Annotated in this window: 93 protein-coding genes and 1 pseudogene (1 of these 94 running past the window's edge); 27 read left to right on the forward strand and 67 right to left on the reverse strand. The window is 66.7% G+C overall.

The features are described 5' to 3' along the window. Together AC1DEL_RS14670 and AC1DEL_RS14675 are read right to left on the reverse strand one after the other, a co-directional pair. Nucleotides 1–1,260: phospholipase D-like domain-containing protein (locus AC1DEL_RS14670; protein ID WP_441645153.1), on the reverse strand; the 1,260-nt coding region annotated here is incomplete at its 3' end. A gap of 140 nt (nucleotides 1,261–1,400) precedes the next feature. Then, complete coding sequence (locus AC1DEL_RS14675; RefSeq protein ID WP_477126380.1) at nucleotides 1,401–1,835, reverse strand: PaaI family thioesterase; 435 nt, start codon at nucleotides 1,833–1,835, stop codon at nucleotides 1,401–1,403. Nucleotides 1,836–2,023: 188 nt separating this feature from the next. On the opposite strand from AC1DEL_RS14675, the gene AC1DEL_RS14680 reads away from it, so the two are divergent. Continuing rightward, entirely contained in the window at nucleotides 2,024–2,248 is a 225-nt protein-coding gene (locus AC1DEL_RS14680) for a DUF1289 domain-containing protein (protein ID WP_092297733.1), read from the forward strand. On the opposite strand, the gene AC1DEL_RS14685 is transcribed toward AC1DEL_RS14680, so the two are convergent. The 4 genes from AC1DEL_RS14685 to AC1DEL_RS14700 form a co-directional block, all read right to left on the reverse strand. Next, complete coding sequence (locus AC1DEL_RS14685) at nucleotides 2,235–2,969, reverse strand: MOSC domain-containing protein (RefSeq protein ID WP_441645152.1); 735 nt, start codon at nucleotides 2,967–2,969, stop codon at nucleotides 2,235–2,237. The genes AC1DEL_RS14680 and AC1DEL_RS14685 overlap by 14 nt on opposite strands. Next, complete coding sequence (locus AC1DEL_RS14690) at nucleotides 2,966–3,679, reverse strand: glutamine amidotransferase (protein ID WP_144195131.1); 714 nt, start codon at nucleotides 3,677–3,679, stop codon at nucleotides 2,966–2,968. The genes AC1DEL_RS14685 and AC1DEL_RS14690 overlap by 4 nt, the downstream gene beginning before the upstream one ends. A gap of 18 nt (nucleotides 3,680–3,697) precedes the next feature. Further along, complete coding sequence (locus AC1DEL_RS14695) at nucleotides 3,698–6,160, reverse strand: penicillin acylase family protein (protein WP_477105721.1); 2,463 nt, start codon at nucleotides 6,158–6,160, stop codon at nucleotides 3,698–3,700. Between the two features lie 143 nt (nucleotides 6,161–6,303). After that, the gene (locus AC1DEL_RS14700) at nucleotides 6,304–7,734 is read right to left on the reverse strand and encodes an aldehyde dehydrogenase family protein (RefSeq protein WP_441645151.1); all 1,431 of its coding nucleotides are present in this window, start codon (nucleotides 7,732–7,734) and stop codon (nucleotides 6,304–6,306) included. A 147-nt stretch (nucleotides 7,735–7,881) separates the two neighbouring features. Between AC1DEL_RS14700 and AC1DEL_RS14705 the strand changes: the two genes are divergently transcribed. Further along, entirely contained in the window at nucleotides 7,882–8,499 is a 618-nt protein-coding gene (locus AC1DEL_RS14705; protein WP_092297719.1) for a hypothetical protein, read from the forward strand. 39 nt (nucleotides 8,500–8,538) lie between these two features. Here AC1DEL_RS14705 and AC1DEL_RS14710 read toward each other — a convergent pair whose 3' ends face one another. The 6 genes from AC1DEL_RS14710 to AC1DEL_RS14735 form a co-directional block, all read right to left on the reverse strand. Beyond that, complete coding sequence (locus AC1DEL_RS14710) at nucleotides 8,539–10,161, reverse strand: ABC-F family ATPase (protein ID WP_092297716.1); 1,623 nt, start codon at nucleotides 10,159–10,161, stop codon at nucleotides 8,539–8,541. A 240-nt stretch (nucleotides 10,162–10,401) separates the two neighbouring features. Continuing rightward, nucleotides 10,402–11,325 carry a muramoyltetrapeptide carboxypeptidase gene (ldcA, locus tag AC1DEL_RS14715; RefSeq protein ID WP_477126379.1) on the reverse strand — a complete coding sequence of 308 codons (924 nt, stop codon included), beginning with the start codon at nucleotides 11,323–11,325 and terminating at the stop codon, nucleotides 10,402–10,404. Next, a complete protein-coding gene (gene tadA / locus AC1DEL_RS14720) occupies nucleotides 11,322–11,873 on the reverse strand; it encodes a tRNA adenosine(34) deaminase TadA (protein WP_477159099.1) in 552 nt (183 codons plus the stop codon). The genes ldcA and tadA overlap by 4 nt, the downstream gene beginning before the upstream one ends. Before the next feature lie 9 nt (nucleotides 11,874–11,882). After that, entirely contained in the window at nucleotides 11,883–12,359 is a 477-nt protein-coding gene (locus tag AC1DEL_RS14725) for a 6-pyruvoyl trahydropterin synthase family protein (RefSeq protein ID WP_092297707.1), read from the reverse strand. A 3-nt stretch (nucleotides 12,360–12,362) separates the two neighbouring features. Further along, entirely contained in the window at nucleotides 12,363–13,007 is a 645-nt protein-coding gene (gene queE / locus AC1DEL_RS14730) for a 7-carboxy-7-deazaguanine synthase (protein ID WP_092297704.1), read from the reverse strand. Between the two features lie 75 nt (nucleotides 13,008–13,082). Next, on the reverse strand, nucleotides 13,083–13,970 hold the full coding sequence (locus tag AC1DEL_RS14735) for a LysR substrate-binding domain-containing protein (protein ID WP_092297701.1): 888 nt from the start codon (nucleotides 13,968–13,970) through the stop codon (nucleotides 13,083–13,085). A 105-nt stretch (nucleotides 13,971–14,075) separates the two neighbouring features. Here AC1DEL_RS14735 and AC1DEL_RS14740 point away from each other — a divergent pair, with 105 nt between their 5' ends. Continuing rightward, nucleotides 14,076–15,284, forward strand: a complete 1,209-nt coding sequence (locus AC1DEL_RS14740; protein WP_092297947.1) for an MFS transporter — start codon at nucleotides 14,076–14,078, stop codon at nucleotides 15,282–15,284. A gap of 34 nt (nucleotides 15,285–15,318) precedes the next feature. Further along, on the forward strand, nucleotides 15,319–16,119 hold the full coding sequence (gene dkgB / locus AC1DEL_RS14745) for a 2,5-didehydrogluconate reductase DkgB (RefSeq protein WP_454757115.1): 801 nt from the start codon (nucleotides 15,319–15,321) through the stop codon (nucleotides 16,117–16,119). A gap of 7 nt (nucleotides 16,120–16,126) precedes the next feature. On the opposite strand, the gene AC1DEL_RS14750 is transcribed toward dkgB, so the two are convergent. From AC1DEL_RS14750 to guaB, 6 genes are all read right to left on the reverse strand, one after another. Further along, the gene (locus AC1DEL_RS14750) at nucleotides 16,127–16,633 is read right to left on the reverse strand and encodes a DUF1993 domain-containing protein (RefSeq protein WP_092297696.1); all 507 of its coding nucleotides are present in this window, start codon (nucleotides 16,631–16,633) and stop codon (nucleotides 16,127–16,129) included. Between the two features lie 146 nt (nucleotides 16,634–16,779). Continuing rightward, the gene (locus AC1DEL_RS14755) at nucleotides 16,780–17,823 is read right to left on the reverse strand and encodes an endonuclease/exonuclease/phosphatase family protein (protein ID WP_092297693.1); all 1,044 of its coding nucleotides are present in this window, start codon (nucleotides 17,821–17,823) and stop codon (nucleotides 16,780–16,782) included. Nucleotides 17,824–17,967: 144 nt separating this feature from the next. Continuing rightward, entirely contained in the window at nucleotides 17,968–20,136 is a 2,169-nt protein-coding gene (locus tag AC1DEL_RS14760) for a TonB-dependent siderophore receptor (RefSeq protein ID WP_477126378.1), read from the reverse strand. Between the two features lie 234 nt (nucleotides 20,137–20,370). Further along, nucleotides 20,371–21,990 carry a glutamine-hydrolyzing GMP synthase gene (gene guaA / locus AC1DEL_RS14765; RefSeq protein WP_441590820.1) on the reverse strand — a complete coding sequence of 540 codons (1,620 nt, stop codon included), beginning with the start codon at nucleotides 21,988–21,990 and terminating at the stop codon, nucleotides 20,371–20,373. Then, on the reverse strand, nucleotides 21,965–22,642 hold the full coding sequence (locus AC1DEL_RS14770) for a hypothetical protein (protein WP_092297684.1): 678 nt from the start codon (nucleotides 22,640–22,642) through the stop codon (nucleotides 21,965–21,967). The genes guaA and AC1DEL_RS14770 overlap by 26 nt, the downstream gene beginning before the upstream one ends. Before the next feature lie 107 nt (nucleotides 22,643–22,749). After that, nucleotides 22,750–24,213, reverse strand: coding sequence for an IMP dehydrogenase (gene guaB / locus AC1DEL_RS14775; RefSeq protein ID WP_477159100.1), 1,464 nt, complete (start codon nucleotides 24,211–24,213; stop codon nucleotides 22,750–22,752). A 115-nt stretch (nucleotides 24,214–24,328) separates the two neighbouring features. Between guaB and AC1DEL_RS14780 the strand changes: the two genes are divergently transcribed. Continuing rightward, complete coding sequence (locus tag AC1DEL_RS14780) at nucleotides 24,329–25,288, forward strand: DMT family transporter (protein ID WP_477126377.1); 960 nt, start codon at nucleotides 24,329–24,331, stop codon at nucleotides 25,286–25,288. A 105-nt stretch (nucleotides 25,289–25,393) separates the two neighbouring features. Beyond that, nucleotides 25,394–25,954: a DUF4124 domain-containing protein gene (locus AC1DEL_RS14785; protein ID WP_477126376.1), complete on the forward strand. Its 561-nt coding sequence runs from the start codon at nucleotides 25,394–25,396 to the stop codon at nucleotides 25,952–25,954. Nucleotides 25,955–25,990: 36 nt separating this feature from the next. On the opposite strand, the gene AC1DEL_RS14790 is transcribed toward AC1DEL_RS14785, so the two are convergent. Together AC1DEL_RS14790 and AC1DEL_RS14795 are read right to left on the reverse strand one after the other, a co-directional pair. Continuing rightward, entirely contained in the window at nucleotides 25,991–26,350 is a 360-nt protein-coding gene (locus tag AC1DEL_RS14790) for an RnfH family protein (protein ID WP_454757119.1), read from the reverse strand. Continuing rightward, nucleotides 26,334–26,774 (reverse strand): type II toxin-antitoxin system RatA family toxin, encoded by a 441-nt coding sequence (locus AC1DEL_RS14795; RefSeq protein WP_092297669.1) that lies wholly within the window; start codon nucleotides 26,772–26,774, stop codon nucleotides 26,334–26,336. Before AC1DEL_RS14795 ends, AC1DEL_RS14790 begins: the two co-directional genes overlap by 17 nt. 186 nt (nucleotides 26,775–26,960) lie before the next feature. On the opposite strand from AC1DEL_RS14795, the gene smpB reads away from it, so the two are divergent. Beyond that, nucleotides 26,961–27,413, forward strand: a complete 453-nt coding sequence (gene smpB / locus AC1DEL_RS14800) for an SsrA-binding protein SmpB (protein ID WP_477159101.1) — start codon at nucleotides 26,961–26,963, stop codon at nucleotides 27,411–27,413. Nucleotides 27,414–27,473: 60 nt separating this feature from the next. Here smpB and AC1DEL_RS14805 read toward each other — a convergent pair whose 3' ends face one another. The 3 genes from AC1DEL_RS14805 to ppsA form a co-directional block, all read right to left on the reverse strand. Then, nucleotides 27,474–28,403, reverse strand: coding sequence for an SPFH domain-containing protein (locus AC1DEL_RS14805; RefSeq protein ID WP_092297664.1), 930 nt, complete (start codon nucleotides 28,401–28,403; stop codon nucleotides 27,474–27,476). A gap of 57 nt (nucleotides 28,404–28,460) precedes the next feature. Continuing rightward, nucleotides 28,461–28,886 (reverse strand): NfeD family protein, encoded by a 426-nt coding sequence (locus AC1DEL_RS14810; protein ID WP_441590811.1) that lies wholly within the window; start codon nucleotides 28,884–28,886, stop codon nucleotides 28,461–28,463. Nucleotides 28,887–29,038: 152 nt separating this feature from the next. Next, nucleotides 29,039–31,423 (reverse strand): phosphoenolpyruvate synthase, encoded by a 2,385-nt coding sequence (ppsA, locus tag AC1DEL_RS14815; protein WP_092297658.1) that lies wholly within the window; start codon nucleotides 31,421–31,423, stop codon nucleotides 29,039–29,041. A 246-nt stretch (nucleotides 31,424–31,669) separates the two neighbouring features. Here ppsA and ppsR point away from each other — a divergent pair, with 246 nt between their 5' ends. Further along, nucleotides 31,670–32,605: a posphoenolpyruvate synthetase regulatory kinase/phosphorylase PpsR gene (gene ppsR, locus AC1DEL_RS14820; RefSeq protein ID WP_255370907.1), complete on the forward strand. Its 936-nt coding sequence runs from the start codon at nucleotides 31,670–31,672 to the stop codon at nucleotides 32,603–32,605. Nucleotides 32,606–32,683: 78 nt separating this feature from the next. Continuing rightward, on the forward strand, nucleotides 32,684–33,166 hold the full coding sequence (locus tag AC1DEL_RS14825; RefSeq protein WP_477126375.1) for a hypothetical protein: 483 nt from the start codon (nucleotides 32,684–32,686) through the stop codon (nucleotides 33,164–33,166). 2 nt (nucleotides 33,167–33,168) lie between these two features. Here the strand turns inward: AC1DEL_RS14825 and AC1DEL_RS14830 are convergent, their stop codons facing one another. From AC1DEL_RS14830 to rpsB, 16 genes are all read right to left on the reverse strand, one after another. Beyond that, nucleotides 33,169–33,957, reverse strand: coding sequence for a TrmH family RNA methyltransferase (locus tag AC1DEL_RS14830; RefSeq protein ID WP_477159102.1), 789 nt, complete (start codon nucleotides 33,955–33,957; stop codon nucleotides 33,169–33,171). A gap of 9 nt (nucleotides 33,958–33,966) precedes the next feature. Further along, complete coding sequence (gene rnhB, locus AC1DEL_RS14835) at nucleotides 33,967–34,629, reverse strand: ribonuclease HII (protein ID WP_441590808.1); 663 nt, start codon at nucleotides 34,627–34,629, stop codon at nucleotides 33,967–33,969. Further along, on the reverse strand, nucleotides 34,629–35,762 hold the full coding sequence (gene lpxB / locus AC1DEL_RS14840; protein WP_477108109.1) for a lipid-A-disaccharide synthase: 1,134 nt from the start codon (nucleotides 35,760–35,762) through the stop codon (nucleotides 34,629–34,631). Before lpxB ends, rnhB begins: the two co-directional genes overlap by 1 nt. A gap of 87 nt (nucleotides 35,763–35,849) precedes the next feature. Then, on the reverse strand, nucleotides 35,850–36,653 hold the full coding sequence (lpxA, locus tag AC1DEL_RS14845; protein WP_092297646.1) for an acyl-ACP--UDP-N-acetylglucosamine O-acyltransferase: 804 nt from the start codon (nucleotides 36,651–36,653) through the stop codon (nucleotides 35,850–35,852). 85 nt (nucleotides 36,654–36,738) lie between these two features. Beyond that, nucleotides 36,739–37,191 (reverse strand): 3-hydroxyacyl-ACP dehydratase FabZ, encoded by a 453-nt coding sequence (fabZ, locus tag AC1DEL_RS14850; protein ID WP_477159103.1) that lies wholly within the window; start codon nucleotides 37,189–37,191, stop codon nucleotides 36,739–36,741. After that, on the reverse strand, nucleotides 37,188–38,294 hold the full coding sequence (lpxD, locus tag AC1DEL_RS14855; protein ID WP_092297640.1) for a UDP-3-O-(3-hydroxymyristoyl)glucosamine N-acyltransferase: 1,107 nt from the start codon (nucleotides 38,292–38,294) through the stop codon (nucleotides 37,188–37,190). Before lpxD ends, fabZ begins: the two co-directional genes overlap by 4 nt. A gap of 49 nt (nucleotides 38,295–38,343) precedes the next feature. Further along, nucleotides 38,344–38,871 (reverse strand): OmpH/Skp family outer membrane protein, encoded by a 528-nt coding sequence (locus tag AC1DEL_RS14860; RefSeq protein ID WP_092297637.1) that lies wholly within the window; start codon nucleotides 38,869–38,871, stop codon nucleotides 38,344–38,346. A gap of 21 nt (nucleotides 38,872–38,892) precedes the next feature. Next, nucleotides 38,893–41,232, reverse strand: coding sequence for an outer membrane protein assembly factor BamA (gene bamA / locus AC1DEL_RS14865; protein WP_477159104.1), 2,340 nt, complete (start codon nucleotides 41,230–41,232; stop codon nucleotides 38,893–38,895). Between the two features lie 144 nt (nucleotides 41,233–41,376). Next, nucleotides 41,377–42,780 (reverse strand): RIP metalloprotease RseP, encoded by a 1,404-nt coding sequence (gene rseP, locus AC1DEL_RS14870; RefSeq protein ID WP_092297631.1) that lies wholly within the window; start codon nucleotides 42,778–42,780, stop codon nucleotides 41,377–41,379. Nucleotides 42,781–42,834: 54 nt separating this feature from the next. Next, entirely contained in the window at nucleotides 42,835–44,013 is a 1,179-nt protein-coding gene (gene ispC / locus AC1DEL_RS14875; protein WP_092297628.1) for a 1-deoxy-D-xylulose-5-phosphate reductoisomerase, read from the reverse strand. A 30-nt stretch (nucleotides 44,014–44,043) separates the two neighbouring features. After that, nucleotides 44,044–44,865 (reverse strand): phosphatidate cytidylyltransferase, encoded by an 822-nt coding sequence (locus tag AC1DEL_RS14880; protein WP_092297625.1) that lies wholly within the window; start codon nucleotides 44,863–44,865, stop codon nucleotides 44,044–44,046. A gap of 55 nt (nucleotides 44,866–44,920) precedes the next feature. After that, the gene (locus AC1DEL_RS14885; protein ID WP_092297622.1) at nucleotides 44,921–45,691 is read right to left on the reverse strand and encodes an isoprenyl transferase; all 771 of its coding nucleotides are present in this window, start codon (nucleotides 45,689–45,691) and stop codon (nucleotides 44,921–44,923) included. Nucleotides 45,692–45,739: 48 nt separating this feature from the next. Then, nucleotides 45,740–46,300: a ribosome recycling factor gene (gene frr / locus AC1DEL_RS14890; RefSeq protein ID WP_092297619.1), complete on the reverse strand. Its 561-nt coding sequence runs from the start codon at nucleotides 46,298–46,300 to the stop codon at nucleotides 45,740–45,742. Nucleotides 46,301–46,408: 108 nt separating this feature from the next. Then, the gene (gene pyrH, locus AC1DEL_RS14895) at nucleotides 46,409–47,119 is read right to left on the reverse strand and encodes a UMP kinase (RefSeq protein WP_092297616.1); all 711 of its coding nucleotides are present in this window, start codon (nucleotides 47,117–47,119) and stop codon (nucleotides 46,409–46,411) included. A 336-nt stretch (nucleotides 47,120–47,455) separates the two neighbouring features. Further along, the gene (gene tsf / locus AC1DEL_RS14900) at nucleotides 47,456–48,334 is read right to left on the reverse strand and encodes a translation elongation factor Ts (RefSeq protein ID WP_092297613.1); all 879 of its coding nucleotides are present in this window, start codon (nucleotides 48,332–48,334) and stop codon (nucleotides 47,456–47,458) included. A 253-nt stretch (nucleotides 48,335–48,587) separates the two neighbouring features. Continuing rightward, entirely contained in the window at nucleotides 48,588–49,331 is a 744-nt protein-coding gene (rpsB, locus tag AC1DEL_RS14905; RefSeq protein ID WP_092297610.1) for a 30S ribosomal protein S2, read from the reverse strand. A gap of 334 nt (nucleotides 49,332–49,665) precedes the next feature. Between rpsB and map the strand changes: the two genes are divergently transcribed. The 3 genes from map to AC1DEL_RS14920 all read left to right on the forward strand — a co-directional run bounded on the left by map (nucleotide 49,666) and on the right by AC1DEL_RS14920 (nucleotide 55,093). Further along, nucleotides 49,666–50,484 (forward strand): type I methionyl aminopeptidase, encoded by an 819-nt coding sequence (gene map / locus AC1DEL_RS14910; RefSeq protein WP_092297607.1) that lies wholly within the window; start codon nucleotides 49,666–49,668, stop codon nucleotides 50,482–50,484. Nucleotides 50,485–50,563: 79 nt separating this feature from the next. Then, nucleotides 50,564–53,137, forward strand: a complete 2,574-nt coding sequence (locus AC1DEL_RS14915; RefSeq protein ID WP_092297604.1) for a [protein-PII] uridylyltransferase — start codon at nucleotides 50,564–50,566, stop codon at nucleotides 53,135–53,137. Nucleotides 53,138–53,167: 30 nt separating this feature from the next. Beyond that, the gene (locus tag AC1DEL_RS14920) at nucleotides 53,168–55,093 is read left to right on the forward strand and encodes a pseudouridine synthase (protein WP_477126374.1); all 1,926 of its coding nucleotides are present in this window, start codon (nucleotides 53,168–53,170) and stop codon (nucleotides 55,091–55,093) included. Nucleotides 55,094–55,143: 50 nt separating this feature from the next. On the opposite strand, the gene def is transcribed toward AC1DEL_RS14920, so the two are convergent. Genes def through smc form a run of 4 tightly spaced genes read right to left on the reverse strand, consistent with a single transcriptional unit; the run spans nucleotide 55,144 to nucleotide 62,717 of the window. Beyond that, nucleotides 55,144–55,677 (reverse strand): peptide deformylase, encoded by a 534-nt coding sequence (gene def / locus AC1DEL_RS14925; RefSeq protein ID WP_092297601.1) that lies wholly within the window; start codon nucleotides 55,675–55,677, stop codon nucleotides 55,144–55,146. After that, on the reverse strand, nucleotides 55,674–57,827 hold the full coding sequence (gene ligA, locus AC1DEL_RS14930; RefSeq protein WP_477126373.1) for an NAD-dependent DNA ligase LigA: 2,154 nt from the start codon (nucleotides 57,825–57,827) through the stop codon (nucleotides 55,674–55,676). Before ligA ends, def begins: the two co-directional genes overlap by 4 nt. An 11-nt stretch (nucleotides 57,828–57,838) precedes the next feature. Further along, nucleotides 57,839–59,200, reverse strand: a complete 1,362-nt coding sequence (locus AC1DEL_RS14935) for a cell division protein ZipA C-terminal FtsZ-binding domain-containing protein (protein WP_477126372.1) — start codon at nucleotides 59,198–59,200, stop codon at nucleotides 57,839–57,841. A 1-nt stretch (nucleotide 59,201) separates the two neighbouring features. Then, nucleotides 59,202–62,717, reverse strand: coding sequence for a chromosome segregation protein SMC (smc, locus tag AC1DEL_RS14940; RefSeq protein WP_477159105.1), 3,516 nt, complete (start codon nucleotides 62,715–62,717; stop codon nucleotides 59,202–59,204). A gap of 451 nt (nucleotides 62,718–63,168) precedes the next feature. On the opposite strand from smc, the gene AC1DEL_RS14945 reads away from it, so the two are divergent. The 8 genes from AC1DEL_RS14945 to AC1DEL_RS14980 all read left to right on the forward strand — a co-directional run bounded on the left by AC1DEL_RS14945 (nucleotide 63,169) and on the right by AC1DEL_RS14980 (nucleotide 70,849). Then, complete coding sequence (locus AC1DEL_RS14945) at nucleotides 63,169–64,008, forward strand: ferritin-like domain-containing protein (protein ID WP_092297588.1); 840 nt, start codon at nucleotides 63,169–63,171, stop codon at nucleotides 64,006–64,008. A gap of 75 nt (nucleotides 64,009–64,083) precedes the next feature. After that, the gene (dapC, locus tag AC1DEL_RS14950; protein WP_477105726.1) at nucleotides 64,084–65,289 is read left to right on the forward strand and encodes a succinyldiaminopimelate transaminase; all 1,206 of its coding nucleotides are present in this window, start codon (nucleotides 64,084–64,086) and stop codon (nucleotides 65,287–65,289) included. 68 nt (nucleotides 65,290–65,357) lie between these two features. After that, nucleotides 65,358–66,185 (forward strand): 2,3,4,5-tetrahydropyridine-2,6-dicarboxylate N-succinyltransferase, encoded by an 828-nt coding sequence (gene dapD, locus AC1DEL_RS14955; RefSeq protein ID WP_092297582.1) that lies wholly within the window; start codon nucleotides 65,358–65,360, stop codon nucleotides 66,183–66,185. 93 nt (nucleotides 66,186–66,278) lie between these two features. Next, complete coding sequence (locus AC1DEL_RS14960) at nucleotides 66,279–66,638, forward strand: hypothetical protein (RefSeq protein ID WP_255370906.1); 360 nt, start codon at nucleotides 66,279–66,281, stop codon at nucleotides 66,636–66,638. A gap of 5 nt (nucleotides 66,639–66,643) precedes the next feature. After that, entirely contained in the window at nucleotides 66,644–66,991 is a 348-nt protein-coding gene (locus AC1DEL_RS14965) for an arsenate reductase (protein ID WP_092297576.1), read from the forward strand. A gap of 22 nt (nucleotides 66,992–67,013) precedes the next feature. Further along, a complete protein-coding gene (gene dapE / locus AC1DEL_RS14970) occupies nucleotides 67,014–68,165 on the forward strand; it encodes a succinyl-diaminopimelate desuccinylase (protein ID WP_441590794.1) in 1,152 nt (383 codons plus the stop codon). Nucleotides 68,166–68,225: 60 nt separating this feature from the next. Further along, entirely contained in the window at nucleotides 68,226–69,116 is an 891-nt protein-coding gene (prmB, locus tag AC1DEL_RS14975) for a 50S ribosomal protein L3 N(5)-glutamine methyltransferase (protein WP_477126371.1), read from the forward strand. 281 nt (nucleotides 69,117–69,397) lie between these two features. After that, complete coding sequence (locus AC1DEL_RS14980) at nucleotides 69,398–70,849, forward strand: Fic family protein (protein WP_477126370.1); 1,452 nt, start codon at nucleotides 69,398–69,400, stop codon at nucleotides 70,847–70,849. 70 nt (nucleotides 70,850–70,919) lie between these two features. Here the strand turns inward: AC1DEL_RS14980 and AC1DEL_RS14985 are convergent, their stop codons facing one another. The 6 genes from AC1DEL_RS14985 to AC1DEL_RS15010 form a co-directional block, all read right to left on the reverse strand. Next, complete coding sequence (locus AC1DEL_RS14985; RefSeq protein ID WP_255370904.1) at nucleotides 70,920–71,423, reverse strand: RcnB family protein; 504 nt, start codon at nucleotides 71,421–71,423, stop codon at nucleotides 70,920–70,922. 240 nt (nucleotides 71,424–71,663) lie between these two features. Then, nucleotides 71,664–72,419, reverse strand: a complete 756-nt coding sequence (locus AC1DEL_RS14990) for a sulfite exporter TauE/SafE family protein (protein WP_477126369.1) — start codon at nucleotides 72,417–72,419, stop codon at nucleotides 71,664–71,666. A gap of 90 nt (nucleotides 72,420–72,509) precedes the next feature. After that, entirely contained in the window at nucleotides 72,510–83,180 is a 10,671-nt protein-coding gene (locus AC1DEL_RS14995) for an LWXIA domain-containing protein (protein WP_477159106.1), read from the reverse strand. 141 nt (nucleotides 83,181–83,321) lie between these two features. Further along, nucleotides 83,322–84,125 (reverse strand): putative hydro-lyase, encoded by an 804-nt coding sequence (locus tag AC1DEL_RS15000; RefSeq protein WP_092297559.1) that lies wholly within the window; start codon nucleotides 84,123–84,125, stop codon nucleotides 83,322–83,324. Nucleotides 84,126–84,230: 105 nt separating this feature from the next. Continuing rightward, on the reverse strand, nucleotides 84,231–85,196 hold the full coding sequence (locus tag AC1DEL_RS15005) for a LysR family transcriptional regulator (RefSeq protein WP_477126323.1): 966 nt from the start codon (nucleotides 85,194–85,196) through the stop codon (nucleotides 84,231–84,233). Further along, complete coding sequence (locus AC1DEL_RS15010) at nucleotides 85,193–85,759, reverse strand: SRPBCC family protein (protein ID WP_092297553.1); 567 nt, start codon at nucleotides 85,757–85,759, stop codon at nucleotides 85,193–85,195. The genes AC1DEL_RS15005 and AC1DEL_RS15010 overlap by 4 nt, the downstream gene beginning before the upstream one ends. Before the next feature lie 382 nt (nucleotides 85,760–86,141). On the opposite strand from AC1DEL_RS15010, the gene AC1DEL_RS15015 reads away from it, so the two are divergent. Beyond that, nucleotides 86,142–87,455 (forward strand): MFS transporter, encoded by a 1,314-nt coding sequence (locus AC1DEL_RS15015; protein ID WP_255370903.1) that lies wholly within the window; start codon nucleotides 86,142–86,144, stop codon nucleotides 87,453–87,455. 338 nt (nucleotides 87,456–87,793) lie between these two features. Next, nucleotides 87,794–88,801: a helix-turn-helix transcriptional regulator gene (locus tag AC1DEL_RS15020; protein ID WP_092297550.1), complete on the forward strand. Its 1,008-nt coding sequence runs from the start codon at nucleotides 87,794–87,796 to the stop codon at nucleotides 88,799–88,801. 14 nt (nucleotides 88,802–88,815) lie between these two features. Here the strand turns inward: AC1DEL_RS15020 and AC1DEL_RS15025 are convergent, their stop codons facing one another. The 13 genes from AC1DEL_RS15025 to sctV all read right to left on the reverse strand — a co-directional run bounded on the left by AC1DEL_RS15025 (nucleotide 88,816) and on the right by sctV (nucleotide 100,809). Beyond that, nucleotides 88,816–89,856 carry an EscU/YscU/HrcU family type III secretion system export apparatus switch protein gene (locus AC1DEL_RS15025; RefSeq protein WP_092297547.1) on the reverse strand — a complete coding sequence of 347 codons (1,041 nt, stop codon included), beginning with the start codon at nucleotides 89,854–89,856 and terminating at the stop codon, nucleotides 88,816–88,818. Beyond that, entirely contained in the window at nucleotides 89,853–90,677 is an 825-nt protein-coding gene (gene sctT / locus AC1DEL_RS15030) for a type III secretion system export apparatus subunit SctT (protein WP_441645658.1), read from the reverse strand. Before sctT ends, AC1DEL_RS15025 begins: the two co-directional genes overlap by 4 nt. A 3-nt stretch (nucleotides 90,678–90,680) precedes the next feature. Continuing rightward, complete coding sequence (locus AC1DEL_RS15035) at nucleotides 90,681–91,193, reverse strand: flagellar FliJ family protein (protein ID WP_092297541.1); 513 nt, start codon at nucleotides 91,191–91,193, stop codon at nucleotides 90,681–90,683. Next, on the reverse strand, nucleotides 91,190–92,551 hold the full coding sequence (locus tag AC1DEL_RS15040; protein ID WP_441590785.1) for a FliI/YscN family ATPase: 1,362 nt from the start codon (nucleotides 92,549–92,551) through the stop codon (nucleotides 91,190–91,192). The genes AC1DEL_RS15035 and AC1DEL_RS15040 overlap by 4 nt, the downstream gene beginning before the upstream one ends. An 11-nt stretch (nucleotides 92,552–92,562) precedes the next feature. Beyond that, nucleotides 92,563–93,171 carry a type III secretion protein gene (locus AC1DEL_RS15045; RefSeq protein ID WP_092297535.1) on the reverse strand — a complete coding sequence of 203 codons (609 nt, stop codon included), beginning with the start codon at nucleotides 93,169–93,171 and terminating at the stop codon, nucleotides 92,563–92,565. Further along, entirely contained in the window at nucleotides 93,153–93,944 is a 792-nt protein-coding gene (locus AC1DEL_RS15050) for a type III secretion system protein SctK (protein ID WP_477126324.1), read from the reverse strand. Before AC1DEL_RS15050 ends, AC1DEL_RS15045 begins: the two co-directional genes overlap by 19 nt. Continuing rightward, nucleotides 93,941–94,732 (reverse strand): type III secretion system inner membrane ring lipoprotein SctJ, encoded by a 792-nt coding sequence (gene sctJ, locus AC1DEL_RS15055; protein ID WP_477126325.1) that lies wholly within the window; start codon nucleotides 94,730–94,732, stop codon nucleotides 93,941–93,943. The genes AC1DEL_RS15050 and sctJ overlap by 4 nt, the downstream gene beginning before the upstream one ends. Then, nucleotides 94,729–95,220: a hypothetical protein gene (locus AC1DEL_RS15060; protein WP_092297527.1), complete on the reverse strand. Its 492-nt coding sequence runs from the start codon at nucleotides 95,218–95,220 to the stop codon at nucleotides 94,729–94,731. The genes sctJ and AC1DEL_RS15060 overlap by 4 nt, the downstream gene beginning before the upstream one ends. An 82-nt stretch (nucleotides 95,221–95,302) precedes the next feature. Beyond that, entirely contained in the window at nucleotides 95,303–95,506 is a 204-nt protein-coding gene (locus AC1DEL_RS15065; RefSeq protein ID WP_092297932.1) for a hypothetical protein, read from the reverse strand. A 76-nt stretch (nucleotides 95,507–95,582) separates the two neighbouring features. After that, the gene (locus AC1DEL_RS15070; protein ID WP_092297524.1) at nucleotides 95,583–96,728 is read right to left on the reverse strand and encodes a BON domain-containing protein; all 1,146 of its coding nucleotides are present in this window, start codon (nucleotides 96,726–96,728) and stop codon (nucleotides 95,583–95,585) included. Next, nucleotides 96,729–98,444 carry a type III secretion system outer membrane ring subunit SctC gene (gene sctC / locus AC1DEL_RS15075; RefSeq protein WP_092297522.1) on the reverse strand — a complete coding sequence of 572 codons (1,716 nt, stop codon included), beginning with the start codon at nucleotides 98,442–98,444 and terminating at the stop codon, nucleotides 96,729–96,731. It abuts the gene before it with no gap. Nucleotides 98,445–98,489: 45 nt separating this feature from the next. Continuing rightward, nucleotides 98,490–98,756: a flagellar biosynthetic protein FliQ gene (locus AC1DEL_RS15080; RefSeq protein ID WP_092297519.1), complete on the reverse strand. Its 267-nt coding sequence runs from the start codon at nucleotides 98,754–98,756 to the stop codon at nucleotides 98,490–98,492. 7 nt (nucleotides 98,757–98,763) lie between these two features. Then, on the reverse strand, nucleotides 98,764–100,809 hold the full coding sequence (sctV, locus tag AC1DEL_RS15085; protein WP_477159107.1) for a type III secretion system export apparatus subunit SctV: 2,046 nt from the start codon (nucleotides 100,807–100,809) through the stop codon (nucleotides 98,764–98,766). Nucleotides 100,810–101,165: 356 nt separating this feature from the next. Here sctV and sctQ point away from each other — a divergent pair, with 356 nt between their 5' ends. From sctQ to AC1DEL_RS15110, 5 genes are all read left to right on the forward strand, one after another. Continuing rightward, on the forward strand, nucleotides 101,166–102,251 hold the full coding sequence (gene sctQ / locus AC1DEL_RS15090) for a type III secretion system cytoplasmic ring protein SctQ (RefSeq protein ID WP_477126327.1): 1,086 nt from the start codon (nucleotides 101,166–101,168) through the stop codon (nucleotides 102,249–102,251). Continuing rightward, nucleotides 102,248–102,907: a type III secretion system export apparatus subunit SctR gene (gene sctR, locus AC1DEL_RS15095; protein WP_092297510.1), complete on the forward strand. Its 660-nt coding sequence runs from the start codon at nucleotides 102,248–102,250 to the stop codon at nucleotides 102,905–102,907. The genes sctQ and sctR overlap by 4 nt, the downstream gene beginning before the upstream one ends. 128 nt (nucleotides 102,908–103,035) lie before the next feature. Beyond that, nucleotides 103,036–104,340 carry an MFS transporter gene (locus AC1DEL_RS15100; RefSeq protein ID WP_092297507.1) on the forward strand — a complete coding sequence of 435 codons (1,305 nt, stop codon included), beginning with the start codon at nucleotides 103,036–103,038 and terminating at the stop codon, nucleotides 104,338–104,340. Between the two features lie 25 nt (nucleotides 104,341–104,365). Further along, nucleotides 104,366–105,598 (forward strand): metal-dependent hydrolase family protein, encoded by a 1,233-nt coding sequence (locus tag AC1DEL_RS15105; protein ID WP_477126328.1) that lies wholly within the window; start codon nucleotides 104,366–104,368, stop codon nucleotides 105,596–105,598. A gap of 90 nt (nucleotides 105,599–105,688) precedes the next feature. After that, nucleotides 105,689–106,591 carry a LysR substrate-binding domain-containing protein gene (locus AC1DEL_RS15110; RefSeq protein WP_477108015.1) on the forward strand — a complete coding sequence of 301 codons (903 nt, stop codon included), beginning with the start codon at nucleotides 105,689–105,691 and terminating at the stop codon, nucleotides 106,589–106,591. A gap of 15 nt (nucleotides 106,592–106,606) precedes the next feature. Here the strand turns inward: AC1DEL_RS15110 and AC1DEL_RS15115 are convergent, their stop codons facing one another. The 5 genes and pseudogenes from AC1DEL_RS15115 to AC1DEL_RS15135 form a co-directional block, all read right to left on the reverse strand. After that, nucleotides 106,607–107,701 (reverse strand): M14 family metallopeptidase, encoded by a 1,095-nt coding sequence (locus AC1DEL_RS15115; protein ID WP_092297498.1) that lies wholly within the window; start codon nucleotides 107,699–107,701, stop codon nucleotides 106,607–106,609. Between the two features lie 109 nt (nucleotides 107,702–107,810). After that, nucleotides 107,811–107,984: pseudogene (locus AC1DEL_RS15120) on the reverse strand (DUF2846 domain-containing protein); the annotation flags it as partial. A 689-nt stretch (nucleotides 107,985–108,673) separates the two neighbouring features. Continuing rightward, nucleotides 108,674–109,207: a hypothetical protein gene (locus AC1DEL_RS15125; RefSeq protein WP_477126329.1), complete on the reverse strand. Its 534-nt coding sequence runs from the start codon at nucleotides 109,205–109,207 to the stop codon at nucleotides 108,674–108,676. After that, nucleotides 109,198–109,512, reverse strand: coding sequence for a hypothetical protein (locus AC1DEL_RS15130; RefSeq protein ID WP_143093919.1), 315 nt, complete (start codon nucleotides 109,510–109,512; stop codon nucleotides 109,198–109,200). The genes AC1DEL_RS15125 and AC1DEL_RS15130 overlap by 10 nt, the downstream gene beginning before the upstream one ends. Nucleotides 109,513–109,522: 10 nt before the next feature. Next, nucleotides 109,523–115,343, reverse strand: the 3' portion of a protein-coding gene (locus AC1DEL_RS15135; RefSeq protein WP_477126330.1) for a beta strand repeat-containing protein. The gene runs 1,571 nt beyond the window's last position; the window shows 5,821 of its 7,392 coding nt (coding positions 1,572–7,392); its start codon lies beyond the right edge, outside the window; its stop codon occupies nucleotides 109,523–109,525.

Below are 115,343 nucleotides of genomic sequence, written 5' to 3' on the forward strand. Positions count from 1 at the left end.
GATGCCCTCGTCGCTCGCATTGGTGACGACAAACAGGTGGATGGGGCCATGCTCGCCCGGGTCGCGGCCCCAGGCTATCTGCTTTGCGGCGGCCGCCTTGATTTGCTCGGCCAATGGCGGAAAGCGGAAATACTGATTCTCGATATAGATAAAGCTGCAGGCGTTGTTGACCACCTGCAAATACATTTTCTCGATATCGAACTTGCCGTGTTCCGGCTGAGTGCGCAGCACCTGGGCCATGACCCGCACGCCGGTTTTTGGCAGCATTTTGAGCGCCGTCGCGGCAGGTTTTCGGGTGGTTTGCAGCGCTTCGCCGGTGGCGCGGTCCCATGCCTCGCAGAAGTTCTGGTTCAGATATCGGAGAATCGAGCCGGTGACCCGGCTTGAAATGTCCTGCCGTGGTGTCGCGCCATTCCGACCCTGATCGCCCGTCAGGCGGACCGCGCTGTGGTCGTCCTTGTCCCAGTACGGGTCGAGCATGTTGTGGCCCATGACATAGCCAACTGCCCGGTCAGGCAATTCATAATCGACCAGCACCATTTTCTGGTGGTGCGTCGGCACGATCGCGCCCATGATCGCGCCGGCTTGGGCCTTGTTGCCGGCAGAGCGCGTATCGTCGGTCCCCCACAAGGCGGTGCGAAATGCGATTTCCAGCCGGTTGGACAGGCCAAAATCCCGCACGACAAATTCGACATTGACCAGCTTCGGCAGCCCCAGCAATGCCGGCAACTTTTCCATGATCTGCGATGGAACCGGTCCCTTTAATATCTTGGCGGTGGGTGAGGTGCGTGCGGCCCGCCAATGCCAGTACCGGTTGAAGTCCGTGGGATTGACGCGGGGATTGGGCGGGCGGGAGAACCATGGATGCTGATGCATGCGGTCAGGCAGGTTCGGCTCGTCGCCCATTTCCGTCATGCCGGGAATGCCGAATACTTCGCCGCCCCAACTCAGCAGGCGGACCTTTACCCCGCGCTTTCCCGCTGCTTCGAGCAGGTCGCCAATACAGGGCGTGCCGCGTTCCCGGGCGCCGCGCTTGAAGAACATCGATGGCTGGAAGCCCCAGCAGATAATGTCGACACTCTTCTGCGCGGCGGCAATGGTGTCATGGAGATCGCCGAATGCCTCTTCACCATTCACGAGGGGATGAAAGGTGCAGGGCTGGGGCGCATATTCGACGCGCTGGACGAACCACGGCAGCGTAATGACTGCCGAACTTCTACGCGAAAGCGCGATGGGCGTGGTGATGGTTTGTCGGGTCATGCCTGAGCAGCTCCAGTGCCGGTGCAGCCCTGAAAAAGCTGCGAACTCGGCATACTAGGAGCGGCAATCAGCGCCCAACAATCGTACTAGTTCGAAAATGCGTGGTAATCGTTCACCGCCCGAGGATCTCTCAGACGCTGTCAGAACAGCGCCGTGGTCATCAGCGCCTTGGCCACCAGCGACCCCTCGTTAGCACCGTCGGCGTAGACCGACACTTCGAGCGACACCTGCCGCTTGCCCCGACGGATCACCTCCGCTACCGCGCGTAACGCCACGCCATCGGCGGGCGCCAGGTACTGGATCGACAGCGCCCCGGTGGCGCCGCCGCGTACCACCTCCAGATCCACGTTCGAGAACGCCGCCGCCGCGCCGGCCACATCGATCAGCGTGGCGATCACCCCGCCATGCACGACCTTCCGCACCGTCACGTTGTTCGGGCTGAACGGCAGCACCAGCTCCACGCGGTCCACCGCCAGCGCATCCAGGCGGATGCCCAGCGTGCGCGCCACCGGCGATTCCATCAGGACGGACGCCACCATCGCGGCCAGGCGCGGGTCCACAGTCGATTCAGGCATAGGAAGGCTCCAGAACATACGGCATGGGACGAATTCGATTCCACCCAGCCTAGCTGGCACCGCCCATTCGCTCAATGACCTGCGGGGTAGTTGAACCTCCTGAGCTTCCTGCGGCACACCAAACCGCCGGGGCGCCGGCCGGTATAATGGCCCCCCAATCGTTCCAGCCGTCCCCGCCCCACCCCTGCATGCCTGCCGAACCGTCCGACATTACCGAAGCCCAGGGTCTCAGTGACCGGCCCGACAGCCCCTGCATCGGCATCTGCTCCACCTTGTTCGATGAGATCTGCCAGGGTTGCGGCCGCACCGCCGTCGAGGTCAGTAACTGGGTGTTCTACTCCGATGCCGAAAAGCAGGTGATCTGGGACCGCATCACGCGCGAGGGCACTGCGCGCCGCTTCAGCCAGGGCTGAGGGATCCGGGGATGACCCCGGTCAGCCGCTTCTCCATATCCTCGACTTCGCGCCGCGCTACGCGCTCGCGGGCGAGTTTTCGCCAGCTTTCCGCCAGCGGCGCCAGTTCCGCCATCTCGGCCAGCGCTGCATGGTTGAGGCGGTCGACATAGAGCACGTGCAGCAGCCGCTGCAGGCTCCATTGCGGGTAAGGCCGTGCGGCCAGCACCAGCCGGTCCCCGGCGCGCACCTCGCCTTCCTCGATCACCCGGTAATACCAGCCCGTGCGCTGGCTCTGCTGCACCGCGCGCGACATGCCCGCGTAGCCAAAGCGGTGATTGAGCTTCCAGCATGGCTGGCGCGCCTGCGAGACCTCCACCAGCGCCGAACCGAGCCGGAACTGGTCGCCGATGCACACGTCCGCTTCCGTCAAACCCCGGGTGCTCAGGTTCTCGCCGAAGGCACCGGGGCGCGACAGGACATCGGTCACGCCATCTTCCCGCGCCAGTTCCGCCGCCCAGGCCGGGTAGTGATCGCGCGGATAGTGATGGACGGCCTTTTCCGGGCCGCCGTGATGGCGCGGATCGCCCTGCTCGTCCCCAGCCAGCCCCAGCGTGGTCACACGCAGCGATCCGTCCTGCAACTGCTTGTCGATGCCGCTCGGCACCCCCTTCGGGCCGAACGGGCGCACCTTGCCCGCGAGCAAGGCGTCGATGGCGATATCGATGTCCGGCACGGTCACAGCCCGGCCTCGTCGAGCCAGCGCATGAACATGCGCTCCCCGGCGGCGGCCACGGTGGCGCCGATCTCGGCGGTGCGGCGGCGGATGGTGCGCGGGTCGATGCCGGCCTTGGCCAGTTCCACGGTATGGCCGATCAGCCAGGTCTCGATGTCGCCGGGCAGCACCTCGGGGTGGAATTGCAGCGCCAGCACGTGCTGGCCGATCGCGTACGCCTGATGCGGCGTGCCGGCCGTGGAGGCCAGCAGTTCGGCGCCAGCCGGCAGGTCGAAGGTGTCGCCGTGCCAGTGCAGCACCTGCCAGTCGGCGTCCGCCAGCGCCGCGAGTGGCGAGCGCAGGCCGGCCTCGGTCGGCGTAACTGGCCCCCAGCCAATCTCGCGCGTGCCCGGATAGACGCGCGCGCCAGATGCCGCCGCGATCAGCTGCGCGCCCAGGCAGGCGCCGATCATCGGCCGCCGCGTGCCGAGCCGCTCGCGGATCACCGCGATCTCCGCCTCCAGCCACGGATAGGCCTCGGTTTCATAGACCCCGATCGGCCCGCCCAGCACCACCAGCAAATCTGCCGGATCGGCCGCGACCAGCGTCAGGTCGTCCACGCCGGCCTGGAACACGCGGATCTCGTGCCCGCGGTCGCGCACGGCATTCGCAATCACACCGGCATGCTCGAACGGCACATGCTGGATCACGTCGGTGCGGCGTCGGGTCTCGGTCATCGTCAATTCTCCTGATGCTTAGGGTGCGCCGGCTGGCCGGAGCACCAATGTGTCGAACGCGTCGCCGCCGGGATTGCGGCGTGGCGCGCCAATCGTAATGAACTGTACCGCCGCCCACCGCTCGGTCCAGTCGCGGTAGTGCGGAGACAAGGCATTGCCCGATTGTCCCGTCGAGGTCATGAAGCGGGAATGGGACAAATCTGAAAGGTCATAGATCGCGCGCAGGCTGGCCGCGTGCACGCTCTCGAACGGCGCGGCCTCGTCGCGGAGGGCGTGACGGCCGACATCCACCGTATACGTATCACCGCCGGTCGGCACGCGCACGTTGAAGAACCCTGACAAGTACGAAACCTTGCCGAATGGCTTGTGCTCGGCGCGCGCCGTATGGGCCCGGCCCCAGCGCCATTTTTCCGGATTGCTGCCATAGCGGGTGTCCAGGTCGGCGATGGCCCGCTGCCAGGCCAGGCCGATGGTCTCCGCGCAGGTCTCGCGCGTCGGCGTACGAGTGTTGTCGCACCAGAACGCGCCGGCGCCGTTCGGGGCGCGCAGCGCGTTGAGCATCGGCAACTGCACGTTGCGCTGGTCCCAGAGCCGGTTGAACTGGGTTTCGTCGAGCTTGTCCTCGAACAGCAGCCGCGACAGCTCGCGCAGCCACGCGGTGGCGACCAGCGGCTCGGCGCGGTCCGCCGCCATGGTGGCATCCCACTTGCGCAGGGCATCGAACAAGGCGCGCTCGCGGTCCGGGCGCTTGGCGTCGCTGGCCACCGGGGCGGCCAGCAGCAGCGGCAAGGCGTCGCGCACGGCCAGCGAGAGCACGTCCTTCTGGATGGCCGCGAAGGTGTCCGGCGTATGGCGCGGGGTGGCCTCCAGCAGCGCCCGGATGCGGTCGTGGCGGTACGGCACCGTCCACTCGCTGGTGATGAAGTACGGGTAGTCGTCGGCCACGATCTTCTGGTTGGCCGTCACGATCATGCCGTCCGGCGGGTTGAAGCGGCGCGGCAGCGCGTCGAACGGCACGAAGCCGGTCCAGTCATAGCGCGCATCCCAGCCCGGCGCCGGCGCAAGGCCCTTCAGGTCGTTGTCCGCCCGGCGCAGCGGCACCCGGCCCGGCGCGATATAGCCGATATTCCCGTCCACATCGGCATAGACGATGTTCTGCTGCGGCGCGTGGAGGTCCCGCATCGCCGCCAGGAAGGTGTTCCAGTCGCGCGCGCCGGCCAGCTTCAGGCCGCCTTCGAAGGTCTTGTCGTCCGGGCGTAGCGCGGTCCACTGAAACGCCACCACGTACTGCGCGCCCAGCGGCTTGGCGGCGATGGTCAGCGGCTCGGCCACATCGGATAGCACCGGGCCGTGGCGCGTGGCCCGGACGGTCAGGTTCACGTCCGGGGCGCCCTTCACGCGGATGGTCTCGGTGCGGGTCTCGAACTCCGCCCAGCCGTCCGGCGTCTGGTAGCGGGTGGGGTGCGCGGGATCGATCCGTTCTATATAGAGGTCCTGCACGTCCGGCGCGGTATTGGTGAAGCCCCAGGCAATGCGCGCGTTATGGCCGAGCACGACCAGCGGAATGCCGGGCAGCGTGGCGCCCGTTACGTCGAGCCCCGGCGCCTGCATCTGGGCGAAGTACCAGAGCGACGGCGCCTGCAAGCCCAGGTGCGGGTCATTGGCCAGCAAGGGCTTGCCGCTGACCGTGTGGGCGCCCGAGACCACCCAGTTGTTCGATCCCATGCCCTCCACATAACCCGCCGGCGCCCGCTCCACCACGCTCGCCATGGCTGTGGCCACGGGCGCGAGTTGGCGATAGAAGGCCGCGTAGTCCATCGTGCGCAGCGGCACATCGCCCGGATACGGCGCGAGGATCTCGGCGATGCGCGCCGTCGGCAGTTGCTGGGCCAGTCCCATGCGCAGGACCTCCTGCGTCCAGTTGCCGCCCAGGTCCCACGCCATCATGGTCTGCCAGCCGAGCGTGTCGACGGGCTCCCAGCGCTCGGGCTTGGTGCCGAGGATCAGGAACTCGGGGGGGAGCGCGGACTTGCGCGTATCGATAAACGCGTTCACGCCATCGGCATAGGCTTGCAGCGCCGCGCGGGTCTCGGGGGAAGTCTGGGCGAGGATGGCCTCGGCGTTTCGCCGCACCCCGAGCGTGCGCAGGAAGCGGTCGGTGTCCAGCGCGCCAGGGCCGAGGATCTCCGCCAGCCGGCCGGCCACCACGCGCTTGTTCATCTGCATCTGCCAGAGCCGGTCCTGCGCGTGGACGTAGCCGAGCGCGTAATAGGCGTCCAGCGCGTGGGCGGCCTGGATGTGCGGCACGGCGTTGCGGTCCCGCACCACGACCACGCGGTCGTGCAGGCCGGGCAGGATCAGCGTGCCGGCCGTGTCCGGCTGCGAGGCCTGGCGATACCAGGCATAGCCGCCCACCGCACCCGTCGCCAGCAGCAACATGAGCGAGAGCAGCCAGCCGCCGAGCCGTTTCCACCAGCGCATCGTATTCCTCCGAAAGTTTCAGATCGATTCAGATCGATTCAGGTCGATTGGGATCGATCAAAGACCGAAGCATCGCAGATTCCGGCGCCAGAAAAAAATGCCCGGACGTGCCGGGCATGCGATGCAACGCCAGGAAGCGCCCGTCAGGCGGGCTTCTTCAGCTGCAGCGACTTGTATTCGAGGAATTCCTCGAGTCCGTACTTGCCAGCCTCGCGCCCGTTGCCGGACTGCTTGAAGCCGCCGAACGGCGCGTTCATGTTGAACGGACCGCCGTTGATGTCCACCTGCCCGGTGCGGATGCGGCGCGCCACGCGGATCGCGCGGGCCTCGTCGCCGGACCAGACCCCGCCGCCCAGCCCGTAGACGCTGTCATTGGCGATGCGCACGGCATCGTCCTCGGTGTCATAGCAGATCACGGTCAGCACCGGGCCGAAGATCTCTTCCTGCGCCACGGTCGCCTTCGGATCGACATTCCCGAGCACCGTCGGCTTGACGAAAAAGCCCTTGTCGAGCCCCTCGGGTGCCTCGGGGCCGCCAGCCAGCAGCTCGGCGCCCTCCTCCAGTCCGCGGCGGATGTAGCCCGTCACGCGCTCCTTCTGCACGGCCGAGATCAGCGGGCCGAGGCGCGTGGTCTCCACCAGCGGGTCGCCAAGCGTGAAGTTCTCCACCACCTTCGCGGCGATGGCCTTGACCTCGTCATAACGGGCGCGCGGCACCAGCATGCGGGTATGGGCCGAGCAGGTCTGGCCCGAATTCAGGAAGCAGGCGTTGATGGTGCCCTTGACGGCCTGCGGCAGGTCCGCGTCGTCCAGGATCACCGAGGCGGACTTGCCGCCCAGTTCCAGCGCCACGCGCTTGACCGACTGCGCGGCCAGCTCGGACACGCGCTTGCCGGCCCGCGTGCTGCCGGTGAACGACACCATGTCCACTTCGGGGTGGCTCGCCAGCACTTCGCCCACGATCGGGCCATAGCCGGTGACGAGGTTGAACACGCCCGGCGGCAGGCCGGCGGCCTCGATCACCTCGGCCAGCACGAAGGCGTTCAGCGGCGCCACCTCGGACGGCTTGAGCACCACCGTGCAGCCGGCGGCCAGCGCCGGCGCCACCTTCAGCGTGATCTGGTTCAGCGGGTAATTCCATGGCGTGATGGCGGCCACTACGCCCACGGGCTCGCGCACCACCAGCGAATTGCCGACCTGTTCCTCGAACTGGAACTGCTCCAGCAGCGAGGCGGCCTGGCCCCAGTTATAGACCGGCCCACCCACCTGGATGGCCCGCGCCAGCTTGATCGGCATGCCCACTTCGGCGGCAATCAGCTGCGCCAGTTCCTCGGTACGGTCCTTGAGCCCCTCGGCGATCTTGCGGATGTAGCCGGCACGCACGGCCGGCGGGGTGTTGGACCAGCCGTCGAAGGCGGCCCGCGCGGCGGCGATGGCGTCCTCGGCGTCCCGGGCGTCGCCCTCGGGAATCTTGCCCATGACCGCCTCGGTGGCGGAATGAACCACATCGATCAGCCCGCTGCCATGGGGCTGAATCCACTTGCCGTTGATGAAAAGTTTGTCTCGTTGTTGCATGGCCACAGTTCTCAATAGGTGAATCGGCGGTTGCAATTTTTTGTTACTTTTAGGGTGCCTCACATTGTAGAGCGGAATGCCAACTCGGATTTTGTTTGATTCCGGGCGCATGACGCCGATCGAAAACAAAGAAAAGAGGAGCGAGACATGGTCGATCCGGTCTTTCAGAAGACGGAGGCAGGTCAGGAGGAGATCCGCACGCGTGCCCGCAAGCTCGATCACAAGCTGCGCGCGCTGCTGCTTATCGTGAATGGCGAACGCCCCAAATCGGCGCTGCTGGCGCAGGTGGGCGGGATGGGGGTCGGGGAGGAAGCGCTGGATACGCTGGTGGAACTGGGGCTGCTGGTCGCAGAAACCTCGGAGGCCGCCAAACCCCTCGCCACGCCGGCGAGCACCACCCCACAGCGCCCGGCCCGCTCCGGCCCGCCGGACACCAACCTGTTTGCGGCGTATTCAGCACTTAGCAAGGGACTGGATGACGTGCTGGCCGATACCGCCATCGCACCTATGCCGGTGACAGTAGGCGGCGCGGACAGCTACAAGCAGCTCTATCACTTCTATACCGATGTGATCGGCAATCATCTGGGATTGCGCGGCTACGTCCTGCAGGTGAAGGTGGAAAAGGCGGGAACGGTGGCCGAACTGGCCGAGTTGCGCGACGCACTGGGCGCGGCCTTGCAGAAGGCCAAGGGCGAGATCACCGCGCGGGCGATTCTTGATCAGCTGGATGCGATGCTGGCGGCGCAGGGGGCGGCCGCCAGGTAAAACCATCGCCCCTCCCCAGAGGAGAGGGGCGTTCCCTGCTTAAGCCGCGATACCCTGCGACTCCAGGTACTCGTCGTACGTGCCGAGGTAGTCGGTGATCTTGCCGTCCGTGCGGACTTCGATCACACGCGTGGCCAGGCCGTTGATCAGTTCGCGGTCGTGCGACACAAAGATCAGGGTCCCGGTGAACTTGTCCAGGGCGATCTGCAGCGACTCGATCGACTCCATGTCCATGTGGTTGGTCGGCTCGTCCATGGCCAGCACGTTGTGGCGGCCCAGCATCAGCTTGCCCCAGATCATGCGGCCCTTCTCGCCACCGGACAGCACCTTGACGTTCTTCTTGATGTCGTCGGCCGAGAACAGCAGCCGGCCCAGCGTGCCGCGCAGCGACTGATCGTCGTCGCCGGCCTGCGTCCACTGGCTCATCCAGTCCATCACGTCGCGGTCCACCGGGAATTCTTCGTAGGTGTCCTGCGGCATGTAGCCGACGTTGGCGTTCTCGGCCCACTTCACCTCGCCGCGATCCACTTCCACGCCGCGCTGCACGCCAGTCTGGACGATATTGTTCAGCAGGCTGCGCAGCAGCGTGGTCTTGCCGGCGCCGTTTTCACCGATGATCGCCACGCGCTCGCCGGCCTGGATCGCCAGCGTCAGGTTGTTGATGATCTTGCGGTCGTAGGTCTTGGTGATGCCCTCCACCTCGACCGCCAGGTTATGCAGCTTCTTCTCGAACTCGAAGCGGACGAACGGGTTCTGGCGCGACGACGGCTTGATGTCTTCCACCTTGATCTTGTCGATCTGCTTCGCGCGCGACGTGGCCTGGCGGGCCTTGGACTTGTTGGCCGAGAAGCGGCGCACGAAGTCCTGCAGTTCCGTGATGCGCTCCTTGGCGCGCGCGTTGGCGGCCACCTGGCGCTCGCGGGCCTGCATCGACGCTTCCATATAGTCGTCGTAGTTGCCCGGGTAGACCTTCAGCGTGCCGTAGTCCATGTCGGCCATGTGCGTGCACACCGAATTCAGGAAATGTCGATCGTGGGAGATGATGATCATCGTGGAATTGCGCTCGTTGAGCACATCTTCCAGCCAGCGGATCGTGTTGATGTCCAGGTTATTGGTCGGTTCGTCGAGCAGCAGCACGTCCGGGTTCGAGAACAGCGCCTGCGCCAGCAGCACACGCAGCTTCCAGCCGGGAGCGATGTCGCTCATCGCGCCCTGGTGCTGGTCGGTGGGAATGCCCACGCCCAGCAGCAGCTCGCCGGCGCGCGCCTCGGCGGTGTAGCCGTCGAACTCGGCATAGCGGGCTTCCAGCTCGGCCGCCTTCATGTAGTCCTCGTCCGTGGCTTCCGGATTGGCGTAGATGGCGTCGCGCTCGGTCGCGGCAGCCCACATCTCGGTATGGCCCATCATCACCACGTCCAGCACGCGGTTGTCTTCATAGCCGAACTGGTCCTGGCGCAGCTTGCCCAGGCGCACGCCCGGCTCCAGCATGACCTGGCCCGACGAGGGCTCCAGGTCGCTGCCGAGAATCTTCATGAAGGTGGACTTGCCGCAGCCGTTCGCGCCGATCAGGCCGTAGCGGTTGCCTTCGCCGAACTTGACCGTGATGTTCTCGAACAGCGGCTTGGGGCCGAACTGCATGGTGATGTTTGCGGTAGAAAGCACGTCTGGAACCTTTGAATGCGTATGGGTGCGTAGAGGGAGGCTGCGCGGGGCGCCTGCGCCGCCCGGGCCGGCCCGGGCTTGCCAAGGCTGGGGGATCGCGTGGAAGACCTGCCCATCAGCGCGTCCGACCTGGCAAAAATGCGGAAATAACCCGAGATTTTACCACTCGCGGGCCGTTAGCGGGGATTGCTGGGGCGATTGCCGGAGCCGCGGCGGGATGTGACGTCTGGTGTGACGCCGTTACAGCGTCGGGTAGCCGGACAGGGCCAGCGTGAAGCCGTCCGCCTGGGCGGTTAGCCGGGCCTGGGCACCCACCGGCAGCGTCAGCTTGCGTGGGCAGTGGCCGAACGGCAGGCCGGTCAGCACCGGAATGCCGACTTCGGCACGCACGTAGTCGAACACGGCGTCCATGTCGTAGCCGTTGTCGTAGTCCGTGGTGCGGTAATTGGAGAAATCCCCCAGCACCAGCGCCTGCTGGCGCGCCAGCAGGCCGGCCTGCGCCAGTTGCAGCAGCATCCGTTCGATGCGGTACGGCGGCTCGTTGATGTCCTCGATGAACAGAATGCCGCCATCGATCTTCGGCATGTACGGGGTGCCGAGCAGGCTGCAGAGCATGGCGAGGTTGCCGCCCCAGAGCGTGCCGTCCACGGCCACGGGCCGGCCCAGCGCCTGTGGGGCCTCCACCGTCACCGTGTAGGCCGGGTCGCGCAGGATGGCCTCGAAGTGCTGCCACATGTACGCGTCCACCGGCTCGGCGCCGAAGTCGGCCAGCAGCATCGGGCCGGCAAACGTCACGCCCCCGGTGGCGGCGAGGTAGGCCAGTTGAAACCCCGTGAAATCGCTATGTCCGACGATGGGCGTGCCGCTGGCGTGCGCCTGGTCGGCAATCCGCGCGAAATCGATCTTGCCGAGCAGCCGCCCGAGCCCGTAGCCGCCGCGCACGGCTAGCGTCAGTTCACGCTGGGCGCCGGTGCCGATGGCGTGCAGGTCGGCCAGCCGTTCGGCGTCCGTCCCCCCAAAGCGCTGGTAGCGGCGCGCCAGCACATCGGGATTGCCCACGTGATAGCCGTGATGCTTGAGCCAGGCGCAGCCGCGTGCCGCAATCGCCACATCATGCGGATAACCGGAGGATGCAATCAGACGGACTTCGATCGATTCGCTCATGAACCTGAATTCTCTTCGCCGGAATCTGGAGCCGCGATTTTAACGCGCGCCGACTTCTGCGCACGGCGCCGCGCGCCAAAGAAATCACGCAGCATCTGGCCGCATTCCTCGGCCATCACGCCCCGGGCCACCGTGGTCTGGTGGTTGAGCGTGGCCTGCGCGAACAGGTCCACCACGCTGCCGGCCGCGCCGGTCTTGGGGTCGGTCGCGCCGAAGACCACGTGGCGCAGGCGGGCGTGGAGGATGGCGCCCGAGCACATCGCGYAGGGCTCCAACGTCACATATAGCTCGCACTCGGGCATGCGGTAGTTGCCGAGCACTTGGGCGGCGGCGCGCAGTGCCTGCATTTCGGCGTGGGCGGACGGGTCCATCGAGCGGATCGGCAGGTTGTGGCCGCGCGCGATGATCTTGTCGTTCCAGACCACCACGGCACCCACCGGCACCTCGCCCGCTGCCTCGGCCAGACGCGCCTCTTCCAGCGCGGCGCTCATGTAGAAGCGGTCGCGCGCGTCCGGATCGGGGAAGGTCTGGGGCAGCGGATCGGACATCGGCCCGGATCAGTCCTGGGCAGGCAGGCGCACCGGCGCGCTGACTTCGGCCCAGCAGTTCGGCGTTTCGAACAGCACGAGGCGGGTCAGTTGCAGATGGTGGCCGAAGCAGTCCTTGAACACAGGCGCGAGGATGTCGAACGCCACCTGGGCAAGGTTCTCCACCGTGGGAATGGACTCGAGCACCACGGTCTTGTGGTTGTCCATCGACTGGAGGAAATTCAGCAGCGCCGTGTCGCCCCGGTAGATCAGGAAGGCGTGATCCCATTTCGACACCAGATGCTCGTTGGCGAGCGTCTTGATGTCGCCGAAGTCGAGGATCATGCCGTCGTCGGAGGCGCCTTCCTTGTGCAGGACTTCGCCCGACAGGGTCAGGTCCAGGCGATAGCGATGGCCATGGATGTTGCGGCACTGGCCGCCATGGCTGGGAATACGGTGGCCGGAATCGAACTCCAGGCGACGGGTGATGGAGACTTGTTTGGTCATGGATCAGCGAATGCCCAGCAGCTTGTGGGTCTGCAGCGACAGGCGCCAGCGCGGGTGGCGCTGGCAGAATTCCACCGCCGCGGCCGTATTTTGCCGGGCCAGCGGGCCATCCATGGCCTGCACCATGAAATAGCGGAAATCCAGTTGTTCATATGCTGCGAAGTCCTGGCCGTCCTGCGGGATGACGACCTTGAGTTCGTCGCCGCGCGTCACCACGAGTTCCGCGCCCATCTTGGGGCTCACGCAGACCCAGTCGATGCCTTCCGGCACGGGCAGCGTGCCGTTGGTCTCGATGGCGATCTCGAAGCCCTGCGCGTGCAGCGCGTCGATCAGCGGCGCGTCCAGCTGGAGCAGCGGCTCGCCGCCGGTGCAGACCACGAGCGGCTTGCCGCCGGCGCTGCCCGGACCCTGGGGCCATTCGGAGGCCACCACGGCCGCCAGTTCCTCGGCGGTCTTGTACTTGCCGCCGCGCGTGCCGTCCGTGCCGACGAAATCGGTGTCACAGAACTGGCAGACTGCGCGCGCCCGGTCTTCTTCGCGGCCGGTCCACAGGTTGCAACCCGAGAAACGGCAGAACACCGCGGCGCGGCCGGCGTTGGCGCCTTCGCCCTGCAGCGTGTAGAAGATTTCCTTGACGGCGTAAGTCATTGTGTGGGGTAGCGACGAGCAACCCATTAGTATAGCAAGGGACTAGGGTTTTCGCTAAGACACACCCCGCCCCGCCTACGGCGCCAGCCGTTCCTGCAGGAAGTCCAGGAACACGGCGATACGCGCCGAAAGCTGCGTGTTGAGGTAATAAACGGCGTGGATCGGCTGCCGGACCTCGATCGTGCTGGCCTCCAGCACCTGCACCAGCCGGCCCGCGCGCCGGTCCGCATCGGTCATGAAATCGGCCAGACTGACGATACCCTGCCCGGCTAATGCCAGTTGCCGCAGGGTCTCGCCGCTCGATGCCGAGATTTGTGGACGAATCTCCACTTCCGCACCATTTTCCCCGCGCAGCGGCCAGCGATTCAGCGACTCCGGCTGGGTAAAGCCAAGCAAGGTGTGATCGGCAAGCTCGTCCACGACGGCCGGGGTGCCACGCGCCTTCAGGTAGTCCGGACTGGCCAGCACGCGGATGCGGTTGCTGCCCAACGGCCGCGCGTGCAGCGTGGAATCGCGCAGCGTGCCGATACGGATCGCCACATCGGTGCGATGTTCGAGCAGATCGATGATCTGATCGTTCGTGTTCAGTTCGAGTTCGATTTCCGGGTAGGCTGCGCGGAAGGCGCCGACCAGCGGCACCACCACGTGGAGCATGAACGGGGACGCCGCGTTCACCCGCAGCCGCCCTGCCGGCCGCTGGCGCCGCACCGCCATCTGCTCCTCGGCCAGATCGGCCGCCGCCAGGATCTGGCGCGCGTGGGCGAGCATCGCCGCGCCCTCCTCGGTCAGTTCCAGCCGCCGCGTGGTCCGGCGCAGCAGCGTGGTTTCCAGCTTCTCCTCCAGCCGGGACAGCGCCCGGCTGACCCCGGAGACGGTCTGGTCGAGTTGCTCCGCAGCGGCGGTGATCGAGCCGCTATCCACCACGGTCGCAAAGGCGAGCAATTCTTCGAGCGTCAGCTTCATCCTTGAATTTTAGTCAAATATCTTTGGCTGATCACGGGGTTTTTCTGCAAGAAAGCACGCGGCACACTGCGTCCATCGAAAAAACCCTGCTTGAGGATGTTCGACATGCCTATTGCCTTGCTCGCGCTGACGATCAGCGCCTTTGCCATCGGGACGACGGAATTCGTCATCGTCGGCCTGATTCCGACCATCGCGGCGGATTTGCATATCTCGGTACCCTCCGCCGGCCTGTTGGTAAGCCTGTACGCGCTGGGCGTGGCCGTGGGCGCGCCGGTGCTGACCGCCCTCACCGGCCGCCTGCCGCGCAAGCTGCTGCTGCTCTCGCTGATGGCGCTGTTCACGGCCGGCAACCTGCTCGCGTGGAAGGCGCCGAGCTATGAATCGCTGATCATGGCGCGCATCCTCACCGGCCTTGCGCATGGCGTGTTCTTCTCGATCGGCTCGACCATCGCCACCGGCCTGGTGCCGAAGGAGCGTGCCGCGAGCGCCATCGCCATCATGTTTACCGGGCTGACCGTGGCGCTGGTGACCGGCGTGCCGCTCGGTACCTTCATCGGCCAGCACTTTGGCTGGCGCGAGACCTTCCTGGCCGTGTCCGGCCTCGGCGTGGTCGCCTTTATCGGCAGCCTGCTGTTCGTGCCCTCGCAGATCCGCCATTCGCCGCCTGCCTCGCTGCTGCAGCAGGCGCGGGTGCTGGCCGAGCCGCGGCTGCTGCTGGTCTACGCGAAGACGGCCATCGGCTACGGCGGATCGTTCATTCCGTTCACTTTCCTCGCCCCGATCCTGCAGGACGTCTCGGGCTTCAGCGCCGGCGCCGTGGGCCTGGTGATGCTGGTGTATGGCGTCTCCGTGGCGGTGGGCAATATCTGGGGCGGCCGGCTGGCGGACCGGCATGGCCCGATTCCGGCGCTGCGCATCGTATTTCTCCTACTCGCCGCCGTGCTGTTCGTGCTGACCTTCACCGCGCCGCACCGCTGGCTGGTGGTGGCCACGGTGCTGGCCTGGGGCGCGGTCGCCTTCGGCAACGTGCCGGGCCTGCAGGTCTACGTGGTGAAGCAGGCGGAGCGCCATACGCCGCAGGCCGTGGACGTGGCGTCCGGCCTCAACATCGCCGCGTTCAACCTCGGCATTGCCGGGGCGGCCTGGGCGGGCGGGCTGATCGTCCAGCATCTGGGGCTGATGCATACGCCGTGGATCGGCGCGCTGGTGGTGCTCGTGGCGCTGGGCCTGACCGAATGGAGTGGCCGGCTGGACCGCGCCGCCGGCATCGATCACCGTGCGGGCAATGTGCCGGCCGGGGCGATGTCTCACTGATTGTTCGCCAACCTTCCTTTCATCGGAGAAATTCATGCAGATTCCGCAACTTGGCCTTGGCACCTTCCGACTCAAGGACCAGCAGGTCATCGATTCCGTGACGATGGGGCTGGAGGTGGGTTATCGCCACATCGACACGGCCCAGATCTACGGCAACGAGGCCGAAGTGGGCCGCGCGATTGCCGCCAGCGGCGTGCCGCGCGACAACCTGTTCGTGACGACCAAGATCTGGACCGAGCACCTGGGCCGCGACGCCCTGCGCGCCAGCCTTGAGACGAGTCTTGAGAAACTGAAGCTCGATCGGGTCGATCTGACGCTGATCCACTGGCCGTCACCGGGCGACGCGCTACCGGTGGCCGAGTATATGGAGGCGCTGGCGCAAGCCCAGGCCGCCGGGCTGACGCGCACGATTGGCGTGTCGAATTTCACGATCGGGCATCTGAAGCAGGCCATCGACGCGATTGGCGCGCCGGCCATCGCCACGAACCAGATCGAACTGCATCCCTTCCTGCAGAACCGCAAGGTGGCGGCGTTCATGCGCGAACAGGGGATCCATCTGACGGCCTACATGCCGCTGGCCTACGGCAAGGTGATGGAGGATGCGGTGCTACGGCGGATTGCCGCCGTGCGTGACGCCACGCCGGCGCAGGTGGCGCTGGCGTGGCTGATGCAACAGGGCTATGCGGTGATTCCGTCGTCCACCCGGCGCGCCAACCTTGAGAGCAATCTTGGCGCGGCGCGGATCACGCTGACGGCGGGCGAGATGGCCGAGATTGCCGCGCTGGACCGGGGCGAGCGGCTGGCCAACCCCGGCTTCGCGCCGCAATGGGATTAACGGCGGCTTACCGCGCGCCGAGGTAGTCCAGCTTGCCGATCTGCACGCCCTTGTGGCGCAGCAGGTCGTAGGCGGTGGTCACGTGGAAGTAGAAGTTCGGCAGCGCAAAGCCCAGCAGGTAGCTCTTGCCGTCGAAGGTGACCGGGCCGTTGCGGAGCTTGAGTTCCACGGTGCGCGTCTCGCTGCCTTCCAGCTGTTCGGGACGGATCGACTTCAGGAAGCCGATGGTCTTGGCGATGCGCTCCTGCAACTCGGGGAACGTCGCCTCGGTATCGGCATAGGACGGAATCTCGATCCCGGCCAGCCGGGCGGCGCAGCCCTTGGCGGCATCGCTGGCGCGCTGCACCTGGGCGGGCAGCGCGTCCATGTCGGCAATCAGACGCGTCTGAATCAGCTCGGATTCATCGATCCCCTGCGCCTTGGCGTGGGCGGCGCCTTTTTCAAGAATCGCCGACAGGTTGTTCAGCGCGCGGATGAACGCCGGGATCGAAACGTCATACATCGAGAGGGCCATTTGGGCTCCTTGGGTGCGGTGTCGTGGGGGTGCGCGGCGGTGCCGCCGTCTGTGCTGCAGACCGGAGGATAGATCGAATCGGCCCGGCTTGCTGAAGGCACCCCGGGCACCCCGGGTGGCCCGTGCGGCCCGTGCGGCCCGTGCGGCTACGCCAGCAGCCCGTCGAGATAGGCGTCGCCATCGTCGATGCCGAATTCGACCCACATCGGCAGATGGTCGCTCATCCGGTAGGTGCGCCACTCCTTGAAGCCGCGCCCCGGCTTGGCGGCCCGCTGCCGCGCATAGGCGGGCTCGTCCTCGAGCCGGTAGACGTGCTCGTAGAAATCGAACACGCCGGCCTGGCCGGTGGGCGCCAGGTGCGCCAGCTTGCTGAGGTAGGCAATCTGGTCGTAATGCTTGTTCTTGTCGACGTTGGAGCCCGGCACGGCCTGCAGGGCGTCCGGCACCGCGAATCCGGCCCGGGTCATGGCCTCCATGGTCACGTCGTTGCGGTTGAAGATGTTGAAGTCGCCCAGCACGATCAGGTTATCCGCCTCCGGCGGCGTGCCGGGCGCGTATTGCGGGGCGCTGGAGAGCTTTCCCGCGTTTTTGGCCAGCGTGCGGGCGAACGCCGTGATCTCGGCCAGCCGGCGCGGGTCCACGGCCACGCTCTTGCCATAGTAGATGTGGACCGTCGCCAGCGTCAGGTAGGCCCAGCCGGCGCGGAAGCCCGCGATATAAGGCGAGCGCGCCATCTGCACCGGCTCCTCGGGCGCGCCCTTTTCCTTCGCCAGCACCAGCTCGGCGGCCAGCCCGGTGAACGAGACCTTGCGCCGGTCGTACAGGTAGGCCATGCGCTCGGCGTTGCCCGAGGTGCCCAGCGTCACGTCCGTCACGAGGAAATCCCACCAGCTACCCAATATCCGTTGCAGCCGCTGGAGCGGATAGAGCCCGCTGCGCACCTCCTGGATCGCGATCAGGTCGAAGCGGCTCAGGATTTCGGCGATGTAGTAATACGGCTCGTCGTCCCGGTAGCCGTACTTGCCCGAGTCGAACTCGCGGATATTCCAGGTGGCCAGCAGCAGCGTGCGGGTGGCGGTGCGCGCGGGAATGGCGCCGGCCAGCGCGGGCCGCAGGCGTTTCAGCCCGTCGATGGTCCGCTTGCGGATCTCCGCGTCCTCGATCTGTTTCAACCCTGCGTAATACGGCATGTGTCACTCCGGGGTGGATGGTGAGACGCATTGTCATAGCAGACTAAGTCAGTTCTGGTCGATCCTGGGAATTGTCTGACGAGGGTCAAAAAAAAACGCCGGCTACCCTTGGGCAAGCCGGCGTTCGCATTCCTGATTGGGCGATCAGAAGCGGTAGGTCACATTGCCGATGATCGTGCGCTGCGTGCCGAAGAAGCAATCACCGCGTGCGATACAGGTGTTGACGTACTGCTTGTTGAACAGGTTGTTCATGTTCAGCGACACGCGGATCGGGCCGTGATCGTAGGCGAGCACGGCATCGAACAGCGTGAAGCCGCCCACGCGGTTGTTGCCAGTGCCGTCATAGGACGGACCGCTGTAGCGCACACCCGCCCCGGCCACAAAGCCCGGCATGTCGAACAGGCTGAAGCGGTAGTTGGCCCACAGCGACGCCATGTTCGCCGGGATGCTCGCCAGCCGCTGGCCCTGCTCGGCGGCCGTGCCTTCGATGACCTTGGCGTCCAGGTAGGTGTACGTGGCGATCAGGTCCAGCCGGCCCAGCGACACCAGCGCCTCCAGTTCCGCCCCGCGCGTGCGCGCCTCGCCCACCTGCACCGTGCCGGGCAGGCCGTTGACCACACCGGCCACCTTGCGGTTTTCTTCGCGCATATCGAACAGCGAGGCGGTCAGCGTCATGTTCTTGCCGGGCGGCTGGTACTTGACGCCCACTTCCCACTGCTTGCCGCGCAGCGGCTTGAACGCGCCCCCGTCCACATTGAAGCCGGCCTGGCCCTGGAACGATTCCGCATAGCTGACGTAGGGGTTGAGGCCGAAGTCCGAGCGGTACATCAGGCCAAAGCGCTTGGTCAGCTCGTTGTCGTCACGCGAGCCCGCCGGCGTGTTGTCCTGCGCCGCGCGCGACCAGTCGTAGCGCAGGCCCAGCATCAGCAGCCACTTGTTCCATTCGATCTGGTCCTGCAGGTAGGCGCCGGTCTGGATCTGCTTGGCCGGTGCCAGGTCGCGCGTGGAAGTGGGCGCCTGGTAGTTGCCATAGACCGGGTTGAACACGTTGATCGGCGCGGCAAAGCCGCCCACGCCGGTGCGGCCCGTGATCTCGTTGTTCTGGTAGTCGAAGCCGGACAGCAGCGTGTGGCGCACGGGGCCGGTGCCGAACTTCGACTGCACCTGCGTGTCGACGGCCAGCTGGTTCAGCGTCGGCTGGTTCAGGTAGATGGTGCGGCGCAGCATCGTGTCGCTGCCGGGCACCCATCCATGCGTGGCGCCGGTGTAGCCGGCCGTGTAGATGCTGCGGTAGTCAACCGTGCTGTGCGAATAGCGCAGGTTCTGGCGCACCGTGAAGGTATCGTTGAACTTGTGCTCGAACTGGTAGCCCACGGCGTGCTGCTCGGCCGTGTACTTGTCGAAGCCGGGCTCGCTGATGAAGAAGCTCTGCGGGATCTGGCCGGCCGGGTTCTCGATCTGGGTGCCGCGCCACGGGAAGAAGCCGATCATCGAGCCCGTATCGTCCTTCTGAAAGTTGGCCAGCAGGGTGAAGCTGGTGTCGGACGTCGGCCGATAGGTCAGCGAGGGGGCGATGTAGTAGCGGTTGTCCTTGACGTAGTCCACCGAGGCATCGCTATCGCGCGCCAGGGCCACGAAGCGGTAGAGCCACTTGCCGTCGGCATCGATCGGACCCGTGAAGTCGGCCTGGATCTGCTTGCGGTTGAAATTACCGAAACTCACGCCGATTTCACGCGCGGCCTCCGCCTGCGGACGCTTCGACACGAGATTGACCACGCCACCCACCGAGCCCTGGCCGTACAGCATGCCGGACGGCCCTTTCAGGATCTCGATGCGCTCCAGGGCGTATGGATCCGGGCGCGTGTTGTTATAGAACCCGACGGCATTGAGCAGCCCGTCGAGGTACTGCGTGGAATCGGTGCCACGGATCTTGATCGAATCCGTGCGGTTGTCCGTGCCGAACCCCGCCGCCGAGACGCCGGCCGTGTAGCCCGCCGCCTGCGCCACCGACTGGGCGCCCGTGAGTTCGATCCGGTCACGCGTGATGACGGTGATCGACTGCGGCGTTTCCATGATCGGCGTGTCGGTCTTGGTGGCGGTCACGGCTTGTTTCGCCACGAAGCCGTGTACCGGGCCGGTCGGCGATTCGGGGAGACTGCTGCCTCGGACGGTGATCGTCGGCAACTCCTGGTGGGCGGGAGCAGGTGCCTGCTCCTGGGCCAGCGTGACGCTGGCGGCTTGCATGCTCAAGGCAAAGGTGGTCAGGCGGAAGGCGTGCGAGCCGCGAACGCGGCGCCGGGCGCATACAGACATTGCAAGATCTCTCTACTGATGGGAAATGATAATGCGAATGACTCGCATTTCTTTTGCCATTGTAATGTCATGTAATGGTCTCGATACATTTATCGCCGGTTTGATTGTCAGGCGTCGCGCACGCACCACACTGCTATTGGCTGTCTCGTTTGGGATCCCGAAAGAAAAACGGCCGGGGCGATGCGCCCCGGCCGTTGATACGTCACTGCTCCGCAGGCCCCGAAGGGCCTGGGTTTATTCCCACTCGATCGTCGCCGGCGGCTTGCCCGAGACGTCGTACACCACCCGATTCAGGCCACGCACCTCGTTGATGATGCGGTTCGAGCAGCGGCCGAGCAGCGCATACGGCAGGTGCGCCCAGTGAGCGGTCATGAAGTCCGTGGTTTGCACCGCGCGCAGGGCCACCACGTAGTCGTACGTGCGGCCATCGCCCATCACGCCCACGGACTTCACCGGCAGGAACACCGCGAAGGCCTGGCTGGTCAGGTCGTACCAGCTCTTGCCCACCTGCTGCGGCTCGCACAGGCCCGCCGCGGCGTCTTGCTCCGTGGCGATGGTCTTGCGCAGTTCCTCGATGAAGATGGCGTCCGCGCGGCGCAGCAGCTCGGCGTAGTCGCGCTTGACCTCGCCCAGAATCCGCACGCCAAGGCCCGGGCCCGGGAACGGATGGCGGTACACCATCTCGGGCGGCAGGCCCAGCGCCACGCCCAGCTCGCGCACTTCGTCCTTGAACAGGTCGCGCAGCGGCTCCAGCAGCTTCAGGCCCAGCGTCTCGGGCAGGCCGCCGACGTTGTGGTGGCTCTTGATCGTGGTCGCCTTCTTGGTCTTGGTGCCGCCCGATTCCACCACGTCCGGGTAGATCGTGCCCTGCGCCAGCCACTTGGCGTTGGACAGCTTCTTGGCCTCGGCCTGGAAGACTTCGACGAACTCGCGGCCGATGATCTTGCGCTTCTGCTCGGGGTCCGTCACGCCGGCCAGATGGCCCAGGAACTGCTCCGAGGCGTCGATATGGACCACCTTGGCGTGCAGCCGGCCCGCGAACATCTCCATGACCATCTTGCCTTCGTCCAGGCGCAGCAGGCCGTGGTCGACGAACACGCAGGTCAGCTGGTCACCGATGGCGCGATGGATCAGCGCCGCCGCCACCGACGAATCCACGCCGCCGGACAGGCCCAGAATGACTTCCTCGTCACCCACCTGTTCGCGGATCTTGGCCACGGCTTCGGCGATGTGGTCGCGCATCACCCAGTCGGCTTTGGCGCCGGCGATCTTGAGCACGAAGCGCTCGAGCATCTCGCGGCCCTTCGCCGTATGGGTGACTTCCGGGTGGAACTGCACCGCGTAGTAGCCGCGCGCCTCGTCGGCCATGCCGGCGATCGGGCAGCTCGGCGTGGACGCCATCAGCTTGAAGCCCGCCGGCAGTTCGGCCACCTTGTCGCCATGGCTCATCCAGACCTTGAGCATGCCGTGGCCTTCGGGCGTCGAGAAATCCTCGACGCCATCGAGCAGCTTGGTATGCCCATGGGCGCGCACCTCGGCGTAGCCGAATTCGCGATGGTCGCTCCACTCCACCTTGCCGCCCAGCTGCACGGCCATGGTCTGCATRCCGTAGCAGATGCCCAGCACCGGCACGCCGAGGTCCCACACGGCCTGCGGCGCGCGCAGCTGGTGGTCTTCGTAGGTGCTGGCGTGGCTGCCGGACAGGATGACCGCCTTCGGCGCGTACTCGCGGACGAATTCGTCGGTCACATCGTTAGGATGGATCTCGCAGTAGACGTGCGCCTCGCGAACGCGGCGGGCAATCAGCTGCGTGACCTGCGAGCCGAAATCAAGGATGAGGATTTTGTCGTGCATGATGGGCGTTTGGCAGAGCTTCCGGCTCGGGTTCGGGCATGACCTCGGTGCCTGGGCCGTAGCCGGGTGGCGGGGTGATGACCGGTTCGCGCCGGTATTCGGGGGATCCATGCGGGCGTGCCGGGTTGGCGGCGCCGGGTTGTTGGTGCGGGTCGGCGGGGTCGACGGCATCGACCGGCGTGCCGGGGTAGTACACGGGGCCATCGCCATGCCGGGCGGCGCGCAGTTCGGCTTCGCGCTGGGCCAGTTGCTCTCGCTCGCGCAGGCGCACGCGCTTCGCGGCGGGCATCTGCACCACGGCGAAGAACAGCATGACAGCGGCCAGCGTCAGCAGCCAGACCTTGCCGGCGCCCTGTACGGGCATGTCCAGGAACAGCGTCCACGCCACGATCAGCACAGCGCTCACCAGGTTCACCTGGCCCACCGTGCGCGCCACGGGCACGGTCAGCTGGCCGTTAATGGCAGCCTGGAACAGCAGCCACGCCATGCCGATCATCGCCACGCCGAGCAGCTGGCCGAACATGGCCGGCTGCGGCTGCGGCAACTGGAGTGCGGCATACAGCGTCGTGAACGGCGACATCAGCAGCAGGATGCCGAGCAGCAGGTCTAGCAAGGCGTCGAAGAACAGCACGGCTCGCAATAGTACTTTCATGGGCGCTCCTTTTTCCTGATGCTTCTTGCGTCGCGGCCGCGCGGCCTCGTCAACCTCGACGTTGCCAGCGCGGCCGTGATGCCCAGGTCGGGCGGGCCATATCGTGATCAGTCGATATGGTAGTTCGGCGCTTCCTTGGTGATCTGCACATCGTGGACGTGCGATTCGCGCATGCCGGCGGCCGTGATCTGCATGAACTCGGCCGTCTCGTGCCAGGTGGCGATGGAGCTACTGCCGCAGTAGCCCATCGACGCACGCACGCCACCGGTCAGCTGGTGGATGATCGCCATGACCGAGCCCTTGTAGGGGACCCGGCCCTCGATACCTTCGGGCACGAGCTTGTCGACGTTGGCGGTGTTGTCTTCCTGGAAGTAGCGGTCGGCGGCGCCGTCCTTCATCGCGCCCACGGAACCCATGCCGCGATAGCTCTTGAACGAGCGGCCCTGATACAGGAACACCTCGCCCGGCGCTTCCTCGGTACCCGAGAACATGCCGCCCATCATCACGGTGTGCGCGCCGGCCGCCAGGGCCTTGGCCACATCGCCCGAATAACGGACGCCGCCATCGGCGATCAGCGGCACGCCGGTGCCCTTGAGCGCCTCGGCCACGTTGGAAACAGCGGTGATCTGGGGCACGCCCACGCCGGCCACGATCCGCGTGGTGCAGATCGAACCGGGGCCGATGCCCACCTTCACGCCGTCCGCGCCATGCTCGACCAGCGCCAGCGCGGCCGCGCCGGTGGCGATGTTGCCGCCCACGACCTGCACCTGCGGGAAGTTCTGCTTGACCCAGCGCACACGGTCCAGCACGCCCTGGCTGTGGCCATGCGCGGTATCCACCACAATCACGTCCACGCCGGCCTTGACCAGCAGTTCCACGCGTTCGTCGTTGTCCGGACCCACGCCCACGGCGGYGCCGACGCGCAGCTGGCCGTGATCGTCCTTGCTGGCCAGCGGGTTGTCCACGGCCTTCTGGATGTCTTTCACGGTGATCAGGCCGCGCAGCTCGAATGCGCTATTGACCACCAGCACGCGCTCCAGGCGGTGACGGTTCATCAGGCGCTTGGCTTCCTCCAGCGGCGCGCCTTCGGCCACGGTGACGAGTTTCTCGCGCGGGGTCATCTTGGCGCGCACCGGGGCGTCGAGTTCTTCCTCGAAGCGCAGGTCGCGATTGGTGATGATGCCGACGACGGTCTTGCCTTCGAGCACGGGGAAGCCGGAAATGCCATGGTGCTGCGACAGCGCGATCACATCGCGGATCTTCATGTCCGGCGAAATGGTGATCGGATCACGCAGCACACCCGATTCGTACCGCTTCACGCGCGCCACTTCACGCGCCTGGTCGGCCGGTTTCAGGTTCTTGTGGACAATGCCGATGCCGCCGGCCTGAGCCATCGCAATGGCAAGCCGGGCTTCCGTCACGGTATCCATGGCGGCGGACACGAGCGGAATGTTCAGTTCGATTGAACGGGTAAGGCGGGTGCGGAGGGAAACATCCCGGGGCAGGACGGCCGAATAGGCCGGTACAAGCAGCACGTCATCGAATGTGAGTGCTTTCTGGACAAGACGCATAGCAAATCCTCTAGGCGCAAAAGCAGATTATACAGGAATGCAGGATTTGCTGATGCGTTCTTGCATCCCCCTTGCTATTCTCGGCCTCCCTTCCACAGATCACAACAGGAGTCCGATGGGCATCGGCGTTTTGTGCGGGCTGCTGGCCGGCGCGTTCTGGGGCATGGTGTTCATCGCGCCGAAGCTGCTGCCGGCGTTTTCGCCCTGGGAACTCGCCATTGGCCGCTACCTGGCCTATGGGCTGGTCGCCTTCGTGGCGGCGCTGCCGCTGATGCGGCGCCTCGCAAAAAAGCTAACTCGGGGCGATTGCGTCGCCTTGCTGCGCCAGGCGTTCACCGGGAACCTGCTCTATTACGTACTGCTGGCGTTTGGCGTGCAGCTGGTCGGAGTCGGGCCGACCTCGCTGATCATCGGCATCCTGCCGGTTTCCATCACGATCATGGGCCGCCGCGACCACGGCGCTGTGCCGCTCTCGCGGCTGGTCTGGCCGCTGCTGGTGGTGGCGGCCGGCATCGCCAGCATCAATATCGACCTGTTTGCCGGGGGCGGCGGTGCGCATGGCGCGGCGGTGGACGCCCTGGCCCGCCCGGCGTGGCAGAAACTGGCTGGCGTGGCCTGCGCGGCGGGCGCGCTGGTCTGCTGGACGCTCTACGCCGTGGACAACGCGCGCTACCTCCAGCGCCATCCGCATTACAGCGGGAACGAGTGGTCGGCCCTGTACGGGCTATCTACCGGGCTGGTTTCCGTGGTGCTGGCCGGCATCGGCTGGCTCGTGGCCGGCGACGCGCTGACCGCCCCGGGCAGCGGGCGCGAATGGCAGTGGTTCTGGATGGTCAACGCCGCCGTGGCGCTCGGGGCGTCGCTAATTGGCAACAACCTCTGGAACATCGCCAGTCGCCGCCTACCCCTGACGCTTTCGGGGCAAATGATCGTTTTTGAGACGCTGTTCGCGCTGGCATACGGGTTTGTGTTCGATCACCGCTGGCCACGGCCGCTGGAGTTGGCCGCCGTCGCCCTGCTGATCGTCGGGGTGGCCTGGTCCGTGCGCTTGCACGCCACGGACAAGTCTGCGTAGACTACCGGCATGACGCGGGGGTCACATGGTTGTCAACCCTCCTACCGTCCGGTTTTCATCGCCAACCTGGCATTTTTCCGCCCAGACGCCACAGACACTCTTGCCATGAACCGTTCGACCGCGCTGTACCTGCTTGTTGCCGCCAGTCTCGCCGTGCCCGCCACGGCCTTTTCCCAATGGCAGTGGAAGGACGGCACCGGCCGCATGGTTTATAGCGATGTACCGCCGCCGCCCTCCGTGCCGGACCGCGCCATCGTCATGGCACCCGGCCGCGCGGCAGGCGCCTATCGCCCGATGGAAGCCGAAACCGCCGCGAAGGCCGATGGTCAAGCTGACGCCAAGGCCCCCGCGGGCGACGCGCCCCGGGCCCGCCAGGTCAGCGCGCGGGCCAAGGACAAGCCCGCCGCCGACACCGATCCCGATCAGGCCTTCCGCGAGCGCCGCGAGGAGCGCCTCAAAGCCGACCTGGAAGCCGCCACCAAGGAACGCGAACAACTGGCCCGCCAGACGCGCTGCGAAGAGATGTCGAACTACGCTACGGGGCTGCGCGAAGGCATGCGCATCTCGAAGGCCGGCCCGGATGGCGCCGCGCACCGCCTGAACGGCGATGAACGCGCCGCCGAACTCGACAAGGTCAGCCAGTCGATGGCCCAGCACTGCAGCTGAGGCATGGGGTGGGCGCCGGATAGGCCGCCCGCCCAGTCAACTCCCCTGCCCGCCCCCGCCGCGCAGCCATTTCAGGCCCTCGCGCGTGCCGGTAGCCCGGGTCTTCTGCACGCGCTTGCGGCGTGCCTGCTTGGGATCGGCGGTCAGCGGCCGGTAGACCTCTACCCGATCTCCCTCCCGAACCAGTGTTTCCACGGTCTTGAGCTTGCCGTAGATGCCGACCCGTGCCGTCGTCGGGTCCACTTCGGGATACGCCTCGGTCAGGCCGCTGGCGCGAATCGCCCCCTCGACGCTCGTGCCAGCCGGCACCGAGACTTCCTTCAGGAACACCGCCTCAGGCTTGGCGTAGCAGACCGAGAGCCGCACCATGGCGCCAGGATCAGCCGTTGTTGGCATACACCACCTCGGCGCGCTTGACGAAGGCATCGACGAACGTATTGGCAATCATGCTGAACACGGGACCGATGATTTTCTCGAGGATGAAGCTCGAAAACTCGTAATGGAGGTGAAATTCGATCTTGCAGGCGTCGGCGCGCAGCGGCGTAAAGCGCCAGGAGCCATTGAAGGTCTTGAAAGGACCGTCCGCGAACGTCATATCAATGCGTGTAGGACGCTCCTGCACGTTCCGGGTATGGAAATACTGCTTGATGCCGTTGAAATGGATATGGATCTTCGCGTCGAGCAGCGTCTCGGTGTTCTCGAAGATCTCGACGCCACCACACCATGGCAGGAACTTGGGATAGTCCTCCACGCGGGTGACCAGGTCATACATCTGCTCGGCCGAAAAGCCAAGCAGGACGGATTTATGGACGTCTGCCATGTAATCGGATGCGGGCGCCGCCAGGGGCTGGGCCCGAACGGGGCGGGTTTGCTAGAATCCCGATTTTAGCCGACACGCGGGTCGACGGCATCCCCGGCGCACATGGCGCCCCTCGATGACGCCACAACGGTCGCTCCCCTCTTTGCCGCAGCGCGGCAGCCTTGCTCAGGAATCCACCACGTACGCATGACCATCGCTGATAACAAGAAAGCCTTTTTCGACTACTTCATCGAAGAACGCTACGAAGCCGGGATTGTGCTGGAGGGCTGGGAAGTCAAGGCCATCCGGGCCAACCGTGTGCAGATCAAGGAAGGCTACGTCGTGGTGCGCAACGCCGAGATGTACCTGATCGGCGCCCATATCAGCCCGCTGCAGAGCGCCTCCACGCACGTGACGCCGGACCCCGTGCGCACGCGCAAGCTGCTGCTCAAGGCGGACGAGATCAAGAAGCTGATCGGCAAGGTCGAGCAGCGCGGCTATACGCTCGTGCCGTTGAACCYGCACTACACGCGCGGCCGCGTGAAGTGCGAAATCGGCCTCGGCAAGGGCAAGAAGCAGTTCGACAAGCGCGAAACCGAGAAAAATCGGGACTGGCAGCGCGAAAAGGCGCGCCTGATGAAGAGCGATAACAAGGAATAAGAAAAAACGGAGGCCATGGCCTCCGTTCTTGTCTGGCGATGCCGCGTCAGTGCGCGTCGCTCAGGTCTTCTGCTGGGTTTTCACGATTTGCAGTGCCGAGGCGATCATCGAACTCATTTCGCCAAGGTTGCCCGGCACGATCAGGGTGTTGCCCTGCTTGGCGAGGTTGCCAAACGCGGCAACGTATTCCTCGGCCACCTTGAGGTTGACGGCTTCCGCGCCGCCCTCGCCCCGAATCGCGTGGCCGATCTTTTCGATGGCCTGCGCGTTGGCTTCGGCCACGGCCAGGATCGCCGACGCGTCGCCCTGGGCCCTGTTGATCGCCGCCTGCCGCTCGCCCTCGGACTTCTGGATCGCCGCCTCACGGGCGCCGGAGGCCAGATTGATCTGCTCCTGCCGCTTGCCTTCGGAAGCCGCGATCAGCGCCCGCTTCTCGCGCTCGGCCGTGATCTGGGCCTGCATCGCATGCAGGATCTCCTTCGGCGGCGTCAGGTCCTTGATTTCGTAGCGCAGCACCTTCACGCCCCAGTTGGCGGCGGCTTCGTCGAGCGCATTGACCACGCTGTGGTTGATGTACTCGCGCTCCTCGAAGGTCTTGTCCAGTTCCAGCTTGCCGATCACCGACCGCAGCGTGGTCTGCGACAGCTGCGTGATCGCGACCACGAAGTTGCTCGAGCCATAAGACGCCTTCATCGGATCSGTCACCTGGAAGTACAGCACGCCRTCSACYTGCAGCTGTGTGTTGTCCTTCGTGATGCAGACCTGGCTCGGCACATCGAGCGGAATCTCCTTGAGGATGTGCTTGTAGGCCACGCGATCCACGAACGGCACCACGATCGTCAGGCCGGGCGTCAGCGTGGCGTGGTAGCGCCCCAGACGCTCAAGCACCCATGCGTGCTGCTGCGGCACGATCTTGATGCCCTTGGCAATCAGCACGATGGCCGCGATGAGCAGAATCAGTGGAAACAGCCCGAGCTGGTAGGCAAGCATGTACAACTCCCGTCAAATAGGAAAACTGCTAGTCATTGGATGGGTGCCGCGCAGGAATCAGCGCGGCGAGACGATCAGCGTGGTACCCCGCACCTCGACAATGCGGAAGCGACCCGGAAGCGGCTCGGTGTTCGGCGCCAGCTCCACGCTCCAGTCAGCGCCGCGATACGGCACGCGGGCACGCCCATTCGGGTCCCAGGCGGAGACATCGAGTTCCTGGCCGATATCGAGGTTTACATCGGGATCCGTCGATGCCGTACCCCGACGCAGCGTGCCATAGCGTGTGCGGCGCAAGGCCGCGATACACGCGATGGCTACCAGGGCCGCCGTGACCGTTTGCGCCGGTACACCGAGGCCGGCAAGCGCGGCCACACCACCGGCCGCCACGCCCACGGCGATCATCAGCAGATAGAAGGTGCCCGTCGCCATCTCGGCAATCACCAGCACCACTGCCGCGGCGAACCATATGTAGTAAGACGACATCCCGCTCCTTTTCCCAATAAAAAACCCCCGCCGCGCCATAGGCGCCTGCGGGGGCTGTTGCAACACCTGCCGCAGGGCCGGTGCCACGCGGCGTCCCGGGTTCAGCCGGGCACCGCTTTGGATGAGTTATCGCTATTGTGACGCCAAATGCCTTACGAAGCCAGTTGCTTCCAGGTTTCGACCACCGAATCAGGATTCAGCGAGATCGACTTGATGCCTTCCTTGGCGAGCCACAGCGCGAAATCCGGATGGTCCGAAGGGCCCTGACCGCAGATACCGACGTACTTGTCCAGACGCAGCGCCGTGGAAATGGCGCGCTGCAGCATGAAGATCACAGCGGGATCGCGCTCGTCGAAGTCCTTGGCCAGCAGCTCCATGCCGGAATCGCGGTCCAGACCCAGCGTCAGCTGCGTCAGGTCGTTCGAGCCGATCGAGAACCCATCGAAGAACTCCAGGAACTCCTCGGCCAGGATCGCGTTCGACGGCACTTCGCACATCATGATGATGCGCAGGCCGTTTTCGCCGCGCTTCAGGCCGTGCTTGGCCAGCAGCTCGATGACCTTCTTGGCCTGGCCCAGCGTGCGCACGAACGGCACCATGATCTCGACGTTCGTCAGGCCCATTTCGTCGCGCACGCGCTTCATGGCCTTGCATTCCATCTCGAACGCTTCGGCGAAGTCCTCCGCGATGTAGCGCGACGCGCCACGGAAGCCCAACATCGGGTTTTCCTCGTCCGGCTCGTAGCGCGAACCACCGATCAGCTTCTTGTATTCGTTCGACTTGAAGTCGGACAGGCGCACGATCACGGGCTTCGGATAGAACGCCGCGCCGATCGTGGCGATGCCTTCCGCCAGCTTGTCGACGTAGAACGCGCGCGGGCTGGCGTGGCCACGGGCCACCGATTCCACGGCCTTCTTCAGGTCGGCATCGACCTGCGGATAGTCGAGGATGGCCTTCGGGTGAACGCCAATGTTGTTGTTGATGATGAACTCGAGGCGGGCCAGGCCCACACCGTGGTTCGGGATCTGCGCGAAGTCGAACGCGAGCTGCGGATTGCCCACGTTCATCATGATCTTGGTTTCGATCTCAGGCATCTCGCCGCGCTGGACCTCGGTGATCTCGGTCTCGAGCAGGCCGTCGTAGATGCGGCCTTCGTCGCCTTCGGCGCACGACACCGTCACCAGCGTGCCGTCCTTCAGCAGATCGGTCGCATCGCCGCAGCCGACCACGGCCGGCACGCCCAGTTCACGGGCAATGATGGCCGCGTGGCAGGTACGGCCGCCACGGTTGGTCACGATGGCCGAGGCACGCTTCATCACCGGCTCCCAGTTCGGGTCGGTCATGTCTGCCACCAGCACGTCACCCGGCTGCACGCGTTCCATCTCGGACGGATCGTTGATCACGCGGACCGGGCCGGTACCAATCTTCTGGCCGATGGCGCGACCGCTGGTCAGCACGGGCGCCGTGCCTTTCAGCTTGAAGCGCAGCTCGGCCTTGCCGGCGGACTGGCTCTTCACCGTCTCCGGGCGCGCCTGGAGGATGTAGATCTTGCCGTCCTTGCCGTCCTTGCCCCACTCGATGTCCATTGGGCGGGCATAGTGCTTCTCGATGATCATCGCGTACTTGGCCAGCTCCGACACATCGGCGTCGGTGATCGAGTAGCGGTTACGCAGTTCGGGCGCCACATCGACGGTCTTCACGCGGCCGGCTTCACCCGGGCCCGTGAATTCCATCTTGATCAGCTTCGAGCCAATCGAGCGGCGGATGATCGGGTACTTGTTCAGCTCCAGGGTCGGCTTGAAGACGTAGAACTCGTCCGGGTTCACGGCGCCTTGCACCACGGTCTCGCCGAGGCCATAGCTCGACGTGATGAAGACCACGTCGGGGAAGCCCGATTCGGTGTCGATGGTGAACATCACGCCCGACGCCGCGAGGTCCGAACGGACCATGCGCTGCACGCCGGCGGACAGTGCCACGACATCGTGGGCAAAGCCCTTGTGCACGCGGTACGAGATGGCGCGGTCGTTGTAGAGCGAGGCGAACACGTGCTTGATCTTGTCGAGCACGTCGTCGATGCCGCTGACGTTGAGGTACGACTCCTGCTGGCCGGCGAACGAGGCGTCCGGCAGGTCTTCGGCCGTGGCCGAGGAACGGACGGCGAACGATGCCTCGGCGCCTTCACGGGCCGACACGCGGGCATAGAACTCGCGGATCTCCTGTTCCAGGCGCGGCTGGAACGGAGCGGCGGCAACCCAGCCGCGGATCTCGGCGCCGGCTTCCGCCAGGGCCTTCACGTCATCGACGTCGAGCGTCTTCAGGCGATCCGAAATGCGGGCGGTCAGGTCGTTGTGTTGCAGGAAGTCGCGGAACGCGAGCGAGGTGGTAGCAAAACCGCCGGGAACACGGACGCCAGCCTCTGCCAGCTGGGAGATCATCTCCCCCAGCGAAGAGTTCTTGCCGCCGACGGTTTCCACGTCATGCATGCGCAACTGCTCGAACGGCAGCACATAGGCGCCGTTATCTGCCTGGTTAGTCATAAAAGCCTCAAAAACAAAGTAAGAAATCGGTGTCACCGACCGGTATGTTGTTGGGGTTCTGTTCCCGGCGGATCGCTTGGCTAAACCATTCCGGAGCGCATGCGGATGCTGCGGCGCACATTGTCGACAATCGTGCCGCAGATCGTTGCTGCACCGGCGCGTGCGGAATTGCTTAGCCAAAAGATCGCCGCTATTCTACCGTGCCGCACCGCACTTTCGCGTGGCAGCCTCAAAAATTGACCAGACATGTCCCTTCCCGAAGCGCCTGATGCGCCCCAACAGGCGCCTGCGCCCGGCACGGCGGCAAGCCCTGCCACCTCTCCCGCCGCGTCGCCCCCGGCCACTGCCAGCACTGGCGATCGCCCTGCCATCCGTACGGTTTTTATCGTGTCGGATGGCACCGGGATCACGGCCGAGACCTTCAGCCACTCCATTCTGGCCCAGTTCGAAATGCGCTTCCGCAAGGTGCGGATGCCGTTCGTGGACACGCCGGAAAAGGCACACGTGGCCGTCGGCAAGATCAACGAGGCGTTCTATAACGAGGGCGTGCCGCCCATCGTGTTCACCACGCTGGTCAATGCCGAGGCTAACAAGGCCCTGCGGCGCGCCAAGGCGATGATCCTGGACATGTTCCAGACCTTCATCGAGCCGCTGGAAAAGGAGCTGGGCCTCAAGTCCACACATGCAATCGGCCGCTTCCACCAGAATGCGGACACCGAGGCCTACAAGAACCGGATCGAGGCGATCAACTTCTCGCTGGCCCACGACGACGGCCAGTCGCACAAGAACCTGGAAGAAGCCGACGTGATCCTGGTCGGCGTGTCGCGCAGCGGCAAGACGCCGACGAGCCTGTACCTGGCCATGCAATACGGGCTGAAGGCCGCGAACTATCCGCTGATCCCAGACGATTTCGAGCGCGGCCGCCTGCCGTCGGCGCTCTACGCGTTCAAGCCCAAGATCTTCGGGCTCTCGATCGACCCGCAGCGTCTCACCGAGATCCGCAACGAACGGCGCCCGGGCAGCAAATACGCGGCACTGGAGAACTGCCGCTACGAGGTCAACGAGGCCGAGGCCATGATGCGCCGCGAAGGCATCAAGTGGCTCAGTTCGACGCACAAGTCGATCGAGGAGATTGCCACGACAATCCTCCAGGAAATCAAGATCGACCGCGACAACTATTGAGATTTTGAGAATCGTCCCGTAGCGCTGGAGGCGCTACGGGGTCACCATCGGATGGTCAATCACTCACTGCGAGGAAATATGACCACCATGGTTGCTGGCCACTCCTTCCTACCCCCTCCCGGCAATGACGGGCGCCGCCAGCGCGATCGCCCGCCCCCGCCGCCCGTGCGGCACACGCTTGGCATGCGCATCGCCAGCGTCATCTTCGCAGCCGTTGTCGCATCGCTCGGGGGAATTTTCGGCATCATCGAGCTGAGCGCCCGGCACACGCGTGCCGCCATTGATGGCGAGCTGAAGACCATTCACGCCCAGCAAGAAGCCCACAGCCAACGGTTGGATCGGTTCGAATCGGCGGTCCTGTATCAGTTCGGCCAGGTCAACGAGCGGTTCGACAAGCTGGACGCACGGATGGACAAATCGGAAGCCCGGATGGATCGCATGGAAGACCGGCACGAGCGGGGATTGGCGCGACTGGAAGGCAAGATCGACAGGATCGCCGAGCACATCGGGATGTACAGCGGCGCGCGGCGGTTGCCGGCCACTCGCCAGCCGAACTCCTGATGTCAGCGCGATGCCGCGCGCCGCTGCCTGACCGTTTCAAACAGGCAGACAGCGGTCGCCGCCGCCACATTCAGCGACTCAAGGCCGCCCGGCTGCGGAATGCCGACGGTCCGCGAGACGCGTGCCATCCATTCCGGACTGACACCTGCGCCTTCGTTGCCGACGACCCAGCCCACCGGCTGGCGCAAATCGGTGTCGAACACGGCCGCGTCGGCATGCGACGACGTCGCCAGCAAGGGCACGGCAAGCCGGCTTTCGAGCATATCGAGAGTGCAATGCTCGACGATGTTGAGGTGGAAGTTCGCGCCCATGCCCGCGCGCAGGGTCTTGACCGACCACGCAAACGCGCAGCCCGTGGTCAGGAAGGCGTGCGGAATCCCCGCAGCGGCAGCGCTGCGCAAGATCGATCCGACATTGCCGGCGTCTTGCACGCCGTTCAGGATCACGCAATCCGTGTCGATCGTGGACGGCAGGTGCCCGCCGGGCGTGTCGATCACGAGCATCAGGTCGATGCCGTTCACCACACTCGTAATCTGCGCGAACAGCGCATCCGCCAGCAGGACAACGCGGTCCGGATCAATGCCTTCCAGCAGTGGGCGCACTTCGGCGTGATYGTAGTGCCGCTCTGACACGACGCAACTGGTCGGCTGCCCTCGCGCGGCCACATACGCCTGCGCGAGGTGCACGCCATCGAGCACGGACTGCCCCGCCTTGCGGCGTGCGTGCGTGGACCCAGTAAGGGCCTTCAGGTGCTTGAACAGCGCATTGTCGCGCGAGGTGACGTGCTTCAAGGATGTGTCTCAGAAAGGCAGCGCGTCGCGCTCCAGCACCACCCGCACCGGCGCAAACGAGCGGCGGTGATGCGGTGTCGCACCAAACTGCTGGAGCGCGGCCAGATGCTGGGGCGTGGGATAGCCCACGTGGGCATCGAAGCCGTACTGGGGATATTCCAGGTGCAGCGCGTGAAGCTCGCGATCGCGGGCCACCTTGGCAAGGATCGACGCAGCGGAAATGGCTCGCACCTTGGCGTCGCCCTTCACGATGGCCTCGACCGGATACGGGACCTGCGGACAGCGATTGCCATCGACCTGCACCAGATCGGGCAAGATGCCGCTCGCCGTCAGGCCCGCCACGGCGCGCTGCATCGCCAGCATGGAAGCGTGCAGGATATTCAGCGAGTCGATTTCCTCGACCGAAGCCGACGCGATGTGCCAGCCGATCGCCCGCTCGCAGATGCGTTCGAACAGTACCGCGCGCTTATCGGCGCTCAGGATCTTCGAGTCGGCGAGGCCCCGGATTTGCCGCTCCGGGTTCAGGATCACGGCGGCGGCATAGACCGGCCCCGCCAGCGGACCGCGCCCGGCCTCATCCACGCCACAAAGATGGCGTACGACGGCAACGGTTTGGGTCAACTCCAGCCCCATCTGCGGCGACGGACCCTTGCCGGCTTTCTGGCTGGCCATCAGCGCACACCCCGTTCGTGCATGAGATCCACCACCACRCCGGCGGCGAGGTTGGCCGTGTCGCGCTTCAGCGTCTCGTGCATGGTCGTGAAATGTTCCCGCAAGAAGGCGATATTGCCCTCGTCGTTCAGTTGCAGCAGCGTCTCGCGCGCCAGCGCCTCCGGCGTGGCGTCGTCCTGGAGCAGTTCTGGCACCACGAACCGCCCTGACAGAATATTAGGCAAGCCCACGTAAGGCAGGTAGCCCTGTCGCTTCATGATCTGCGCGGTGAGCCAGGGCACCTTGTACGAGATGACCATCGGCTTCTTGTAGAGCGCTGCCTCGAGCGTAGCCGTACCGCTGGCCAGCAGCACGACGTCGGCGGCTTCCATGGCCAGATGCGACTGGCCATCCACCACGGTCAGGTCGATCTCCGGATAGCGCTCGTGCAGCCCGCGGATAATCTCGTGCAGCGGCGCGCTGGCTGCCGGCAGAACGAATGCCAGGTTGCCGTCCATGCGATGCATGCGTGCCATGGCCGCAAAGAACGTCGCGCCAAGGTTGCGCACCTCGGACTGCCGGCTACCCGGCAGCACCGCGACGATGCGCTTACCTTCGGGCAGGCCAAGCTTTTCCCGCGCGCCCTGGACGTCAGGCACCATCGGAATCACATCGGCCAACGGATGACCGACGTAGGTCGCCGGAATGCCGGCCTTCGCATAGATCTCGGGCTCGAACGGGAACAGGCAGAGGATGTGGTCCACCGCGCGCGCGATGGTACGAATGCGCCCGCCGCGCCACGCCCAGATTGACGGGCTGACGAAATGCACGACAGGGATGCCCGAGCGGCGCAGGGGCACTTCCAATCCGAAATTGAAGTCGGGCGCGTCTACGCCGATGAAACACAGCGGCGGATTGGCCAGCAGCTTCTCGCGAATTGCCCGGCGCGTTGCCAGGATTTCCCGCAGCGAACCGAGCACCTCCACATAGCCGTTGACGGAGAGCGTCTCCATCGGCCAGTGCGAGACGAAGCCCTGCGCCATCATGCGGCGGCCGCCGATGCCCGCGAAGTCCACGGACTCGCCCAGCCGCGCATGAAGCCCTTCAAGCAGGAGCGATGCCAGCAAATCGCCGGAAGCCTCCCCGGCAACCATGGCAATCGTGCCACGCTTGTTGACATTCGCCCGAGCTACGGCGGGCGGATCGGCCTGCACTGCGGCGTGAATCATGTGCGGCGCGGCTTAGCGGACGATGCCGCGCTGCGTCGCGGCCAGGAATTCGACGAAGGCACGCAGTGGCGCGCCGGTAGCCGCATCGGTCTGGCCCAGCAGGGCCGAGATCTCGCTGCGCGCCTCGTCGAAGCCCAAGTCTGACTTGTACAGCAGCTTGTAGGCCTGGCGCAGGGCGGCGATCTGGCCGGCATCAAAGCCCCGGCGACGCAGACCTTCCACGTTGACACCGTGCGGCGTGGCCTTGTTGCCGTTCTTGTCGCTCGCGGCGATCACGAATGGCGGCACATCCTGGACGAGCGCCGACGCGCCGCCCAGCATCGCATGGGCGCCGATGCGCACGAACTGGTGCACGCCGCTCATGCCGCCGAGAATGGCCCAGTCGCCCACTTCCACGTGGCCTGCGATCTGCGCGTTGCTCGAAAACACCGTGTTGTTTCCCACGCGGCAGTCGTGCGCGATGTGCACGTAGGCCATGATCCAGTTGTCGTTGCCGAGGCTGGTCACGCCCTGGTCCTGCACCGTGCCGGTGTGGATCGTCGTAAACTCGCGAATCGTGTTGCGGTCGCCAATCTCGAGCCGGGTGGGCTCGTTGGCGTACTTCATGTCCTGAGGCGTGCCGCCCACCGAGGCGTACGGCCCGATGCGGTTGCCTTCGCCGATGGTGGTATGGCCTTCGACGGTGGTATGCGAGCCGATCCGGGTGCCGCTGCCAATCCGCACGTTCGGACCGATGATGGAAAACGGACCGACGGTCACGTCGGCGGCAAGTTCTGCCTTCGGGTCGACCAGTGCGCTGGGATGGATTTGCGTCATACGTCCTGTCCTGTGGTCTGAATTCGGTTGAGTCCCGCGTGTTGCCACGCGGGACGGGGCCCATGGGTGGGCGCGGCGGCGCCGATCAGCCTTCGGCCTGCTTGACCGTGCACATCAGTTCCGCTTCGCAGGCGATTTCGCCGTCCACGGTGGCGCTGGCCTTGAACTTCCAGATGCCGCGAATGTAGCGCTCGACGGTCACGTTCAGGTGCAGCTGGTCGCCGGGGTAGACCACACGCTTGAAGCGCGCGCCATCGATACCCACGAAGTAGTACAGCGCGCCTTCCTTGCGCTCCATATCGGCGCCGAAGGTCAGCAGGCCGGCCGACTGCGCCAGGGCCTCGAGGATCATCACGCCCGGCATCACGGGTTGATCGGGAAAGTGCCCCATGAAGTACGGCTCGTTGATCGTGACGTTCTTAAGCGTCTTGATCCGCTTCTGCGGCTCGAACTCCAGCACGCGATCGACGAGCAGGATCGGGTACCGATGCGGCAGCAACTTCAGGATCTTGYGGATGTCGATGTCGGATGCGGTCATGATGATTTCTCTTCGTCTTGTTTGGTATTGGACCCGGCGGACTGGCCGCGCAGGCGGCGTTCCAGCGTGACCACGCGCTCGCGCAGCTTGGACAATCCGCGCACGATGGCCGCATTGCGCTCCCACTCGCCATGCGTCGTGAACGGAAACACGCTGGTGTAATGCCCCCCGGGTTTCGTAATCGATTTGGTAATCGAGGTGCCGCCGGACACCGTCGTCCGGTCGGCGATATTCAAATGGCCCGCGAAATTGGCCGACCCGCCAATCACGCAGAAACGGCCGATGCGGGTGCTGCCGGCCACCGCCGCGCAGCCCGCAATGACCGTATGGGCGCCCACCCGCACGTTGTGCGCGATCTGGACCTGGTTGTCGAGCTTGCAGCCCTCCTCGATGACCGTATCGGCCATCGCGCCGCGGTCGATGGCCGTATTGGCGCCCACTTCCACGTCATTGCCCAGCACGGCACGGCCAACCTGCGGAATTTTGACGTATTCCACCCCGGCCGGACCGATGTCCGGCGCGAAGCCAAAGCCATCCGCGCCCACCACCACGCCGCTGTGCAGGATGTTGCGCGCACCCACCACGCAACGATGATAGACGGAAACGTTCGCGTAAATGAGCGTATCGTCGCCGATCTCCGCGCCTGCGCCGATAAAGGCATTCGCCAGGACCCTTACCCGCTCGCCCAGCCGCGCGCCAGCCTCGATCACCACGTTGGGGCCGATAAAGCAGGACGCCGGCACCACGGCATCGGCGGCCACGCTCGCGCGCGGGTCGATGCCAGTGCGCGGATCGGCATTCGCCTCACGGTCGAAGCGCTGCGCCACGCGGGCAAAGCAGACATACGGGTTGCGGGCGACCAGCCAGTTGCGGCCGTCGGCCTGGCCATCGGCGCGAATACGCTCGAGGTCGGCCGGCGAGACGATGACGGCGCTGGCATTGGAGGCCAGCGCCTGCGGCAGGTACAGCGGATTGGACAGGAAAGACAGGTCACCGGGGCCGGCCTGGTCGAGCGGCGCCAGGCCGCGCACGGCGAGGTCGGGATCACCCACAACCTGCGCGCCGTTTTCGGTGGCGAGCTGACCCAGTGTGGGTGTCTGCATGGCGGTACTTCCTTGAAGAACGAGACAGCGACGAACGAGCGCGCGCCGCTTACTTGCTGCCGGCGTTGAGCGCCTTCATCACGTCATCGGTAATGTCGATGCGTGGATTGACGTACACCGCTTCCTGCACGATCAGATCGTACTTGCGCTGCTCGGCAATCTGACGGATCACCCGGTTCGCGCGCTCCAGTACCTGGGCCAGTTCCTCGTTACGGCGCTGGTTCAGGTCCTCGCGGAACTCGCGTTGCTTGCGCTGGAACTCGCGATCGAGATCGGCCACTTCGCGCTGGCGGCGCTGGCGGTCGGAATCGGCCAGCACAGCCGTGTCCTTGTCGAGCTTGTCGGCCATGCCCTTGATCTTCTGGGCCATGTCCTGCAGTTCGCGATCGCGCTTCGAGAATTCCTGCTCGAGCTTGACCTGGGCAGCCTTGGCCGGCTGCGAGTCACGCAGGATACGTTCCGAGTTGACCGCGGCAATGCGTGCCTCCTGAGCCATCGCCGGGGCGGCTACGCACAGGGCCGCTGCGGCCAGCGCTGCGGCGCTCAGGGATTTCATCAGTGGTGTATGGAGTTTCATGAAACAAATCCTTTTTGGGGATCAGAACGCGGTACCGATCTGGAACTGGAATCGCTGTACGCGATCCGTATCGTCCTTCTTCAGCGGGAAGCCCATGCTGACCTTCAGCGGGCCGATCGGCGACAGCCACGACATGCCGAAGCCGGTCGAGTACTTGAGGTCGCTGAACGTAATCGGTGCACCTTCCTGGTACACGTTACCAAAGTCGAAGAACGTGAACAGGCGCAGCGTGCGGTCAACACCCGAGCCCGGCAGCGGGAACACGAATTCCACGTTACCGATCAGCTTGGACGCACCACCCACCGGGTTGCCGTTCTGGTCCTTCGGACCAAGCGTGCTGGTCTGGTAGCCGCGCACCGAGCCGATACCACCGGCGTAGAAGTACTTGAACACCGGGAACGGCGTGTCGCCGTAGCCGTGGCCGTACGCCACTTCGCCGTTGAAGGCCAGTGTAAAGGCCTTGGAGATCGGATAGAAGTACTGCTGCTGGAAGCTGGCGCGATAGTACTGCGTATCGCCGCCCGGCACGCCCACTTCGAGGTTGGCCTGCGTGTATGGACCCTTGGTCGGGATCAGCGCACTGTCGCGACGGTCACGGGCCCAGCCAATCGTGAACGGGAAGTTGTTGATCGGGTCGCCGCTGCTCTTGCCGATCTTGTTCAGCCACGCGGTGTACTGGGTCGGCGTGTTGACGGAGGTATGCACCTCGGTGCGCTCGTAACCGATACCGAAGAACACCGTGTCATTCTCGGAGAACGGCACGCCGAACTTGAAGCCGCCGCCGGCCGAGACGATCTTGTAGTCCTGGTCGCCGGTGTAGTACAGCGGACGGGAGGTACGGTAGTAGATGTCCGTGGAACGGCTGATGCCATCCACCGTGAAGTACGGGTCGTACTGCGTCAGCGAGATGGTCCGGAACGACTTGGCCGTGTTCACGTCCAGGCCCAGGCTGGTACCGGAGCCGAACACGTTGTCCTGGCGCAAGCCGGCCTGCAGCACGAGCTTGTCAGTCGACGAAAAACCCAGGCCCAGGCTGATCTGGCCGGTCGGCTTCTCGGTCACGTTCACGTTGACATCCACCTGGTCGGGCGCGCCGGCCACGTCCTCGGTGGTGATATTCGTGTCCGTGAAGTAGCCGGTACGGTTGATACGGGCCTGCGACTGCGTGAGCTTCTCGCTGTCGAACCACGAGCTTTCCATCTGGCGCATTTCGCGGCGCACCACTTCGTCGCGGGTCTTGCTGTTGCCCACCACGTTCACGCGGCGTACATACACGCGGCGGCCGGGGTCGACCATCAGCGTCAGCGCCACTTCGCGCGTTTCCTGGTTGACCTGGGGCTGCGGATTGATAGTCGTGAACGCGTAGCCGTAGGTACCCAGCAGATCCGTGATGGMCTTGGTGCTGGCSGTCAGCTTTTCGGACGAGAAGATRTCGCCCTTCTTCAGCTGCARCAGCTTTTCCATCTCSGCCTGCTTGCCSAGCRKTTCGCCGGCCAGGYGRATKTCGGACACCTTGTACTGATCGCCTTCCTTGATGTTCAGCGTCAGGAAGATGTCCTTCTTGTCCGGCGTGATCGAGACCTGCGTGGACTCGATCTGGAACTCCAGGTAGCCGCGGTTCAGGTAGTACGAGCGCAGCGCTTCCAGGTCGGCCGTGAGCTTCTGCTTCGAGTACAGGTCGTTCTTGGTGTACCAGGACAGCCAGTTCGGCGTGGAGAGCTGCATCTCGTCGCGCAGCGTGCTTTCCTTGAAAGCCTTGTTGCCGACGATATTGATCTGGCGGATCTTGGCGACCGGGCCTTCTTCCACGTTGAACACCACGGACACGCGATTGCGGTCCACCGGCGTCACCGTGGTCTGCACGTCGGCAGCGTAGTAGCCGCGCGCCACGTACTGGCGCTTCAGCTCCTGCTCGGCCTTGTCGATCAGGGCCTTGTCGTAGTAGCGCGCTTCAGCCACGCCCACCGCGCGCAGCGAACGGCGCAGCGTGTCCTTGTCGAATTCCTTGATGCCGACGAACTCGAGCTGCGAGATGGCCGGGCGCTCTTCCACCTGGACCACGAGCACGCCCTCTTCGGCGCGGATCTGCACGTCCTTGAAGAAACCGGTATTGTAGAGTGCGCGAATCGCATCGGCGCCCTTGTCGTCGGTGAAGGTCTCCCCGACGCGCACAGGCAGATAGCCGAACACAGTGCCCGGCTCCACGCGCTGCAGGCCTTCCACGCGGATGTCCCTGACCACAAACGGGTCGGCGGCCCAGCCCGCCGGGCTCCAGGCCGCGATAATGGCACTCGTCAGCACGCCCAGCGAGATGCGCTTATGTCTGATCAACGTGAATCCCCTATTCCTCTTCGATTTCATGCAGGGTATTGGCTCCGATGCCGTCCCGACGCCGTCCATGATGACGCCTGGCTTTGCTGACAAGGCCGTCCCCTCCCGACGGGTTCGACGACACCGCCGGGACGCGACCTTCTTCGGCCGACGGCCGGTTTCGGCTACGCGGATCTAGCCGCGCGCAAGAAACAGTCGGCTGACGTCATTGAACAAAGCGAGTGAGGTCAGGAGCAAGATGCACGCGATGCCGACCTTCTGCAGCATCGCCTGCCAGTGATCTGGTACGGGCCTGCCAGTCAAAAATTCCACGCAATAATACAGCAAATGCCCCCCATCCAGAACCGGAATGGGTAACAAATTGAGCACACCGAGGCTGACGCTGACCAGCGCCAGGAAGCTGATAAACGGCTGCCAACCCATGTTGGCGGCACGGCCGGCGTAGTCCGCCACCGTGAGCGGGCCGCTCAGATTCTGCAATGACGCCTGCCCCACCAGCATCTTGCCGAGCAGTTTCAGGGACAGCGTGCTGGTGCTCCAGACCTGGTCGGCTGCCCGCACCACGGCCTGCCACGGCGCGTAGCGGACGATCTCGGTCTGCACCGCCTGGTTCAGCGCGGCGCCCAGCTTGCCCGTGGGGCCTGCCGCCGCCCCGCTGGCGTCCTTCGCACCGTCCGGGGCCGGGGCTGCGTCCAGCTTGACCGGCACATCCAGCCGCTGCCCATTACGTTCTATGCCCAGCGTGACCTGCTCGCCCGGCCGCGCCCGTACCGCGCGGATCAGCTCGCTCGCCTGCGTCAGGGGCTGGCCCTGCCATGCCACCACACGGTCGCCGGCCTTCAGCCCAGCCCGCTGCGCCGCCGAATCCGGCACGATTTCCGTAATCGTAACCGGCCCGCCCTTCAGGTACAGGCCGAGCGTGGCCAGCGGGTCCTGTTCGGGATTGCCGCCGGTATTGGGCAGGCGAGGCAGCCGGATGTCGCGCTCGGCCCCATCGGTGCCGCGCACGCGCAGCACGGCGCTGGCGTCGCCAAAACCTTCGGCGAACACGGCCATGCGGAGGTCATTCCAGGACTGGACCGGCTCGGTCCGGTCGTTGGCGGTCAGCGACAAAACGCGGTCGCCGTCCCGCACACCGGCCTGGGCAGCCACGGTGCCGGCCGCGGGGGTTGCCACCAGGGGTACCGGCTCGCGCATGCCGCCGGCGAACAGCACTATATATAGAAGGATGGCCAGCGCAAAGTTGGCCACCGGCCCGGCTGCGACGATCACGAAGCGCTTGCCCACCGGCTGCCGGTTGAACGCGCGCGGCAGGTCTTCCGGGGGGATGGGGGGATCGGTCTCGGGGTCCCGCTCGCGCTCGTCGAGCATCTTGACGTAGCCGCCCAGGGGGATCGCGGCGAGCGTCCACTCGGTGCGGTCAGGCCCCTTGCTGGTCCAGCGCGCCAACGACCGGCCGAAGCCGATCGAGAACCGCAACACCTTGACGCCGCACGCGCGAGCGGCCAGGTAGTGCCCCATCTCGTGCACGAAAATCAGAATGCACAGGGCGACGACGAACGCAATTACGGTCTGCATGACAAATCACCCTCTCCAGAGCTAGCCGCGCCGAGGCGCGACGGCGCTACCTACTTAGCGGCTGGCCAGCCGCGTCAGCAATGCCTGCGCGGCACGCCGTGCCGCAGCATCGGCCGCCAGCACGCCTTCGAGTGTCTCGGCCGAGCCAGACTGCGGCTGCTCGAGCACGCCGGCTACCACGCGGGCAATATCGGTAAATCGGATCGCCCCGCCGAGGAAGGCCTCCACGGCCACCTCGTTCGCGGCGTTCAGCACGGCGGGGGCTAGCCCGCCCGCGCGCAATGCATCAAAGGCTAGCCCGAGGCAGGGGAAGCGATCAAGGTCAGGAATCTCAAAATGCAGGCCGCCGGCGACGGTCAGGTCGAGCGGGCTCACCCCGGAGTCGATCCGCTCCGGGTACGCCATGCCATAGGCGATGGGCGTGCGCATGTCGGGGTTGCCAAGCTGGGCGAGCACCGAACCATCGGCGTACGCCACCATCGAATGAACGATGCTTTGCGGGTGGATCAGCACCTCGATCTTGTCCGCCGGAGCGCCGAACAGCCAATGGGCCTCGATGACCTCGAGCCCCTTGTTCATCATCGTGGCGGAATCCACCGAGATCTTGCGGCCCATCACCCATTTGGGGTGGGCGCAGGCCTGATCGGGCGTGATGTCGTGCAAGGTGGACGGATCACGCGTCCGGAACGGGCCGCCCGACGCGGTTAGCAGCACCTTGGACACGCCCGCGCCGTAGCGCGGGTCGCTGGTCGGCAGGCACTGGAAGATCGCGTTGTGTTCACTGTCGATGGGCAGCAGCGTGGCGCCGTGCTCGCGCACCGCGTCCATGAAGATGGCGCCCGACATGACCAGCGATTCCTTGTTGGCCAGCAGCACGCGCTTGCCCGCCCGTGCGGCGGCGAGCGAGGAACGGAGCCCGGCCGCGCCGACGATGGCGGCCATCACGGCATCGGTGCCGTCATCGGCGGCGATCGACTCCAGCGCGGCTTCGCCGTAGCTGACCTCGGTCTTTACGCCGGCATCGCGCAGCAGCGTCTCGAGCTGGCGTGCCGCATCGGCGGAGCCCACCACGGCACGCGCCGGGCGGAATTCCACGCAGGCCGCTGCCAGCTTCTCCACCTGACGGTGGGCGCTCAACGCATGCACGGTGTAGCGGTCCGGATGCCGACGCACTACGTCGAGTGTGCTTTCGCCGATGGAGCCCGTGGCGCCCAGGATGGTAATGCGTTGCATAGGAACCAGATAACCAAATTCAGATTGTGATCACATCCAGGCCAGCAGCAGCGCCGCCAGCGGGAACACCGGAATGAGCGCGTCGATGCGATCGAGTACGCCGCCGTGCCCGGGCAGCAGCCGGCTGCTGTCCTTCTTGCCGATCTGACGCTTGAGCAGCGACTCGAACAGGTCGCCGATAACGCTGGCCGCCACGAGCAGCGTGGAGAGGCCGATCATCAGCCCCAGCCCACCCTGATCGGCGACGCGCGAAAACCAGGTCGGTGCGAAGGCATGGGTGGTGCCAAGCGCCACGGCCACGATCATCACCAGCAGCCAGCCGCCAACCGCACCCTCCCAGGACTTGCCCGGGCTGATGGTTGGCGCCAGTTTGCGCTTGCCGATGGCCTTGCCGACGAAATAGGCGCCGATATCGGCCGCCCAGACCAGCACGGCCGCCGACAGCAGTACCGCGATGCCTTCGGCCCGCAGCACCATCACGGCGTGACCGAACGCTGGCAGCATGATCAGCCCAAGGATGGCGCCAAGCACCGTGAACCCCGGCGTCGCCTTGCGCACGCCCCGTGCCAGCAGCACCAGCGCCACGCCCCAGGCCACCAACGCGGCGGCCAGCAGGAAATGGATGGCACGGCGTTCGGGCGCGTCATGGAAGTAAATCAGCACCAGCAGGCAGGCCACCGCGTAGACGTAGGGCCAGAAACGGCGCAGCCCGATCAGTCGCCCGAACTCCCATCCGGCCAGCAGCACGATCACGGCGATCAGCCCCGCCAGCCACATCACGGGCGCCAGGAACAGGATCGGCAGGATCAACAGCAACAGGCACAGGGCGGTGATGACGCGGGTGATGAGCATGCGCTGCGGTTTCCTTTGAAGGTGGGATCAGGACAGGCCGGTCGCGGCGAGCCGCTCAGGCCGTACCAGACAGACCGGGCGCCACCAGTTGGGCGCTGGTCCGGCCAAAGCGCCGCTCGCGCTGCCGGTACGAGGCGAAAGCCTTGTCCAGCTCGGCGGCGTCGAAATCGGGCCAGTAGGTATCGGTGAAGTACAGCTCGGAATACGCGAGCTGCCATAGCAGGAAATTGCTGATGCGCTGCTCGCCGCCGGTGCGAATGAACAGGTCCGGCTCGGGCGCATAGGACATCGCCAGGTGCGGCGCCAGCACAGCCTCGTCGATGGCATCCGGGTCGAGCATCGGCGAGCGGGCCAGCATCTTGCGCATGGCCTGAAGCAGGTCCCAGCGGCCGCCGTAGTTCGCGGCGATGGTCACCGTCAGGCCGGTATTGCCGGCGGTGCGGGCCTCCGCATCGCGGATCAGCTGCTGGATGCGCGGGCTGAAGCGCCCGAGGTCGCCCACCACGCGCACGCGGATGTCATTGGCATGCATCTTGACCACCTCGCGGCGCAAGGCGGTCATGAACAGGCGCATCAGGAACGACACCTCATCCGCCGGACGGCGCCAGTTCTCCGAACTGAACGCGAACAGCGTGAGGAACTGCACGCCGCGGGTGGCACAGGCCTCCACCACCGCGCGTACCGCGTCCAGGCCACGGCTGTGGCCTGCCACGCGGGGCAGATGACGCTGGGTCGCCCAACGGCCGTTGCCATCCATGATGATGGCAACGTGGCGGGGCACGTAAGTGGTATCGGGAACGCCGAGCGTCGAACTGATGTGCTGCATGGATTCGCGGACGGGGACGGAGCCGGCGGGGTTCCCGCCGGGCGGCCGTCAGACCGTCATGATCTCCTTTTCTTTTTCGGCCACGAGCTTGTCGATCTCGGCCACGAACTTGTCCGTCAGCTTCTGGACTTCATCCTGGCCGCGGCGCTCGTCGTCCTCGGAAATGGTCTTGTCCTTGACGAGCTTCTTGAACTGCTCCATGGCGTCGCGGCGCAGGTTGCGCACGGCCACCTTGGCACCTTCGGCCTCGCCCTTGACCACCTTCGTCAGCTCCTTGCGGCGCTCTTCGGTCAGTGCGGGCATCGGCACACGGATGGTTTCACCCATGGTGGCCGGGTTCAGGCCCAGGTCGGCGTCGCGGATGGCTTTTTCCACCGCGCCCACCATCTTCTTCTCCCAGGGCTGCACGCTGATCGTGCGCGCATCGGCCAGGCCGACATTGGCCACCTGGCTGATCGGCACCATCGAGCCGTAGTAGTCCACCTGGACGTGATCGAGCAGACCGGTGTGGGCACGACCGGTACGAATTTTCGCCAGATCGGCCCTGAAGGCTTCGATCGACTTCTGCATCTTCTGCTCGGCGCTCTTCTTTGTGTCGGCGACGCTCATGTTTACCTCCGGAAATCAGCCAGACAGGATCCCGCCGGACGGGATCGAAAATGAATCATTCTACTCTCAGGCCGGGCCGAATCCGCATTGTGACGCGGCCCGCCGTCGTCATACGTGCACCAGCGTACCTTCGTCTTCGCCGAGGATCACGCGCTTCAGCGCACCCGGCTTGACGATGGAGAACACCTTGATCGGCAGCTTCTGGTCGCGGCACAGCGCGAAGGCCGTGGCGTCCATGACCTGCAGGTTGCGCGAGATGGCCTCGTCGAACGTGATGGTGGTGTAGCGCGTGGCGCTGGGGTCCTTCTTGGGGTCGGCCGTGTACACGCCGTCCACCTTGGTGGCCTTGAGCACGACTTCCGCGCCGATTTCCGCGCCGCGCAGCGCGGCGGCGGTGTCGGTGGTGAAGAACGGGTTGCCGGTGCCGGCCGCGAAAATCACGACCTTGCCCTCTTCCAGCTGGCGGATGGCGCGCGGGCGGATATAAGGCTCGACCACCTGGTCCATGCGCAGCGCCGATTGCACGCGGCCTTCGATATTCGCGTGGCGCATGGCGTCCTGCAGGGCCAGCGCGTTCATCATGGTGGCCAGCATGCCCATGTAGTCGGCCGTGGCACGGTCCATGCCGGCGGCGCCGCCGGCCACGCCACGGAAGATGTTGCCGCCGCCGATGACCACGGCGACCTGGACGCCCAGCTTCACGATCTCGGCAATGTCGTTGACCATGCCCTCGATGGTGGCGCGGTTGATGCCGAAGGCATCGTCGCCCATCAGGGCCTCACCGGAAAGTTTAAGTAGGACGCGCTTGTAGGCTGGCATGTTCACCCTCGGGCTGGTTCTTGATCGCTCGTTCGAACGGATGGATTGGCGCGCGCGAGCCGGGCTGCCGGGGCTTGTGACCCCGGCTCGGCTCAGGGCCGCGCGGAAATACGGAATTGCGGGACAGCTCGAAGCCGGTTTTCGCTGTCATCTGCCGGCATCGTTACGCGAACCTCGCCCAACATGCAGGTGACTGCGGAAATCGACTGATACAGCCGCGGCGCCCGGCGTTCTGCCTGACGCGCTTGTGCAGAGGGGCACCTTGCGGCGCCCCTCGGCATTATACGGTGGCGGAATCGGCCCTTAACGAAAAAGGCCGCTCCCCCACCCTGACGATCAGCCCTTCTGGGCGGCAGCCACCTGGGCGGCCACTTCAGCAGCGAAGTCGTCCTGCTTCTTCTCGATGCCCTCGCCCACCACGTACAGGGTGAAACCCTTCACCGTGGTGTTGACGGCCTTCAGCATCTGCTCGACGGTCTGCTTGTCGTTCTTCACGAACGGCTGGTTGAACAGCGAGACTTCCTTCAGGTACTTCTGGACCGAGCCTTCGACCATCTTGGCGACGATCTCGGCCGGCTTGCCCGACTCGGCAGCCTTCTGCTCGGCGATGCTGCGCTCCTTGGCGATCAGCTCGGCGGGCACCTGGTCCGACGACAGCGACACCGGCTTCATGGCGGCCACGTGCATGGCCACGTCCTTGGCAGCGGTTTCGTCGCCGTCGAACTCGACCATCACGCCGATGCGCGTGCCGTGCAGGTACGACACCAGCTTGCCGCCATTGGCGTAGCGGGTGAAGCGGCGGATCGTCAGGTTCTCGCCGATCTTGCCGATCAGCGCGGCACGGGTGGTTTCCACCGACACGCCGTCGATTTCCAGCGCCGACAGGGCAGCCACGTCAGCCGGGTTCTGCTTGGCGATCAGTTCGGCGACCTTGGCCGAGAAAGCCAGGAAGTCATCGTTCTTCGACACGAAGTCGGTTTCGCAGTTCAGCTCGACCAGGACGCCGGTCGTGCCGTCGATGTACGAGGCCACCACGCCTTCGGCGGTCACGCGCGACGCAGCCTTGCTGGCCTTGTTGCCCAGCTTGACGCGCAGCAGCTCTTCAGCCTTGTCCAGGTCGCCATTGGCTTCCGTCAGGGCCTTCTTGCATTCCATCATCGGCGCGTCGGTCTTCGCGCGCAGTTCTGCAACCATGCTTGCGGTAATTGCCGCCATTTGTCACTCCTTGATTGGTTCGGGCCGATGTCCCGCCTGCTTCCGGGACACCCGCCGGTGTCTGATCAACTTGGGTCCGGCTCACCCGCGGCGAATCGTATTCGCGGCGGATGACAACAAAGTCAGTTTCAGCTTGCGGCGCACTGCGTTTCGCAGTTTGCAAAAAGGGGGCGCCAGAAGTGCCCCCTTTTCCATGTGCCGCAAGGCGGGCGCCGGCGGCCGGTGTACCCCGGCCTCAGGCGCCAGCGGACAATCAGCCTTCCTGGACTTCGACGAATTCGTCGCCGCCACGTGCAGCTTCCACCACTTCCTGAACCGCATTGGCGCGGCCTTCCAGGATGGCGTCGGCCACGCCGCGCACGTACAGGGCCACGGCCTTGCTCGAGTCGTCGTTACCCGGGATCACGTAATCGATGCCTTCCGGCGAGTGGTTCGTGTCAACCACGCCGATCACGGGGATGCCCAGCTTGGCGGCTTCCGTCACGGCGATCTTGTGGTAGCCCACGTCCACCACGAAGATGGCGTCAGGCACGCCGCCCATGTCCTTGATGCCGCCGATGGACTTTTCCAGCTTGGCCATCTCGCGCTCGAACATCAGCGCTTCCTTCTTGCTCATGGTGTCCAGCGCGCCGGCTTCCTTGGCGGCTTCCATGTCCTTCAGGCGCTTGATCGAGATCTTGACGGTCTTGAAGTTCGTCAGCATGCCGCCGAGCCAGCGGGCGTCGACGTAGGGCATGCCAGCGCGGCCAGCTTCTTCAGCCAGGATTTCGCGCGATTGACGCTTGGTACCCACGAAAAGCACGCTACCGCGGTTTGCTGCCAGTTGACGCACGTACTTCATCGCGTCCTGGAACATCGGCAGGGTCTTTTCGAGGTTGATAATGTGGATCTTGTTGCGATGACCGAAGATGAAGGGGGCCATCTTCGGGTTCCAGAAGCGGGTTTGGTGGCCAAAGTGGCAACCGGCTTCCAGCATTTCGCGCATAGTCACGGACATGAGAGGTACTCCAATAGGGTTAGGTCTGAAGTCCGCCCCGACATTCCTGAAAAGGAACACCCCGGATGGGCGGACCAGCGATTTACTAATAAAATTTGCTTCCCGACCCGCCACCGGCATCAGCCAGCAGCAAGTCAGCCCGCGATTGTAGCAACAAAATGGCGTCGGGCTCAAGCCCTGTCTGGCCCCTCGCGCACCCGCCAGCCCGCCAATTCTTGGCCCGGGCGCCGCCAAATCCCTGCTTTCGGGGCGCGATGGTGCGATAATCCCACTTTGCGAATCGATTACCGGCGCGGCCCGCGGCCCCGCCGTCACTTATTTCTGGCGAAGCAGCATGAGCATCCACCTGAATACCGCCGAAGACATCGCCCAAATGCGCGTGGCTTGCCGCCTTGCCTCCGAGGTCCTCGACTACATCACGCCCCATATCGTCCCCGGAGTGACCACGGGCGAACTCGACAAGCTCTGCCACGCCTATATGCGTGACGTGCAAGGCACCGTGCCGGCGCCGCTGAACTACGCGCCGCCGGGCTACCCGCCCTTCCCCGGCGCGATCTGCACCTCGGTCAACGACGTGATCTGCCACGGCATTCCGGGCGACCGCGTGCTCAAGAGCGGCGACGCGGTGAATCTCGATATCACCGTAATCACGAAGGAAGGCTATTACGGCGACACCAGCCGCATGTTCATCGTGGGCGAGGGTTCGATCCTGGCCAAGCGCCTGGCGCAGGTTACCTACGAGTGCATGTGGAAGGGTATCCAGCAAGTGCGCAATGGCGCACGCCTGGGCGATATCGGCCATGCCATCCAGGTGCACGCCGAAGCTTCCGGCTACAGCGTGGTGCGAGAGTACTGCGGCCACGGCATCGGCAAGGTGTTCCACTCGGACCCGCAGGTGCTGCACTATGGCCGCCCCAACACGGGCACCGAGATCAAGTCCGGCATGATCTTCACCGTCGAGCCGATGATCAACGCCGGCAAGCGCGACATCCGCACCATGCCCGACCAGTGGACCGTGAAGACGCGTGACCGCAGCCTGTCCGCGCAATGGGAGCACACCGTGCTGGTGACGGACACCGGCTTCGAGGTGCTGACGCTGTCGGCCGGCTCGCCCGTGCCGCCGGCCTTCATTACCGAACCCGTCGCGGCCTGACGCCGCGTTGACCGCCAGGGCGCCGACCGCGGCGCCCTTTCTACTTCCAGCCGTGCCCGCGACCCACACCGCCCCCACCATGGACACCACGCCGGAACTCCTGCTTTGCCAGCGCATCCGCGACAAGCTGCGCGCCGACAAGCAAGCGCTCTTCGCCGAATTCGACGCGCACAATCAGGTCAATCCGCTGGTCACGCGGCTGCGCCGTGCGGTGGATGCCGCGCTGATCGATGCCTGGACCGGCCTGGAGTTGCCCGCCAGCGCCGCGCTGGTGGCGGTGGGTGGCTATGGCCGTGGCGAGCTGTTCCCGCATTCCGACGTGGACGTGCTGCTCCTGCTGCCGGCCGAGCCGGACGCGGAGATGGCGGGCAAGCTGGAGCGCTTCATCGGCCTGTGCTGGGACCTGGGACTCGAGATCGGCTCGTCGGTGCGTACCGTCGACGACTGCCTGCGCGAGGCGGCGGGCGACATCACCATCCGCACCTCGCTGCTCGAAGCGCGCCTGCTGATCGGCAACAAAGCACTGTTCGCCGACATGCACCGGCGCTATCTGGCGGACCTCGACGCCGCCGACTTCTTCCAGGCCAAGCTGCTGGAAATGCGCCAGCGCCACGCCAAGTACCAGGACACGCCCTACGCGCTGGAGCCCAACTGCAAGGAAAGCCCGGGCGGCCTGCGCGACCTGCAGGTCATCCTGTGGATGACGCAGGCGGCGGGCCTCGGCGACAGCTGGAAGGAATTGTTCGAGCGCGGCCTGCTGACCGAGCGCGAGGCGCAGGAACTCACCCGCAACGAGCGCCTGCTGCGCACGATTCGCGCACGGCTGCACCTGCTGGCCGGCCGCCGGCAGGACGTGCTGGTGTTCGACCTGCAAACCGCGCTGGCCGAGTCCTTCGGCTATCGGCAGACCACGCACAAGCGCGCCAGCGAACAGTTGATGCGCCGCTTCTACTGGGCCGCCAAGGCGGTGACGCAGCTCAACAGCGTACTGCTGCTCAATATCGAGGCGATGCTGTTTCCGAGTGAATCGAAGGTCACACGCGTGATCAACGACCGCTTCGTGGAACGCCAGGGCATGCTGGAAATCACCAGCGACGACCTGTACGAGCGCGATCCGCACGCAATCCTGGAGACCTTCCTGCTCTACGAGCGCACGCCGGGCGTAAAAGGCATCTCTCCCCGTACGCTGCGCGGGCTCTACAACGCGCGCACGGTCATGGATGCGAGCTGGCGCAACGATCCCGAGAACCGCCGCCTGTTCCTGGCCATCATGCAGGAGCCGCAAGGTATCACCCACGCGCTGCGGCTGATGAACCAGACCAGCGTGCTGGGCCGCTACCTGATCAATTTCCGGCGCATCGTCGGCCAGATGCAGCACGACCTATTCCACGTCTACACCGTGGACCAGCACATCCTGATGGTGGTGCGCAATATCCGCCGCTTCGCCATCGTCGAGCACACGCACGAGTTCCCGTTCTGCAGCCAGTTGATGGCCAGCTTCGACCGCCCGTGGGTGCTCTGGGTGGCCGCGCTGTTCCACGACATCGCCAAGGGCCGGGGCGGGGACCACTCCAAGCTCGGCACCGTCGATGCGCGCCGCTTCTGCAAGCAGCACGGCATTTCGCGCGAGGACACCGACCTGATCGCCTGGCTCGTGGAGCATCACCTGACCATGAGCCACGTGGCGCAGAAGCAGGACCTGACCGATCCGGACGTGGTCAAGGCCTTCGCCGGCGTGGTGGGCAATGAACGCTACCTGACCGCGCTCTACCTGCTGACCGTGGCCGATATCCGCGGCACCAGCCCCAAGGTGTGGAATGCCTGGAAGGGCAAGCTGCTCGAAGACCTGTACCGCATCACGCTGCGCGTGCTCGGCGGCGCGCAGCTCGACCCGCATTCGCTCTGGGCCCAGCGCCGGGACGACACCATCGCCCAGTTGCGGCTCAAGGCGTTCGACCCCGAACTGGGCAGGCCGCTCTGGGACAAGCTCGACGTCTCGTTCTTCCTGCGCCACGATGCCCGCGACATCGCCTGGCTCACGCGCCATCTGTTCAACAAGGTGGATAGCGACGCGGCGGTGGTCAAGGCACGCATCTCGCCGGCTGGCGAGGGCCTGCAGATTGCCGTCTACGTCAAGGACCAGCCTGACCTCTTCGCGCGCATCTGCGGCTATTTCGAACGGAAGGCGTTCTCGATTCAGGACGCCAAGATCCACACCACACGCCACGGCTACGCGCTGGACACCTTCCAGGTGACCGACCCTGGCCTGGCGGGCGACTATCGCGACATCCTCGCGTTGGTCGAACACGAACTGGCGGAACGGCTGCGGCTGGAGTGCCCGCTGCCCGATCCGGCGCAGGGCCGGCTGTCGCGCCAGTCGCGCAGCTTCCCGATCAAGCCCCGCGTGGACCTGCGGGCCGACGAGCGCGGGCAGTTCTACCTGCTGTCCCTGTCCGCCAACGACCGAACCGGCCTGCTCTACGCGATCGCCCGCGTACTGGCCCAACATCGCGTGTCCGTGCATTCGGCGCGCATCAACACCCTGGGGGAGCGCGTCGAAGACGTGTTCCTGGTCGATGGCAGCCGTCTTGCCGCCGACAACCGATTGCAGATTCAGCTTGAACAGGATTTGCTCGACGCGCTAGCCATCTGATGGCAACGCGGGTCGGGCAAACGCAACGATATGACAGACAGCAAAACGCCCGGCCGCAAGACGCTGGGCATCAAGACCGCCACGTCCACCTCGGACGCGCCGCGCAAGCCCACCCGCCCGGTGCGCGTCTCCGACCTGAACCGCAAGCGCGTGCAGGACGTGGTGACGGGCATCAAGGAGGCGCGGGAACGCGCGGGCGAGCGCAACAAGCGCAAGGCCGCTCCCGCCGAGGGCGCCGCCCGGCCTGATCGGGCGGATCGTGGAGAGCGCCCGGCGCGCCCTGCCCGTCCGCGCCCCGAGGGGGATCGGCCGCCGCGCCGCTATGGCGACGACGAGCGACGCCCGCCGCAGCGTGGTTTCAGCGGCGATGACCGCCGTCCGCCCCAGCGTGGCGCCGGTGGCGACGACCGTCCGCCCCGCCCCCGTCGTTTTGGTGACGACGAAGCCCGTCCGCCGCGCCGCTATGGCGATGACGAACGCCGCCCGCCGCAGCGTGGCTTCGGCGGCGATGATCGCCGTCCGCCCCAGCGCAGCTTCGGGAACGATGATCGCGGTGCGCCGCGTCCCCGCCGTTTCGGCGATGACGAGGCCCGCCCGCCGCGCCGTTATGGCGATGACGAGCGCCGCCCTCCGCAACGTGGCTTCGGCGGCGATGATCGCCGTCCCCCGCAACGTGGCTTCGGCGGCGACGACCGCCGCCCGCCCCAGCGCAGCTTCGGCAACGATGATCGCGGCGCGCCGCGTCCGCGCCGTTTCGGTGACGATGAAGCCCGCCCGCCGCGCCGGTATGGCGATGACGAGCGCCGCCCGCCGCAGGGTGGTTCCAGCGGCGATGACCGCCGCCCCCCGCAACGCGGCTTCAGCGGCGACGACCGCCGTCCCCCGCAGCGTGGTTTCAGCGGCGACGACCGCCGTCCGCCGCAGCGCAGCTTCGGCAATGACGACCGCGGCGCGCCGCGTCCGCGCCGTTTCGGTGAGGACGAAGCCCGCCCGCCGCGCCGTTATGGCGATGACGAGCGCCGTCCGCCGCAGCGTCGTGCCGATGGCGATGACGCGCGCCGTCCTGCCGCGCCGACCCGTCGCTTCAGCGACACCGCCGATCGTGCGCGTCCGGTGCGACCCGAGCGTCCGGCGCCCCGCGCCGAGGCGCGCGAGCCGGTCCGGCAGCAGGCGGAGGCCAACGACGACGGTCTCATCCGCCTGTCCAAGCGCATGTCGGAGCTGGGCCTCTGCTCGCGCCGCGAGGCCGACGAGTGGATTCCGCGTGGCTGGGTGCACGTGGACGGCAAGGCCGTGACCGAACTGGGTTCGCGCGTCCGCCCCGACGCCGAGATCGAGATCCTGCAGGCCGCCCGCTCCGAACAGGGCGAGCGCGTGACCGTGCTGATCAACAAGCCTGTCGGCTATGTCTCAGGTCAGGCCGAAGACGGCTACGAGCCGGCCGCCGTGCTGTTCGCGCCCGAGAACCAGTGGGCCGAAGACCCCACCCGCAAGCGTTTCCAGCCGTGGCAGCGCAAGAACCTGGCCCCGGCCGGCCGTCTCGATATCGACTCCACCGGCCTGCTCGTGCTGACGCAGGACGGCCGCGTGGCACGCGCGCTGATCGGCGACGACTCGAATGTGGAGAAGGAATATCTGGTCCGCGTGGTCTGGGAATCGCCGGAAGGTCCGATCGAGCGAGACATCAGCACCGTGTTCCCGGCCGAGGAGATCGAGCGGCTGCGCCACGGCCTGTCGCTCGACGGCGTGCCGCTGAAGCCCGCCAAGGTGAGCTGGCAGAACGAGGAGCAGCTGCGCTTCGTGTTGCGCGAAGGCCGCAAGCGCCAGATTCGCCGCATGTGCGAGCAGGTTGGCCTGCGCGTGGTGGGCCTGAAGCGCGTGCGCATGGGCCGCATCGTGCTGGGCGACCTGCCGCCGGGCCAGTGGCGCTTCCTGGGGGCGTTCGAGAAGTTCTGACGTCAGGTTGCGCCTCCCTCGCCGGCAAGCGGTGAGGGAGGCCAGCCGCCTCAATCGTCGTAGTTCGCCGGCAGCTCCGGGAACAGCACCTCGGTGAAGCCGAAGCGCGTGAAGTCCTTCACCCGCATCGGGTACAGCACGCCGATCAGGTGGTCGCACTCATGCTGCACCACGCGCGCATGGAAGCCATCGGCCACCCGCTCGATCGGGTTCCCCATCGGGTCGAATCCCGAATACTTCAGTCGGGCATGGCGCGGCACCACGCCTCGCAGCCCCGGCACCGACAGGCACCCTTCCCAGCCCTCTTCCATCTCGTCGGAGAGCGGTTCCAGCACCGGATTGATCAGCACCGTCTTCGGCACCATCGGGGCGTCCGGATAGCGCGGGTTGCTGTCGAAGCCGAAGATCACCACCTGCAGGTCCACGCCAATCTGCGGCGCGGCCAGGCCGGCGCCGTTGGCGTGCGCCATCGTGTCGAACATATCGTCGATCAGCACGCGCAGCTCGGGCGTGTTGAACGCAGTCACGGGCCGCGCCACCTGCGTCAGGCGCGAATCTCCCATCTTCAAAATGTCACGGATCATTGCGCGTCCTCCGGTTGTGCGCCCGTGGCGTCGGCCAGTAGCGCCAACATGCCATCCTCGTCGATCACCGCCACGCCGAGCGCCTGCGCCTTTTCGAGCTTGCTGCCCGCCTCGGCGCCAGCCACCACGTAGTCGGTCTTCTTCGACACCGAGCCGGCCACCTTGGCGCCGGCCGCTTCCAGCCGCGCCTTGGCGTCCTCGCGCGAAAGCGTCGGCAGCGTGCCGGTCAGCACGAAGGTCTTGCCGGCCAGCGGCAGCGGCGCGCGGGCCGCAGGCTCGCTCTCCGGCCAGTGTACGCCGGCGGCGCGCAGTTGCTCGACCACCTCCACGTTGTGCGGCTCGCCCAGGAAGTTGGCGATCGACTGCGCCACCACCGGCCCGACGTCGTTGACGTCGAGCAGCGCGGCCTCGTCGGCGGCCAGCAGGTTGTCCAGCTTGCCAAAGTGCTTGGCGAGATCCTTGGCCGTGGCCTCGCCCACGTGGCGGATGCCCAGCGCGAAGATAAAGCGGTTCAGCGTGGTGCTGCGCGACTTGTCGATGGCGGCCACGAGGTTCGTCGCCGACTTGTCGGCCATCCGGTCCAGCGCGGCCAGCTTGGCTACGCCGAGCTTGAAGAGGTCCGCCGGGGTGCGGACAATGCCCAGGTCGACCAGTTGCTCCACCACCTTGTCGCCCAGGCCCTCGATGTCCATCGCACGGCGCTGGGCGAAGTGCAGCAGCGCCTGCTTGCGCTGCGCGGCGCAGATCAGGCCGCCGGTGCAACGGGCGATGGCCTCGTCCTCCAGCCGCTCCACGTGCGAGCCGCACACCGGGCAGGTGGTCGGCATGACGAACGCGCGCGCGTCAGCCGGGCGCCGTTCCAGCACCACGGCCACCACCTCGGGAATCACGTCGCCGGCTCGGCGCACGATCACCGTATCGCCGATATGCACATCCTTGCGACGGATCTCGTCCTCGTTGTGGAGCGTGGCGTTGGTCACGGTCACGCCGCCCACGAACACCGGCGCGAGCCGCGCCACGGGCGTGATGGCGCCCGTGCGGCCCACCTGCACCTCGATGTCCTCGACGGTCGTCGTCATCTCCTGCGCCGGGAACTTGTGCGCCAGCGCAAAGCGCGGCGCGCGCGAGACGAAGCCAAGCTGCTCCTGCTCGGCAATCGCGTTGACCTTGTAGACCACGCCGTCGATGTCGTACGGCAGCTGGTCGCGGCGCGCGCCAATATCGCGATAGAAGGCCAGCAGGCCCTGCGCCCCCTTCACCACCTGGCGCTCGGTGCAGACCGGCAGGCCCAGCCCGGCAAAGCCGTCGAGCATTACGCTGTGGGTGGCGGGCCGGTCCGCGCCCTGCAACTCGCCGATACCGTAGGCGAAGAAAGACAGCGGGCGCTTGGCCGTGATGCGCGGATCGAGCTGCCGCAGGCTGCCGGCGGCCGCGTTGCGCGGATTGACGAAGGTCTTCTCCCCGGCCTCGGCCTGGCGTGCGTTGAGTTTGTCGAACTCGGCGCGGTACATGAAGACCTCGCCGCGCACTTCCAGCACGGCCGGCGCCTTGCCGCGCAGCTTAAGCGGAATCGCCTTGATGGTTCGCACGTTGACGGTCACATCCTCGCCGGTCTCGCCGTCGCCGCGCGTGGCGGCCTGCACGAGCTTGCCGTCCTCATAGCGCAGCGACATGGCCAGACCGTCGAACTTCAGTTCGCAGGCGTATTCCACGGCCTGATCGGTCGCCTCGGCGGCGCTGAACAGGTCGTCAGCCGGCGCGGGCGCAGCGGCGGTCCGGCCCAGCCCCTGGGCGCAGCGGCGGTCGAAATTGACGACGTCCTCGTCGGCGAAGCCGTTGTTCAGCGACAGCATCGGCACGCGATGCCGCACGGAGTCGAACGCGGACAGCGGCGCGCCGCCCACGCGCTGCGTGGGCGAATCGTCGGTCAGCAAGTCGGGATGCTCGGTCTCCAGCGCCTGGAGTTCGCTGAACAGCGCATCGTACTCGGCGTCCGGAATCGACGGGTCATCGAGCACGTAATACTGGTAGGCGTGGCGATCGAGTTCATCGCGCAGCCATTGCACGCGCGCGGTGGCGGCAGCATCGGCCGGCAACGCGTCGGGGGGCGCGGAGGCCGGAGCCTGCGCGCCCTGAGTCTTGGCGGTCATGGCAGGCTTCCTTACAGGCTGAACAGGCGCTGGGCCGCCGATGAGCCGGCGGGCATGCCGCGCGCCTCAAGCTTCTCGTACAGCTTTTCGAGCTGGGCGAAGATCGCCACGAACGAAGCCTCGGTCAGCGGCCGCATGTTGTCGTCCACGAGCTGGGCGCCCATGCGCTGGGCGAGGCTGTAGCCGTACTCGCACACGGTCTTGAACGGCTTGACGGCCTGCGCGGCCTGCGGCACGTCCAGCAGCAGCGTGATCTGGCGGCCAGCGTTGACGGTCAGGTCATCGCGCAGGAAGTTCGTGTCGCCGAACTGGAGCGTGAACAGCGGCTTTTGCACGCCATCGGCGCCCGGTTCATAGCGGATGAAGCGCGTGCCGTCGCGAGACAGCACCAGCCCGTCCTGCGTGGCCACGGTCTGCACATAGGCGGCCGACCACGGCGCGCCATCGGAAATCACGTTCACGCCAAGCTGCACGTCGGCGCCGGCGGCAAAGCCGTCCAACTCGCGGGCGTTGGCGACGGTCTCGGTCATGTCGGGGAGGTCTGCCGACGCATCGAGCGCCTCGGCCAGCGCCTCCACGGCATTGACGAATTCGGAGAACTCCAGCGCGTTCAGCGGGCCGCTGCGGTTGGCCAGCTGCACGGCGACCTGGATGTCCTCGTACTGGTGACCGGCAGTCACCGGCTCCCAGGCGTTGGCTTCGGCACGCAGGCCCTCGATATGGACCTGCTTGGTCCCGGCACGGCGCAGCCGGCCCGTCAGCGGCAGGATGCGGTCGCCAGACGCCTTGCGCTCAAGGTGCATCGGCACGATGCAGTCGATCAGCGGGTCGATCACCGCCTGGGCCGGCTGGCCGTCCATCGCAGCGGAGGCGGCCTCCGAGGCGGCGGGCTTCGGCACGGGCGCCGCCACGGTGGCGGTTTGGGCCTGATCGCTGTCCTCGTCGGCTTGCTCATTCCGGCTGGCAGGCTGCGCCATGGCCGGCGATGCCGCCACGGCCACTTCGTCGGCGACGATCTCGTCCGCATCGGCCGAACCTGCGGCTGCATGCGCGGCGGCAGTGGCAGTGGCTACCTCGGCGTCGTGCTTCGACTCCTGCCGGGTGGCTGGCTTCACCTCAGGCCTGGCCATCTTGCCAGCCTCGCCCAGCGTGGGCTCGCGCCGGGCGATGTGCTCGGGCGGCAGCTCCTGCAGCTTGGCGGCCGTCTCGGGATGCACGGTCTTGCCCACCACCGGCTCGCGCATGGGCGGCAGGTCGTCTTCAGGCATCAGCGGCCGCACGCGGCGCGCCTTGTGGATCTGCCAGCGGTTGTACGCCACCAGCAACAGCAACAGGATGACACCGGCGATGATCAGAGCGTTTTGCAGTTCCATCTCAAGCGGCCTCCGCCATAGACACTGCTGCATCCATATCCACCGCCACGATCCGCGACACGCCTTGCTCCTGCATGGTCACGCCGATCAGCTGGTGGGCCATCTCCATCGCTATCTTGTTGTGAGAAATAAACACGAACTGGGTCTTGTCGGACATGTGCGCCACCATGTTGGCGTAGCGCTCGGTATTGGCATCGTCGAGCGGCGCGTCCACCTCGTCCAGCAGGCAGAACGGCGCCGGGTTGAGCTGGAACATCGCGAACACCAGCGCAATCGCGGTCAGCGCCTTCTCGCCGCCGGACAGCAGGTGAATCGTCGAGTTCTTCTTGCCCGGGGGCTGGGCCATCACCTGCACGCCSGCRTCGAGGATTTCCTCGCCGGTCATGATCAGGCGCGCCTGGCCGCCACCGAACAGCTGCGGGAACAGCTCGCCGAAGTGATGGTTGACCTGGTCGAACGTGCCTTGCAGCAGCGCGCGCGTCTCCTGGTCGATCTTCGCAATGGCGTCCTCGAGCGTGTTGATGGCGTCGTTCAGGTCGGCCGACTGGGCATCGAGGAAGGTCTTGCGCTCGCGCGCGGCGGACAGTTCATCGAGCGCGGCCATGTTGACCGGGCCCAGCGCGTTGATCGCGTTGTTGATACGCGTGACCTCGCCTTGCAGGTAGGACGGCTTCAGGTCGCCGGTCAGCTTCTCGGCCAGCGCCACCTCGTCGACCTGCGCGGTCGTCAGTTGCTCGGTGAACTGCTCCTGGTTCAGGCGCGCAGCCTGCTCCTTGAGCTGCAACTCGGTGATGCGGTCGCGCAGCGGCTGCAGGCTGCGCTCGGCGGCCAGGCGCTGTTCGTCGAACTGGCGGAGCTGTGCGGACAGCGCATCCAGCTCGATGCGCGCCGCCGACAGCTTCTCTTCCTTCTCGGCGCGCACTTCCAGCGCCTCTTGCAGGCCGGTGTGGGCGGTCTGCTCGTTGATCGTCTCAAGCTCGACGCGTGCGTTTTCCAGCGATTCGGCGATCCGCTCGGACTGGTCCGCCGCCATCTGGATGTTGCGGCGCAGTTCGTCGATGCGGCCGGACAGATTGCGCTCGCCGAACACCGCCTCCTGCGCAGCCCGTTCGAAATCGCGCAACTGCTGGCGCGCGCCGGTCAGCTTGCCGTCCAGCGCCTCGAAGGCCATCTGGTGGTCTTCGTGAGCCGCCTGCATCTCGGCCAGCTGGGTGTCGTGCTGCTCGAAGSTCGCCTCGGAYTCSGCRCGCACGGCGCGYTGYTCCTCGATCTGSGCSYCGATCTCSGMCAGTTCCTCGCGGATCTGGCCGCTMCGSGCSGAGAATCGCTCCATCGCCTGCGACAGCTTGAGCACGTCCATCTGCAACGTGTGCACGCGCCGCGTGGCCTGCTCGGCACGGGTGCGGGCCTCGGCCAGCGCCTGACTGGCCTGGGTGTAGGCCGACTCCGCGCGCACGGCCTGGGTCTTGGCCTCGTCGGACAGCAGCATCTGCGCGCGCGCCTGCTTCTGCAGGTTTTCGATTTCCTGCTCGCGGGCCAGCATGCCGGCCTGCTCCGAATCGGCAGCGTAGATCTGGATCGCGTTGCGGCCCACCAGGTGACCTTCGGCGACGACAAACTGCGCGCCCTCGGGCAGCGTGCCGCGCCCGGCCAGCGCCTGTGCCATGTCGGTGGCGGTGTAGATGTCGGCCAGCCAGTCCTGCATGACCGCGCGGATGCCCGGCTCGGTGATCTGCACCAGCGACATCAGCGGACGCAGCCCGGCCGGCGCGTCCACGGGCCGCGCGGCGGACGGCGGCGAGTAGAAGGCCAGCTTGGCGGGCGGGGCATCGGACAGGAAGGCCTTGACCCAGTCCAGGTTGGACACTTCCAGTGCGGCCAACTTCTCGCGCAGCACGGATTCGAGCGCGTTTTCCCAGCCCGGCTCGATATGAACCTTCTTCCACAGGCGCGGCAGCTCGGCCAGACCATGGCGCTCCAGCCACGGCTGGACCTTGCCTTCGGTCTGCACGTTTTCCTGCAGCTGGCGCAGCGCGGAGAGGCGGGCTTCCAGCGCGGCGATGGCGGCGGCCTCGCTCTGCACGCGCTCCTGCGCGCTGCGGCGCTCGCCGTCCAGGCGCGGCACGCGGTCCTCGCTGTCCATCAGCAAGGCCTGGGCTTCCTCGAGCATCGCTTCCTGCTCGGCCAGTTCGCCGCGTTGTTCTTCCAGACGGGTCTCGTCGGGGCGGTCGAGCCCCTTGTCTTCCAGTGACAGGCGTTCCTTGCGCTGCTCCAGCTGCTGGAGCATCTGGTCGGCACTGCGCTGCTGGGCGGCCTCGAGCTTCAGCGTCTGCTCGGCCTGCATGATGCCGGCGCGCTGCTCGTTCAGCAGTTGCTGGGCATCGCGCCACTGGCCTTCCAGCGTCGGCAGTTCGTCGGACTTCTGCGCCACGGCGTCCTGCGCCTCGATGGTGCGGGCCTCGGACAGGGCGAGGTTTTCCTCGGCCTGCGCCAGTTCCTCGGTGGCCTGCTCCGCCTTGCCCTGCCATTGCTCGCGCTGGGTGGTCAGCGCGGCGATCTGCGCCTGCACGCGATTGCGCGACTCCACCACATAGCGGATCTCGGCTTCGAGCTTGCTGACCTCGGAATTGGCTTCGTACAGCGCGCCCTGTGCGGCGTGCATGCCGTCCGACGCGGCGTAGTGCGCCGCGCGCATCGTCTCCAGCTCGGCTTCCACATGGCGTAGCTGGGCGGTCTGGGCTTCCAGGTCGATCTGGGCCTGCTCGATGGCGCGCGCATGGCGCTCCTGCTCGGCCTGGGCCTCGCGCTTGCGCAGCAGCCACAGCAGTTGCTGCTTTTCCTCGCCGTCGGCATGCAGCGTCTTGAAGCGCTGGGCCACCTCGGCCTGGCCTTCCAGCTTGTCGAGGTTGGCGCCGAGTTCGCGCAGGATGTCTTCCACGCGGGTCAGGTTCTCGCGCGTGTCGCCCAGGCGGTTTTCGGTCTCGCGGCGGCGTTCCTTGTACTTGGAGACGCCCGCGGCCTCTTCCAGGAAAATCCGCATGTCATCGGGCTTGGCCTCGATGATCCGCGAGATCATGCCCTGCCCGATGATGGCGTAGGCGCGCGGCCCGAGGCCGGTGCCCAGGAAGATGTCCTGGATGTCGCGCCGGCGCACCGGCTGGTTGTTGATGTAGTACGAGGAGGTGCCGTCGCGGGTCAGCACGCGCTTGACGGCCACTTCGGCGTATTGGCTCCACTGGCCGGCGGCGCGGCCTTCGGCGTTGTCGAACACCAGTTCCACGCTGGCGCGCCCGGCCTGCTTGCGCGCGGTGGAACCGTTGAAGATGACGTCCTGCATGGATTCGCCACGCAGTTCGGACGCGCGTGACTCACCCAGCACCCAACGCACGGCGTCGATGATGTTGGATTTGCCGCAGCCGTTGGGACCGACGATGCCGACCAGTTGGCCGGGCACTTGAAAATTGGTGGGATCGACGAAGGACTTGAAGCCCGCCAGCTTGATCGAGGACAGTCGCACGGTTGTCGTGTGGTTTGGGCGTTACGAATGTTGGAAAAGCCGGGCTGCCCCGGAGGCGCTCGACGCGACGTGACGTCTACGTCTCATGCGACCCGTTGGGGCCCGATTAGATTGGCGGTAATCATACCATCGCGCACCGTTCGTCCGGCCGCTTTATCGCCCGATGGGCGGCGTTTCGGACCTCCCATTCCCCGCCCGGAAAATCCTTGCTTTTCCACGAGTTGCGTCTATTCATGCAAGCGGTTTCGAGGTGGCTGCTGCGTGACCGCAACACCGCGATGCGACGCCCACGCGGCAAATCCAAAAGAAACTTCCTAGGGTTAGTGCTAGTCTCTTGGAATGCTGGCGTGACCCCGGAGCCCCTCCGGCGCGAAGCGCCCTCCCCGCCGCTCGACCGTCATCCGGCCGTCACACGCCGCCTGCAGGTCGCGATTTGCCTGGAGATCTGTGCATGACCGTAAGCCAAGCGACCCCGGAACGGGACGACCTGCCCTGGTCCGTGTCCGACATCGACTACGCGTCCATCGACGTGGAAAAGGTGCGCGACAACCGTACGCTGTTCTACCTGCTCGTCGCCGCATCGTTTATCGAAAGCGGCTCCGACACCTACGCAGGCAACCTCGCCACCTACTACGCCCATGTGCCCGAGGCCGCCACGTGGCTCGCCCGGCACTGGGAATCCGAGGAGCTGCAGCACGGCTTCGCGCTGCGCCGCTACGTGGAGCATGTCTGGCCGGAGTTCGACTGGCCGCGCGGCTACCAGCGCTTCTTCGACGAATACAGCAAGACCTGCTCGATCGACAATTTCGAGCGGTCGCACGCGCTGGAGATGGCGGCGCGCTGCGTGGTCGAGACCGGCACGGCCACCTACTACCGCGCGCTGGAGCAGGCCAGCGACGAGCCGGTGCTGCGCGACCTGACGCGCCGCATCGCCAACGACGAGGTACGCCACTACAAGCATTTCTTCCGCTATTTCAATGCCTTGAACGGGCAGGAGCGGATTGGGCGCGCCCGGGTGCTGGGCGCGCTGGCGCGGCGTTTGCTCGAAATCAAGAACGAGGATGCCGAGATCGCGCTGCGCAACGTACTGCGGGTGGAGCGCAATCAGGAAGACGTGCCGGAGCGCGACGTGCGCGCGCTGAACTCCCAGTGCAGCGCCGTGGTGCGCCGGAACCTGCCGCTCGAGATGACGGTGAAGATGCTGTTGCGTCCGCTGCACCTGAACGCGGCGCTGGAGCGGTTCATCCGCCGGCCGCTGGTGGCCACGGTGTCGCGAGTGATGCTTTATTAAGCGAAGCCGGCACGCGGGGCGTCGGCGGCATTCCTTTATAATGCCGGGTTTCAACCGCCCCGCCTGCCTGCCACCGTGAATCCGCGCCTCGACCTGCTCCAGACCTATCCCTTCGAGAAACTGCGCGTGCTGGTGGCGGACGTCAAACCCGCCGACAAGCCAGCCATCAGCTTCGGCATTGGCGAGCCCAAGCATCCGACCCCCGAATTCATCAAGCAGGCGATGACCGCGTCGCTGGCCGGACTGGCCAGCTACCCGAGCACCGCCGGCACCGACGCACTGCGCCAAGGCATCGCCGGCTGGCTGGAACGCCGCTACGGCCTGCCGAAAGTGGACGCCGCCACGGAAGTCCTGCCCGTGACCGGCTCGCGCGAGGCGCTGTTCGCCTTCGCCCAGACCGTGGTGGACGCCAGCCGCCCCAACCCGCTGGTGCTGTGCCCGAACCCGTTCTACCAGATCTACGAAGGCGCCACGCTGCTGGCTGGCGCCAAGCCGGTATTCGCCAACAGCGACCCGGCACGCAACTTTGCGCCCGCGTTCGACCAGATCGGCGCCGAGACCTGGCAAGACGTCCAGTTGCTGTACGTCTGCTCGCCGGGCAATCCCACCGGGGCCGTGATGTCGCTGGCGGACTGGAAGCAACTGTTCGAATTGTCCGATCGCCACGGCTTCGTGATCGCCTCGGATGAATGCTATTCCGAGATCTATTTCGACGAAGCCAACCCGCCGCTTGGCGCGCTGGAAGCCGCCCACAAGCTGGGCCGCGGCTTCGAGCGGCTGGTGATGTTCTCGAGCCTCTCCAAGCGCTCGAACGTGCCGGGCCTGCGTTCGGGCTTCGTGGCCGGCGACCCGGCAATTCTCAAGAAATTCCTGCTATACCGTACCTACCACGGCGCGGCCATGAACCCTGCCGTGCAGGCCGCCAGCGTGGCCGCGTGGAACGACGAGGCCCATGTGCGCGAGAACCGCGCGGCGTACGTGAAGAAGTTCAGCGCCGTGACGCCGATGCTGGCCGAAGTGCTCGATGTGACACTTCCCGATGCCGCCTTCTATCTCTGGGCCGATGTCTCGCGCACCGGGTTGTCCGATACCGACTTCGCCGTGCGCCTGCTGGCCGAGCAGAACGTGGCCGTGCTGCCCGGCAGCTACCTCGCGCGCGACGCCCATGGCGCGAACCCGGGCAAGAACCGCGTGCGAATGGCCCTGGTGGCCACGCCGGACGAATGCGTGGAAGGCGCGCGCCGGATCGTCGAATTTTGCAAGTCGCTGGGCGGGCACTGATCCCGCTCCGGCGGACCAACGCTTTTGCCTGAACAATTACCTGAACAATCACCACTAAAGAAACGACCATGACGCAAGCACTGCAAGCCCTGATCGACCAGGCCTGGGAAGACCGCGCCAGCCTGTCGCCCAAGTCCGCCCCGAACGACATCCGCGAGGCGGTGGCCAACGTGATCTCCCAGCTCGACGCCGGCGCCCTGCGCGTGGCCGAAAAGCAAGGCAAGGAATGGGTCGTCAACCAGTGGATCAAGAAGGCCGTGCTGCTCTCGTTCCGCCTGGAAGACAACGCGCCGATGGCCGCTGGCGGCTTCGCACAGTTCTACGACAAAGTGCCGACCAAGTTCGCCAACTGGACCGGCGACGATTTCGCCCGCGCCGGTTTCCGCGTGGTGCCGCCCGCCGTGGCCCGCCGTGGTTCGTTCATCGCCAAGAACGCCGTGCTGATGCCGTCGTACGTGAACATTGGCGCCTATGTGGATGAAGGCACGATGGTCGATACCTGGGCCACCGTGGGTTCGTGCGCGCAGATCGGCAAGAACGTCCACCTGTCGGGCGGCGTGGGCATCGGCGGCGTGCTGGAGCCGCTGCAGGCCAACCCGGTGATCATCGAGGACAACTGCTTCATCGGCGCGCGCTCGGAAGTGGTGGAAGGCGTGATCGTGGAAGAGAACTCGGTGATCTCGATGGGCGTGTACCTGGGCCAGTCGACCAAGATCTATGACCGCGAAACCGGCGAGATCCACTATGGCCGCGTCCCGGCCGGTTCGGTCGTGGTGGCCGGCAACCTGCCGTCCAAGGATGGCAAGTACAGCCTGTACTGCGCCGTGATCGTGAAGAAGGTGGACGCGCAAACCCGCGCCAAGACCAGCCTGAACGACCTGCTGCGCGGCGACTGATCCGCACAAGCCGCCGCAGCGCCGCCGGCCATCCTCGTCGAGGATGGCCGGCGGCGAACCGATTCGCCCATGCCCTCCCTCCGCAAGCGACTCATGGCCCTAGACCCCGCCACTGTCAGCACCGTGCTCTCCCTGCTCCCTACCATCCTCGACCAGGCCAACAAGACCATCGAGAAGATCAAGAAGGGCCGCCGCAAGGACGAGCCGGACATCGGCGGCACGCTGGAGCCGCGCGACCCCGCCGCCCGCATCGCCGAACTGGAAATGGCGGCCATGCAGCAGGCCGAGGCCGTGAAGCTGCTGGCCGAGCAGCACGCCATCACCATCGAGGCGCTGCGCAAGGAAGCCGCCCGGCTGGACCGCCGCCTGCGGCTGATGACCGCCGTGGCCATGACCGGCGTGGCGCTGGGCCTGGGCGGGCTGGTCATCGCCCTCAACCTGCTGTTCCGATAATCACCATGACTGTCCTGCTCTACGGCATTCCGAACTGCGACACCGTCAAGAAGGCACGCACCTGGCTCGACACGAACGGCGTGCCGTATACGTTCCACGACTTCAAGAAGCAAGGCGTGGACGAAACGCTGCTGCGCGCCTGGCTCAAGCACGTGCCGCTGGCCACGCTGCTGAACAAGAAGGGCACCACCTACCGCGCGCTGTCCGACGCGGACAAGGCCAGTGCCGAGTCCGAAACCGGCGCCATCGCGCTGATGCAAACCAGTCCGTCCCTGATCAAGCGGCCCGTGCTGGACCGCAACGGCCAGGTCAGCGTGGGTTTTTCCGCCGACGGCTACGCCGCACTTTTCTGAATTTTCCTGCCGCCACCGCAACATGAACCCCACCCTCGCCCTGACCGAAGACCTGATCCGCCGCCGCTCCGTCACGCCCGCTGACGAAGGCTGCCAGGCCGTGCTGGAATCCCGCCTGAAGGCCCTCGGCTTCGTGTGCGAAAACCTCGTCAGCGGCCCCGACGACTTCCGCGTGACGAACCTGTGGGCGGTGAAGCGCGGCACGGCGGGCACGGCGGGCAAGCTGCTGGCCTTCGCCGGCCATACCGACGTGGTGCCCACCGGCCCGGTGGACCAGTGGCAATCGGACCCGTTCCAGCCCACCCACCGCGACGGCAAGCTCTACGGCCGGGGCGCGGCGGACATGAAGACCTCCATCGCCGGCTTCGTGGTCGCCGTGGAGGAATTCGTGGCCAAGCACCCGGCCCACGCCGGCTCCATCGCCTTCCTGATCACCAGCGACGAGGAAGGCCCGGCGCACGACGGCACCGTGAAGGTGGTGGAGGCCCTCAAGGCGCGCGGCGAGCGGCTGGACTACTGCGTGATCGGCGAGCCGACTTCGGTGGACACCCTCGGCGACATGGTCAAGAACGGCCGGCGCGGCTCGCTGTCCGGCAAGCTGACGGTCAAGGGCGTGCAGGGGCATATCGCCTATCCGCACCTGGCCCGCAACCCGATCCACCTGGCCGCACCGGCGCTGACCACGCTGGTCGCCGAGACCTGGGACCAGGGCAACGAGTACTTCCCGCCCACCACGTGGCAGATGTCGAACATCCATGGCGGTACGGGCGCGACCAACGTGATTCCGGGCCACGTGACCATCGACTTCAATTTCCGCTTCTCGACGGCCAGCACGCCGGACGGCCTGAAGGCCCGCGTGCATGCCATCCTCGACCAGCACGGCCTTGAGTACACGCTTGACTGGACGCTGGGCGGCGAACCGTTCCTGACCCCGCGCGGCGACCTGTCCGACGCGTTGAGCGCCGCCATCGCGGCCGAGATGGGCGTCAAGACCGAGCTGTCGACGACTGGCGGCACCTCCGATGGGCGTTTCATCGCCAAGATCTGCCCGCAGGTGATCGAGTTCGGCCCGCCTAACGCGAGCATCCACAAGATCGACGAGCATGTGGAAGTGCGCTTCATCGAGCCGCTAAAGAATGTCTACCGCGGCGTGCTGGAACGGCTGATCGCCTGACCGGCAGCGACGACGGGGGCCCTGGCGGCCCCTTTTCTTATCCTTATTGTGGTGTCTCCCATGGCCTCTTCCCCCCTGCAAACCGTCCGCGACCTGCTGCGCCTGGCGGTCTCGCGCTTCACCGCCGCCAAGCTGTCCTTCGGCCACGGCAGCGCCAATGCCTACGATGAAGCGGCCTACCTGGTGCTGCATACGCTGAACCTGCCGCTCGACACGCTCGACCCGTTCCTGGACGCGCGCCTGCTGCCCGAAGAGGTGCAAGCCGTGCTCGACGTGATCGAGCGCCGCGTGACCGAGCGCGTGCCGGCCGCCTACATCACGCACGAGGCGTTCATGCACGGCCTGCGCTTCTACGTGGACTCCCGCGTGATCGTGCCGCGCAGCTTCATCGGCGAATTGCTCCAGGAAGGCCTGGAGCCGTGGCTGGGCGAGACGGACGGGATTACCACCGCGCTGGAACTCTGCACCGGGTCGGGCTGCCTGCCGATCATCGCCGCGCACGTCTGGCCGAACGCCCGGATCGACGCCGTGGACATCTCCCCCGATGCCCTGGCCGTGGCGCGCCGCAACGTGGCCGACTACAAGATGGGCGAGCGCATCGCGCTGTATGAAGGGGATCTGTACGCGCCGCTGCCGTCGGGCGCCACCTACGATGTCATCCTGACCAATCCGCCGTACGTCAACGAGCAGTCGATGCGCGAACTGCCGCCGGAGTACCTGGCCGAACCGCGCATCGCGCTGGCCGGGGGCGACGATGGCATGGACATCGTGCGTCGGATCATCTCCGGCGCGAAGAAGCGGCTCAATCCGGGTGGCGTGCTGGTGGTGGAGATCGGCAACGAGCAGACCAACGTCGAGACGGCCTTCCCCAACCTGGACATCATCTGGCTGCCGGTCAGCGCTGGCGACGAACAGGTGTTTTTGGTGACTTACGACGCACTTCCTGACTGAAATCCCGCGCCGCCCTAAAATTTAGTGCGGAAAATCGGCCGAAATATAAATTCGGTTCGTTCAGCGCGAATTTGGTGGGCGGCGGGGCCGCGAAACGACGGTTTTTCTACGTTTTTCCCGGTCTCCCTAAAAAAAAGTAGACAACCTGGCCTCCAAATATAAAATTTGTGCGTTTAGCGCGAATTTTGTTGGGTCTTATTGATCACATTGGAGGGAATGGCGTGCATCACATGCGGCAGGTTGGCTATGCGTGGGTTCGGAACCACCTCACGTCACCCTTGGTGCCCGTGACCCGCGAGGCACGCTCGGGCGCCACGACGCGCATCCTGGAGATGCCCGACGCCATCCTGTTCCCGCGCAAGGTGGCGCCGTCCGATGACGCCCCACTCCTCGCCCATACGCTCTTCGCCATCAAGCACGAGGGCGTGAACCTCGCCATCCTGTCCCAGGCGCTGCCCCAGGTGCCGCAGGCGGAAATGCAGGCCGAACTGGACCTGCACCCCACCAGCCGCTTCGGGCGTATCGCGGCCATGCTGTGGGAGCACTTCACCGGCCAGACGCTCACGCCCACCCTCTCCGACAAGGTTCCCTACGTCAATCTGTTCGACCCGGTGCGCTACTACACCGCCGCGCCGGGCAAGCTCCATCCGCGCTGGCGCGTGCGCTTCAACGGGCTGGGCGAGTTGGACTACTGCGTCACCGTGCGCCGCACCGAGACCATCCAATCGATTCTCGACATGGACGTCTTCGGGCGCATGGACGCCTTTATCGCCTCAGTCGGCCCGGACATCCTGGACCGCGCGCTGCACTGGGCCTACCTGAGCGAGACCGACAGTTCGTTCGAGATCGAACGGGAGAGCGCCACGCAGGACAAGTCCGAGCGCTTCGTCCAGCTGCTGCGCCACGCGCATGAAAAGCGGCCGTTGAGCGAGGAGTACCTGACCGAACTCCAGAACGATGTCATCTCCAACCCGTTCGACCAGGCGATGCAGTACCGCACCGAGCAGAACTGGCTGCGCCGGGGCGGCAACGGGCCGGCGTCCGTCACCTACGTGCCGCCCGTGCCGGATGACGTGCCCGGCCTGATGCAGGCCCTGGAAGACTTCGCCAACGATCCGCCGGCCAACGTGGACCCGCTGATCGTGGCGAGCGTGGTGTCGTTCTGGTTCGTCTTCATCCACCCGTTCATGGACGGCAACGGGCGGCTCTCGCGCTTCCTGATCCACCACGCGCTGTGCCGCTCGGGCAAGATGGCCAAAGGCTTCCTGCTGCCGGTCTCGGTGGCCATCAAGCGGCATGAAGCCGACTACCTCGCCGCGCTGGAGAGCTTCTCCAAGCCGGTGCGCGCGCTCTGGCGGGTGCGGGTGCTGGGCGATCAACAGTTCGATTGCGAGACCAGCGCCGGGGCCACGCCCTATCGCTACTGGGATGCCACGTCGTGCGTGGAATTCGGCGTGCGCATGGTCCGGGAGGCCCTGGAGCACGACCTGGAAGCCGAAACGCGCTTCCTGATCGGCTATGACGAAGTGGCCAAGCGTGTGGATGCACAGTTCGACATCCGCAACGCGGACCTTGCCACGCTGGTTTCGAACTGCTTCCGCGAGAAAGGCCGCGTTTCCAACCGCTGGCGCAAGCAACTGGCCCTGCGCGTGCAGCCGGCCGCGTTCGACGCCATCGAGGCCGCCGTCAAGGACGTGTTCTTTTCGGACGAGTCCGATCCAGTCGCACCATGAAAAACGGGCACGCCGACGTGCCCGTTGCCCTGCTGTTTACTAATTAGTTGTTTACTCATTAGCAGACCACTCAGCCTCCCGGCCCCACCGAGTAGATCGTCCCGTTGGACGACACCTGGTAGTAATCGGCACCCACGCCGACCCAGTGATAGCCCTTGCGCGGTGCGGGCAGGTTGTAATCCTTGTACTTGTCGATGACGTACTGGCGGTCGCGGAATTCCGCCGGCAGCTTGTCACCCTTGTTCCACTTCTGCGGCGCGTAGGGCGACTGGGCACCCATCGGCTGCGAGCCGGTGCGGCCGGAACTGCTCATGGAATCGGAGGACGTCCCGCCTTGGGACATGCCCTGGCTCTTCGGTGCGGGCGCAGTGCTGCGTGGCTTGCCCTGCGAGGCAGGTGGCATTGGTGTGGCCGATGGCGGCGTCGCGCCAGCCTGGCCCGGTGCGGGCATGGGTGTCGGGCCGGATGGCTGGGTCTGGCCGGGCATCTGGCCCTGGCTCTGTTGCGCCATCGCGAATGGTGCGGCCAGCATGCCTGCCGCCACCAGGGAGGTTATTAACAACTTCGTTTTCATCGTGATCTCCTCACAGATGGAACGTCAGGCCGCCCGGGCGCGGGCAGCCCCCAAATCAGCTTAGTAGCAATTGCGGGGCCCGCATCGGCATATACCCGCCCAGCCGTCGGCGCGAGGCGGTTTTCCCGAATGATTTCAATCACTTACCGGATGGAAGATGTGGCCTGCCGCGATATGCGTTTTCTGCACGGCAACCGGTAAAAACGGCGCGGGCGTGTAGCAACTGCCACCCCAGGCCGGTCAGCGGGTGAGCAGTTGCGGCACCGAGGCCGCCAGCATGGCCACACCCGATCCCGTGAGAAGCGTCAGCACAATGCGGCGGAACATGATGTCGCTGATCCCCAGATAGACCCGCGTGCCGAGCAGCGTGGGAATCAGCATGGCCGGGGCGACGATGGCGAACATCGGCAGCATGTCCCGGGTGACGATGCCGGTACCGATGTAGACGGCCATCGTCACCATCAAGGCGCCGAGGTTGAAGTTCTGGATCACCACGCGCTGGGTGTCCTTGTCGAAGCCGCGCAGCGTGCACCAGAGCGTGGGCGCGATACCCGTGAACCCGCCGATGCCACCCAGAATGCCGCCGATTCCACCGACCACGGCGTCCGCCAGCCGCCCGCCGCGACGGATGGGCGGCAGCTTGGCCGAGAACAGCATGATCGGGCACCAGATCACGAGGATGATGCCGAGGCAGAGCTTGAACAGGTGGATATCCAGCTTCGGCAGGATCGACACCCCGATCGGGATGCCGACCGCCCCGCCGATCAGGAACGGCAGCACGGTGGCCAGATGGAACTTGCGGCGGACCGTGAACGCGGCCAGCAGTTGCCCGGTGAGCGCGCCGAACACCGACATGGCCGACGCCATGCGCGGATCCACGCCCCATGCCCAGAACGACATGGCGACCATGCCGAACGCGAACCCGGACAGGCCCTGAACGAAGCCGGCAACGGCGGCGCCGAGGGCAATGAGGATGACGACCGGATCGACGGACATGGGGGGGCGGAAGGGGCGTAACGGGGCGAAGGGAAGCGGCATTGTAACGTCGTCGCCACCCGCCACATCCCTCACGCGCCCCTCCTCACCCTAACGGGTCACGTCGAACTCCCAGCCCGGCTCGATATGCCCGGGATTCTCCGCCAGCTTGTACTTCGGATTGAGGTTGATCAACTCGCGGAGCGCGAAGTCGGCCACCTGCGTGTCCGGCGGCAGGGCCTGCTCGCGCGCCTCGGCCTTCTGTTCGTCGGAGAGCAGCGTGTCCAGATGCGCGCGCGAGATGCCCCAGAGCGTCGAGACGGCCTCGTTGCCACGCCGGTACGGCTGCACGCGCACGGTTTCCGGCGATGTGGGCCGCGTCCTTGGTGGCGTCTCCGGCCGGGTGTCCGGCGGCGTCTCGGCGGGCGGCTTCGTGCCCGAGGGGGATGGCGACGGGGACGGCGAGGCGTCCGGGGTGGGGGTTGGCGTCGAAGTCGGCGCCACAGTCGGCGCCACAGTCGGCGCCACAGTCGGCGTCCCGCCCGGGTTCGGCGCCCCGTCCTTGTCATCGTCCTTGGTCAGCTCCACCGCAATCTTGGCGACGAAATTGACGATGACGCCCGCCCCCAGCAGCACCAGCCCGCGTGGCATGGCCCGGCCGAAGACATTCCACTTGCCCTCCGCCCAGCCCTGCGCCGGCAGCAGCCCGGTCTTGGGGTCCTGCTGCAGCGCCAGCCGGTTCTTCTCGCCCACCACCGCGTTCCGGTCCACGCGCGACTGCAGGTGCGCGCCCACGCCGAACACGGTAATGCCGGCCGCCTCAATCATGCCCACCACGCCCGGCGTGTTCATGGCATCGGCCACGGCCAGCGGAATCGTGCCGAGCGCGTACCCGTTCATCACGAACTTGCGCATCTGGGCAGACAGCAGCACCGTGGGTTTGCCGCCCAGGTGATGTCCGAGCCGCGTGCCGATGTTCAGCGTGCTCAGCACCGTGTTCGATGCCAGGAACGCCACGTTGCTGTAGGTCAGCGGGTTGTCGGCCGGCAGATGGTGCTGCATGAACCAGATCGCCGTGTTGCTGTTGTTGACCGCCAGCGTGCCGATCTGCGCCGTGTCGTTGAGCCGGCCCGGCACGGTATCGGGGTTCAGCAGCTTGGTGCCGACGGTCTTGATGGTCGCCTGCGCGTCCTGAATCTGCGTGGCGCGGTCCGGGGCGTCTTTCTTCGCCCCGTGGGTGTGGGCCTCCAGCGTGTCCACGGCGGTCTTGAAGACGTCCTGGTCCTTGGCGTGGATGCCCCACGCATCGGCGGAGCGGCCGTGCAGCCGGCTGCGCAGATAGGCGATGTTGGCCGGCGTGGGGTCCGCCGCCCGCGCGTTGATCCGCAGGGTGTGCAGGGTCCGGCCCGCCGCCACGCTGCCGCGGTAGATAAAGCAGGTCGCGCTGCTGAGCACCGGGTTCACGTGCGCCGCGGACGTCGCCACGCCAGCCAGCGTGCCAAGCGCGAAGGTGCCCACCGTGGACACCGTCATCGTCTTGGCCATCTTCCACGGGCGCGGGCCATTCCCGCCGGCCGGCGGGGTCGCGGGACCATGGGTGATGGTGCGCCGCTGGGCCGCGCCGCCCTGCCCGGCAGCCTCGTTGGCGCGCGCCACCTCGCGCATGCGGGCCACGATGTCGGCATGGGCGCTGCCCTGCGTGTCATCCACCTTCAGCTCCACGCTGGTCAGGTCTGCCACCTTGACGGTGCCGTCCGGGTGGATGCTGAACTCCACGTCACCCAGATAGACGTGGCGGTCCGCCATGGTGTCCAGGATATGGTCGAGGTCGCGCAGGGACTTGCCGTTCAGCAGTTCAGTGCGCGGATCGGGCACCCCGTGCATGGCCTTGTTGCCGAACAGGTCCCGGGAGCTGGCCGCGTAGCGCTCGTAGACCACGGTGGGCCGGCCCGAGACCGTCATGTCGTCGGGGCCAAAGGTCTTCAGCGTGTTGAAGCCGAGCCCCGCCGCCGTGCGCAGCGCCTCGCGCTCGCCCTGCACCATGAAGCCGGTCATCTCGTCATTGGCGATGCCCACGGCCTTGTCGCGGCCCAGCGCGAACACGGTCTTGGCGCCGCCGCCCCCGAGCCGTGGCCCGAGATAGGTGGCCAGGTCCACCCGCTCGCGCCCGCCGCCCGGATGGCGCAGGTAGACCACCCCGCGCGCGTTCACATCGAAACGATGGTTGGCGTACGGGTCTGGCTGGGGCTGCACGCGCCGCCAGTTGCCGCCGGCCTGTGTCAGGTCGATGGCGGGCTTGCCGTCCGCGTCCGCATGGCGTTGCAGCGCGAACTCGGGGGCCAGCACCTCGGTCTGCATCACGTTCGCCACCTGCTCCGCGAAGACGCGGCCCTGCGGCAGGTGAGCGCCGTCGAGCGCGAGCACGATCGGCTGACCGGCCTGCCACTCGTCGGCCATGCGGAGCGCGAACGCGTGCGCGCCGATGGGCTGGCCATCCTCGCCACGCAGGCCGCCCTCGGGGTGGATCGCCCCGACCACCACCGTATGGTCCCCGGGCGCGTTCACGCGGTGCGGCTTGTCGCCAACCGCCACCTCGCTCCAGCGCGCCGGCGTCTGCCGCCAGCCTGCCGGCGTGGCCGCGTCGGGCACCGGCGCCACCGCAGCCGCCGCCGTCCTCCCGCCGTGGGTGACGCCCACGATGGGCAGCCCCGGCCGGGCGCCGAAGAAGCGGCCACCGTTCACCACGTGGAGGTCCGCGCCGGACATCGCCATCGTCGCGCGGTCCGCCGCCACGCCCAGCCCGGCGCCGTGCGCGAGGTCGCTGCCCGGCGAGAAGAACGCGTCGATATTGAGCGCGCCGTCCGGGCCATAGACGTTGGCGCCCAGCCCATTGGCCACTTCCTGCGCCAGCGAGACCACGCCGTCCTGCGCGTGGCAGCCGTAGAGCAGCACGGGCATGCCTTCCTCGTAGTCGGGATGCGCGCGGATGCGGTCGATGATCGTGGCGGCGTCGGCCATCCGCGACGGCCCCGTGCCGCTCGCGTTCATCTCCACGCCGCCGAACACGCCTTCGGCTCGCACCGTGAAGTAGCCCGGCACACGCGGCACGGAAATGCCGACCGCCGCACCATCGAACGTGACCTGCCCCGCCTCCTGCGCCAGATCCAGATGGGCCGGCCCGCGCGGGAACTGCGCCAGCTGGCCGAGATGGTCCACGCGCCGCCCGCCCTCGCGGCGCACCAGCGGCGCCCCGGCGCGGAAATCCTCGGGCAAGGCGATACGGATCTCGCCCCCGTAGCCCCGATTCAGCGCGAGGCTGCCGGCGCGCGTGGTGCGGCCGGTCAGCGTCACCGGAATCGTGCCGATCAGGTTGCCGTCGTGGATCCGACCCTGGAAGCCGCGTTGCGCGACCACGGCCACCTGCACCGGCTGGCCGGCCTGCACGGCCTCGTCGGCGCTGGCCAGCGCCTGCTGGAGCGAGTCATGCGAGGACTCCGGCAGGCCGCTGCGCACGGTCACCTCGCCGCCAGCCGCCGGCAGCACCACGTAGTGCACGCCGGCCAGCCGCCCGCCCGAAGCGTGCACGCCGTCGATCGTCGCCGCCATGGCGCCAGCGTCGACGGTCTCGTCGCGCAAGGACCAGCTGCCGTCGCGCACCGGCGCGGCGTCCGTGCGGCGCGTGGACACGGCGCGCGGACGCGGGCCGGCTTGTCCTTGAGGATGGCCCCCCGCCGGCGTGCGCCCGCCATGGTGGATCACCGCGTTGGCCGCCTCCGCCACCGGCGTGCGCGCCACGCCCGGGCCGCCGAACCAGGCATTCGGCGCGGCACCGGGGCCGGCAGGCAGTTCGCCCGTGGCCGCGTGGCGGTAGAGCTGGACGATGGCGGCATGCACGTCGGTCGAGAAGCCGTCCACCGTCGGCACGCGCTCGCGCGAGACGCCATCGACGGCACCCGCATCGGCAGCCGCCTGCAGCACGCGCCGCAGCTCGTCGGGCGTCTGGAACCGCTCGATCATGTTGCCGCGCCTGAGCAGCAACGCCGACAGCGCATACGCGCCCCAGTTAGACACGCTGGCCGTCACCACATGGTCCGCCGTGATCTCGGCCGCGATCTGCTTGCCGTTCCAGCCCTTCGGGATCAGGCCCTTGAGCCCGCCCATGCCCACCTCGTTGCCGCCGTCGCCAATGCCCAGCGTCTCCACGCCCTCGCGCGCGTTGGCCTGGATCAGGATCTCGTCGATGGCCGGGTTGAAATCGTCGATCTCGATCCCGCGCATATTGTTCTTGGTGCCGTCCGCCGCGCGCGACGGCAGTTCGATCGCCATCACCCGGTCCGGCCCCACGGCTTCCAGCAGCGCCCGCGCCGGGGCCTTGGCGTCGCCCACGGGTACGTCGAAAACCTTGATGTTGTCGGTCGGCTCGCCCATCTCGCGCAGGATGGCCTCCAGGATCGGCTTGTTGGCCGAATCCACCACGTAGGTCACCTGCTTGCCGCGCAGGCGCAGCGCCCGGCCCAGTTCGGCCGTGCCCGGCGGCCCGTCGGTCTCGGGCATGCCCTTGGCGACCGAGAACCCGGTCAGCAGCATGATGTTCTCGCCACTTTCCAGCGCCGCCGCCGCGCGCTGGGCCCCGTCCGGCATGTAGAACTCGCGCAGGCCCCGCCCGATATAGCTGAAGCTGACCCGATCCACCGGGTTCAGGTGGCGGCCGGCATCCACCAGCGCGCGCACGCCGGACACATCGGCGGCTTCCCCGAACGGCGACTTGAACACGCGGATGTCGTTGCGGCCACCCATGGCGTGTGCCAGCCGGGACACCGCCGAGGGTTGGCCGGAGGTGACCACCATCGTCGGCAGCGTCTTGCTGTCGGGCACCTGCATCGGGTCCAGCGGCGTGTCCAGCAGGTCCGTGGCCTGCAGCAGGCCCTTGTCGATCAGCACGTCCACGGCCTTGCGCGCCTGGAACTGCATCGGGTCGATCAGCTTCACGTGGGACATGCCGATGGCGTCGAGCTGCTGGCGCACCAGCGACTCCAGCGCCGGGTAGTGCGTGCAGCAGAACCAGACCGAGGTGGTATCGGCCGGAATGCGGTCCAGGTTGATGTAGTCGGCAATCCACTGCTTGAGCTGGGCGAGCTGCGCGCCATCGTCCAGGTGCATCAGGTTGTTGACCGCGCCGGCCCATTCCGTGGCAGGGATTTCCTCCACGGTGCGCCGGCCGCCGCTGGCCTCGCGCACGCCGTTCAGGTAGGCGTGGCCGCCCACCGTGCCGGGCGTGGCCACCACCACGGGCCGCTCGCCGCCCATCTCCACGATCTGCGGCACGGTCTGCTGGATCAGGTTCACCATCTCGAAGCCGTGCATGCGCGCCAGCACCGTGGCCAGCGCCAGGCAGGCGGTGTTGCAGGCGGCCAGGTTCACGTCGCCCATCAGCTTCTGCACGGCCTGCAGGCCGGCGTGGACCTTCTCGGCCAGATCCTCGGGCGTGCGGCCGCCGTAGGTGCCGGCCGCGTGGTCGGTCACCGCCTCCACCTGCACCGCCTTGCCGGTCAGCGCGTAGATGTGGCGGGCGAGGTTCTGGGCGGCCAGCAGGCCGCCGTTGCTCGAATCGAACGCGGTGACGACGATGACATCGTCCTCCACGCGGATGCCGGCGGCCTCGGCATCGACATCCTTCGGCAGGAAGCGGCGCTGGATGCCATCGAACAGCTTCACGAAGTCGAGCCCCTCCGGCAGGCTCTCCGCCGCCTTGCCGAGCAGCTCGTAGACGCCAAGCTGCACGGACTTGTCCATACCGCGCACGCTGGTGGCGCCCACCTCGTAGGTCACGCCGTCGCGCGCGTTGAAGCTCGCCATGGTCTCCAACATGTCGCCGATCTGCTGGATGTCCGGCATCTTGCCTTCGCCGTTGTGGTACCGCTGGAGCGCGAAACCGATGGCCTGCGCGGCCAGGTTCGAGTTCATGCCGGTGACCACGTGGTCCGCGCTCACGTCTGACCAGAGTTCGGCGTGGACGTCCTCGGGCGCCATGGCCCGGGTGATGCGCTCGCGCAGGGGGCGCATGCCAGCCTCGTTGCCGTGGTCGCCCACGGCCACCGTCAGCACGCCCTTCATGTCCCGGGCATCCACCAGAAGCTGGTCCACGCGCGGCCTGCCGGCCACGGCCTCCCCGGTCTGGAGGCGGTATTCGTTGTTCAGGTTGCGGCCGGCAACCTCCACGGCGATGACGGCCTCGGGCTGGTGCATCGCCAGCAGCGCCTTGGATTGCAGCGTGGCGGCCAAATGGTCCTTGGCGCGGAAGGTTTCCACGCGCGCGTTGGGCTGGTCGAGGTCATTGCGCAGCATCTTGCGCAGCGCCCGGCCGTGGGCGCGGTCGGTCACGTAAACCACTTCCTTGCCGAGCGAGGTCAGGTACGCGCCCAGCGAGGCCGCGCCGATCACGCCATTGGTCTCGGCATGGCCATGCGCGGTCAGCGGCGCGGTGACGATCATCACGCGGTCGAGGTCCGCCAGTGCCCGCGCGGCCAGCTCGGCGCCGTACGGCACGCCGATCTGCTCCATGCGGCCGTCGATCCAGAGCACGTTGTCGAGCGGGGAGATGGCGTTCTGGCGCAGCGCGTGCGCCGGGGCATCGGCCTCGTCCGCAGTACGCGCCGCGCGCGCCGCCTCCTCGGCCGGGCCATGCCGGATGGTGCGTCGCTGGGCGGGGGCGGCCCCTTCCGCGTCGCCCCGGCCCCGCCGCAGGGCCGGGCCGTGGAAGATGCGCCGGCGCTCGGACGCGGCGCTTTCGGATCGACGGTCTGCGGCATCGGCGCTTTCGCGCCGGCGGCTGGTCGCCTCGGACAGATAGCGCTCCTGGGCCCGCGCCAGCGCGCGATCCATCATATTGGTGATGACGCGGTCCTGCACCAGCGTGCCGCGCGCGCGGAAGGCCTGCCAGCGCGAGGCGACCTGCTGGGCGTCCGGCGACGTCGTCGCCCGGGTGGTGGCGCCTTCCGGCGTGTTGGTCGACCGTCCAGTGGATGGTGCAGCGGGGCTGGTCGGCTCTCCCGGCGTGCGCGCGCGGTTCGACGTCGAGGGACGTCCGGCCTCGCCATCGCGCGCGCCAGGGCGCTGGCCCGGCGCCGGCACATCGTCGTGCAGGCGCGGACGGCCGCCGCCCGGGTTGGCGGCATCGCGCGACGTACGCGGCGCGGTAGTCACGTCAGGATCACCGTCCCGCAGCACGTTGGCGGCCTCGCCATTGGCGGCGCGGTTCGCGGGGCTGTTGGCGGCATCGTCCAGCGGCGTACGGCCGCGCGTGCGCTGGTAAGTATCGCGCACGGACTCGCCCACCCGCTTCTGGATGGCTGCCGGCATCATCTGCGTGGCGCCCATCAGCAGCATGGCGCTGTTCTGCACCACCTCGCTGACGCTCATGTCCTTGCCGTGCTGGGCGAACGCCGTGGCCTGCTGGGCGGTCTGCACACCGCCGATGCCGAACGCGGTGCCGTTGAGCACGCGGCTGGTCGTGCCGAAGCGCGAGGCCGACTGCATCAGCGTTTGGCCCGCCATCTCCCGCACCGTGCCGCCGCCAGCCGCCACCCGCACGCCGGCATTGGCCGCCAGCGAGCCGAACTTGGCAAAGCCCATGCCGCCGATGCCGGCCACCGAGCCGCCCACGTTCAGCCATTGGGACATCGCCTCCTGGCTCTTGAACGGATTGATCGAGCGGCCATGATCGGCGATGTTGTCCAGCTCGTGCCACGAGGTGCCGATGCCGTAGCCCATGCTGCCGATCATGCCGCCCCAGGCCACCGCCACCAGCGGCGTCAGCGTGCCGCCCGACGCCACCATGACCACCCCGCCCGCCACGGCGCCGACCGCCGCCACGCCGAGGTTGACCCAGCCCATGACCTTTTCCGTGCCGGTCACGATATGGGCGTCCATCGCCTCGTAGCTGACGTGGCCATCCCTGCCGAGATCGAGGTTACGGTCGGCGATGTAGACGGTGCCCTTGTCGGCCAGGAGGTTGTTCTCCTGGAAATCGCGCTTCGGGTCGGCGCCCTCCTTGCCGTAGACGGAGCCGCTGTCGTCCACCCACATGGTGTTGCCGTCGCGGCCCTTGAACTCGAACACCGCGGTCTGGTAGGCCGCACTGCCCGGCTGGGTCACGAAGATCGGGATGGCCGAGGCCGTCGCGTCATTGCCGGCATTGGCGCGGATCTCCGCCTTGACGTCCTTGATGGTCTGGGGCGTGGCGCTGGGCATGGCCAGCTGGATCGCCTTGTCGAGCGCGGCGTCGTCGCCGACCTTGGCCTTCAGGTCCTGCTTCTGCAGGCCCATGCTGTCGAACGACTGGCGCAGGATCTCGTCCTTGTCGAGATCGAACATCTTGTTCTGCTCTTTGGCCTCGGCGCTCTCGCCGTACTTCTCGTTGCCGCGCGCGGTGGCCTTCTGGACGTAGTAGTCCGACATCGGCGGCGCGTCCTTGCTGGACTTCAGTGCCTGCTCGAAGGCGATGGAGAGCCCGGTGTAGCCCTGCGCGGCGGCGTCCTGGGCGCCGCCGTAGATGCGGCCCTGGCGGGAGCTGCCGGACTGGTTGCTCATCATCAGCAGGCTGACGTCGTTGTCGCGGTCGGTCAGCCAAGCGGCCGTGCGCTGGGCGGCGGGGCCGGAGCCCGGTTTGGCGCCTTCGGTGGTGGCGTAGTAGTTGGCGTCGGCCTTGTCCACCACGGCGGCCAGCCCGTGGTAGAAGTCGTCCCAGTCGTTGTAGCCGGCGCCGGTGCTGTCGTTGCGGGCGGTCCAGTCGTTCTTGTACTCCGAGCGGACGGTCTCCAGCAACGTGTCGGCATCCTCGGGAATCAGGTTCGGCGCGGTGTCCTGCAGGTACTGGCCCACCTTGTCGGCGTACATGTCCTGCTGGCCCTGGATCGGGCGACCCTCGTCGTCGTGCGTCTTGTTCTTGAGGTTCTTGTCCATCGCCGCGTTGATCTGCGTCTTGAACAGGTCGCTGTCGAAGCGGTCGTTGTGCACGGCCACGTACTGGGCGCGCTCGTCGGGCGACTGGGCGGCGTCCACGCCAGCCTTGCGGGTGGCCAGTGCGCCGTTGACGTCGCCGGCATCGAGCTGCCTGGCGATGCTGGTGGTCATCGTCTCCACGCGCTGCTCGGTCGATGCCTGGAGCAGCACGCGCATATGGTCCAGCGCCGGCGTGGTCGCGGTCGCCTTCTCTTCCGGCGTCTTCGCGCGGGCCTTGGCCGCGTCGGTCATCTGCTGCGCCGTGTAGAACAGGAGCTGGCCGCCGTACTGCTGCACGCCCTGGTTGTACTGCGCGGTTTTCGGGTCGCCGGCCGGGGCGTTGGGGTCGGGGCGGAGGCTGTCCGCATCGAGCGACTTGTAGAGGACGTAGCCGGCCGGGTTGTCCTTCATCATCGCCCGTTCGTCGGCGGGCAGGTCGCGCGTGAGGACCGAGTTGGGATCGTTCTTCGCATAGGGATCGAGCGTCAGGCCCTCCATGTGGGCCAGCGCCAGCGTGGTCGGGTCGGTCTTGGCCAGCCCGCGCTCGAAGTCGTTGGTGGGCACGAGGTTGGCCATCTCGCCCTTGAGCTGCCCCTTGGCATTGGCGAGGTCGATGACCTTGCCGAGGTCCGGGCTGGCGCCGTAGCGCTCCTTGACCTCGGCCACGGCCTGCTCGCGGAAGCGCTCGGGCACCTTGACGCCCTGCCCCTTGTCCAGTGCCGCGCGCTGCGCCTTGGCGTCGTTGACGGCAGTCGTATAGATCGACATGCCTTCCTGCCGCTCGTAGCGGTTCGGCGTCTTGTCGTTCTGGACCGTCTTCAGGCCCTCCTCGGAATCATGCTGGTAGCGATTGACCGCCGAGGTGTCGATTTCCTTCTGCAGGGCGGCAGTGAAGTCGTCGCTGGCCTTCTGGAGGTCCTGCTGCGCGGCGGTGTCGTTGGCGCGAGCGGTTTGCAGGTCATCGTCGAGGCCCGCCTCGGCCCGGCGAACGCCGCCGGGGATCTTGTTGTAGGCGGCCATCTCCTGCTGGAGCGTCTTGCCGGTGGCTTCGGCCTTGTCCTGCGCCAGCACCAGCTTGAAGCGGGCCGCGCCGGTGTCGCGCGCGGCCTGGTTGGGCTCGGTCTTCAGGTAGTCCTTCCTGGCGTCCTCAAGGTTGGCCTTGAGCGCCGGGTCGTCGTAGCGCTTGGTGATTTCCTTGAGCTTGGCGTCGACGGCGGCCGTCTCGTCCCGTCCGGTCTGGGCCGCGTGATTGGCCGCCACGCGCAGCTCGTTCTGCACGCCGCCGAGCACGGTGCCGTACTTCTCGCCCAGCGGTTTCCACTTGGCGTCGGTCATCGGGCCGCCGTTCAGCTTGTCGACGGTATCGTCGTAGGCGCTCTTGGCGTCTTTCTCCCAGCGGTCGGTGTGTGCCTTGGCGTCGTCCTCTTCCTGCTTGCGCTTGGTCTCGGCGGGGTCGGGCGGCGGCGCGGCAGGCTTATCCGTCTTCGGGGCACTGGCCAGCGTCAACGTGAGCGGCTCGTTGCCGGTGTAGACCGCATTGGTGACCTGCGGCGTCTGCTGGGGCTTCTCGGTCTGCTCGGTCTTGGCCGGCTGCTTGGGCGTCTCGGGCTGCTGCGGCTGCTGGGCGCGGGCGGCGGCTTCCTGCTGGGCGCGGCGCTGGGCCTGCTCCTGGGCCTCGCGCGCGGCGCGCTCCGCGGCTTCGCGGGCGCGCTCGGCGGCCTCGGCGGCGGCACGGGCGGCGGCCGCTGCGGCGGCCCGGATCGCATCCATGAAATCCAGCATGTCGCTTGTCTCCACGTGGATGCCGGCAAGCCACGCGGGGCGCGGCGGCCGGCAGGTCAGACGGTGCCGCAGATTTTGCGCGCGCGGGCACGCGCGCGACACTATGAGAACTCGTAGGGCTGACTGGTGCTACAGCCGGCGCTACAGCCGGTTGTTGTCGAGGTCGGTCACCAACATGCAGCCCGGCGCGTGCGTGATGCAGATTTCGGGGCGCGCCTCGCGGATCACGGCCTGCGGGGTGACGCCGCAGGCCCAGAACACCGGGATCTCGTGGGCGTCCAGGGGCACGGCATCGCCATAGTCGGGGGATTCGATGTCCTCAATGCCGATCAGCGACGGGTCGCCGATATGCACCGGCGCCCCGTGCACGTCCGGGTAGCGCGCGGTGATCTCGGTGGCCAGGATCGCGTCGGCGGCGGACAGCGGGCGCATGGACACCACCAGCTTGCCGGAGAGCCGCCCGGCCGGCCGGGTCTCGATATCGGTGCGGAACATCGCCACGTTGCGGCCCAGGTTGATGTGCTTGAGCGGCACGTTGGCAGCCAGCAGCGCGTGCTCGAACGAGAACGAGCAGCCGATGGCGAAGGCCACGAAGTCGTCACGCCACAGCTCCGCCACGCTGGCGGTCTCGTGGTACTCGGTGCCGTGGCGATAGACGCGGTACATCGGCACATCGGTGCGGATATCGACATCCACGCCCAGGTTGCGGAAGACCGGATCGCCCGGATCGGTCACGTCGATCACCGGGCAGGACTTGCGGTTCAACGCGCAGAACTGGAGGAAGTCATAGGCCCAGTCGCGCGTCAGGATCACGATATTGGCCTGCACGTAGCCCCGCGCCAGGCCGCTGGTGTGGCCACGGTAGCGGCCCTCGCGAATGATGCGGCGCAATGCGGCGGGGTCGTCGGGCAGGATCGAGGCGGCGTGCTGGAGAGGCTGGTTCATGGCTGCGGCGTGGGAATCGGGTGAAGTCGAAACCGATTCTGGTGGCCGGTGCCGCATCGCGTCCAACAAATCTTTCGGGTGGCGCGCGATAAAGAAATCCGATGACTACGAGCCTGCGTGGGAGGTTTCGGGCATGGCGGTGGCCAGCACCGGGGAGGCCGCCGTGGCCATGTCGTCGCCCACTTCGAGGCAGAAATCGGCCACCACCTGCGTGGCGATCTCGACGATGGACTCGTTGACTTCCAGCCCCGCGCCGATGCGCCACGAGGCCACGATGTCCAGCGCCGGCGGGTGGTTGTCCACCTGCACCACGGCCAGCGTGCCGTCGGCCAGTTCCTGCCGGACCAGTGCCGGCGGCACCGCGCCGATGCCGAAGCCATCGCCAATCAGCCGCGTCATGGCCGCCACCGAGTTGACGCAGTTGATGCGCGGCGAGGTCACGCTGTTCAGGTGGAACAGGCTCAGGATGTCCTGGTGCGGCCGGGAATTCTTGACGAAGGTGATCACGCGCTCGGCGCCCAGCGCCTCCAGCGACGGGTACGGGCGGTCATAGGCGCTGCCCTTCGCCACGATCCAGCGGATGGGGTAGCGCGCCAGCTCGATGTTGCGGACGGTCTCCAGCCGCAGCAGGTCGGTCTGGAAGATCACGTCGAGGTAGCCCTTCTGCAGTTGGTCACAGAGGTTGAGCGCGGCATCGGCAGTCAGCTCGATCTCAAGCTGCGGATAGGCCTGCATCGCGCGCTTGACCACGGTGGAGAGCCAGGTATGGATGACCGAGTCCATCGCGCCGATGCGCACCCGCCCCGCGATGGTGCGCGAGCGGTCCAGCGATTGCCGCAGATGGTGCATCGTGTTCACCATCTTCTCCGCGTACTCGAGCACGCGCTGGCCCTCGGGCGTCAGCGTCACGCCTCGCGAATCGCGCAGGAACAGCTTCACGCCGAGGTCTTCCTCCAGCACGGCAATGCGGCTGGAGATGGACGCCTGCGTGCTGAACAGCTTTTCGGCGGTCAGCCGGAAGCTGCGCAGACGCGCGACCCAGACGAAGGTTTCGAGGAAACGCAGGTTCATGGGGTGGGGGCTTGTGGGAGAGGGGCGACAACCGTCGCGGATTTTGCGTCGGCCGCGGCTTCCAGCGCCACCTCCTCCGCCCTCGCCTTCAAATTCCCCAGCGCGGCCTGCATCGCATCCCCCAGCGCGTGCGGATACTCGGAGCCCGCGCCATCGGGCAGCGCGAAGGGGTCCAGCCACACCTGCCACGTCAGGATCGTGGTGCCGGCGTCGAGGCCCGGCTTGGCCTGCAGGCGCCCGCGCGTATGGCCGGAGAGCTTGCGGTAGCTATAGGCGTAGGGCCCCTTGTCGGTCAGGATGTCCACGGCCGGCAGCCCGCCCGCCTTGTAGACCATGCGCCGGACCGTGCCGGGCGCGCCACTGCCGAGCACTACGTCGCAACGTTTGAATTCGCCGTCCCATTTCGCCAGTGCGCAGTAGCCGCCGGCCTGCTGCCACACCAGGTCGGCGTCGGCGTTGATCGCCACCGAGCGCTCCACGGGCACCAGTTGGGCGTGCGCGGCACCGGCAGCGCCAAGCAGCAGGACCACGAGCAGGGGTCGAAGCGAGAGGTTGGGGAGCATGGGAATGGGCGTGCAATGAGATTGCCGCAAGCCTACCGGCGACGTGCGCGCGCGACCACTACCGAGCACTCGTAGGAAACCCTTGCCTACGGATCTCCGTAGGAAGTGACGGGGCTGGCGCGCCGTATGCTTACGCCTTCCCCTGCGAAAGGGGGGCATCGGCACGATCAGGGAAAACCCCGAACCGCTGCGCGGGCGCTCTCCCGCAATCCCCCGAATTAGCTGCCTTTCAGCACAGGATTCAATTTTTCTTATCGGCCCTCGCCCGAAAAACTAGTTGGACGCGAGGGAGGCGCGGTTTCAAGAATGCAGGACAAGAACAAGAAGAACCATCGGCAAAGCCCTGGCAAGAGACCACGACAAGACCACGAAGAGGAAAGGCATGGAATCGCAGATCGGCCGTATCGACACCCCCGCGCAAGCTGACACCACCCCGCACGCCGAGCCATCGCGCGGCTTCTTTTCCTGGTATCGCGACATCACCCCCAACGAACGCCGCACGTTCTGGAGCTGCAAGGTCGGCTACGCGCTGGACGCCATGGACACGCAGTTCCTGAGCTTTGTGATTCCCACGCTGATCGCCACCTGGGGCATCTCCCGTGCGGACGCCGGCTTCATCGGCACCGCCACGCTGCTGACCTCCGCCGCCGGCGGCTGGGTGGCCGGGATCCTGTCGGACCGCATCGGCCGGGTGCGCACGCTGCAGCTGACCATCCTCTGGTTCGCCTTCTTCACCTTCCTGTGCGGACTGGCGCAGAACTATGAACAACTGCTGATTGCCCGCGCGCTGATGGGCTTCGGCTTCGGCGGCGAATGGACCGCCGGCGCCGTGCTGATCGGCGAGGCGATCCGCGCGCAAGACCGCGGCAAGGCCGTGGGCATGGTGCAGGCGGGCTGGGCCATCGGCTGGGGGCTTGCCGCCCTGCTCTACGCGCTGGTGTTCTCGCTGCTGCCGGCCGAGACGGCATGGCGCGCGCTGTTCCTGATCGGCCTGTTGCCGGCCGTATTCGTGATCGTGCTGCGCCGCATGGTCAAGGAGCCGGAGGTCTATACCGAGCACAAGGCCCGGGAGGCCCGGCAGGACCAGGACCGCGCCTCTTTTACCGCGATCTTCTCGCCGAAGCTGCTGTCCATCACGCTGCGCGCCGCGCTGCTGACCACCGGCGCCCAGGGCGGCTACTACGCCATCACCACCTGGCTGCCGACCTTCCTGAAGACCGAGCGCGGCCTGACCGTGCTCGGCACGGGCGGCTACCTGGCGATGGTGATTGTCGGCTCCTATATCGGCTACGTGACCAGTGCCTACCTCACCGACCGCATCGGCCGCAAGCGCAACTTCATCCTGTTCGCGATCGGTTCGATGACCATCGCGCTGGCCTACACGCACATCCCGGTCAACGACACCGTCATGCTGCTGCTCGGCTTCCCGCTCGGCTTCTTCGCCTCGGGCATCTTCGCCGGCATGGGCGCGTTCCTGACCGAGCTGTTCCCCACGCGGGTGCGCGGCTCCGGCCAGGGCTTCTGCTACAACGTGGGCCGGGCCATCGGCGCGTTCTTCCCGTTCCTGATCGGGCAGGTGAGCCAGCAGATGACGCTGGGCCACGCCATCGGCATCTTTGCCGCGGCGGCCTACGGCGTGCTGATCCTGGCCGCGCTGACGCTGCCCGAGACGCGCGGCAAGCAGCTGGAGGACTGACATGCAAGACGCGGTGCACAAAACCATGGACCGGACAGGGAAAGTGGCGACGACACCACGGCGCTTGCGGCATCGGTGCCGACTGGCGTACGCTTGCACCCACGCCGCGCCCGCCGCCCAGAATCATAAGATCGACCGGCCGCGTGGCGTTCACCATCAGGTCCATACGGGCCGCGCCTTCATGGCCCGCACCCAGCCAGCACAACACTAGAACACCAGAACATCGACAGCCCGGGCCCATGAGCCCGCGCAGCAAGGTGCAGCAACGGTTTCCGACGGGATCCGGGTCAGCAGTATGTGGAGCCAGACGGCTCGGCAGGCATACGCACGGAGGCCTTATGACCAGAGCAGTAGAAGTTGTATCCGGCATGGACGCGGGGGCGTCCGCACTGGATACCGCAAGCACGCTGCGCGCCCGCCGCGCGGCGCCCGCCATGGCGAGCCCGACCAGCCCCACCATGGCGCACCACGGCATCCGCTTCTATGGCGAACGCCAGATCGTGCCGGTACGCGCGCGGCCCCGCCAGGGCGGCTCGCCGGGGCTGGTCTCGGCGCTGGCCGGCGAAGGCACGCACGAGGGCCGCAGCACAGTCATGCAGGCCGCGATCCACGCGATCGGCTTCGACTACCTCGGCTACGGCACCGCCGCCAACGTGGGCGGGCACATCCAGCCGCGCACGTTCTTCGACACCTATACGGCCCCCGGCTGGCGCGACCGGTACTTCCGCGAGCGCTATTTCGAGATCGACCCGCGCAATCCGCAGCCCGGCATGTTCGGCCTGCCGATGGTGTGGGACGCCGATGACCTCGAACACACCCCGCCCGGCGGCATTCCGCCGCTGCGCCTGCGCCGTTTCCTCGACGACCTGCGCGACGCCGGCATCCGCAGCGGGGTCTTCCTGAACCTGCCGATGCCGGGCACCAGCGACATCGTCATCATCAGCTTCATGTCGGGCATCGAGAGCCGCCGCTGGATTGGCGACACGGTGCTGGGGCAGGCGCTGACGGTGGGGCTGGGCCTGCACGAGTTCCTGACCTGCCATGCCGAGATCCCCACGGCGGGCCGACCCAAGGAGGGCTTGTCGGACGTGCAGCGCGACATCCTCGCCTGCCTGGCGCAGGGCCTCTCCGACAAGGAGATCGCGCGCCGCATGGACATGTCGATCTTCAACGTGGACTACCACATGCGCCGCCTGCGCAGCCACTTCGGCGTGCGCAACCGCGTGCAGCTCGCGGCTGCCGCCACGCTGCTGCGCCCCGCTGCGCCGCTGCCGGGCCACCCGGTTGCTGGTGACACGGCGCCGGCCATCATCACCGATCATCGCGCCGCCGCGCTGGCAGGCTGAGGGCGCCGGGGGACTTACTCCTCGCCCGTGGCCCAGCGCATGAGGTCTGCCACGCGCGTATAAAGCGCGCGATCGATCGGGCGGTCCAGTGGCACGCTCATGTAGAGCCTTTGCGCGAGGTCGGAATCGAACGCCGAGGGAATCAGGTAATCGGCCGCCGCCTGCCGGATGCGCGCGGCCACGTGGCCACCGCCCTTGGCCAGCACGCGCGGCAGCGTGCCCGGGCCGTCGTAGCGCAGCGCCACCGCGTATTGCGTGGAATACACCACCGCCGTGGACACGCGCACGCGCTCGCCCACGCCGAAGAACGCCGCCTCGAAGAAGGCCGCGCGGCGCCGCCCGGCCATGATCGGGTCGCCCTGCGTGTCCTTGTGCTCGCGCCGGTACTCCTCTACGCTCATGCGCTGCTGCTTCATGAACTGGTAGCGCTCGTGCACGTAGTCCACCACGGCCATGATCAGGTAGATCAGCGCGGCCCAGCAGCACATGCGCAGCAGGATGTAGGCCACCAGCACCAGGATTTCGGCCGGTCGGGCGTGGCCCGAGCGCACGCCGTCCTCGATGGCGCCGAGCGCGAGGATATAGACCAGCCCGCCCAGCAAGGCGATCTTCAGCACGATCTTGGCGAGGTTGACCAGGTTCTTCACGGCGAACATCCGTTTCAAACCTTCAGCGGGATTCAGCCGCGCCATGTTCGGCTTGATCTGCTCGAATGCCACCAGCGGCCCCACCTGGACGAAGGCGCCGAGGATGCCGCACACCAGCGCCACGGCCGCCACCGGCAGCACGCCCATCAGCAGGAAGCGCGCGCTGGCCTCGCCAAGCACCAGCATTTGCTGATCCTGCAGATGCTGCGGTACGGCACCCATCGCGCTATGCCAGAGCGCCTGAAACAGCCGTACGAAGTAACGGCCGAGCACCCACAGCAGGGCCAGCACACCGAGGAACACCACGGAGGACGTCACGTCCGTGCTGCGCGGCACCTCGCCGCGCTTGCGCGCCTCGTCCAGCTTGCGGCGGGTCGCTTCGAGGTTCTTCTCGCCGTCCTGGCTCATGGGCCGCCTCCCCCTCCTGCGCTCATGCCCTTGCGCAGCAGGTCGATCAGGGTATTGTCGGGCCGCAGGAAGCCCTGCAGCGTGTCCACCATCACCGCCAGCATCAACACCAGCATCAGGAACGCCACGGTGATCTTCACCGGCTGGGCGAACTGGAACACATCGAACTGCGGCACGAAGCGCGCGATCAGCGCGAAGCCCAGCTCCACGATGACGAGCAACAGCAGGATCGGCGCGGCCAGCTTCACCACCCACGAGAACAGCGTGCCGGCATAGGCGCCGGCGAACCCGATTGACGACAGCGACAGCTCAGGGCCGAACGACATCACCGGCCAGAACGCGAACGACTCGATGATCACGCCCGTCATCGCGAAAAACCCGCCGAACGAGGCAAACAGCGCGATGCCGAGGTGGGACAGCAGGTTCTCCATCGGCCCGTCTTCCTGCTGGGTCACCGGGTCGAAGAAGGTGGCGTTGCCGGAGCCGGTCTGGAAGTCGATCAGCTCGCCCACCATCTGCAGCGCCACGAAGAACAGGCCGAAAGCCATGCCCAGCAGCAGGCCGATGAACGCCTCCTTGAAGATCAGCACCAGCCACAGGCCGTTGGCGATATGGTCCAGGTCCACCCGCGCGCCGGGCGAGACGAACAGCGCGATGGCCAGCACGATGCCGTTGCGCGCCACGCCGGGCACGGCCTGATGCGACAGGAACGGCAGCACGGTAAACGCCGTGAGCAGGCGCGGCATGACCAGCACGATGGGCATGACCACCTCGCGCCCCCAATGGAACAGCCATGCCGGATCGATGGTGGAGCCCTGCATGCGCTATGCCGCTCCGTCCACATGATCGGCACGATCGGCACGATGCCAGCCCCGTACGGCGGCCTCGTCCACGGCCTCGTCGTCGCGGCGTTCCAGCCCCGCGCGGGCGTCGGCCCGGGCCCGCGCCACCAGTTCACGCGCCCCGACCAGCCGCCCATGGGCGCGCAGCAGCGCCTGACGGCTCTCCTCGAACACGGTGCGGCGGCGTTGGACCTCGTCCAGCGCCTCGGCCAGCCGCGTGTTGGCGCGCCCGATGCGGGCGTCGAAGGCGGCCTGCCAGCCCTGCGCGTCCAGCAGGCCGGACACCGACACCCCGCCCTGCGTGGCGCCATCGCGCAAGCGGGTGATAAAGGCGGCGCGCTCGGCCAGTGCGCCCTGCACGGCCTGCTGGGCGGTTTCGGCATCCCGCAGGCCTTCCATCACCCAGGCGCGGTGCTGCTGCATCACGCGCGTGGCGTCCTCGTGGCGACGCTGGCGCACCGACTCAAGCTGGGCGAGTCGCGGATCGTGGCTCATGGTTTCGCTTCCTGCCGGATGGCCTGCGCCAGCTTGGCGAGCGCCCCGGCAAAGGTGTCGAGCCGGATCGCCGGCTGGGTCAGGTAGGCGCGGATCGCGCCGATGGCGCCCACCGCCGCGTCGGCCACGGCATCGGCGCCGGGCCGGTACTCGCCAATCTGCAGCAGCAGCTCCATGTCCTGGAACTTGGCCAGCAGCTGGCGCAGGCGCAGGGCGTCCTGCTGATGCGGGCCAGCCGCCACCTGCGGCATCACGCGGCTGACCGACTGCAGGATGTCGATGGGCGGATACTGGCCCGCGCTGGCGAGCTTGCGGGACAGCACGATATGGCCGTCGAGGATCGAACGGACTTCCTCGGCAATTGGGTCGCTGTCGTCCTCGCCTTCGGTCAGCACCGTATACGCGGCGGTAATCGACCCCTGTACGCCGGTGCCGGCGCGCTCCAGCAGTTGCGGCAGCATCGAGAACACCGAGGGCGGATAGCTGCGCCGCGTGGGCGGTTCGCCGCCGGCCAGCCCGATTTCGCGCTGTGCGCGGGCCAGCCGCGTCAGGGAGTCCACCAGCAGCAGCACGCGCTTGCCCTGGTCGCGGAAGTGCTCGGCGATGGCCGTGGCGGTGTAGGCGCAGCGCACGCGCTCCATCGGCGAGCGGTCGGACGTGGACACCACCAGCACCGTGCGCGCCATGCCCTCCGGGCCCAGGCTGTATTCGATAAATTCGCGCACTTCCCGGCCCCGCTCGCCCACAAGCGCCACCACGTTCACATCGGCCGCCGAACCCCGCGCCAGCATGCCGAGCAGCGTGCTCTTGCCTACGCCCGGCGGCGCGAAGATGCCCACGCGCTGGCCTTCGCCCAGCGTCAGCAAGCCGTCGATGGCGCGCACGCCAGTGGCCAGCGGCTCGCGGATCAGGCGGCGCGTGAGCGGATCGGGCGGCTCGTTGTCGATGGGCACGCGCGTCACGCCCACGAGCGAACCCTTGGCATCGATCGGCTCGCCCAGCGCATCGAGCACGCGCCCGAGCAGCGCGGCGCCGGCCGGGCATTGCGGCCCGTGCATCGCCGGCACCACCTCGGTCAGCGCGGAAATGCCGGTGATGCGACCCAGCGGCGTCAGCACGGCAGTCTGCTGCATGAAGCCGACCACCTCCGCCAGCAACGGCGCCTCGCCCGGCGTGACCAACTGGCAGATCTCGCCGACATGCGCCTGGATGCCGGTGGCATGGATCAGCATGCCGACGGCCTTGCTGACGCGGCCACGCATCGCCACCGGCGTGAAATGGTCGAAGGCGCGGCCCAGGTCGGCGGCGGCATGCTGGAGCGCAGCCTGGATGTCGGCGGCGGGCAGTTCGGTCGCCATGGTCGTCTCCGTCAGCTAGCCTGCAGGCGCCGCGCGAACGCCTCCAGCTGGGCCTGCAGGCCCACTTCCATCGTCCCGGACGGGGTCAGGATGCGGCAGGCATCGGCTTCCAGGCTCCCTTCCACCACCACGTTGGCGCGGCGCGGCCAGTCGAGCGTTTCGGCCAACTGGTCGAGCAGGCCGCGCACGGTCTGTTCGCGACCGAGCGGAATCTGGATGGTGATGAACGGCTCGGCGCGCACCAGCGCCTCCACGCGTTGCAGCGCCACTTCGAGGATGATGTCCGGGTCCAGCTCGCCCGCGATCTGCTGCACGGCCTTCATGACGATCTCGGCCATGGTGCGGCGCATGCCGGTGAGCTGCCGCTCGGCCTCGGCCGCCGCGCTGACCTGGGCCGCCGCGTGATCGGCCTGCGCGCGGGCCCAGCCGTCGCGGTAGCCGTGCTGGCGCCGCTGTTCGGCCTCGCGCTGGGCCTCGGTGCTGATGTGCAGCGCCTCGCGCCGGGCGGACTCGATGACCTCCGCCGCATCCATCAGCGCCGCGTACTCTGCCTCCTTGAGCACCTTGCGCTCTGACAGCAGCTGCAGGTTCTCGCTCGTGATCAGAAAAGCCAGTGCCATGCCGGGAACCGTTCGGGAATCAGGTTAAGCAGCAGGAGTTCGCGCAACTGCGCGGCCTGCGCGCGGGTCAGCGCCACGGGCGGCAGGGCCGCCAGCCGGCGCGGGAACTTGCGCATCAGCGCCTGCCGCAACGGGGCGCCGTAGCCGGCCATCAGGCCGCACAGCAGCCGGTAGCCACGCTCGGCCATCACACGGCCCACGCCGGGCGGGCGGGCGCGCAGCGGGGCGAGGTTCATCGGCAGCTCGCTGAGGTCCGGCACGCGTTTGAGCAGGAAGGCCACCGCCTGCGCGTCGATCCGCCGCGCCACACGGCGCATGGCGCGCGGCAGCTGGCCGATCAGCGAGCCGGCGATCGATTCGATATTGGCGAGCGGCGCCGGCACGATGCGGCGCTCGCTGGCGAAGCCGGGCTTGTGCACGGCCAGCCCCACCCAAAGTGCCAGCAGGCGCAGCGCGGGACGGTCCATCAGGACGATGCGCGGGAGGACATCGGCGCGGGCATCGCCATCGCCGGTCAGCACGCGCACGAGGGTGTCCCGGGTCACCACGTCGGCGGCAAGACCCAGTGGCGCGGCCAGCAGGTCTGCCGCCGCCGCGCCGAAACGCGCAGGCCGGCGCCACGCGAGCGGCCAGTCGGCGGGCAGCCAGCTCGGATGCAACTGCGCCAGCGGCCGTTGCAGCAGCCCCGCCACTGCCCGGGCCAGCGCGGCATCCGGCAGGGCCGGCAATGCCGGCGCCAGCGCCGTGGGCAGCGCGGCGGCGGGCAGGCTCATGACAGGCCCCGCGACTGCGCACGCGGCGGCCAGCGCAGCCCGCCACGCTTCCAGGCCAGTGCCCCGGTGGCAATCAGCGCGGCGGCGAGCACCACCATCAGCGCGATCAACGCAAAGCGGCCCACCGGGAACGCCCCGGGCACCGCTGCTGCATGGGCGACGGGCGTGAACGGCCGCGCCTCCACCAGCGACAGGGACACGCTGTCATGCGTCACCCCCTCGATGCTGTGCGCCACCATGTCCTTGACGGTCGGCACCAGCAGCCGCAGGTCCACATCCGGCCGATGCTTGATAAAGACGGCCGCCGACGAGGGGCGGATCTTGTCGGAGAGCGGATCGGTGGCCGGAATCACCACGTGTACGCGCGCCGTGACCACACCATCGATATTGCGCAGCGTCTCGGACAGCTCCTGGGAGAGCGCATAGATATAGCGCATGCGCTCCTCGGTAGGCGTGGCCACCAGCCCCTGCTTCTGGAACACCTGCCCCAGCGAGGCGAAGCGCTCGCCGGGCAGCCCCTCGCTACGCAAGATCTCCAGCGCGGCGGGTAGCTGCGACTCCTCCACGCGCACGCTCCAGTTGCCGTCCTGGTTACCGCCGCCCGATTCGCCGGCGCGCGCTTTCTCGGCGTTGAGCCCATCGGCGGTGAGCGCGGCCAGGATCTGGTTGGCCTCGTTCTCGTTCAGGGAGGCGTACAGGTCCACCTTGCAGCCGGCCAGCGCCAGCGCGGCGACCAGCGGCAGGGCCAGCCGTGCGCGGCACATCCAACGGGGAAGGGATGCGGTCATTGCTGGTTCTTCAGCAGGCTGTTGAACAGGTTGGTGCCGGCACTGCCGATGCTCGACGTGACGTGGATCGACGAAAACAGCTCGAGCGACTGGGTCTGGAGCATCATGGCCTGATAGACCACGTCGGAGGTGCTGCCGGTGTGGATGGCGGCGAACATGCCTTCGCGCATTTCCTGCAGCCGTGTGGCCTGCCGGGCGGCTTCCTCGCCGGCAGACACGTAGCTGGAGCGGATGGCATTGCCGAGTGTGGTGGACGACGGGTCGCTGGCGGCCTGCGCCGCATGGGCACCGCGCGAGCCATCGGCGGCCTGGCCGCCGCGCACCATATCGGAAAAGGTCTGGGCGTCGGCGGGGTTGGCCTGACTGGCGTGAGTCGGCGCGGCAGGCGGCGCCTGGTGCGCGGCCAGCGTGGCGGCGTCCGAGGTCGGGCCCGCGTTGCCCCCGGCGCCCGCTACGGCCCCGGTGGCGGCAATCGTGGTGGGATCCATGGTGGTTCTCCCGTGTATGTGGCGGTTGATGTCTTCCTCCCCCGCCCCCGGGAGAGGAAGACAACAGACAGCATTGCGAACGTCAGTTCGTGCGCGAGGTCTGCTTCACATCCTGCATGGCGCCCTGGATCAGGTTCGCCTTCTGCGTGTTGTGTGCCATCTCGCTGCTGACGACCGCGTTCTGGCGCGTCAGCGTGTCCTGCAGATTCAGGATGTTCACGGAGAACTCCTGCGCCTTCTGCTGGATCTCATTCATCTTGGCGTTCAGGTCCACTTCATTTGCCATGGTTTGCTCCTTGGTGGGTTGACGACCTTCCGCCAGGCCCCCAAAGGCCGGCGGCATCTGCATCGCGTGATGCAAATTACTTGCGTTGCGGCGGCGCGGGCGCCGGGCTGTCGCGCAGCACCACGCCATCCGCGTCGATTCGTTCGATTTCGGCACCGTTCTTGAGCACCGCCCCTTCGAAATACCGGCTGCCGTTGGCCAGCTGCACCGAGCGCTTGCCCTCGCCGTCCTCGGTGATGCTGACCACGCGGGCTGGAAACACGCCCTGCCAGTTCTCCATCTGGCCATCCCGCACCTGCCGGCGGCGGTTGTCCACCGTTTCGCGGTAGTCGATGCGGTCCGTGACCAGCACGCCCGGGTGCAGGTCTTCGGTCAGCCGCTTGACCTTGTCGCGCCCGGCCGACGGATCCGCTGTGCCGCTGAGCAGCACGCGGCCCTGCCCCTGATAGGCGATGCCCACGCCGGGCTCGTCCAGATAGCGCTGGATGTGCTCGATCAGATCGTCGGCGGAACGGAGCTGCTGCTGCACGGCGCGGCCGTAGGGCGCCAGCGCCTGGGTCACGCGCTGGCGGTCCACGCGCGAATTCACGAAGCCGCGCACGGCGACCGTGCCGTTGGGCTGCGAGACCACCTCCAGTTCGGGAAACGCTGCCACGGTCTTGCGTACCGCCGCCGGGTCCACCTGCGCGCCGGGCACCGGGGCGCCGCGCTGCGAGAGCGTGGCTGCGGCCCAGCCGGCGCCCACCAGCAGCACCGTGGCCGCCACACCCATCGCCGCCATCAGGGCGCGCCCATGACGGCGGGCCGCTTCGCCCTCGCCCTGCCCGTCCGCCTGCCGCTCGGCGCGGCGGCCCGACTCGGCCCAGGCGAACAGGGTGTCGGTGGCTTCCGTCGCCGCCGGCTGCGCGCGCAGCAGCTCCACATCGAGCGAGCCGATAGTCAGGATGTCTCCGCCGGCCAGCGCGAACACGCGCTGCGTGGTGGGACGGCCGTTGATCTCCACGGCGGCATCGCCCACGCGCTCGGCCGAGACCGCCACGTCGCCCACGTTGAGCACCAGATGGCGCGGCTGCACGTCGGCGCCGGGCACGCTGATGTCCACCTCGCCGGCGGCACCCAGCACGTTCTCGCCGCGCCGCAGCGTGACGAGACGGCCGTAGACATCGCCCCCGAGGAACCGGAGCGACCAGCCCGAGTTGCCCTCATGCAGGATGTCGGCCATTTAGCTCATCCCCGGCAGCACGAGGCGCGGCGTGAGCAGGTAGAAGCGCTCCATATTGTTCTGGCGCTTCTCCTGATACTTGAACAGATTGCCGATGATCGGCACGTCCTGCAGCAGCGGCACACCGGACGAGGCGTTGATGCGCTCCTCGGTGGTATACCCCGCGATCAGCAGGCTCTTGCCCTCCTCCACCATCGCCTGCGTGGTGATCGAGCGGCGCCGCACCACCGGAATGCGATCCACGGTTTCGCCCGACAGGTTGCCGTCGGCAATGTCGATGGTCAGCATCACCGCGCGGCTCTGGCTTTCATCGACCACCAGCGGCGTCACCCGCACGGCCGTGCCGGCGGTCACGTTGAAGAGGCCGGCGTCCTGGAAGCCATCCACCCGCACATAGAACTCCTGGAGGTTCTCCAGCGCGGCTTCGGTGTTGTCCAGCGTCAGCACCTTGGGCCGGGCGACGAAGTTCGCCTGCCCCCGGTCCGCCAGCGCCTTGACCCGTGTGAGCAGGAAGCGCGTGACATCGTTGCCGATGGCGCCCGTGAACTGCAGGCCGGAAGCCGCCGACGCCGCCGTGGTGCCCGCCTCCGAGGTCAGGTTGCCGAAGGTCAGCGGCGCGTTGTTATTGCCCCCGCCGATCTGGAGGTCCACGTGCCGCGTGTGCAGGCGCCAGTCCACGCCGAGGCTGTCCAGGTCCTCCTGGCTGATGTCCATGATCGTCACCTCGATCTCGACCAGACGCGGCTTCACGTCCAGCGATTCGATCAGGCGACGGTACTGGGCCATGTGGTCGGGCGTGTCGCGCACGAGCACGGCGTTGAGCCGGGTGTCGGCCTGGAACTGCGGCAGTTGTCCGCTGCCCCAGGCGTTGCCCTGCACGTCGGCGGCGATCATGCCGTTCCCGCCCATGCTGTCGAGCACCTGGCCCGGATCGGCGGATGGAATGCTCATGCCGCCGCTGTCGCCGGTGCGCAGCTTGGCCATGCGCGTGGCGCCACGGCTGGTGCCCAGGCTCGGGTTCGAATTCGCCAGCGATCCGCGATTGCGGCCATAGAGATTGCGCAGCACGCTGACCACGCCGGGCACGGTCATCTCCTTGCCGGAGCGGTTGATGCGAAAGTCAGACGCCCACGAGTACTTGAGCGGGAAGAGCTGCACCTCGGCGCGGTCATCGGCGATGGAGCGGTCGTCCACGGCGCGCACGGCGGCCCGCACCGTCTCCACATAGCGCTTGGGCCCGGAGACCATCAGCGTGCCTTCGGCGTCGTTGATGGTGATCGGATAGCGCGCATCGGGCACCTGCATCCGTACCAGCGACTCGCGCAGCCGCGTGCCGGCGCCGCGCGCAATCGGAATCACCTCGTTGCGCGCCTCGTTGGCCACGTCGATATAGAGCAGCGAGCCGTCGTAGTAGTACGTCAGCCCGAACATCGCGCAGACGCTGCGCAGCACGTGCTGGGCGGATTCGGTGAACTTGCCGCTGATGGTGCCCTCCACCTTCGGGTCGATCACGGCGGTGGTGCCCTGCGAGGCGGCCAGCTCGCGCAGGAAGTCCGGCAGCCGCTTGTCGCTGGCGGTGGCGGCGAACGGCTTGCCGGACCAGCGCAGGTCGGCCGCCTCCGCTGCCCCGGCCGTAGCCAGCAGGCACAGGCCCAGCAGCAGCGCCATGCAGGTGCGCTGGATCTTGTTTCGGTGCTCCCCAGGGTGCGGCGTCATGTCGGCTCGGTCTCTTTCGGTTCTTGTGGAAGGTTGCGGAGCACTTCAGAGAAACGTCAGCATCGTTTGCAGTGCGCGCTGCGCAAAGCGCATCACTTCGCCGCCCAGCCAGCCGCCCAGCAGCACCAGCGACACCAGCACGGCAATCAGCCGCGTGGACGTGCCGATGCTCTGGTCCTGGATCTGCGTGACGGCCTGCAGCACGGCCACCACCAGCGCCACGACGGTGCCAATCAGCACCACGGGCAGCGTGACCCACAGCACCACCAGCAGCGCCTGGCGGGTGATGTCGAGGATGGTGTCGGCGGTCATGGCGGTCTTACTCGCTCGCCGGGTTCTGGATCCAGCCCACCGGCACCAGCGTCACGTCCTCGTCGACTTCCTGGTACGACAGCACGGCGATACGCGGCGCCACGGGCTCGATCAGCCGTTTGATATAGCGCCGCACATCGGTGCTGACCACGACCACCACGCGCGCGGCGCCGGCTTTCTCCAGCAGCACGCGCAGTTGCTCGCGGATGTCGCGCGTCACGTCGTGGCTCAGCAGCAGAATGTTGCCGCGCGCCGCGCGCTCGATGGCGCCTTGCACGCGCGCTTCAAGCGCCGGTTCGAACAGCACGGCATCGATCGACCGTGCCGGGCCCACGTGGCGGCTCGTGATCAGTCGCCCCAGATCCACGCGTACCAACTCGGTCAGCGCGATGGCGTCGGTCTCCTTCGGCGCCCAGGTCACCAGGCTTTCGAAAATCGTGCGCAGGTTGCGGATGGGCACGCCCTCCTGCAACAGGCGGCGCAGCACGTCGGTGATGCGCTGCAGCGGCACGACCCGGGCCAGTTCCATGACCAGGTCCGGTGCATCGGCCTGCACCACGTGGATCATCGCCTGCACGTCCTGAATGCCGAGCAGCGGCGCCGCGTGCTGCTTGATCATGGCGCCGACGTGCACGGCCAGCACTTCCTCGCAGGACAGCGTGCGTACGCCCTCAGGCGGCGGCGCGTCGCCGGCGGGCGCGGGAATCCACACCACCTCCGGAAACGGGCCGAAGGGCACGCCGACCTCGGCCTCGCCCTGGTCGATACGGGCGCGCGCGCCGGGCTCCAGCAGCCGCTTGCCGGGGCGCAGCACGCCGGCCGACGCCACCACGTCCTGCACGCGGATGGCGTAGGCGTCGCGCTCGGCCAGCGGGCGATGCGCGATCCGCAGCCGGGGGAACACCATGCCGAGGTCCGCCTCCACCTCGCCCTTGGTGGTGGTCATGCGCTGTTCGAACTGGCGCAGGTCGATGCGACCACGCAGGGCGTCGTCCAGCTCCAGCGCCAGCGCCGGGGCCACGGCGGCGGCATTGGCGTCCGCCTCCGCATCGCCCATCTCGATCCACGTAACCGTGCCGGTGCTGCGCGCGGCGCGGCGCATCAGCAGGTAGCCGCCGCCGGCCACCACGATGGCCATGATCCCGAAGGTCCACTTGGGGAAGCCCGGCACCACCAGGAACACGGCGATGGCCAGCCCCGACACCACCAGCGCCTTCGGCTGGCCCAGCAGTTGCCGGCCAATCACGTTGCCCAGGTTCAGCGAGCGGGTGCGGTCTTCATCGGACGAGACCCGCGTGATAACCACGCCGGCCGCGATGGACACCAGCAGCGACGGGATCTGCGACACCATGCCGTCGCCAATGGTCAGGATGGCGTAGCGCTGGAGCGCCTCGCCGATGCTCATGTCCCGCATCAGCGTACCGATGCAGATGCCGGCCAGGATGTTGACCAGCGCGATCACCACGCCGGCAATGGCGTCGCCCTTGACGAACTTCATCGCGCCATCCATCGCGCCATGGAGCTGGCACTCCTGTTCCAGCGCGCGGCGGCGGTCCTGCGCCTGGGCGGCCGAGATGGTGCCGGCGCGCACGTCGGCGTCGATGCTCATCTGCTTGCCCGGCATGGCATCCAGCGCGAAGCGCGCGCCGACTTCCGCCACGCGCTCCGAGCCCTTCGCGATGACGATGAACTGCACGATGGCGATGATCAGGAACACCACGCCGCCCACCACCACGTTGTTGCCGACGATCAGCTTGCCGAAGGTATCGATGATGTGGCCCGCGTTGGCGTGCAACAGGATCAGCTTGGTCGAGGCGATATTGAGCGACAGCCGGAACAGCGTGGTGAACAGCAGCAGCGACGGGAACGTGGACAGCGACAGCGCGGACGGGATATAGGTCGCCACGATCAGCAGCGTCAGGCTCATGCCGAGGTTGATCGTGAGCAGGAAGTCGAGCAGGAACGTGGGCAGCGGCAGCACGAACAGCGCAATCACGGCGAACAGCAGCAGCGTCAGCGCGAGGTCTGACTGGCGCGACGCGACGGCGGCCATCTGCTGGAGCCCCGGTGAAGCGGGCCCCAGACCACCACGTGGGAATGCCGGAAGTTTTGCCGGGAATTTCGCCATGAATCAGCCCAGGTTGAGCGGAGTTTCGACAGTTGCCGCAGTGTATGGGCCACCTCCGGGCGCGACCAGTACCGAGGATTCGTAGCGCATGGCGCACACGCCGCGCCATACGACGCCCAACCGCGCCACGGCGGGGGCTAGCGGATGCGGGCAGGTGGGGGCCTACAAGGGCTCGTAGTGGACGCGGCTGCACCCGGCTGCGTATTGTTGGCTCGAATCGAGTTGGCGCGAATCGAGAGACACCCCTTCCATCCATCAACCGGGACCGACCGCACCGCGACATGCCATCGAACGTGGCCACGCTGGACACCGCGCCAGACCTGCCTCATGTGGAGGCCGACACCGCGCGCCTGATGAACTGGCTGACCTGCCGCGCCGCACCCGTGCCGCTGCGGCTGGCCGGCCATGACTGGCGCGCCCGCTTCGTGCCGCCGGACGGCGCCATCGCCGCACGTACAGCGCAGGGCTATGCCTTCACGCTCGGCACGCGCCACGGCCGTATCTGCCTGGACGTGGCGAGCGAACGGACCCTGCTGGGCGTGCCGGGTGCCGCCGAGGCGCTACCTGTGCTGCTGCGCCACGCAATCATGGCCGATGCCTGCGCCGACGTGGCCGCTGCCGTTGGCGCCGTGCAGCCGGACGCGCTGACGTGGCATCCGGCGCCTGCCGCGTGGCCGTCGAATCTCGCCGCGCTCGGTGTGGAACTCACGCGCCCCGGCGCCGCGCCGCTGCGCGCGGTGCTGCAGTTCGAATCGCCGGAGCGGCTGGCGGCATTGCCCGCCGCGCCGCCCGCGCGGACCGCGCCGTGGCTGGCTGCCCTGCCGGCCCCGCTGGCCGTACGCATCGGCACCACCACGATCACAGTCGGCGAGATGCGAGAGATCGAGCCGGGCGACATCGTCAGCATCGAGCGTTGGCAGTCGCAGGCGGGCGCGCTGGTGGTGCGCTGCGCCACGGGCCAGCGCGGCATGACGTGGACCGCCGTGGCCGAAGGCCGCCGCGTGACGGCGCTGGACGACATCACCTTCCTCCATGGAGCCCATATGGCAGACACGCATCCCGAAGGACACCGCGCCGCCGAGCCCGGCGCGCCGGCCGACATTCCCCATCCCGATGCGGCGCAGGCGACGCTTTCGCACCTGGACGGCCTGGAGGTAGAACTGCGGTTTGAAGTTGGCGATGTGGCGGTGCCGCTGGCCGAACTGCGCGCCGTGAAGCCCGGCTACGTGTTCGAGCTGCCCCAGCCGCTCAAGCAAAGCGAGGTGCGCATCGTGGTGAACGGCAACCGCATCGGCACCGGCACGCTGATCGCCGTGGGCAACCGGCTGGGCGTGCGCGTGGCGACCTTCGCGGCAGGCGACGCATGAACAACGGCCTCTACAATCCGGTACTGATCCTCACCGTCATCCTCGCCTTCGGCGTGGCGCCGTTCGTGGCGTTGATGGTGACCAGCTACACCAAGCTCGTGATCGTGTTCGGGTTGCTGCGCGCCGCACTGGGGCTGCAACAGGTGCCGCCCAACATGGTGCTGAACGGCATCGCCATCATCCTGACCGCCTACATCATGGCGCCGATCGGCTCCGATGCCTTCGACGCCATGAAGCGCCGCGCCGAGTCCAACGCCGCGTTCAACGTGGGGGACGTGGTGGTGGTCTACGACGCCGTGAGCGGGCCGCTCAAGGCGTTCCTGGTGAAGCACACCGAGGAACGTAACCGCACCTTCTTCGTCCAGTCGGCCAAGCGGATCTGGCCCGAGGGCCGCGCCGATGACCTCAAGGCGGACGACATGATGGTGCTGATCCCGAGCTTCACGCTCTCCGAACTGACGCGCGCGTTCCAGATCGGCTTCGTGGTCTATCTTGTGTTCGTGGTGGTGGACCTGATCGTCGCCGCCATCCTGCTGGCGCTGGGCATGTCGATGATCGCCCCGACCACCATCTCGGTGCCGTTCAAGCTGCTGCTGTTCGTGATGCTGGAAGGCTGGACGCAGCTGATACAGGGGCTGGTGCTGTCGTATCGGTAGCGGCTGGCAGCGGCCTGGCACAGCCCATGCATGCGCTGACGTCATGACCGCATGCGCAGATTTCGTTTCTCGCGTCATCGCGGCGCCCCTAACATCGGCCTGAACTGCCATAAAAGGGAGAGAGAGACATGCAAGCCAGCGCCCCCGCCTACGCGGCCGACCAACCCCGTGTCGGCGCCAGCCAGCGACGCCGCGCCATCATCGCCACGGTGATCGGCAACGGGCTCGAATGGTTCGATTTCACGGTGTACAGCTTCTTCGCCGTGATCATCGCCAAGCTGTTCTTCCCCACCGGCGACGAACTGACTTCGCTGCTGCTGGCCGTGGCCACCTTCGGCGTGGGCTTCTTCATGCGCCCCGTGGGCGGCATCATCCTCGGCATCTACGCCGACCGCGTGGGCCGCAAGGCCGCGCTCTCGCTGACCATCCTGCTGATGGCACTGGGCACCACGCTGATCGGCATCGCCCCCACCTATGACCAGATCGGCCTGTTCGCGCCGCTGCTGATCGTGGTGGCCCGGCTCATGCAGGGCTTCTCCGCCGGCGGCGAGATGGGCGGCGCCACCGCCTTCCTGACCGAATACGCGCCGGAAAACCAGCGTGCCTATTACTCGAGCTGGATCCAGGCCAGTATCGGCGTGGCCGTGCTGCTCGGCGCCGCTGTAGGCACTTTCGTCACGGCCTCCCTGAGCACCGAGGCGCTCAATAGCTGGGGCTGGCGCCTGCCGTTCCTGCTGGGCATGGTGATCGGCCCCGTGGGCTACTACATCCGCCATCACCTGGAGGAAACGCCCACCTTCCGCGAGACCACCGACAAGACCGACTCGCCGCTGACCGAGGTGCTGCGCGACTACCCGCGCCAGACCGCCGCCAGCTTCTCGATGGTGATCCTGTGGACGGTCTGCACCTACGTGCTGCTGTTCTACATGCCGACCTACGCCGTGAAGGTGCTGAAGGTGCCGCAATCCACCGGCTTTGTCGCCGGCATGGCCGGGGGCATGGCGATCATGGTGTTCGCGCCCATCGTCGGCCTGCTGGCGGACCGCATCGGCCGCCGTGGGCTGCTCTCCGGCGCCGCCGCGCTGATCTTCGTGCTGGCCTGGCCGATGTTCGCCTACATCAACCACGCCCCGGGGCTGGCCTCGCTGCTGGTGTTCCAGGTGGTGTTCGGTGTGCTGATCGCCACCTATACCGGCCCGATCCTGGCCGCCTTCTCGGAGCTGTTCCCGGCCAAGGTGCTGTCCACGGGACTTTCCGTGGCCTACAACATGGCCGTGACGATCTTCGGCGGCTTCGCCTCGTTCTTCATCACGTGGCTGATCGCCACCACGGGCAGCACGATGGCACCGGCCTTCTACGTGATGATTGCCGCCGCCATCAGCTTCGTCGGCACGCGTCTGGTGCGCGAGCCCGCCTATCTTCGCAAGCATTGAACGGAAGTCTTTCCGCTACAGCCTCATGACTCAAATCCTGCTCCAGGGCGGCAACGTCCTCGACCCCGCACGCGGCACGGTGCTGCCGCGCCATGATGTCCTGATCGACGGCGAACGGATCGTCGAAGTCTCGGCCACGCCCATCCACGCGCCGCAGGCCACCGTGATCGACGTGACCGGCAAGACCGTGATGCCGGGCCTGATCGACTGCCACGTGCACGTGCTGGCCTCGCTGGCCAACCTCGGCGTGAACGCCGTGCAGCCCAACGTGCTGGTGGCCTTCCGCGCCATGCCGATCATGCGGGGCATGCTCGAGCGCGGCTTCACCACGGTGCGCGATGCGGGCGGTGCGGACTGGGGCCTCTCGCAGGCCGTGGCGACCGGGCTGATTCCGGGGCCGCGCATCTTCCCGTCCGGCAAGGCGCTCTCGCAGACTGGCGGCCATGGCGACTTCCGGCCGCGCTCGGACACGCTCGAGCCCTGCTCGTGCGCCTTCCGTGCCGGGGCCATCGCCCGCGTGGCGGATGGGGTCGATGCCGTGCGCCTCGCTGTGCGCGAGGAAATCCAGAAAGGCGCCACGCAGATCAAGATCATGGCCTCGGGCGGTGTGGCATCGCCGACCGACCCCATCGGCAACACGCAGTACAGCGAGGACGAGATCCGCGCCATCGTGGCCGAGGCCGAGGCCGCCCAGACCTACGTGATGGCCCATGCCTACACGGGCCGCGCCATCACCCGCGCCGTGCGCTGCGGCGTGCGGACCATCGAGCACGGCAATCTCGTCGATGCTGCCGCGGCCCGCGTGATGCGCGAGCACGGCGCCTTCGTCGTGCCCACCCTGATCACCTACGACGCGCTGGCGCGCGACGGCGCACGCCTCGGTCTGCCTGCCGACTCGGTCGCCAAGATCGAAACCGTGCGCCAGGCCGGACGCGATTCGCTGGCCATCTACGCCGAAGCCGGCGTGCAGATGGGCTTCGGCTCGGACCTGCTCGGGGAAATGCACCAGTACCAGTCCGAGGAATTCCGCATCCGCGCGGAACTGCTCGGCAACCTCGAGGCGATTCGCTCGGCTACCTCCATCGCCGCCGCCATCCTCCAGCGCGACGGGGAACTCGGCACGGTACGCGCCGGCGCGCTGGCCGACCTGATCGCCGTCGATGGCGACCCGCTCACCGATATCGGCGTGCTGGCCGGCCCCGATGCCCGCATTGGGCTCGTCATGCAGGCCGGCCGGGTGCATCAGGCACCTCGCTAGTGCAAGACTCGGGGGACGAACGGTAAAACGTGTCGCCGCCCGGCGTGGGACTTATCATGGCGGCTCCTGCCGCCATGTTTTCGTTCCCCCATGCGCATCTCACCCCTGCCGCCCCTGCCCTGCCTGGTCGCCTTCGAATCGACCATGCGCCACGGCAGCTTCACGCGCGCGGCCACAGAACTCCATCTCACCCAAAGCGCCATCAGCCGGCAGGTAGCGCAACTCGAGCGCTTTCTCGGCAAGAAGCTGTTCGTGCGCGAACCACGCGCGCTGCGGCTGACCGTGGCCGGCCAGCAGTACGCCGAGCAGGTGCAGCGCCTGCTGGTGGCCTGCGCCGAGGCCACGGAAGACGTGATGAAGCGCAAAGGGCAGGTGGAGCTGTCGGTGGCCTGCTCGTCCGGCGTGGCGGTGCTGTGGCTGGCGCCCCGGCTCGCCGCGTTCCGCGCGCAGCATCCCGACTACCGCGTGCGACTCATCGTCAACGACAGCCTGGCCTCGCTGGCCGGCACGGACTTCGATATCGCCCTCTACTACCTGCGCGAAGGTGCCCCGAGCGGCCTGGCCGCGCGGCGGCTCTACGACGAGGAGGTCTTCCCCGTGTGCGCGCCCAGCTACCTGCACGGCCGCAAGCTGGCCGTGGCTGACCTGCCGAAGGAGACGCTTCTGGTGCTGGAGGACGCCCAGCGGCAGTGGATGTCATGGCCGACGTGGCTTACCCGCAATGGCCTGCGCGATCCGCGCATCGAACATGAACTGGTGGTCAACGCCTATCCGGTGCTCGTGCAGATGGCCATCGAGGGCCAGGGCATCGTGCTCGGCTGGCGGCACATGATCGACAACTGCCTGGATGCTGGCGTGCTGGTGCGGGCCTGCGATGCAAGCGCCTCGCTGGGCGGCGGCTACTACGCGGTCTGGCCGCGCGACCGCGTGGAGCCGGCGGCGGCGCGCTCGTTCCGGAATTGGCTGGTGGAACAGAGTGGTGCGCAGGCGTAGCTTGCCAATACGCCGCTAGGCCACGCCCACGCCCTTCCGCACCGCCTCCAGCACCTGCGCGACAACGCCGTCGCGCCAGTCATCGGCGTCCCCATAAAACGCCCGCCAGACCGCAAGCTTGATCAGCGCGCGCTGGTTCTCGTCAGCCTCGGGGTGGCGATGGAGCCAGTGGTCGCCGCGCAGCGCATCGAGAACCTCCGCCAGTGGCAGCGTGCCGAATTCGAGCGCGATACCCGCATAGTCGATGCTGCCCAGCGTCTGCGGCACCGCCTGCCACGCCAGCCCCGTGAGGTTGGCCGACGTCGACGAGCCGTCATAGATCGACGTCACACCCGCTCCCCAGATCTCGCGGGCCTTGGCGATTTGCGCGGGCTCGTCCGGCCCCATATAGATCGGCTCGCCATAGCCCCACGGGCCGAGGCCGGTGTGGATATCGATCCAGCGCAGCACCTGCCGGTCCGCGCCAAAACGCGCCAGGATGCGCCGCAGCGTGTAGTTGCTCCAGGCCGGCTCCTGCCCACCGAAAAAGAGCCCGCCCGGATCGTGATACTGCCCGGCGCTGACCGCCGCCTGATACCACCCCATCCCACGCTCGGCCGCAATCTTCATCAGCGCGGCCTGATCCGCATCCGACGCCGGCCAGTGTGCCGGCAGCAACAAGGGCGCCACCTCCGCATACGGCGCGTTCGTCGGCAACGGTTGATCGAAATCGATGAAATTCCGATTCAGATCGACGTTGTCCTCATTGACCCGCCGCAGGTGCGAAAACCCGTACGGATTCACCGCATGCACGAACAACAACGCATAGCCGGCCTGGCGGCACTCGGCATGGAGCGCGGTATCGCCCAGCAAGGCCACTTGGGCACCGGATCCGCAAAACCCTTCGGCGCCGTGGGTGCCGGAAGTGATCATTAATACGCGCAGCGCATCAGCGGGGCCAATCCACGCCACGTCGATGGCAAGCACCTCGCCTTCGCTGCCGGTTTCGGTGGGATGGGGAAATTCAGTCAGCGTGGCGCCGGCCTGGCGCGCTGTGGTGAGGAATTTCTGTCTTGCTTCCGCGTAGCGCTGGGCAAAGCAGCGGGCGATGGGGCTGGCGCTGGCAGGCATGGCGGGGCCTGGAGGGAGTGGAGATTTGTTTATTTAACGCCATTTTTTGGGGGTGTGCCAAGGCTTACCGTGGAGGATGCCGAAGCCAGCATCCTCCCAACGACTTCTGTTACTTCGCGGCCGTCTTGACCTGATCGCCCGTATAGCTCAGCGACGAGAGATCCTCTTTTGCTTTTTCCGGCGTTTCCAGTTCCAGCACGACGCGACCAACCATCAGGCCCATCGACGGCGAACTGCGTACGTACTTCGTTTCCCCAGAAACGCGCACAAAGCTGAGGGTCTGCATCATCACTTTGGGTTCCCTGAAACGTTAGGCCGAAAGACCCTTTTCGACCCCTCCGCCCCCTGCGGGAAAGATTCATCACTCTGGCATAAAAAACACCGCAATACTGCCATCAGTACGGCGACAAATATAATCGCTGATCAGAGGGAAAATAGTACCCGTTGAGGCCTTACCAAAGATTCCACAAGGAAAGTATGAAGCCCTTTTAATTCAAAAATTAGTTGGTCCCGCTCAACAGCTTCGATCAGAGGCTCATTTGAGGAGGTCCAACCACGTACGAATTCTATTTTATAAATTGGATTCACAATCAACATATCAATCCTTTTCCATAGATAATTCGCAACCTTCTCTGTAACCGATGAATCGACCTCATCTTCCTCAAATTGATCGAATATTGTCCCTATTTCCACATTGAGATCGTGCCAAAAATCAGAGGAAAATAACCACTCTGACGACAACCCAGAGAGCCGAAATGAATTAGCATTTGGCTCCGATTCACTTCCCGCACCTGCAGCGACCTAAAACGTCGATTCTTGCATTTTCATCGAAATCGTCTCCAGTTATTTACGCGCATCATCATTTTTGAAATGCGTCAATCCATTTCTCACCCCCGAAGGGACACCCGTTTGCGTCGTCTTTCCATTTCCAACCAATGGAACGTTGTTGGGGATTTGGCTCCCACTCTTATCTTAATATTGTCCCGTTGAACTTTGAACGCGGAAATAATTACCGGCGTTATCATAAACCACGGACGCACCGGCAGACGGATTCGTATAGACGGTTTTTCCAGATGTGGTGTATGTGACTTGCGCATTCGATCCCGCAATATTCTGTATTGTTTGGCTTAACGAGCCATCCGACCAGTTTCCACTATTCGCCGCCGCTCTTGCCGCGCCTTGGGCATTGTAGACCGGCACCGGGCTGCGAGCCCCGCCGAGTACCAGTGGATTCGGCGACACCACCGGGGCATCGGCCAGACCGTTACCAGTAGTGGAGCGCGTCTGCCCAAATGCTGCCCGCTCCTTGTCGAGGAACTTGCGAATCTCGTCCGGCGTGCCGGGCTTTCGGCTGCCGCTCGTCGCATTGTTCAGCGCCTCATTTTGCGCAGCCAACCCGGCGGAAGTTACGTCACGCCCCAACAGCGCGCCAGTCTGTCTTTTTTTGGAACTTGCGCATGGCACGAAGAAGGAAACTGAGCTTAAGGCAGTGAGCGTCAACTCCAAATAACAATTGATTTTCCTGGAACGCGAAGTTGCATTGCCTCAGGGCCGAAATAAGCATCGCTCGTTAACGCGACCTTCACGCAAACACCATTATCTAGGACAATGATCGCTTCTTCCGTAGTTTCCTCAACCCTCACAACGATCGAGCCAGTTAACGGCGAGCGCTCTGGATCCTTGAAAGTTACCTCATAACTATTATATATATTTAAAGTTATACCCTCCTCAAACATGACTCCACCGTCCTGTGGAGTCATGTCAATTTCAACAATTTTTTTACCGACGAGAATCGAAAGCGCGCTCGGCATAATATTTTCCTCACTTCGTTATTGGAAAATGCGACTGTGAATTCGGCAAAGTTTTTCCAGTATATGGATCAACTCCTTGCGGCTTTGGCTGAGCCGAGTTTTCATATTTTACATATCCATCCGGATAGCCCGGACTCGCCCCCCTCGGTTGAGTCGGATCCATAATCCGTATCGTTGAAACTTTCCCATTTTCACCGCCCGCCCCTCCCGTGAACGCTACGCCGGTTTGATTGCCCCCTGGGTTCAAGACTGGGGTGGGACCGGTTGCGCCGTTGGGAACTGGGTAGACAGTCCCTCCTGACGAAACGATGAAGTTCGGTGCACCGCCCTTCGCACCGCCAAGGACCAACGGGCTCGGCCCAACCATCGGGGGCGCGACTCCGTTGCCCGAATTGGGGACCGTGCCTGCCTGACCAAACGCACGCCGCTGCTGCTCAAGCAGTTTGCGCACTTCGTCAGGAACCGTTGGCTTCTTTGAACCGCTCGTCGCATTGTTCAGCGCCTCATTCTGCGCTGCCATCCCGGCGGAGGTAACATCGGCGCCCAACAGTGCGCCAGTCGCTCCTCCAATCAGCGTCGCAAGCCCAACCGTCAGAGCCTGCCGAACCTTGTCATCGCTGTAGTTGACGACATTGCTGCCCGCGTAGACTTCGTCCCGAATCAATGGGGCCGCAATGGCACTCGCCGCGCCGCCGATCGCGCCTCCTGCACAATCACCACCTGTAAGGCCCTGCGCAGCACACCCCACCAGCGCATGTCCCAATACATTGGTCAGGATCGTCGAGGAGTCCGAGCCCGGCATGCCAATGCCCGGCGCGCTTACTCCCACGGCGTTGGCCCCAACTGCTGCCGCATCCCTTACCAGCCCACCCACGAACGCCTGCCCAAAGCTTCCGCCATAGGCCACGGTGTTCACGCCCGCGCTGATCGCCGAGCGGACTACGCTTGCTTCGACATAACTCCCCAAGTTCGCCTGCACAGCGGTCCAGTCGCCCTTGGCAATATTGTCGCCAAAGCTTGCCACCCCGGGAGAGCTGAGGTCCAAAGCTCCCATCGCGCCTTGGGTCAGGCCGGCCGTTAGGCCGGATACCGCGCCCGCTTTCAGCGCGGCGCCGAGGTTGAGCGAGCCCGTGGTAATGACCTGCGTCACCATGCTGGACAACGTACCGGCAACCAAGCCGGAGATCGCCGCCGATAGCGCGACGCCCATCACGGAACCGGCAAACGTCGCACCAAATGCCGCTGTGACAACAACCGCCCCCGCCCCAGCCGTAACAATCGAAATCGCCACCGCCGCGACCATCGCCACGATCTGGCCGATGATGCCGAAGCCCTTCTTTTCCTTGATAAACCGGGTGTGGATGTCGTCCTGGAGCGTGTCCTCGGTGTAGTTCAGCCCGAGGCTTTCCGTCAGTTGCGCCACCAGCGCCGCGCTGGCTTCCTCGTCCACGGTGCCGTCGGCGCGGGTGATGCGGAAGGCGTCGTTCACTGCGTGGATCGTGCCGGCGTCGATGTCCATGCGCATCGCCGACAGGAACCCGCCCGGCTGCACCACCGTGCCCGTCACCACATTCCAGCCGCCCTGCGCCTTGTACGCATTCGTGCCGATGTCCACCACGTTCGGGCTCAGGTCCAGGCTGCCCGCCTTCACCTGCAACAAGTCACCGGCCGTGATCTGACCGCTGTTGCGCAGTTGCCCGTCGATGTCCAGGCTGACGTTCTGCCCGCTGATCGTGCCGCCGTTGGGCGTCGCCAGCGCCTGGACGTAGCCGTCCGGCAGGTAGACCTGCGGCACCAGCGCGTTCACGCTGCCGCAGGCCGTGCTGGCCACCGTGCAGCGCGGGTCCGGGACGGCCTGCTCCACGTACCAGAGCATCGGCTTGTCCAGCGCGTGCATCTGTTCGTCGGTCAGCGCCGTGCCCAGCGCTATGCTGTGCTCTTTGGCGTAGTCCGCCGCGTTCTTGTACAGCGCCAGCTTCTCCTGGTCATCGACCGAGAGATTGTTCTGGCTGTCCCATGCCAGCCCGCTGACGAAGCTGTCCTGCCCGGTCTGCTGCAACGCGGCCTGATTCAACTTCTGCGATTCGGTGTACGGGTCGTAGTAGAACGTGACGTTGCCCGGCCGCAGTTCCGGCGGCAACTGGCCCAGCAGGCTATCCGGCGTCACGCCGGCCAGCACGCCCGTCGCCGGGTTCGGGTTGACGTATTGGGCACGGCCGCCGGTGTTCGTCGGCGCTGTCAGCGGCGTGCCGTCCGGCTTGGCGTTGAAGTGCCAGTCAACGGTGGCCGGCCCACCCGCCGTGGGCGCGGCAGGCGTCGCCACGATGACTGGGGTGAATTGCCACGGTTCGGTCGGGTCCGGTGTCGGCGTCGGCGTCGCGGGCGGCAGCGAGCCGGCCGGCACCGGCGGCGGGCCGAGTGAAATGACTTGAGTCGGCGGGGCCGCCGGGGGCGTCGGCTGGTTCGGGCTTGTGATGCCGTTGACCATCGCGGCGCCGGTGATGTCCACCGCCGCACCCAACAGGTTGCCGGTATTGACGATCTGGCCGCCCGAACTCACGGACAACGCATTGCCGGCCTGGATACCCGAGGCAATGTTGCCGATGGCGGCCCGGCCGCCGGTATCGTGCCAGCGGTCGCCGCCACTGCGGTCTTCCTGCCAGCGACCAACCCAGTCCGCATTGAGCGCGATGGCCGTGTTGTCCACGCCGCCGGTGGCTTGCACGCTGACATTGCGGCCGCCGCTGATCAGCGCGCCGTGGTTGTTGACGCTGCCGCCCTGAATGAAGACATCGCGCGCGCCACTGATGACCGCCGCCGGCCCTGCCGCCGCGTCCTCCATCGCTGAGCACTGGCTGTTCCCATAGGTGCCGCCGGGGTTGCAGCCGCCCGCATAGGACGGATTCTGGCCACCGTAGCTCTTGCGCAATTGCACCGGGTCGAGCGAGGTGTTGACCAGCGACGCCGCCGTAATCGACACATCGCCCGAAAGCGACTGGATGGCGCCGGCCTGGTTCGTGACCGTGCCGCCCGCCGTGATGTCCACGTTGCCCTGGGCGGCGAGCGTGCCGCTAAGGTTCCTGACATTCGCCGCGTTGATGGTCAGCGTCTGGCCCGCCGCCACCGTGCTAGGCGTCTGCTGCCACGTGACGGACTGGACCGTCGGCGCGCTGTCGTCCGGGCAATCGGCACCCGGCACGCACCCCTGGCGGGTAGTCACCTGGATGTCATGGACGCCCTGGTTGGTAAACGTGCCGGGCGTGGTAATGGTCACCTTGCCCGCCGCAGCCAAGTCCCCGGCATTGGTCAGGTCACCGGTGCCAGTCAGGGCGAGGTTGCCCCCCGCCGTGATCTGGCCGGCCTTGCCAAGCTGGTAGATGGTCGAGGACTGGGTGGGCGCGCCGACAGCTGAGTTATCTGCGGCCGTTCCAATGTTCATCGGAAACGCCGTCACCGGCGGCGCGCCACAGTTATCGCCCTGGCAACCCGGCGAGGGGGTGCCAAACACCGTCTGGGTCGTGCCGGGGATGGTGCCGTCTACACGCTCCCCAATACTTTTGAGCTGCGCGAGGAACGCGCTCAGTTCCCCCGCATTCACTTGGTCCGTCACGCTGCTGACCAGCGTGGCGGATCGGCCGTTGTCGAGAGCCCCCACGTTCAGCGTCAGGTCACCGCCCGCCGAGATCGCGCCACCCTTGTTGGAGAGCGATGTGGCGGCGATGTCGAGCTTGCCCCGGCTGATGATCTGGCCGGCCACGCCATCCGTCTGGCTGACGATGGTGCGGTCCACCGTGGGCAGGGCCAGCAGCGGATTCCCCGGCACGGGTGCGTTCGGGCCCACGTGCCACATGGGCAGGTAGACCACGCCAGCGTCCCCGCCGCTGTAGTACGGCACATAGCCGATGACCGGTGAAATCGACGTCCCATCGGCAGTCCGGGTCAGATCGCCAATGCGGATATCCAGCGGATTGCCGAGTTCGTTGCCGGTACAGGCGTCGCAATAGCCACCAGCCAATGGCCGATAGCTGCCGATCACTGTCGAGTCCAGCAGCGCGTCGTTCGTCACCTTGCCGGTCGTGCTGCCGGCATCTACCGGTCCGGTTCGGTCATTGACCACCACCCCGGCAGCGATATGCATGTCGCGGTTCGCTCCGAGCACGCCACCGGTGTTCGACACCGTCCCGGCAATGTCGACCTTCACGTCGCGGTTGGCCTGCGTCTTCGCGCCCGTGTTGTCGTAATTCGAACCCGTGACGACGATGTCGCCCAGCGCCTCCGCCACGCCACGGTTGGTCACGTTGCCGTCCAACGCGAGGTTACCGTTGGCGTGCATCGTGCCGGTATTGGACAGATTGCCGGCCGACAGCGAGACATTGCTGCCGCCCACGATCTGCCCGGTGTTGGTCAGCGTACCGCCCGTGGCCAGCGACAGGTCGCCGGCCTTCTGGATCGTGCCGCTGTTGGTGATGCCCTGGCTGGCATTGAGCACCCCGCTGCCGCCCGGCACGGTCCAGGTACCGGTATTGTTGATGGCCAGCGCGCCCAGCGTCAGCGTGCCGTTGGCGTTGAGGCTGCCGGTGCTCGTTGCCGATGGGTCGAAGACCTGGTTCAGCGCGTTGACCGTCAGGTTGTTGCCCGCCAGGATCTGACCGCTCGCGTTATTGAAACTGCCGTTGCCGCCCAATACCGTGAAACCGAGATTGCCCGTCAGCGGGCTCTGGCCGGTCAGGTCGCCCGCGAACAGCGTGCCGCCCTGGTTCGCGGCCAGGGTGCCGGCGGTTACGTCGAGGCGCTGCGCACCGGCGATCAGCCCGTACGCGTTGTCGAGCGCCCCGGTCACGGTGGCGTCTACGGTCTGGCCGCCGATGGTGCCCCGATTCGTCAGGTTGCCGACGTTGAACGCCGCCGCGTTGCCGGCCATCGTGCCGGTATTGATGACGGCACCACCGCCCACGCTCAGGGTCTGTACCGCAGCGGTGACACCCTGGTTGACGATGGTTGCCCCGCTCAACGAGACGTTCGTGCCCGTGCTGTTCCCGGACAGGGTCAGCGCGCGCGTGGCGCCAGCGTCCAGCTTGCCGTTCACGGCGTTGCCGTTCACGGCGTTGCCGTTGCCGGTGGCCCCCGCGCCGATCGTCACGTCATTGCCGCGCAGCGTGGCGTCGCCGCCAATCCACGTCAGATCGCTCACTTTCGCCGAGCCGCCCGCCGCCACGCCGAGGTTGCCGCCCACGAGCGTGCTTCCCGACATGGTCACGTTCTGCGCGCCGCTCACCGTGGCGTTGCCGAGGCTGGTCAGCGCGCCGCTGACCGTCGCCGATCCGCCCGCAGCCGTCAGCGTCGTATTGCCACCGCTGGACAGGCTGCCCGCCACGACGGCRCTCCCGCCCGCGCCGATATCCGCTTCGCCATCGCTGGTCAAGGCACCCTGGATCGCCACATTGCCTTGCGTCGCGCGGATGCGGGTGTCGCCGGCGCTTTGCGCCTGGCCGCCCACGGTGACGTCGCGGGAAGCGGTCAGCGTCAGGCCCGCGTTGCTACCAATCTCCCCGCTCGTGCTGATGCTGCCATTCTGCGCCGTCACGTTCAGCGCACCGGTAGACAGCACCTGCCCGCCCAACGCCGCGTCTGTGCCGGCCGTCACCGTCAGCGTGCCCGGCGACACCACGTTGCCGCTGGTGGTCACGCTGCCAGTGACACCCGTCAGCGCGACGTTACCCGCCGTACTGCCGGCGGCGCCGCGAATCGTCAGGTTGCGTTGCGATGCCAGGTCGAGGTCTCCGGCCGACACCGCGTTGCCGTCGATCAGGGTGTCGCGTGCCGCCTGCAAC

The sequence above is a fragment of the Cupriavidus sp. 10L43_2 genome (assembly GCF_056395265.1).

What these genes read in the sequence shown, in the direction of transcription:
- AC1DEL_RS14675 (WP_477126380.1), bottom strand. Translation starts at nt 1,835, where the DNA reads ATGCCTGAATCGACTGTGGACCCGCGCCTGGCCGCGATGGTGGCGTCC.
- AC1DEL_RS14680 (WP_092297733.1), top strand. Translation starts at nt 2,024, where the DNA reads ATGCCTGCCGAACCGTCCGACATTACCGAAGCCCAGGGTCTCAGTGAC.
- AC1DEL_RS14690 (WP_144195131.1), bottom strand. Translation starts at nt 3,679, where the DNA reads ATGACCGAGACCCGACGCCGCACCGACGTGATCCAGCATGTGCCGTTC.
- AC1DEL_RS14695 (WP_477105721.1), bottom strand. Translation starts at nt 6,160, where the DNA reads ATGCGCTGGTGGAAACGGCTCGGCGGCTGGCTGCTCTCGCTCATGTTG.
- AC1DEL_RS14700 (WP_441645151.1), bottom strand. Translation starts at nt 7,734, where the DNA reads ATGCAACAACGAGACAAACTTTTCATCAACGGCAAGTGGATTCAGCCC.
- AC1DEL_RS14705 (WP_092297719.1), top strand. Translation starts at nt 7,882, where the DNA reads ATGGTCGATCCGGTCTTTCAGAAGACGGAGGCAGGTCAGGAGGAGATC.
- ldcA (WP_477126379.1), bottom strand. Translation starts at nt 11,325, where the DNA reads ATGAGCGAATCGATCGAAGTCCGTCTGATTGCATCCTCCGGTTATCCG.
- AC1DEL_RS14725 (WP_092297707.1), bottom strand. Translation starts at nt 12,359, where the DNA reads ATGACCAAACAAGTCTCCATCACCCGTCGCCTGGAGTTCGATTCCGGC.
- queE (WP_092297704.1), bottom strand. Translation starts at nt 13,007, where the DNA reads ATGACTTACGCCGTCAAGGAAATCTTCTACACGCTGCAGGGCGAAGGC.
- AC1DEL_RS14735 (WP_092297701.1), bottom strand. Translation starts at nt 13,970, where the DNA reads ATGAAGCTGACGCTCGAAGAATTGCTCGCCTTTGCGACCGTGGTGGAT.
- AC1DEL_RS14740 (WP_092297947.1), top strand. Translation starts at nt 14,076, where the DNA reads ATGCCTATTGCCTTGCTCGCGCTGACGATCAGCGCCTTTGCCATCGGG.
- dkgB (WP_454757115.1), top strand. Translation starts at nt 15,319, where the DNA reads ATGCAGATTCCGCAACTTGGCCTTGGCACCTTCCGACTCAAGGACCAG.
- AC1DEL_RS14750 (WP_092297696.1), bottom strand. Translation starts at nt 16,633, where the DNA reads ATGGCCCTCTCGATGTATGACGTTTCGATCCCGGCGTTCATCCGCGCG.
- AC1DEL_RS14755 (WP_092297693.1), bottom strand. Translation starts at nt 17,823, where the DNA reads ATGCCGTATTACGCAGGGTTGAAACAGATCGAGGACGCGGAGATCCGC.
- AC1DEL_RS14760 (WP_477126378.1), bottom strand. Translation starts at nt 20,136, where the DNA reads ATGTCTGTATGCGCCCGGCGCCGCGTTCGCGGCTCGCACGCCTTCCGC.
- AC1DEL_RS14770 (WP_092297684.1), bottom strand. Translation starts at nt 22,642, where the DNA reads ATGAAAGTACTATTGCGAGCCGTGCTGTTCTTCGACGCCTTGCTAGAC.
- AC1DEL_RS14780 (WP_477126377.1), top strand. Translation starts at nt 24,329, where the DNA reads ATGGGCATCGGCGTTTTGTGCGGGCTGCTGGCCGGCGCGTTCTGGGGC.
- AC1DEL_RS14785 (WP_477126376.1), top strand. Translation starts at nt 25,394, where the DNA reads ATGAACCGTTCGACCGCGCTGTACCTGCTTGTTGCCGCCAGTCTCGCC.
- AC1DEL_RS14790 (WP_454757119.1), bottom strand. Translation starts at nt 26,350, where the DNA reads ATGCCAACAACGGCTGATCCTGGCGCCATGGTGCGGCTCTCGGTCTGC.
- AC1DEL_RS14795 (WP_092297669.1), bottom strand. Translation starts at nt 26,774, where the DNA reads ATGGCAGACGTCCATAAATCCGTCCTGCTTGGCTTTTCGGCCGAGCAG.
- AC1DEL_RS14810 (WP_441590811.1), bottom strand. Translation starts at nt 28,886, where the DNA reads ATGTCGTCTTACTACATATGGTTCGCCGCGGCAGTGGTGCTGGTGATT.
- ppsA (WP_092297658.1), bottom strand. Translation starts at nt 31,423, where the DNA reads ATGACTAACCAGGCAGATAACGGCGCCTATGTGCTGCCGTTCGAGCAG.
- ppsR (WP_255370907.1), top strand. Translation starts at nt 31,670, where the DNA reads ATGTCCCTTCCCGAAGCGCCTGATGCGCCCCAACAGGCGCCTGCGCCC.
- AC1DEL_RS14825 (WP_477126375.1), top strand. Translation starts at nt 32,684, where the DNA reads ATGACCACCATGGTTGCTGGCCACTCCTTCCTACCCCCTCCCGGCAAT.
- rnhB (WP_441590808.1), bottom strand. Translation starts at nt 34,629, where the DNA reads ATGGCCAGCCAGAAAGCCGGCAAGGGTCCGTCGCCGCAGATGGGGCTG.
- lpxA (WP_092297646.1), bottom strand. Translation starts at nt 36,653, where the DNA reads ATGACGCAAATCCATCCCAGCGCACTGGTCGACCCGAAGGCAGAACTT.
- lpxD (WP_092297640.1), bottom strand. Translation starts at nt 38,294, where the DNA reads ATGCAGACACCCACACTGGGTCAGCTCGCCACCGAAAACGGCGCGCAG.
- AC1DEL_RS14860 (WP_092297637.1), bottom strand. Translation starts at nt 38,871, where the DNA reads ATGAAACTCCATACACCACTGATGAAATCCCTGAGCGCCGCAGCGCTG.
- rseP (WP_092297631.1), bottom strand. Translation starts at nt 42,780, where the DNA reads ATGCAGACCGTAATTGCGTTCGTCGTCGCCCTGTGCATTCTGATTTTC.
- ispC (WP_092297628.1), bottom strand. Translation starts at nt 44,013, where the DNA reads ATGCAACGCATTACCATCCTGGGCGCCACGGGCTCCATCGGCGAAAGC.
- AC1DEL_RS14880 (WP_092297625.1), bottom strand. Translation starts at nt 44,865, where the DNA reads ATGCTCATCACCCGCGTCATCACCGCCCTGTGCCTGTTGCTGTTGATC.
- AC1DEL_RS14885 (WP_092297622.1), bottom strand. Translation starts at nt 45,691, where the DNA reads ATGCAGCACATCAGTTCGACGCTCGGCGTTCCCGATACCACTTACGTG.
- frr (WP_092297619.1), bottom strand. Translation starts at nt 46,300, where the DNA reads ATGAGCGTCGCCGACACAAAGAAGAGCGCCGAGCAGAAGATGCAGAAG.
- pyrH (WP_092297616.1), bottom strand. Translation starts at nt 47,119, where the DNA reads ATGCCAGCCTACAAGCGCGTCCTACTTAAACTTTCCGGTGAGGCCCTG.
- tsf (WP_092297613.1), bottom strand. Translation starts at nt 48,334, where the DNA reads ATGGCGGCAATTACCGCAAGCATGGTTGCAGAACTGCGCGCGAAGACC.
- rpsB (WP_092297610.1), bottom strand. Translation starts at nt 49,331, where the DNA reads ATGTCCGTGACTATGCGCGAAATGCTGGAAGCCGGTTGCCACTTTGGC.
- map (WP_092297607.1), top strand. Translation starts at nt 49,666, where the DNA reads ATGAGCATCCACCTGAATACCGCCGAAGACATCGCCCAAATGCGCGTG.
- AC1DEL_RS14915 (WP_092297604.1), top strand. Translation starts at nt 50,564, where the DNA reads ATGGACACCACGCCGGAACTCCTGCTTTGCCAGCGCATCCGCGACAAG.
- AC1DEL_RS14920 (WP_477126374.1), top strand. Translation starts at nt 53,168, where the DNA reads ATGACAGACAGCAAAACGCCCGGCCGCAAGACGCTGGGCATCAAGACC.
- def (WP_092297601.1), bottom strand. Translation starts at nt 55,677, where the DNA reads ATGATCCGTGACATTTTGAAGATGGGAGATTCGCGCCTGACGCAGGTG.
- ligA (WP_477126373.1), bottom strand. Translation starts at nt 57,827, where the DNA reads ATGACCGCCAAGACTCAGGGCGCGCAGGCTCCGGCCTCCGCGCCCCCC.
- AC1DEL_RS14935 (WP_477126372.1), bottom strand. Translation starts at nt 59,200, where the DNA reads ATGGAACTGCAAAACGCTCTGATCATCGCCGGTGTCATCCTGTTGCTG.
- AC1DEL_RS14945 (WP_092297588.1), top strand. Translation starts at nt 63,169, where the DNA reads ATGACCGTAAGCCAAGCGACCCCGGAACGGGACGACCTGCCCTGGTCC.
- dapD (WP_092297582.1), top strand. Translation starts at nt 65,358, where the DNA reads ATGACGCAAGCACTGCAAGCCCTGATCGACCAGGCCTGGGAAGACCGC.
- AC1DEL_RS14960 (WP_255370906.1), top strand. Translation starts at nt 66,279, where the DNA reads ATGGCCCTAGACCCCGCCACTGTCAGCACCGTGCTCTCCCTGCTCCCT.
- AC1DEL_RS14965 (WP_092297576.1), top strand. Translation starts at nt 66,644, where the DNA reads ATGACTGTCCTGCTCTACGGCATTCCGAACTGCGACACCGTCAAGAAG.
- dapE (WP_441590794.1), top strand. Translation starts at nt 67,014, where the DNA reads ATGAACCCCACCCTCGCCCTGACCGAAGACCTGATCCGCCGCCGCTCC.
- prmB (WP_477126371.1), top strand. Translation starts at nt 68,226, where the DNA reads ATGGCCTCTTCCCCCCTGCAAACCGTCCGCGACCTGCTGCGCCTGGCG.
- AC1DEL_RS14985 (WP_255370904.1), bottom strand. Translation starts at nt 71,423, where the DNA reads ATGAAAACGAAGTTGTTAATAACCTCCCTGGTGGCGGCAGGCATGCTG.
- AC1DEL_RS14990 (WP_477126369.1), bottom strand. Translation starts at nt 72,419, where the DNA reads ATGTCCGTCGATCCGGTCGTCATCCTCATTGCCCTCGGCGCCGCCGTT.
- AC1DEL_RS14995 (WP_477159106.1), bottom strand. Translation starts at nt 83,180, where the DNA reads ATGCTGGATTTCATGGATGCGATCCGGGCCGCCGCAGCGGCCGCCGCC.
- AC1DEL_RS15000 (WP_092297559.1), bottom strand. Translation starts at nt 84,125, where the DNA reads ATGAACCAGCCTCTCCAGCACGCCGCCTCGATCCTGCCCGACGACCCC.
- AC1DEL_RS15005 (WP_477126323.1), bottom strand. Translation starts at nt 85,196, where the DNA reads ATGAACCTGCGTTTCCTCGAAACCTTCGTCTGGGTCGCGCGTCTGCGC.
- AC1DEL_RS15010 (WP_092297553.1), bottom strand. Translation starts at nt 85,759, where the DNA reads ATGCTCCCCAACCTCTCGCTTCGACCCCTGCTCGTGGTCCTGCTGCTT.
- AC1DEL_RS15015 (WP_255370903.1), top strand. Translation starts at nt 86,142, where the DNA reads ATGGAATCGCAGATCGGCCGTATCGACACCCCCGCGCAAGCTGACACC.
- AC1DEL_RS15020 (WP_092297550.1), top strand. Translation starts at nt 87,794, where the DNA reads ATGACCAGAGCAGTAGAAGTTGTATCCGGCATGGACGCGGGGGCGTCC.
- AC1DEL_RS15025 (WP_092297547.1), bottom strand. Translation starts at nt 89,856, where the DNA reads ATGAGCCAGGACGGCGAGAAGAACCTCGAAGCGACCCGCCGCAAGCTG.
- sctT (WP_441645658.1), bottom strand. Translation starts at nt 90,677, where the DNA reads ATGCAGGGCTCCACCATCGATCCGGCATGGCTGTTCCATTGGGGGCGC.
- AC1DEL_RS15035 (WP_092297541.1), bottom strand. Translation starts at nt 91,193, where the DNA reads ATGAGCCACGATCCGCGACTCGCCCAGCTTGAGTCGGTGCGCCAGCGT.
- AC1DEL_RS15040 (WP_441590785.1), bottom strand. Translation starts at nt 92,551, where the DNA reads ATGGCGACCGAACTGCCCGCCGCCGACATCCAGGCTGCGCTCCAGCAT.
- AC1DEL_RS15045 (WP_092297535.1), bottom strand. Translation starts at nt 93,171, where the DNA reads ATGGCACTGGCTTTTCTGATCACGAGCGAGAACCTGCAGCTGCTGTCA.
- AC1DEL_RS15050 (WP_477126324.1), bottom strand. Translation starts at nt 93,944, where the DNA reads ATGAGCCTGCCCGCCGCCGCGCTGCCCACGGCGCTGGCGCCGGCATTG.
- sctJ (WP_477126325.1), bottom strand. Translation starts at nt 94,732, where the DNA reads ATGACCGCATCCCTTCCCCGTTGGATGTGCCGCGCACGGCTGGCCCTG.
- AC1DEL_RS15060 (WP_092297527.1), bottom strand. Translation starts at nt 95,220, where the DNA reads ATGGATCCCACCACGATTGCCGCCACCGGGGCCGTAGCGGGCGCCGGG.
- AC1DEL_RS15065 (WP_092297932.1), bottom strand. Translation starts at nt 95,506, where the DNA reads ATGGCAAATGAAGTGGACCTGAACGCCAAGATGAATGAGATCCAGCAG.
- AC1DEL_RS15070 (WP_092297524.1), bottom strand. Translation starts at nt 96,728, where the DNA reads ATGGCCGACATCCTGCATGAGGGCAACTCGGGCTGGTCGCTCCGGTTC.
- sctC (WP_092297522.1), bottom strand. Translation starts at nt 98,444, where the DNA reads ATGACGCCGCACCCTGGGGAGCACCGAAACAAGATCCAGCGCACCTGC.
- AC1DEL_RS15080 (WP_092297519.1), bottom strand. Translation starts at nt 98,756, where the DNA reads ATGACCGCCGACACCATCCTCGACATCACCCGCCAGGCGCTGCTGGTG.
- sctV (WP_477159107.1), bottom strand. Translation starts at nt 100,809, where the DNA reads ATGGCCGCCGTCGCGTCGCGCCAGTCAGACCTCGCGCTGACGCTGCTG.
- sctQ (WP_477126327.1), top strand. Translation starts at nt 101,166, where the DNA reads ATGCCATCGAACGTGGCCACGCTGGACACCGCGCCAGACCTGCCTCAT.
- sctR (WP_092297510.1), top strand. Translation starts at nt 102,248, where the DNA reads ATGAACAACGGCCTCTACAATCCGGTACTGATCCTCACCGTCATCCTC.
- AC1DEL_RS15100 (WP_092297507.1), top strand. Translation starts at nt 103,036, where the DNA reads ATGCAAGCCAGCGCCCCCGCCTACGCGGCCGACCAACCCCGTGTCGGC.
- AC1DEL_RS15105 (WP_477126328.1), top strand. Translation starts at nt 104,366, where the DNA reads ATGACTCAAATCCTGCTCCAGGGCGGCAACGTCCTCGACCCCGCACGC.
- AC1DEL_RS15110 (WP_477108015.1), top strand. Translation starts at nt 105,689, where the DNA reads ATGCGCATCTCACCCCTGCCGCCCCTGCCCTGCCTGGTCGCCTTCGAA.
- AC1DEL_RS15115 (WP_092297498.1), bottom strand. Translation starts at nt 107,701, where the DNA reads ATGCCTGCCAGCGCCAGCCCCATCGCCCGCTGCTTTGCCCAGCGCTAC.
- AC1DEL_RS15130 (WP_143093919.1), bottom strand. Translation starts at nt 109,512, where the DNA reads ATGCCGAGCGCGCTTTCGATTCTCGTCGGTAAAAAAATTGTTGAAATT.